The organism is Chitinophaga sp. 180180018-3 (assembly GCF_037893185.1).
Taxonomy (GTDB): domain Bacteria; phylum Bacteroidota; class Bacteroidia; order Chitinophagales; family Chitinophagaceae; genus Chitinophaga.
Genome location: NZ_CP140772.1, coordinates 6,112,239 through 6,227,581 on the forward strand (window position 1 = coordinate 6,112,239; position 115,343 = coordinate 6,227,581).

Here is a 115,343-nt window from a genome sequence, read left to right on the forward strand (position 1 = left end):
ATATAATTTAGCCGGATAATAATCAGATTATGCCTAACAGGAAGTTGAATGTTTTTTTACCTCTTCTATTTGCGGTTGTACTGGCCCTGGGAATGTTCCTGGGACATAAAATGCCCGGGTCGGGCACAGGAGGCGCCACCGTATTTTTCGCCAAACCTCCGCGGGGGCCGCTGCAGGAGATAATGGACCTGATCAAAGCGAAATATGTAGATACCCTTAATACCGACAGTTTACAACAGACAGCCATTGACGGGCTGCTTTCCCAACTGGATCCACATTCCATTTATATTCCGCCAGCTGAGCTGCAGCGGGTGAATGAAGACATGGAAGGAAATTTTGAAGGAATTGGGGTGGAGTTCAATATTACGGCCGACACTGTGAATGTTGTCAGTGTGCTGAGCGGAGGACCTTCAGAATCGGCCGGGGTTCAGACCGGTGATAAAATCCTGCGGGTGAACGACAGCCTGGTTGCAGGCAACAATATTACGCCCGACAAGATCCGTAAATTACTGCGTGGGCCGGCAGGTTCCGTTGTCAATACGATCATACTCCGGCAACAGAAAACCATCACCGTCCCCATCAAAAGGGGAGTTATTCCTTTGTACAGTATAGATGCCAGTTATATCGCAGCACCGGGCATCGGTTATATCAAGATCAGCAAGTTCTCCGCCACTACCTACGATGAGTTCATGAAGGCCATGCGTTCGCTGGAACAACAGGGAATGAAGAAACTGATCATCGATCTGCGCCAGAACCCGGGAGGCTACCTGGATGCAGCTACCCGTATAGCAGACGAGCTGCTGGAAGACAATAAACTAATCGTATACACGAAGGGTAAAGATTTCCCCCGTACCGATTATAAGACCAAACGTCCAGGGTTGTTTGAAAGAGGTGCGCTCACTATCCTGACAGACGAAGGTTCCGCATCGGCAAGCGAAATACTGTCGGGCGCCATACAGGATTGGGACCGCGGCACTATCATCGGCCGCCGAACCTTTGGTAAGGGCCTGGTACAGGAACAATACGATCTCGACAATGGTGGCGCATTGCGACTGACAGTGGCGCGTTATTACATTCCTTCAGGCAGGAGCATTCAGAAGCCATATGGTAAAGGACATGCAGATTATGATGATGACATTGTGGAACGTTACCATCATGGAGAAATGGTCAATAAAGACAGTATAAAGCTCACCGATACTGTGCCTTATAAAACAGCCTCCGGACGGCGCGTATATGGCGGCGGCGGTATCACACCCGACATCTTCATGCCATTTGATACTACCCGCTTCTCCTCTACCATGACGGCCCTCTACACACATAATACGTTCAGCAATTTTGCTTACCAGTATTATACCTCTCACAGGGATGCATTTGCCAGCTATAAAAATGCGGAGCAGTTCATTAAAGGCTTCCAGCTCAACCCTGAGCTGATCAATGATTTCAGGGTTTACGCGAAAAAAGACAGTGTACCGGGCATAGACCGTGTTAGTACGAAAGATGAAATGGAGATCCGGAACCGGCTGAAAGCTATGCTGGCACGCCAGCTGTACAGAACGGAAGGTTTTTATGAGTCTATCAATGCAGATGATCCAATGGTGAAGAAAGCCATTGAGGTGTTGGAAGCGGAGAAGTAAGAATTAAGAATATAGAATTAAGAAATAGAGCGAAGGCCTAAGCGAATAACATTTTATCGCTTAGGCCTTCGCTCTATTTCTTAATTCTGTATTCTTAACTAATCAGCGGTTATTCTTCGGCTGCATCTTCGGTAATGCCTGGGCAATCAGGTCATTCATAACATTCACGGCTTCATCGAGGTAGATATCTTTGGTTCTTACCTTGATCCAGTCTTTATTCCGGGCGATCTTAGCCGAATCGGCACCGAGTTTTTCCATGTCGGATTTGATGTTGATGATGCTCAGCTCTTTCACTTTATCATTTACTGCATCGTATTTTTTCAGCGCAGCAGTATTGGTTTTCTGTTCTGATTTATAAGTCTGCAGATTGAGTGAGTAAGTTTCCTGTTTTTCCATTTTTTTCAGGGTGCTGAGGTTCTCATTGAGCAGTTTGAAAGCCTGGCTGTTAGCCATTCTTTTTTCGCTGTTCTTTTTGAGAGGTTCCACATTTACCGGATTGTACCAGGATGTGAAGGCAGCGCGGGGAATTTCGTCCCAAACCAGTGCATCAGAGTCTTTGCGTTCTGCGATTTCGTAATACGGATCCGGCAATACGATATCGGAAGCCACCCCTTTCAGCTGGGTAGAGCCGCCATTAGCGCGATAAAATTTCTGCTGGGTAAGTTTCAGTGCACCGAGGCTACCGCCATCTTTCATTGGATAAAAATCATCCAGGTTGAAGAGGCGCTGTACGGTTCCTTTACCAAAAGTTTGTGTGCTACCGATGATCACTGCGCGTTTGTAATCCTGCATAGCAGCCGCCATGATCTCGGAAGCAGAAGCGCTGTATTCATTCACCATGATCGCCAGCGGGCCTTCGTACTGCACATTTTTATCACGATCACGCAATACTACCGCATCACCGCCTCTGGAGCGCACCTGTACCACAGGACCTTCGGGAATGAACAGGCCGGCCATCTGTACTACATCCTGCAGGGAACCACCACCGTTAAAGCGAAGATCGAGGATAATACCTTCTACTTTCTCTGCTTTCAGTTTGGCTACTTCTTTGGCCACATCATCCGCACTGCGTGCGCCGTTGCGGTCATTGAAATCGGCATAAAATTCAGGCAGGTAGATGTAGCCGATCTTATGCTGGCCATTAATGATGGCTGATTTTGCAAACGTTTCTTCTGTAACGATTTCATCGCGAACGATGGTAATATCTTTCACGGTACCATCTACACTCTTCACTGTCAGCTTCACCGGAGTACCTTTTTTACCACGGATCAGTTTCACTGCGTCTTCCACAGGATAACCGGTAATATCAACAGACTCCGTAGCCCCCTGGGCTACTTTCTGTATCACATCGTTCACCTTTAACTGGCCCTGTTTCCAGCTCGGGCTTCCGGTAACAATGCTCACCACTTTGATCTTGTCGCCCTCTTCTTTCAGCTGGGCGCCGATACCAAAGAACTTACCCGCCATCTGTTCTTCAAACGCCCTTTTTTCATCAGGCGGGAAGTAATCAGTATGCGGATCCATTGTGGTAGTGATAGCATTCACATAAAGATTGAAACGATCGTTATCGTTCTGCCTTGTTTTGAGGCGTTCGAAATAACGGTCGTACAGCTGTTTAACTTTTAAACGGGCTTCCGCTTCCAGTTCTGTATCTGTTTTGATCTTAATGGTATCGTTCTTTTTTTCCTTGTCTTTATCCCTCAGCTCCATCAGGTCGGTCAGTTTTTCCAGGGTGCGGTATTTCAGCACCTTGCGCCATGCTTCCTTACGGGCATTTTCATCTGCGGGATAGTCGACCTTATCCGGATCCAGTGTCACCTTTTCATCTGTCGTGAAATCGAAAGGTTTGGAGAGGATTTCCGGGTAGATGACAGCGGCTTCAGCGACTCTTTGCTTGATCAGGGCATTGACGCTGCGGAAACAATCGATGGGAGCCCCTTTCAGCTCATCGTCAATATGCAGCGATAAAGGTTGCAACTTTTCCACATCCGTTTTCAGGAAAAATTTCTTTTCCGTATCCAGGCTACGCAGGTATTTATTAAAAACTTCAATAGAAAATTTGTCGTCTATCGGCTTCGGCTGGTAATGTCCTTCTTTCAGCATCTGCCCCACCAGGTTCATGATCACTTCATAACGTCCGGGAGGATCTTCGTTATGCCCCAGCTTATTAAAAGCCAACACACCTGCGGAAATGCTAAGCAGCACTACCGGTATAATCACTTTCAGTCTCATATGTATCTCAATTGAACTTAAATGTTGTCAAACCAAATATAAAATAAAATCATCCGTCGGCTACGGAATTTATTTCCTTTTAACAAAAAATTGGGCCAAACGGGCACGGAGTCATATATACGGCTGAAAAACCGCTGCCAGGCGGGATTATAACGTTCCCCCGGGCTACTCCTTTACCAGTTTGTATATGGCCCCTTTAAAACCATTGCTGCCGGAACTGCTGGTTAGCATGTACAGCTCTCCGTTCTCATCCTCGCCCCAGCTGAGTATCTGTATCCCCTCCTTCGGGCGGCCCAGCAGCTCCAGATCAGCGCGCTCCCACTTCCGGCCGCTGACGGTCAGCACAAAGGCTTTACCATTGTAGTCCCCGAACACATAAGCGCCCTGCAGCGCCGGGATGGCTTTTCCCCGGTACACATAGCCACCGGTGACGCTGATCCCCACATCGTGGCTATATTCGTCGATTGGTGCAATGAGCGTTGAACGGTCGGCACCCGGCGGTACATTATATTCATGGTTTCCCTCCATGATCCGCCAGCCATAGTTACCACCCCGCGTAATGATATCTACTTCCTCATACCTGTTCTGTCCTACATCGCCTGCAAACAACATCCGGCTTTGACGGTCGAATGAGAAGCGCCAGGGGTTCCGCAGGCCATAGGCCCATATTTCAGGCCGTGCACCCGGCCGGTTAACGAACGGATTATCGGGTGGTATCGTATAGGGTGTACCATTAACATTTATTCTTAATATCTTGCCCAGCAAGGTACCCAGGTTCTGGCCATTGCCGGCGGCCCCGTGCTTGTCGCCCCCACCGCCACCATCTCCGAGGCCTACATAAAGATATCCGTCCGGTCCGAACTGCAGCTGACCACCGTTATGATTCGATTCCGGCTCGTCGATCTCCATCACTACCCTGCCGGAGGCTTGATCTGCCACATCCGGATTAGATGCCGAGGCGGTAAATTCCAGTATTCTGCTGGTATGGTCGAAACCAGGTTTGGCTTTTTTTGCGCTATAGTACACATAAAACTTTCGGTTACGTATAAACTCCGGATGGAAGGCCATGCCAAGCAGTCCCCTTTCGTCGTAACCGGGATTGATATTCACCAGGTCTGCGCTGACATCCAGGAAAGGCGTTGGGAGCAGCCTGTTTTGCTTAACGATCCATACTTTTCCTTCTTTCTGACAAAAAAATAGTCTCTCGGAACCATCCCCGGGAACAGCCATATTTACAGGCGATATAAACCCGTCGGTCACCAGTTGCAGCTTCACCCTGCGTTGAGGCGGCTCATTATTTTCATTAGGCCTGCTGTGGGCGCAGGCAGTATGGATCAGTATTGCCGGCAGAAACAGGCAGCTGAACAGAAATGGTTTCATAGCTCGCTGGAATTAATACAGAATAAATATAGTGCTTTCCCGTTTTTTGTACATTTACCCAAAATTCATCAGATTGGACACTTCGGCTTCAAAACCTGACCCATACGCCTCGTTACGCTTTCCAGAATTCAATTATTACCTTGTTATCCGCTTTGCGCTGGTGTTTGCACTGGCAATGCAGTTTGCTATTATTGAATGGAAAGTATATGAAATCTCCAAAGATCCTTTTTCGCTGGGATTGATTGGTTTATCGGAAGTAATACCTGCAGTGACCCTGGCACCTTTTGCCGGTCACCTGGTCGACAAGCTGGAGAAGCGCGGGATCCTGCTCAAATGTGTCATATCGTATATTATTATCGGTTTGGGGTTGTTTCTGTTAACATGGGACCAGGCAGTAGCCGGGCTTCCCAGGCAATGGGTGTTGAACCTGATCTACATGCTGGTTTTCTTCGGAGGCACTGTTCGGGCCTTTACCAGCCCCTCTACGTTCACATTGCTATCCCTGCTCGTACCCCGTGAGTTATACGCTAACGCTTCTACCTGGAGCAGTTCAGCCTGGCAGATAGGCGGCGTACTGGGGCCGGCGCTTGGTGGCCTGTTCATACACTGGTTCGGCGTACACTGGTCGATGCTGTTGGTGGTGATAGTTTTCCTGGCACCGTTATACAGCCTGATAAAAATTAAGCCCAAGCCTATTTACTATAAGCCCAAAGGGGAAAGCTTTTTCGACGGACTGACCCAGGGGATGCGCTTCGTCTGGAAAACCAGGGTGGTACTCAATGCGATGGCGCTGGATATGTTTGCGGTATTGTTCGGAGGAGCAGTGGCCATGTTGCCGGCTTATGCAAAAGATGTGCTGCATGTAGGTTCTCTGGGATATGGATTACTTCGCTCTGCTCCTGCCATCGGCGCCCTCGTTACCATGTTCATACTGGCGCACAGGCCGTTGGCCAATAAACCAGGGCTCAAGCTGCTGGCGGCTGTATTTGGGTTTGGCCTGACCATCATCTTCTTCGGTATCTCCAAAAACTTCTATCTTTCCATGCTCCTGTTGTTATTCAGCGGATCACTGGACGGCGTAAGCGTGATTATCAGACAAACCATCCTGCAACTGAAAACGCCCGACGATATGCGTGGGCGGGTAGCTTCTGTAAGCTCCATGTTCGTAGGATCATCCAACGAACTCGGCGCCTTTGAAAGCGGCTTTATGGCAAGGGCTATCGGACTTGTACCTTCCGTTGTATTTGGTGGCTTTGTAACGCTGGGCGTGGTGGTTACTACCTACATCATTTCCCCCGCCATGCGGAACCTGAATTTAAAAGAGTAGCCACTACAGGCTGAATTTCTCTTTCAATCGTTCCAATACATAATAAACGGCCGGGCAAACCGTACTATTTTCGTACGTGATCTTAGGACGTTTAAAAAAATCATAGCTGTCGGTGTAAGGATAGTTTTCACAATCACCCGGGCGGGCGTCATAGATGCTGCAATAGTTATCAGCACTCAGGAACGGGCATGGAGAAAACTTCACCACATAGTCTTCATCGCTATCGATCCGGAGATATTTCTCAATAAACTCCCCTTCCTTCATTCCGAGATACTTGGATATACGCCTGATATCAGGAGCTTTGAAGCGTGGGCTGATTGTTTTACAGCAGTTGCCGCATTGAAGGCAATCAATTTTACTGAATGCTTCTTCATGCAGGTCCGGCAACAGTTTTTCGACACCTTTCCCGCGACGGGTTTGTAGCTTATCGAGATACTGTTTATTTACTTTCTGTTTCTCCCGGGCCTTTTGTTCCCAGTCTTCTAAAATCTTGCTCATTGCAGCAAAGATAGGTAAATAGTGAATGGACAAAATTATGACACATGAGCTTTAAAATAAAGTAGTATTTATCACCGTATTACCCCGGCAGGGGCCCCTTGTTTGGCTGTTGCTAAAAATCTGCATAGCTTTGCGCATTCTATTTCAAATTACCTGCTTATATCATGAATCTTTTTGATGTTCAACAGAATGAATTCGTGCACCGTCACATTGGGCCGAATGAAGGAGAGACCAAACAGATGCTGGAAACTGTAGGTGTTTCCGACCTGGATCAGCTGATCAGTAAAACAGTTCCGGGCGCTATCCGTATGCAACAGCCGCTGGCTGTTCCTGCAGCGATGAGTGAGAGCGATTATCTCCGCCACCTGAAGGAAGTTTCACTGAAAAACAAAGTATACAGGAACTACATTGGTCAGGGTTATTTCGACACTATTACGCCCAGCGTAATACTGCGTAATGTTTTTGAGAACCCGGGATGGTATACGCAGTATACGCCGTATCAGGCGGAGATCTCCCAGGGCCGTCTGGAAAGTTTGTTGAATTTCCAGACAATGGTAGCAGATCTCACTGCGCTGCCCATTGCGAATGCTTCCCTGCTGGATGAAGCAACAGCGGCAGCTGAAGCGATGACCATGTTCTTCAATGCCCTCAACAAGGATCATGATCATATTACAAGGGGTAAATTCTTTGTAGACAACAATACTTATCCGCAAACACTGGATGTAATATACACCCGTGCCACACCGCTGCACATCGAAGTAGTAACCGGTGATTACCGTACAGCCACCTTCGATGAGTCGTATTTCGGTGCGTTGGTACAATACCCGGATGATCTGGGCGCTGCTGCCGACTACCGTGCTTTCATTGATAAAGTGCATGCTGTTGGTGCTTTTGCAGGTGTAGCAACTGACCTGTTGGCGCTAACACTGTTGACGCCTCCGGGTGAAATTGGTGCTGATGCTGCCTTTGGTTCTGCCCAGCGTTTTGGTGTTCCGCTTGGCTTTGGTGGACCGCACGCAGCCTTCTTCGCTGTAAAAGATGATTTCAAACGTGCCATCCCTGGCCGTATCATCGGTGTGAGCGTCGATGCACAAGGTCACCGTGCGCTGCGTATGGCGCTGCAAACCCGCGAGCAGCACATCAAACGTGAGAAAGCTACTTCCAATATCTGTACAGCACAAGCCCTGCTGGCGAATATGGCTGCTATGTATGCCGTATATCACGGACCACAGGGGCTGAAAAACATTGCTACCCGCATCGCATTGCTCACCAACACCCTGGCGGAGAAACTGAAAGCCAAAGGCCTGAAACTTGCGGCTAACCATTTCTTCGACACCATCGTGGTAACTGGTGTTGATAAAGATGTGAAAGATGCAGCAGAAGCGGCTGGCATCAACTTCCGTTACTATGCAAATGGAAACGTAGGTATTTCCCTCGATGAAACAGCTACTATCGCTGATATAAACAATATCCTGCACATCTTCGGAGCCGGCACTACTGATGCCGTTGCCATTTCAGCAGGTATTACCGGCATTCCCGCCGATCTGCAGCGTACTTCCCCTTACATGCTGCACCCGGTGTTCAACAGCTATCATAGCGAATCACTGATGATGCGTTATCTGAAGCTGTTGGAAAATAAAGATCTTTCCCTGAATACTTCCATGATCTCTCTCGGCTCCTGCACCATGAAACTGAATGCGGCAACCGAAATGATCCCCCTGAGCTGGGCGCACTGGAGCAAAATGCATCCTTTCGCACCCAAGAATCAGGCAGGAGGTTATTTACAGATGACTACCGAACTAAGCGAATACCTCAGCAAGATTACCGGCTTCGATGCGTGCAGCCTGCAGCCTAACAGTGGCGCCCAGGGCGAATATGCAGGTCTGCTGGTGATCCGCGAATACCATAAGAGCAGAAATGAAGGCCACCGCAATGTAATGCTGATCCCTATCAGCGCACACGGTACCAACCCTGCTTCCGCAGTAATGGCCGGATTTAAAGTAGTAGTGGTGAAAGCCCTCGAGAATGGATATATTGATGTAGAAGACCTCAAGGCCAAAGCTGCTACATACAGCAATGACCTGGCAGGTATCATGATCACCTATCCTTCCACCTATGGTGTTTATGAAGAAAGCGTAAAAGACATTTGCGCTATTATCCACGAACACGGCGGACAGGTATATATGGATGGCGCCAATATGAACGCCCAGGTAGGCTTAACTGCTCCCGGCCTGATCGGCGCAGACGTATGCCACCTGAACCTCCACAAAACCTTTGCAATACCTCACGGCGGTGGCGGACCCGGCATGGGCCCTATCTGCGTAGCAAAACACCTCGCTCCATTCCTGCCAGGCCATGTTACACTGAATGATGGTAAACATGCTAACGCTGTATCAGCAGCACCATTCGGATCGGCCAGCATACTCCTGATATCATACGCCTATATCCGTATGCTTGGATTCAAAGGCCTGAAACAGGCATCTGAATTTGCAATCCTGAATGCCAACTACATGAAAGCAAGACTGGCACAAGCTTTCGACATCCTTTACACCGGTGTAAACGGCACCTGTGCTCACGAGTTCATCGTAGATCTGCGTCCGTTTAAAGCAACTGCCGGTATTGAAGCGGAAGATGTGGCCAAACGTCTGATGGACTATGGTTTCCACGCTCCCACCATGAGCTTCCCTGTTCCGGGTACTATCATGATTGAACCTACAGAAAGCGAGGATAAGGGAGAACTGGATCGCTTCTGCGATGCCCTGCTGGCAATCCGCGAAGAGATCCGTGCTATAGAGGAAGGCAAAGCTGATAAACAGAACAACGTATTGAAAAATGCACCGCATACACAGCTCCTCATCACTGCCGACGAATGGACCCGTCCATACACCCGTCAGCAGGCAGCATTCCCGCTGGAATATGTGAAGCTGAATAAATTCTGGCCTTCTGTAAGCCGTATCAACAATACATTCGGCGACAGAAACCTGATTTGCACCTGCGAGCCGGTGAGTTCGTACGAAGAAGCGGCGGTATAATAAAAAGCCTTTAGTCTTTAGAAAAAAATGCAGCGAAGATCACATGATGTTGGTCTTCGCTGCATTTTTTCTAAAGACTATCAGCTAAAGGCTCTTTAATGTTCCTCCAAGTACATCAACATTTCCGTCGATGGGCTGAGTTATGTCCAGGCCAAGTATCCGGGCTACTAACGGATATACATGTACGTTTTCAAAGGTTGGAATACGAAGGTGTTGTTTGAAATCAGGGCCCCAGGCCATGAAAATGGCGTTCATCTCTGTCAGGTTGTTATCGTATCCGTGGTGTCCCGGATTTCTTCGTTTTCCCATGCTGAAAATATAATTAGGCTCTGCCAGCAGGTAGATGTCGCCAATACGGTTATAAATATCTTCCTGCCCATAATGCCATCTTTCCGGCATATCCTTTTTCATCATAGCAGTATAATGTTGCTGATGCTGTTTCAGATAATCATAAGCGGTTTTGATATCCTGTTCATTGTTCCCGTATAACATTACACGTTCGCTACCAGTCAGTATTTTTAGTGGCTTCAGCTCCGGTACATCCGGCAGGGTGAGTACGTTTTCCGTATCTGCCTTCAGCATACCATGATCAGACACTATGATGAAATCTACCGGCAACCGGAGTTTATTCACAGCTGCCACCATTTTACCTATACTCTCATCTACCAACTGAACAGCTTTACGCACACTATCCGACTCCGGACCATAGGCATGCCCCATATGATCTACTTCCGGGAAATAAAAAGTGATCAGGTGCGGGCGCTGCTCTGCAGGAAGGCTGAGCCAGTTGACCACCTGCTGAATACGCTGATCTATACCTGTTTTTTCCTGATACCTGAAATAATAAGTGGGTCTGATATTCTGTATGGCGCTCTCAGAGCCTACCCAGAAATAGCTGGCGCTTAGCATCTGTTGTTTTTCTGCCAATACCCACAATGGAATACCATTGTACCAGGAACCATCCTCCACCGTTTCACGGTTGCCTACCTTGTAAATGGAATCCAGCTTACGGTCGTAGAAATGGTTATCCACAATTCCGTGACGGGCAGGATACATGCCGGTAACAATGGAATAGTGATTGGGAAAGGTCAGGGATGGAAACGAAGGCTGCATTGCGGTGGCCCGCACTCCTTCTCCGGAAAGGCGAAGCAGATTTACAGCGTTATATTTCTCTGCATAATCGTACCTGAAACCATCGATCGAAATCATGATCAGGTAAGGCTTCGACTGCTGGGAAGCACTGTTCTTTCGTCCTTCTACGGTTAACTGGGTGGTATCCTGTGCATAACTACTGCCTGCAAATAACCATACCGCTACTAATAAAAAAATCCTTTTCACGTTTCTTATTTTAGTTGTAACCGGGGTTGTATCACAAACAAGGAAGGCTGCAAATTAGAAAACTATTTCCAACTCACTTCAGCAATTAAACGACTTAAACACATACAACATTAAACTAATTAAATATTTTAATATATATTAGCCATTTGAAAAACTGATAAGACAACCATGTCTGATTACACCTTTATCAGAACAAACGAATATCACATGCTACAGGACGCCCTGAAAGCACACCGGCGGCAGCTGATCAGGTCAGGGCTGACAGGGCTGGGATTATTGCTGGCAGCCGGTCTGGTACCACAGGCGTATCTTTACAGTGTTGAAGTACTGGATGATATCGATGAGTTGTTGTTGTCTTTCAAAAATCCATGGTACTGGTTGTGGTTGTTAGGACTTGTTGCGGTACTTATCTTCCTGTATCTAAAGGCAACGGATATACGCTATTGGGCTATAAAAAAGGATCTGGCAGCCTTGCAGAAGGGCACCTTACAGGCTCCGATGGAAGCTTTATACCTGGAGAAAAATAATACACAGACCCACATTATGTTGTTACTGGAAGATAATAAAAGGCGGCTGTTTTACTGGATGCAGGGAGCACTGCAGGATTTTGAAGCCGGACAACTGGTGGAAGTCACCTATGCACGTTATTCCCGTGTGATCATCAGTATCAGTAAAATATAATAACATCATTCCCAACTTACTAAGATCAAAAGATTTACAGGAATAAAATAAATTGTATATATCTTGCCGCCCGAATACAGAAAGCATTCTGTACTGTTATTAACTGTTACAAATATTGACCAAATAAAACCTCAACACTGAATCTTTAATTTAAAACAACCTTATGTTACCTATCAAGAAAAGCTGGCTGATGCCTGCGGGTATTGCATGCTTTGTTTTTGCTGCCTGTGGTTCTGACAAAAGCACTGACCCAACACCTTCAAATGATGCCTACATTGTAAAAAGTATTGCAGTAGACGGCCAGATGGCCGACAGTTTTGTTTATGTGAATAACCAGATCACAGAAACCTGGGCCTTCGTTGACAACGGAGAGAAGATAAAAACATTGTACACTTATGACAACAACGGCCGGGTAGTGTTGGGAAAATCCACCTCTACCAAGTCGGGTTCCACTATAGATTCGCTCGTATGGCAAAGTGATAAAGCTATCCTGTACAAACAAGGTTTCGACAATTCAGGTGTCAATACCCGTAAAGATACGCTTACACTGAAAGTTAATGGTTCAGGTATGATGGCCAGGATAGGTTATGAGGATACCGTAAGACGCAACGATAGTAAATATTTGTACTACCTGGAATTCACTTACACAGGCAATAATGTCACCGGCTTCCATCAGCACGATTTTTATACAGGTTTAGGTCCTACCATAGAAAATGACGCAAAAGCTACGTTGGAATATGGGCAGTTAATCAATCCGCTGGCGCCATACCTCATCAAAAATCCGCTGCTGGCATATGAAATGATGGATGCATACGGTCCGTGGCTGATGAGCGCCAACAACGCTGTTAAAATAACGGATACACCTGCCGGAGAACTTTCTGCTACCATAACAAGCACACCTCTCGCTGGCAGCAATGTGATACAATTATCGAAAGCCGCTACCGCAAAGGACGTTTCTATATATTACTTTTCACTGGCTAAGAAACCCTGATAAGCATTAAGAACAGGGAATATAGCATTAAGAAATAAAGCGAAGACCTTAGCGATGGATAGCACCTTTGCTGAGGTTTTTGCTTTATTTCTTAATTCTGCCGATAAATGCTGATTTTTGCAGGTAAATCATCTGCTATGACCCTCGCTCAATTTCAGGAATATTGTATTGCGCTGCCCGGAGTTACCGAAGAATTTCCTTTTGGAGACGAAATCCTCGTTTATAAAGTACGTGGTAAAGTGTTTGCCCTTGGCGGGATCACTGAATTCAGTAGCATCAACCTGAAATCAGATCCGGATGAAGCCATTGAGCTCCGTGAACGCTATGAGGGCGTTACACCCGGCTATCATATGAATAAAAAACACTGGAATACAGTGGATCTGCATGCCGGTATTTCCAACAGGTTAATCATGGAATGGATCCGGAAATCCTACGATCTTGTAGTGGCTAGTCTTCCTAAAAAAGAAAGAGAAAAGCTTGGCAAGTAATCGCGTTCATTATTTCGATAACACCTGTTTCAATTTTTCACTACTTTAGTTGCTATCAAATCAAAAAAACTGTTTATGAGAAAATGGCTGCTGCTGGCCTGCACCGTGGCATTTTTATTCCCCGCTGCATGTAAAGCAATTAACCAGGATTCGCTCTGGATGTATCAAAACTACACCAAGAAAGAAGTGTATATCACGATGCGCGACGGTGTCCGGCTGTTCACTTCTATCTATCTTCCTAAAGATCAGTCGGAGAAACATCCGATATTGATGACCCGTACTCCTTATTCTGCTTCTCCCTATGGTACAGAGGCGTTTCGTCCGCTGTACAAAAATCACTACAAGGAATACCTGAAAGAAGGTTATATCATGGTAATCCAGGACGTTCGCGGTACCTGGATGAGTGAAGGTAAGTTTGTAAACGTAAGGCCTTTCAACCCGAACAAGAAAGGAAAAAATGATATTGATGAAGCCAGCGATACTTACGATACTATCGACTGGCTGGTAAAAAACCTGCCTGGCAACAATGGTAATGTAGGCATCTTTGGTATTTCCTATCCCGGCTTTTACTCCACTATGGGAGCACTCAGCAGCCATCCGGCGCTGAAAGCAGTGAGCCCGCAGGCTCCGGTGACCGACTGGTTCATCGGCGATGATTTCCATCACAATGGCGCTTTCTTTATTTCAGATGCCTTCTCTTTCTACACCGGGTTCGATCATCCGCATCCCGGACCCACTACGCAAGGCCCTAAAGGATTCGATTATTATACACACGATATTTATAAATTCTACCTGGAAACCGGCGCTCTACCCAACTTCGCCAAACTAATCGGCGATAGCGTGGCTTTCTGGAAAGAAATGTATGAGCATCCTACTTACGACAACTGGTGGCAGGCACGCAATGTGCGCAACTTCCTCACGAATGTGAAACCCGCTATGCTGGAAGTAGGCGGCGTGTTTGATGCAGAAGACTGCTTCGGTGCATGGAATACGTATAAAGCAATTGAGGAGAAAAGCCCCTCCACTAATAACCGTATCGTAATGGGCCCCTGGTACCACGGTCAGTGGTCATCTAACGATGGTACTCACCTGGGTAATGTGCGTTTTGGCAGCAATACGGCGGAATATTATTCCAAAAACATCGAAATTCCTTTCTTCAATTATTACCTGAAAGGTAAAGGGCAGTCCCCTGATATTGCGGAAGCCACTATCTTTTTTACCGGAGAAAATAAATGGAAACAATTCCCGAAATGGCCTCCGGCAGGCATGTCGGAAAAGCCGGTATACCTGCAGGAAAACGGTAAGCTCTCTTTCAGCAAACCCACTGTTTCCAACAGTTTCAGCGAATATGTAAGCGATCCTTCCAAACCAGTACCGTACACCGAAGATGTACACTTTAACCGCACGATCAACTACATGACCGATGATCAGCGTTTCGCCTCCCGCAGACCAGACGTTGCCGTATTCGAAAGTGAAGTACTTGACAAAGACGTCACACTGGCCGGCCCCGTAATTGCAGAACTGGTAGCCAGCACCAGTACCACCGATGCCGACTTCGTTGTAAAGGTGATAGATGTTTTTCCGGATGACTTCAAATACGAAGAGGATGCCAGCAGCGAGCATCGCCGGATACCTACCTCCACTTATCCCATGGGCGGTTACCAGATGCTGGTACGTGGAGAAATCATGAGAGGCAAATTCCGCAACAGCTTCGAAAAACCAGTAGCTTTTGTTCCGAACCAGCCCTCAAAAGTGAAATTTACCATGCCTGATGTGGCCCATACCTTCCAGAAGGGGCATAAGATGATGATACAGATCCAGAGCAGCTGGTTCCCGCTGGCAGATCGTAATCCCCAGCAATTCATGGACATCTATAAAGCCACTGACAAAGATTTTAAGAAGGCAACAATAAAGATTTATCATGATGCAGCGCATCCGTCTAATGTGTTGCTACCTGTTGTTGAGAATTAAGCATTGAGAATATAACATTAACCAGCTATACATCTTCATAGCACGCAAATTAACGCTAAGTGAGGAACAAGTATTATGTCAGATTGTTCACCCTGGTTGGAAAAGCCCTGTCCTCGGAAATACTTAATTGATTAACTTGCAACCTACATTAAAAACCCTGACTTCATTTATGTACAAGAAATACCTGTTTATAGGAGCGCTGGGATGCCTGTGTACACAAGGCTTCAGCCAAACCAAACCTACACCTAAGAAACCAGTAGCCAAAGCCGCCGTGAAGGCGCCGGTATTAAAAACCCGGATCGACTCGGTAAGCTATGGTATAGGGGTTAGCATTGCAGAAAATCTGAAGGCACAGGGACTGGAAAATGTTAACACAGCCGTACTGGCGAAGGCGATACAGGAAACGCTGAAAAATCAGCCACAAATACTATCAAAAGAACAAATTGATATGAGCATAAGCAATTACCTGCAACAGCTGAAAGCAGAGAAAACAGCAAAGAACCGTGAAGCAGGACTGAAGTTCCTGGCTGAAAACAAAACCAAGCCGGGCGTAGTAACCCTGCCTGATGGCTTACAATACCAGATCCTGAAAGAAGGTAATGGTCCTAAGCCTACCGCCAATGATAAAGTGAAAACACATTACCACGGCACACTGATCGATGGTACTGTATTCGATAGTTCTGTGGATAGAGGACAGCCTATTTCTTTCCCGGTAAGCGGTGTAATCAAAGGATGGACAGAAGCCCTGCAACTCATGCCGGTAGGCTCTAAATGGCGCCTGTTCATTCCGTCGGAGCTGGCTTACGGCGACCGTGGCGCAGGCCCGAAGATTGGTCCGGGTGCAGCATTGATATTTGATGTTGAGCTGCTGGCAATAGAGCAATAAAGAATTACGAATTACGAAATAGAGCGAAGACCTTAGCAATTGATAATTATTCGCTAAGGTCTTCGCTCTATTTCGTAATTCGTAATTCCTAATTCTTTACTACTGCTTAAACACCCGCGGTCTGCGTTGTTCCAGCAGCACAAAATCGGCCAGTACCATAGCTGTTACGGCTTCCAGTACTACCGGTACGCGGAGCGCAATACAGAGGTCGTGGCGACCTTTCACACTGAAGGTCTCCACTTCTCCGGTTTTGATATTGAGTGTTTGTTGTTCTTTAGGCGTACTGGACGTAGGTTTCACAGCAATACGGAATACCAGCGGGTTGCCGTTGGTGATACCGCCAACTACGCCACCTGCGTTATTGGTAGCCGTTTTCCCGGTTTTATCGATAATGGGATCATTATGTTCCAGGCCTTTCATTTTAGCGGCAGCAAAGCCGGCGCCAAATTCAATACCTTTTACCGCCGGGATCGCGAATACGGCATGTGCCAGCGATGATTCCAGTGAATCGAAGAAAGGTTCACCCAAACCAATAGGCAATCCGTCTACCACGCATTCCACGATACCTCCCACAGAATCTTTTGCAGCAATAGCTGCTTCCAGTCCTGCTTCCGGATCGGGGTTACCGCCTACTTCCTTAATGACGGCATTCACCTGGATGCTTTCTCCCAATATCTTTTTGGCGATCACCCCGGCAGCTACCAGGTTCAGGGTAAGCCTGCCGCTGAAATGCCCGCCGCCACGATAATCTTCAAAGCCGCCGAATTTTTCGGTAGCTACGAAATCAGCATGTCCCGGACGGGGAAATTCACGCAGCTTTTCATAATCGGTACTGCGTGTATTATTATTCTCGAAAAGAATCGTCAACGGAGCTCCGGTGGTGTAATCATTGAAAACACCTGATTTGATAAAAGGAAGGTCTTCTTCCTTGCGGGGAGTGGTGCCCCTGGCACCGCCCTTGCGGCGCTCCAGATCGGCCAGGAAATCTTCCTGCTTCAAAGGAATACCAGCCGGTACCCCGTCTATATTCACGCCAACACTGGCGCCATGCGATTCTCCAAAAACATTTACCCTGAATAATCTGCCAAAACTGTTCACACACTGATGATTTAAAATGATAAAAAGCTGATGCCGGTAAGACGTCAACGGCTATACGTTAACGGCTACATGAGCGCCCAGCAATTCCAGGTGGTCATAAAACTCCGGATAGGATTTATTGATAGCTTCTGCATTATCAATCACTACAGGGCCATCGGCCGTTAATGCAGCAACAGCGCAGGCCATCGCAATACGGTGATCGTTATGAGAATGCACCTGTGCGCCTTTGATACCGGTACCTCCATGCACGAGCATCAGATCGCCTTCGAGATCGATGCTGATACCCATTTTTCCGAATTCCTGTTGCAGGGTCAGCCCACGGTCGCTCTCCTTATGCGCCAGGCGGCTCACTCCTTTTATTTTCGTAGTACCGTTACAGTTAGCAGCCAGCGCTACCAGCGGAGGAAACAGATCAGGGCAATCAGTAGCATCAAATTCAAAAGCTTTCAGGTCACCTTTTACGATATTCACGGTGAACACGCCCGACATCATCTGGGTACCTGCTTTCTCCAGGGCTTCCAGGATGGCTTTATCCGACTGTGCAGAAGAAGTATTCAGATGCTGTACTTCCGCTTTACCAGCTACTGCAGCTGCTACCAGCAAAAATGCGGCGCCACTCCAGTCGCCTTCCACCGTGTAATCGCATGACTTGTAAGCCTGTTGCGGTCCGAAGTGAAATGTTTCGAAATTCTTTTCTTCCACCCGTACTCCGAAGTGCGCCATCAGCTGAAGGGTCAGCGCAATGTAAGGTTTGCTTTTCAGGTCTTTTACGGTGATAGTCACATTTTCAGCAGCAGCCCCATAAGCCATGAGCAGCCCGGTGAGAAACTGGGAGCTCAGCGATCCGTCGATGGTAATATCTTTAGGCTGCAGCGGTCCCTGTATATGCAGGGGAAGCTTGCCGCCGTTGGTAGTACATTTTACATCCAGTTGTGGCAGTACCTGTTCAAAAAAATCCATCGGGCGGGTAGTTAAGCTGCCGTGCCCTTCAATCGTAATAGGCAGTGACGATAATGCTGCGATGGGCGTGAACATACGAATGCCCAGGCCTGATTCACCGCAGTTGATCTCATCGTAGAAAGGGTGCACACCATTGCTGGTAATCTCAAAGAAATCGTGTTCCCTTTTGATCTTTGCGCCGAGGTTTTCAGCTACTTCCAGAGCGGCCAGGCAGTCGTTGCTAAGGCCCGGATTACGGATAATCGTTTTTCCCTTAGCCAGCAAAGCCGCTGCCACAGCGCGTTGCATGGCGCTTTTGGAAGGATTGGCCGTAACAGAGCCTTTAATGGTAGCTGGTGATACAGTAACTTGCATATATATTTCGTCTGCCTTTAGTTAATTAAAAAGATTTATAATTCCTGCAGTAACAGCTTCAGCTCTGCAATTGGAATAGGCATAGTGGTGGCCTTTCCTATCTCTTCCAGCAATACAAAATGAATGACATCCTTCTCTCTTTTTTTATCCAGTTTGAAGATATCAAACACCGCATCTTTATCGGATGTAAAAGCTACGGGAAGCTGATAGTCGGTAAGCAGGCGAATCAGCCGGATGGTGCTGCTGTTCGGCAGGTCCATCAGTTTTTCGGAAAAGCGGGTTGCTGCCACCATTCCTATAGCCACTGCTTTACCATGTGCAATATGTTCCAGTTTTTCCACTGCATGCCCCAGCGTATGGCCAAAGTTGAGCCAGCGACGGGGGCCGTTTTCCAGCTCATCTTCCAGTACTACTTGGGTTTTGGCTGCAACAGATTTCTCCACCAGATATTCCAGCACGGCTACATCGCGTGCCAACGCCCTTTCCTTATGTTCTTCCAGATAATCAAATAATTCCGCATCCATGATGCAGGCATATTTAATGATCTCTGCAAATCCGTTATGCCATTCTTCTGCCGGCATTGTCAGGGGCAGGGAATAATCGAAAAGAATGAACTGCGGCTGACGGATAATTCCCAGCAGGTTTTTCTGCCTGCCATGACTGATCCCATTTTTGCCACCAATAGAAGCATCTACCTGAGCCAGCAATGTAGTAGGTACAAAGCCAAAAGGAATACCGCGCATGTATATACTGGCGGCGAACCCGGCTACGTCGGTCATCATACCGCCCCCGATACCTACAAGGGTAGTTTTACGATCTGCTTCAAAACCAATGAGCCCGTCGATGATCTTTTCCACCGTTGCCATATTCTTCACCTCTTCTCCGGCTGGCACCACAATTTTTTTCCATTCGTGCAGGTGATGACCATGAAAGCGTTCCACATTTTCATCTATCACCAGTACAGCCCGGTGGCGGTCGACATGGTTACCCAATTGCTGCAGACTTTCACCGAGAAAATACGTGGTTTCCGTTTGTTGAAACCTGTGGACTTGTTTTACGGACATGAAGAAAGGGTTTATCCTTTAGCTTTTAGCCTTTAGCACCTGCATACAGTTACTAACGGCTAAAAGCTGATGATTATTGATTATAATATTTGTAGCTGATTACTGTTCGTTCATCACTCTGTTCTGGCGGTTGATGGATTCCAGGTGTACCGCGTCAAAATATTTCAGGATGAATTCTTTGGTCAGGCCCAGTTTTTCACCTTTTGCAATCGCGCGGTCGAGGATCTCATTCCAGCGGTTAGTTTGCAGAATGGTGATATTGTTTTCTTTTTTGAACACACCGATCTTCTCAGCAATTTTCATACGATTGCCGAGCAGCAGCATGATCTCATCATCCACCTGGTTGATCTGAGCGCGGAGTTTTTCGAGTGCAGAGTTGAAATCTTTCTTATCAGTATGTTCTCTTCTCCACTGGATACCATCGAGCAGTTCAGCGAATTTCTCCGGTGTAATCTGTTGTTTGGCATCGCTCCATGCGTTGTCCGGATCTACGTGAGTTTCTACCATCAGACCATCGTAATCGAGGTCGATCGCTTCCTGGGAAACCTCCTGCAGAATATCGCGGCGACCGGAGATATGGCTGGGATCGCAGATCATCGGCAGTTCCGGCATACGGCGTTTCAGTTCAATCGCGAGGTGCCACATAGGCGCATTGCGGTATTGCGTATTACCATAGCTAGAGAAACCGCGGTGAATAAGTCCGAGTTTGTTAACACCGGCTTTCTGGATCCTTTCAACAGCACCAAGCCACAGTTCCAGATCGGGATTGATAGGGTTCTTGATCAATACAGTAGTATCCACCCCTCTGAGTGCATCCGCTACTTCCTGTACGGAGAAAGGATTCACGGTAGTACGGGCTCCTACCCAAAGAATATCCACACCAAAATGTAATGCATCTTCCACTTGTTTGGCAGTAGCTACTTCCACTGCTAAAGGCAGGCCGGTGAGTTCGCGGGCTTTCTGCAGCCATGCCAGCCCCTTAGTACCGATACCTTCGAAGGAACCGGGGCGGGTACGTGGTTTCCAGATACCGGCGCGTAATACATCTACTTTACCGGTTTTCTGCAGGGCGAGTGCGGTGGCCAGTACCTGCTCTTCAGTTTCTGCGCTGCAGGGACCGGAAATGATCAACGGCTTTTTGTCGGAAGACGGATCGGAGAATTTGGTTTTGGATAATATTTGTTCCATTGTCTGTACCATAGTATTGAAAGTTAAGGAGATTATCAGAATTAATTATTTCAGTATTTTTTTGATCTTATTTGACTTTTGAATCAGTTTGTAAAATGTGTCGTAGTCTTCCGTTTCCAGCAGTGATTTCATCTGCTGTAACTGACTGATATGTTCGTCGAGCACATCCAGTACATTGTTGCGGTTATGCTTGAAGATGGGCACCCACATATCCGGAGAGCTCTTTGCCAGTCGTACGGTGGATTCAAAACCACCACTGGCCAGTTCGAAGATGCGGCCGGATTCTTTTTCTTTCTTGAGCACCGTTAGTGCCAGTGCAAAAGACGTGATGTGAGAGATATGAGAAACATAGGCGGTATGCAGGTCATGTTCCTCACCGTTCATATATACGGTGCGCATCTGCAGCTGGTCTACCATGTTTTCTACTACTTCCAGGGCGTCATCATCGCTGTTTTTCACATCACAAAGCACCATGGTTTTATTGGCGAAGAGGTTGCGTACAGCGGCATCGGGACCGGAATACTCGGTGCCGGCCATCGGATGGGCAGCCACAAAGCGACCTCTGTTGGGATGACCGGCAACGAGTTGCAGTATTTTTTCTTTGGTGGAGCCTACATCCATAATCACCTGACCGGGGCGGACTTTATCCATGATTCCGGGCAGTGCTTTCAGCAAAGCATCAACAGGGATGGCCAGGATGACCAGATCAGCGCGAAGCATGGCATCATCGAGAGAAGCTGCTTCATCAATGATATTTAGTTCCAGGGCACGTTGCAGGTGTTCCTGATTCTGGTCGACCCCTATGATCCGCGATGCTACGCCTTTTTCTTTCAGCGTAATAGCCAGCGAACCGCCTATTAATCCTGTTCCTAATATTGTAACAATCATTTTACGTTGGTTTTGATACGATCTATCGCTTCCTGGAAAACTTTTTCATCCTGGCAAAGGCTTACCCTGATATAGCCGTTACCGTTACTGCCGAAGATACCGCCGGGAGTAATGAATACCCGGGCCTTCTGCAGGATTTCATCTGTGAGCGTATAACCATTTTCAGCGGTGGCGGGGATCTTCGCCCAAACGAACATGCCCACCTGGTTTTTATCATATGTGCAGTGCAGCAGGTCCAGTAACTGAAATACTTTTTCCCTGCGGGCACGGTAAATTTTATTCAGATCGTTGTACCATTCTTTGCCCAGGCCCAGTGCTTTTACTGCGGCCATTTGCATAGGCTGGAACATGCCTGAGTCCATGTTGCTTTTGAAACGCAGCACTTCGCCGATCCAGCTGGCTTTACCCACCAGCATCCCGATACGCCAGCCAGCCATGTTAGACGACTTACTGAGTGAGTTCAGCTCCAGCACCACGTCTTTTGCTCCTTCGAACTGCAACAGGCTTTCCGGTTGTTCATTCAGGATGAAGCTATACGGGTTATCGTGGCAGATCAGTATATTATGTGCTTTGGCGAAAGCGATCAGCTTCACAACAAACTCCCTGTTCAACTTAGCGCCGGTAGGCATATGCGGGTAGTTTACCCACATCAGCTTTACTTTGCTGAGATCTTTCTTGCTGAGAGCCTCCAGGTCTGGCAGCCAGCTGTTTTCTTCCTTCAGGTCGTAATCCACAACAGTGGCGCCGCTCAGGTTTACAGCGGAGCGATAGGTGGGATATCCCGGATTCGGGATTAACGCTTCATCCCCCTCCTGCAGGTAGGTCATGCAGATGTGCATAATCCCTTCCTTGGAGCCAATCAGCGGCAGCACCTCGGTATCCGGGTTAAGGGTTACCTGGTAGTAGCGCTGGTACCAATCGGCCATTGCTTTGCGCAGTGCCGGGATACCCTTATATCCCTGGTAAGCGTGGGTATTAGGCAGGGAAGCATTTTCCTTCAGTGCGTCCACTACATCCGGATGCGGAGGCAAGTCGGGGCTACCGATGCCCAGATTAATCACCCTGGTACCGGTTTGGTTCATTTCATCGATTTCCCGGAGCTTTTTGGAGAAATAGTATTCTTCCGTGCCTTGCAATCTTTTAGCGACCTGTATCTGCATAAAACTGATTAATGTGTTTTTCCTTTTTTATAAATACCCAGCACTTTCAGGTGTTCTGTCAGCGGTTCAATTTTCGCGAGCGCTTTTTCAAAGTGCGCGGTGTTGTCAAATTCCATATCAGCGTGGAAGTAATAATTCCATTCTTTCGCTGGGATGGGAAAAGACTGTAGTTTAGAGAGATTTATACCGGCATCGGCGATTTTAGTCAGCACTTTAGCCAGGCAACCTCTGTCATGGCTGGTTTGAAAATAAACCGAAGCTTTGTTAGCATCTTCGGGAGCAGCCACGGGCGTGCGCGAAACAGCCAGGAAGCGGGTATAATTATTTTTTACGGTATGGATATTAGGAGCGATGATATCGAGCTCAAATATTTCAGCAGCGAGCTTACCGGCGATAGCAGCTGTACTTTTCAGCTTTTTTTGTCTCACATGTTTAGCGCTGAGGGCGGTATCTTCCGTTTCTACCAGCTTGATATGCGGGTATTTCTCGAGGAAATCCATGCATTGGAGCAGTGCCATCGGATGGGAATGTACTTCGCGGATATCTTCGAGTGTTTGCCCTGGTAATACCATCAGGTGTTGATTGATCTGGAGGTAGAGCTCTCCGGTGATATGCAGGCCGGAATTTTTGATAAGGGTGTAGTTAGGTAAGATGCTGCCGGCGATGGAGTTCTCTATGGCCATAATACCTGCGTCCACATCGGGTTGTTGTTTCACCTTTTTAACCAGCTCTGCGAAGGATGCGCAGCATTCTACTTCGGTTTGTTTACCGAAATATCCCTGTGCGGCTACCTGGTGGAAAGATCCTTCAAACCCCTGAATGGCGATTTTCATGTGTATCTGATTGATTTTATTTATTTATAGTTGCTGTAGCAACTAGCTGTTAAAAACAGAAAGGGCCCCGTCTGCGGGACCCTTTGCGTAGTACTTTTATTTGTAAGTATATTATTGCAAACGAGTCCCCTGCTTCTTCGCATAAAAGAAGTAAGAGAAGTAATAAAAGAAATAATTATTTGACACTGGTTGTAACATATACTTAGTTAAGATATTGATATTAAAAAGGCCTTCCGGTTTCGGAAGGCCTTTTTGTAGTCTCTTTTATTTTTTACAAACGACCTCCCTATTCCTGGTACCAGAAATAATAAAAGCTAAAAAAGCCAAAGGTGGTTTGCTTAATCATGTACTTAGTTATTGTTTTTGACGATAGAACAAAAATACGGCACGATTTTAAATATCCAAGTGGGTTGCCGAAAAAATATTTTTTTTTCAACAACAACTATAGTTTCTTAAAATAATTTCAAAAAACAGGCGTAATTATACCGGACGGGGCAAAAAAAAACCGTTCCGGGTTACCGGAACGGCTATTTTATAAAAGCTCTTAAAATTATTTGTGAGCAGCAACTGAGTCGATTTTCTTAGCAGCTGAATCAACAGCGCCTTTAGCAGCAGCAGCAACAGAGTCAACTGCAGTAGTAGCAGCGCTAGTAGCAGCTTTAGCAGCTGAATCGATAGCAGCGCCAGCAGCAGTTGCAGTAGAATCACCAGCGTTTTCAGTTTTAGCGCCACCGCCGCAAGCTACAGCGAAAATACCGAAAGACAGTGCTAAGAAACCAATTTTGATTACGTTCTTCATGATACAATTAGTTTAAGTTGTTTTTTGAATGATTTAACCTTTATACCGGGGTCACCAAAAAGGTAACCCAAACTTTTAAAAAATTTTTTTTTCGGTACTTTGGGTTACCAAATGCCTTATAACCGTATTAAGAGTGAAGCAAAATCAAGACATAACAAGAGATAGGGAATTACTGCTGGGACTGGCAAAGGGAGACGATAAATCATTGGAAATCATCTATTCAGAGAATTTTCCGGTGGTATTGAGGATGATCCTGCAGCACAACGGGTCTGAAGATGACGCCAAAGACATTTTCCAGGAGGCTATTATAGTCTTATATGAAAAGGTACAGAAAGATGATTTTACTTTAAGCAGCCGGCTGAAAACTTTTCTTTATTCTGTTTGCCGCCATTTATGGCTGAAAAAAGTACAGCGTACCTACGGACTATATGCCTTAACACCTGAACTGGAAGAAGTTGTTCCTGCATCTGAGGAGTTAGCCGAGCATGAGGCGCGGGACCAGGAGTTCAGGGTGATGGAAGGAGCGATGAAGAACATTGGTCAACCCTGCCAGACAATACTGGAAGATTATTACCTGCATAAGAAATCCATGCAGGAAATAGCTGAAAAGTTTGGCTACACCAATGCAGAGAATGCCAAGAACCAGAAGTACAAGTGTCTGATGCGTTTGAAGAAGTTATTTTTTGATCAGTACAAATCACCACTTTAAGCAGAGAGCCAGCCATGAAAGAAGATATGATGTTAATACGTGATATTGAGCGTTACCTGGAAGGAGAAATGAACGAACAGGAGAAAACTGCTTTCGATGATTTACGCCGTAATAATCCATTGATAAACAAGCAAGTAGAAGAGCATCAGGCTTTTCTCCAACACCTGGATAACTTTGGAAACCGGAAGGCACTTCAGGCAAAGCTGGATCATATTCACCAGCAACTGGATATGCCGGTGCTGCGTAAACAGGCAGTGGAAGAAAATATGGCCGCGAAAAGGCTTACTATCCGTCGCCGTACCATCACCAACCTGGCAGCTGCGGCCTGCATCGCTTTAGTGACTTCCCTGTCAACTATTGCGATCATACAAAATGTAGCGAGGAATAAATCCACTGCACAGTATGAAGACGTAAGACGGGTGCTGAACAACATTCAGCGTTCCCAGAATGCGCTCATCAATGATATCAACAGCAAGAAGAAAGCTCCGACCAATCCGGGCACTTATGGAGGAACAGGCTTCGCAGTATCCGGCAACGGTTATATTGTGACCAACTATCATGTAGTAGCCGGTGCGGATTCTGTCTATGTACAAAATAATAAAGGAGAAGCCTTCAAAGCTGTCAGCATATTTGAAGATATTTCCAGCGACCTGGCGGTATTAAAGGTGGCTGATTCTACCTTTAAAGGCCAGCCGCTTCCCTACGCACTTAAACCACAGAGTGTGAAGCTGGGTGAAGAAGTTTTCACAATGGGATATCCCCGCGATGAAATCGTTTACGGCAAAGGATATATCAGTGCCAAAACCGGCTTCAATGGTGATACTACCGCCTACCAGGTATCTATACCTGTAAATCCGGGCAACAGCGGTGCCCCGCTGCTAGATAGTAAAGGGGATATTGTGGGTATAGTAACCGGCAAGCAGACTACTTCAGATGGTATTGCCTTTGCGGTGAAATCTGCCCACCTCAGACATCTGCTGGATGAAATGCCGAAAGATAAACAGATCAAAAAAGAACCAGCCCATAAAAGCCATCTCGATGGTCTGAATCGGGTTGACCAGATCAAGAAACTGGAAGAGTTTGTGTATATGGTGAAAGTGTATAACTGATGAGTGTTTGCAGATAGTTGATATAAGTAAAAAAGTTTGTAAAAAGAAAAGGATGGAACTAATGTTCCATCCTTTTCTTTTTAATATAATATGTGCTAGTGGCCGTTTTGCTTCCACGCCTTGTATTTGTCGGTGATCCAGTAGATCAGATCGTTGTTGGCGAGGGAACGCATGGTATTGTAATCCGGGTAATTATCGCGCATAAAGAGTTGGAGTGCATCGCCTTTGAGGCCGGTTACTCTGCTTACCAGCAGCGGCGTAAAACGGGAATCAATGAACTTCTCCTGCTCCATCTTTACATAATTTTCCTTGAACTGGCGTTTCTGACGCTCTTTTTTTGAAAAACGGGTGATGGGACTGAATACGATGCCAGCGCCCTGAGGAGTATTGCCTCCGGCGAGCGGCTTATTCGGCAAATCAAGCAGATAACCGTATTGATTGCGGCGTTCGATAGAATCGATCTGGTAGGGCGAATACTGAGAAGTGATCTCCACTCCTTTCAGGAACTTGCCGGCCGCTTCCAGTATTATGTTAGTAGTTTGGGTACCGGTAGTCTGGGTAACGGTGATAGTATCTGATCTATATCCTACGAAAGAAAATATGATATGATCTCCCCGGGAGGCGGATATCCTGTAGAAACCGCCCTGATCCGACAGCGATTTTTTCCCGTTAGTGGTATTATTGATGGTGGCATAGGGAAGCACCAGGTTGTTACTATCGGAGATCATACCGGTAACTATTACCTGTGCCTGTGCCAGGGAACCAAATGCCATACTGAAAATACAGCCCAGTGCTATAAAACGTATAAGAGCCTTCATATAATGAATGGTAGTTTAAACTGCTGATTCCTTTCCTTGTTTTTTCAAACAGATTAGTATAAACATTGTTTATACTGCAAGTAAGGTACAAATTAAAGGAAATGCTACCGTATTAACGCAAAAATCCTTCCGCATGGTGCGAAAGGATTGCTGTTTAATAACCCGATACGGCTACAAAGTAATTTTATAGCGGGTACTGAATGTTTTACTTTCTCCGGCAGCCAGTTTTACCAGTCCCAGGCCATTGTTGAAGGCATCGGGAGCCCCGCTGAGGTTTTCCACAGCGATGCTGGTGCGATGAGGCGGAATATAGATCTGAAGAATCGGATAGCTGTTTTCCGGGTAGAATGCAATCCGGATATTTTTCTTCGGATCAAAGATGGAAGCCTGCGGTTGTTGTTGTTGCTGATCCAATACAAAAGAGTTATCCAGCTCCACTCCCGCCAGGTTCTTACCAGTTACGAAGTTTGTATAAGGCAACACTTTACCGGTTGGCAGTAATTTTTCATCGAACTCAACTATTTCTTTGGAGGCAAATTTCAGCTCCAGCTCATCCACGGGTGTACCGGTGCTGAAGTAAGGGTGCCATCCGTCCATTACAGGAATGGTGCTGTTGCTCTGGTTTACCAATGTGGTGCTGATCTTCAGCTCATTGCCCGGCAACAGCGAGAAAGTGGCCACACACTCATAAGCGAATGGATACCCTGCATCATCTGTTTGTTTAAAAAGATGGGAAAGGGTAACAGATGCTTCCTGATCGTTGGCCTGTTGCGCAGTTACCGTAAATGGCACATCGTACAGGAGGCCGTGAATCGCATTTCCGGGCGCCAGTGTTTTCTGGATACTATAGGATTTTCCTTCCCAGGTGTATTTTCCATCTTTCATACGGCAGGCGTACGGGCTCAGCTTCACACTTTTGAAGCTGCTGCGCAGATTGGATTCCAGATCAGACAGATCTTTATAACTGTCGATCAGATTGAGGGTTTCCCCGTTTTGTTTCACCTTAAAAGCATGGAGTAACGCACCAAATGCAGGTATGATCTCCACCTGTGTACCGGTTTCCAGGTCCTGTAGTGCTACGATATCAAATCCTGCTTCTTTAAAAGAATGGATACCAAATTTCATTGTTCAATAATTTGGGAGAAAATATAAAACATTTTGGGATCTTGTTAACAGATAATTCTGCTAACAAGATCCCTGAAATATTAAATGTTGGCATTGATCAGATTCTCCAGCCACTCCTGTTTGCCGCTGATGAGGGCGGGTTCTCCGTTTGCGGCGGCGAAATTACGGAGGTCTTCCAACGTTAGTTTGCCGGCTTCGAATTCCTGTCCCTTGCCACTGTCGAAAGACACGTAGCGATCGTGGCGGAATTTTTTATAGGGAGAAGATGTCAGCACTTTTTCAGCCACGATAGCTGCTCTGGCGAAGGTGTCGATACCACCGATGTGAGCATGGAAGATATCTTCCAGATCAGTGGAGTTACGGCGTGTTTTGGCATCGAAGTTAACGCCACCTCCGGCGAAGCCGCCCACTTCGAGTATGATGAGCATACTTTCTATCAGATCGTTGAGATTGGTGGGGAACTGGTCGGTATCCCATCCGTTTTGGGCATCTCCGCGGTTAGCGTCGATGCTGCCCAGCATACCTGCGTCGGCAGCCACCTGCAGCTCATGCTGGAAGGTGTGCCCGGCGAGGGTAGCGTGGTTGACTTCCAGGTTCAGTTTAAAATCTTTGTCCAGTCCGTAGTGACGAAGGAAACCTATTACGGTAGCGGCATCGTAATCGTACTGGTGTTTGGTAGGTTCGCAGGGCTTGGGCTCGATAAAGAACGTGCCTTTAAAGCCTTTACCACGTGCATAATCGCGGGCCATAGTGAGGAAGCGGGCCAAGTGTTCCTGTTCGCGCTTCATATTGGTATTCAGCAATGTCATGTAGCCTTCGCGGCCGCCCCAGAATACATAGTTTTCGCCACCCAGCGCAATGGTGGCATCCAGTGAATTTTTCACCTGAGCGCCGGCATAAGCCAGTACCGCAAAGTCGGGGTTGGTAGCAGCTCCGTTCATATAACGCGGATTGCTGAACACATTTGCAGTGCCCCACAGCAGCTTTACTCCACTCGCCTGCTGCTTCTGTTTTGCATAGGCTACGATCTGCTGCATGCGGCTTTCGTATTCAGCTACGTTGGCGCCTTCATCTACCAGGTCCACATCATGGAAGCAGTAGTATGGAAGGCCCATTTTGGTAATGAACTCAAACGCAGCGTCCATCTTGTCTTTAGCACTCTGAACGGCATCGGGGGCTGTCAGCCAGGGGAACTTCCTGGTACCAGGACCGAAAGGATCTCCGCCGGTGCCACAGAAGGTATGCCAGTAGGATACGGCAAAACGGAAAAGGTCTTTCATCGGTTTACCTGCGATGATGCGGTTTTCATCGTACCATTTATACGCAAGCGGGTTATCCGATTGGGGGCCTTCAAACTGTATTTTGCCAATCCCTTTAAAATACTCCATGTTTCCTAATGTAATACTCATAACTGGTGTGGTTTTCTAAAATGCGAATGAAATATATTATTGCATCAATGTACGCAATTTGCTGAGCCAATGCTGATACGCTTCCCGGTATTGCGGTTGCAGCGCGGGATCCGGTTCTATTACCGACAGGCATTCCATACCGCGGAAAACATCGGCCCCGCTGAGGTAGCCGGCGCCGGCGGCAGCACCCCTGGCGGCGCCCTGGGCCCCATCGGTATTGTATAATTCTATCACTACATTGGCGGTGTTGGCAAAAGCTTCTCTGAAGAGCGGGCTGAGGAACATATTGGCATGTCCGGCTCTTACCCGGTGAATATTCAGATCCATTCCTGCCATGATATCGAGGCCGTAATTGAGCCCGAATACGATCCCTTCCTGCACTGCACGCATCACGTGAGTGCGGTTATGCCGGTTGAAATCGAGGCCGGAAAGCGTGGCGCCTGTTTGTTTATTGCCCAGTACACGCTCAGCGCCGTTCCCGAATGGAAACACCTGCAGGTTATCTGCACCGATAGCTGCCTGTTGCGCCAGGCTGTTCATTTCAGGGTAGCTGACGTCGCCAGCAAAGTTCTTCAGCCAGCTGTTGGCAATACCGGTGCCGTTCAGGCACATCAGCACGCCATTTCTCGTATGTGCCTGATCGTTATTCACGTGTACGAATGTATTGACGCGGCTTTGTTTGTCGAAGCTGTTTTTATCGTGCACGGCATACACCACGCCGGAGGTCCCCGCAGTAGTGGCTGCTTCTCCCGGCTGCAGTACATTCAGTGAAAAGGCGTTGTTGGGCTGATCGCCGGCACGGTAGGTAACCGGAATGCCCGGGCGCAGTTTCAACGCCGCTGCAGCGGCGGAAGTGAGCTGGCCCTGCTGGCCGAAAGTGGGCACCACTGCCGACAGCAGGTTTTCATCTATTTTATAGTAATTCAGTAGTTCCCGGGATATTGCCGCTGCCTGAAAATCCCAGAAGGTTCCTTCAGAAAGCCCGGAAATAGTGGTACATGCTTCGCCGGTCAGCTTCATGGCGATGAAATCGCCGGGGAGCATCACTTTGTGAATCTGTTCGTAGATATGCGGTTCATTCTCCTGCACCCAGCGCAGCTTTGAGGCGGTGAAGTTACCAGGCGAATTCAGAAGATGCGAGAGGCTGTATTCTTCGCCCAGGGATTTGAAAGCGGTGTTGCCGATGCCTACAGCGCGGCTGTCGCACCAGATAATAGCAGGGCGCAATACCTGTTGCTGTTTATCTACACAAACCAGTCCATGCATCTGGTAGGCAATGCCAATGCCATTCACCTGTTCCGGACTAACCGGAAATTTCTGCAGTAATATGCGGGTGGCGTTGATCACTTCCTGCCACCAGTTTTCCGGTTGCTGTTCGGCCCAATCAGGACGAGGTGTTTCAATAGCCATCTCTTTTTCGGGGGAGATCGCTGTAGCAGCGCAAACACCGGTGTCTGCGTTCAGCAGGGCTGCTTTGACGGATGAGGATCCAATATCGTAGCCAATAAAATACATAACGTGTGAATATTACTAATCTGATTAAACAAGACCGGATATTCGGTGGCATTGCTGCCCCAGAATATCCGGCGTGAAAATATAAAATGTTTTTTATTACCAGAATACGGTATAGAGGGCAATCAGGATACCCACGATCAGCAATGCGCCAACAGTAAAGCCCAGATTGGGTTTGAACATACTGGCATCGACGGCCAGGCCTTTCGGATTGTTGGCACTGCTTTTATCGGACAGGGTGATGATGATCATGCCGATTACGCAAACCAGGAATACGAAGCCCATACGGTCGATGAAGGCCATTTCCCACAGGCCGCTATCGGGGTTCAGCGCAGAGAGGCCCACCGCATGCAGGGGCTCCAGGTTTACCCAACCCGGCATGAACTTCAGCAGGAAGGAAAGCGCCAGACCGCCAATCATCGCAAACATGGCTGCTTTGGAAGTAGTTCTTTTCCAGAAGAAGCCCAGAGCAAACATGGCAAACACACCAGGCGATACGAAACCAGTATACTCCTGTATGAACTGGAAGCCGCCTTTTTTGTCGATGCCGAGGAAGTTGGAGATCACAATAGCGATCACCATGGTTACGATTACCACCATACGACCTACTCCAACGATCTTTTTCTCGTCGGCATCTTTGTTATATATCTTCTTATAAATATCCAGTGAAAAAATAGTGGAGATACTATTGGCTTTACCTGCCAGAGAAGCCACCACCGCAGCTGTAAGTGCTGCGAAAGCCAGGCCTTTCAGTCCTATCGGCAGAAGGTTGAGCAATACCGGATACGCGTTATCCGCATTCAGGGAACCACCTTTCGTCATCGACTGCACGAAATCGCCATGATTCTGGGAATACAGCACGTATGCAGCAATACCGGGCAACACCACAATTACCGGCATGAGCAGCTTCAGGAAACCGGCAAACAGCAGGCCGCTGCGCGCAGTTTTCAGATCAGCGCCCAGGGCGCGCTGTGTGATATACTGGTTACAGCCCCAGTAGTTCAGGTTAACGATCCACATACCGCCTATCAGTACACTAAGCCCTGGCAGGTCGAGATACTTGGGATTGTCTTTATGAAGAATCATATGGAAATGCTCACTGGCATGCTGCGTCATCAGCGAGAATCCTTTCAGAACGCCTGTTTCACCAAAATGAGCGGACACCAGCTGCAATGCGAGGTAAGTAGTAGCCAGACCGCCGAGGATGAGGAAAAATACCTGTATCACATCTGTATAACCAATTACCTTCATACCTCCCAATGTGATGAGGATGGCAAAGAATGCCAGGGCCACCATACAGGCGTAGAAGTTAATACCGGAGATGGTAGACACCGCGAGGGCGCCCAGGTAAAGGATGGAAGTCAGATTCACTACTACATACAGCAGCAGCCAGAACACGGCCATGATGGTACTTACCGTTTGGTTATACCTTCGCTCCAGGAACTGTGGCATCGTATAGATCTTGTTCTTCAGGTAGATGGGCAGGAAGAACACAGCCACCACTATGAGTGTGGCGGCGGCCATCCATTCGTAGGTGGAAATGGCCAGACCTATATTAAACCCGTTCCCCGACATCCCGATAAACTGTTCAGCGGAGATATTGGAAGCGATCAGCGAAGCGCCTATCGCCCACCAGGTAAGGGAGCCTTCTGCCAGGAAAAAGTCTTTCGAATCGGTAGTTGTTTTCTTCTTTTTCCGGTAGATATAGTAACCATACCCGGCCACTATTAAAAAATATACCAGGAACACCAGGTAGTCGAAGGTGTGTAAGGATTTTGTTTGCATAACGTTCAAACGTGGTTATAAAAAATTTGGCGGATCAATATACATAATAAATGTAAAAAATACGCTTACTAAAATTTATTTTATGTAAAAAGTCTTTCCGCGGGTCGCCGGACCTCTACAGTAAGCAGCCGGGAGATGTTGGCATTTTATGAAACCTGAACAGCTAACGGAGTGCATTACGTGGAAATAAAAATAAATATAAAAAAAAACGGAAAAGCGAGCGGTAAATTGTTTTTCACGTTAATGCCATGTCTGCAATCTGGTCGCCGATCATTGATCCGATGGCTACGCCCATGCCGCCCATACGCACGCCCAGTACGACGTTAGGCGAGTGCATTTTAACCAGGGGTTGTTTATCGGGGCCGAAGGCCATGATACCCGTCCACCGGTCAGCTATGGTTACCTCGCGGCCCGGGAGTATCACGGTATGCAGCAGGTGTTCCAGTTCCTGTTGTATATGGCTGCTAAAACCGAAGCTGGTAGTGGTTTCCCCTTCAAAGTCGAGCTGCCGGCCGCCGCCCAGCAATATCCTGCCCTCCAATTCGCGGAAATAATAATAGCCTTCATTCATATGGAAGATGCCCTTAAAGGGCAGATGGCTTATGGGTTCGGTAATCAGTACCTGTCCTCTGCCCGGATTGATTGTTTCCTCCGGGATCAGTGCACGGGTAAAGGCATTGGTGCAGACCAGGACTTTGCGGGCGCGGAATTCCATCTCTTCCTGCAGGGTGTGATTGGTCACAGTAACGCCAACGCCTGTGTGAAAATCGTGCAGATCCTTAACAGGGCAGCCGGTTTTGATTTCCACGCCTGCGGAGATAGCGGTGTCGATGAGGGCGCGCATCATTTTGCCGGTATGTAGTTCGCCTTCAAAATTGTTCCTGATGAGCGACTTTATTTGTTGCGTTGCGAAACCGAAACCGGGGAGCTTTCCATCGGCTCTGGAAAAGGCGGGCTGGCCGTTGAACAAAGGGCTGAGGAGGTGATTTACTTCCTCCAGCCGGGGCAATGCCCATTCTTCCGCGGCGCTGATCAATTCGAAGCTTCCATTTTCTTCGTAGCCCATGATGCGATCGCCCAGGCGGCGGCGCAGTAGCTGTAACCCGGCAAGGCGAAGGCTTACGAGGTGCAGAACGGTTTCGTGCGGCATGGTTTGCAGATCGGCCAGGATTTCGGTGAGGCTGCCGATGCAGGCAAAGCCGGCATTTTTAGTGCTGGCGCCAGTAGGTAGTATTTCACGTTCGAGCACGAGAACGCGGGCTGCCGGCACCTTGTCTTTCAGGCTGATGGCGGCGGAGAGGCCAACGATCCCACTTCCTATGATGATATAATCGTATTGTAAGAGGCTTTGTTTTTCCCAGTAGCTAAGCATGTTTGCCTGGTTTATATGTTTGTTAAACGGATCAGGAAGATAACAACCGGCCCAAAAGTTATCAAAAAAACCTAAAACAAGGAGTTAACCTGCTCATTACGCGATGAATACATCAAATTACGTAGATTCGGTGCCTAAAACTGTCAAACTATGATTGCTACCAAAGCTTATGCAGTTCAAGACGCCCAATCGCCGCTGGGTCCGTGGAATTTTGAGCGCCGGGAACCTGGTCCGCACGACGTACAAATTGAAATCCTCTATTGTGGAGTTTGCCACTCCGATATACACCAGGTTAGGAATGAGTGGGGAAATTCTATTTACCCGATGGTACCGGGCCACGAAATTGTTGGCCGCATTGTTAAAACCGGTGCGCATGTAACCCGGTTCAAGGTGGGAGACCTGGCTGGCATCGGCTGTTTCGTAGATTCGTGCCGGGAGTGCGATCCCTGCAAATCCGGAGAAGAGCAATATTGTGTAACCGGAGGAGCCAGCACCTACAACGGTTACGAAATGGATCGTAAAACGCTTACCTACGGAGGCTATTCTACTGCTATTGTAGTGGATGAAAAATATACGCTGAAAGTATCCGATAAATTGCCGCTGGAAGGTGTAGCACCATTATTATGTGCCGGTATTACCACCTATTCCCCGCTGCGTCACTGGAATGTGGGCAAAGACCACAAAGTGGGCGTAGTCGGACTTGGCGGGCTGGGTCATATGGCCGTAAAGCTGGCAGCCTCTATGGGCGCGGAAGTGACCATGCTGAGTACCTCTCCTTCCAAGGAAGCAGATGCGAAAAAGCTGGGTGCACATCATTTTGCGCTGACCAATGATAAAGCGCAGCTGAAGGGGTTGCAGAACAAATTCGACTTTATCCTGAATACAATTTCGGCTCCACATGATTACAATACCTACCTGAGCTTACTCACCCTGAATGGTGTGATGATTTGTCTTGGTGTGCCTCCGGAGCCCTCTGCTGTTCCAGCCTTCAACCTGATCATGGGGCGTAGAAGTATTGCCGGATCTCTGATAGGTGGCATCCGCGAAACGCAGGAAATGCTGGATTACTGTGCGGAGCATAACATCACCAGTGATGTAGAAGTGATTAATGTGAAGGATATTAATACCGCTTATGAGCGGATGATGAAGGGAAATGTGAAGTATAGGTTTGTGATAGATGTGAAGAAGAGTTTTTAGGAATTAAGAATGGAGAATATAGAATTAAGAATTAGGGCGAAGACCTTAGCAATTGATATTATTTGCTATGGTCTTCGCCCTAATTCTCTATTTTTAATTCCTATACCAGATACCCGAACAGGCTGTCGTCTTTATTCAGCTCCGTATATTGGAAGTTGGATTTCCTGAAATTAGCGATCAGTTTGTTGTAATCTTCTCTGTTCTTCAGTTCTACGCCAACGAGGGCGGGCCCAATTTCTTTGTTGTGTTTCTGAATATATTCGAAGCGGGTGATATCATCATCGGGGCCGAGGATGTGGTTTACAAATTCCTTCAGGGCGCCGGGGCGTTGGGCGAAACGCACGATGAAATAATGTTTCAGGCCTTCGTAAAGGAGGGAACGTTCCTTGATTTCCTGCATACGATCGATATCGTTGTTGCTGCCGCTGAGCACACACACTACTTTTTTCCCTTTGATTTCTTCTGCGAAACTATCGAGGGCTGCGATGGAGAGGGCGCCGGCAGGTTCTGCTACGATAGCGTCTTCGTTGTACAGGCGTAATATGGTGGAGCATACTTTGCCTTCCGGTACCAGCTGCATTTGGTGCAGTACTTCTTTGCAGATTTCATAATTGAGGGTGCCTACTCTTTTCACGGCTGCGCCGTCTACGAAACGTTCGATTTCGTTGAGCGTAACGGGGCCGCCGTTTTCGAGGGCCCGGAGCATGGAAGGAGCGCCTTCGGGCTCCACGCCGATGATGCGTGTACCCGGACTATATGTTTTAAAGTAAGTACCGAGGCCAGCTGCCAGGCCTCCACCTCCTACCGGTACAAAGAGATAATCGATGCCGGTCTGGTCTTCCAAAATTTCCACTGCTACGGTACCTTGTCCTTCTATGATCTTGGGATTATCGAAAGGCGGGATAAAGGTCATGCCATTGGCTTTGGTGAAGCGCTGTGCCTCAGCGGAGCAATCATCGAAGGTATCGCCGATGAGGCGGATCTCGATATTATCACCACCGAACATATTCACCTGGTTAACTTTTTGTTTAGGTGTGATCACGGGCATGAACACCACACCTTTTATATTCATGGCCTTGCAGGCGTAGGCAAAGCCCTGTGCGTGGTTACCGGCGCTGGCGCAGGTAACACCCTTCGACAATAACTCCGCCGGCAGGCTGCTGATCAGGTTGTAAGCGCCACGCAACTTGTAGGAGCGCACGATCTGCATATCCTCTCTTTTCAGATATACATCACAGTTATAACGCCGGGAAAGGTTGGCATTATACATCAGGGGCGTGCGGGTGATCACTGGCTTCAGTTTCACGGCCGCATCGAGGATATTAAGAGAATTGACGCTACTCTTCACTTCAGACATAAAACGTATTTAAAAGACGAATGGCAAATCATTTCCGGATTCCCGAAATTACTGACCCTGGTATTTAGCAGAGAAAAGGAAATACTTCCTGGTACTACTAAATACCGGCGCCAATAATTTGAGGAATTCGAAAATGATTTGCCATCCGTCACTATTATTTTAATGATTAAGCGTTGGGACGCAGCTTACGTACAGCTGCACCTGCCTGCCACATTTCGCTTTCGCGCAGTTCTTTCAGTTCTTCGTTCAGTTTCTCACGATAGTCGGCTGTACTGTTAGATGCGATAGAACGAGCAGCTTCTTTACCAGCAGCAACGCTGGCGTACAGTTCGTCGAATACCGGCTGGGTAGCGTCTTTGAATTTCTTCCACCAGTCGAGCGCACCGCGCTGAGCAGTAGTAGAGCAGTTAGCATACATCCAGTCCATACCGTTTTCAGCTACGAGTGGCATGAGTGACTGGGTCAGTTCTTCTACTGTTTCGTTGAACGCTTCAGAAGGAGAGTGACCATTTCTGCGCAGTGTTTCGTATTGAGCAGCGAAGATACCCTGGATACAACCCATCAGAGAACCGCGTTCGCCGGTGAGGTCAGAGAATACTTCTTTTCTGAAATCTGTTTCGAACAGGTAACCGGAGCCTACGCCGATACCCAGTGCTACAACGCGTTCTTTAGCGCGGCCGGTAGCATCCTGGAAGATAGCGTAGCTGGAGTTCAGGCCCTGACCAGCCAGGAACAGGCGGCGCAGAGAAGTACCGGAACCTTTTGGAGCCACGAGGATCACGTCAACATCGGCCGGAGGAATGATACCTGTTTGCTCTTTGTAAGTAATACCAAATCCATGGGAGAAGTACAGTGCTTTACCAGGAGTCAGGAATTGCTTTAAAGTAGGCCACAGGGTGATCTGGCCAGCATCAGACAGCAGGAACTGGATAATAGTACCTTTCTGTGCTGCTTCTTCGATTTCGAACAACGTTTCACCAGGAACCCAGCCATCAGCTACTGCTTTATCCCAGGTTTTGGAATTTTTACGTTGACCAACAATAACATTAAAGCCATTGTCTTTCAGGTTCAGTGCCTGGCCGGGGCCTTGTACCCCATAACCGATCACTGCAATCACTTCGTTCTTCAGCACTTCCCTTGCTTTTTCCATAGGGAATTCTTCTCTGGTTACTACTTCTTCGAGTACCCCTCCAAAATTGATGGTTGCCATGTATTGATTTTTTTTAGCTGTTAGCTAATCGCTTTGGAGCTTTTAGCTGAGGTGTGATTTGAATGAATAATGATTAAATCTTTATGTTACTGCTTTTCAGGGCAGCGTTTCATTTATGCGCTTGCTTTTTGTTTCAGGATCTCTGCTTCCTGCTGGTCCAGTTCTTTCAGATGATCATGGAAACGACGGCTCCATTTCACGATGGCTACTCTTCCACTCTTCGAATATTCGATCAGTCCGTATGGTTCCAGTTTCTTGATAAAATCTGTCAGCTCCTGCTGGTGGCCTGTTTTCTCTATCACAAAATAATCGGCGGTGATGGTGAGGATACGCGCGTTGTTTTCGCGGATCAGTCGCTCTATATCGCCGGTATGTAAAGACCTGGTAGAGATTTTATATAAAGCCAGTTCCTGGTATACAACATCTTCCTCATCATGTACAAAAGCACGGTGGATTTCGATCAGCCGTTCGATCTGTCCGACTATCTTTTCCAGTTTTTCACGTGTAGACATCACCGTTATGATGAATTTATACACGCCGGGGATCTCCGTCTCCGCCGTTGTCAGACTGGTGATGTTGATGCCCCTCCGGGTAAATATAATGGTGATACGGTTGGTGATCCCTATACGGTCTTCCGTATATACCGTTACTGTATATTCTTTTTGCATATACCTGTTGTGAATTACAAAATGATCAATGTGGTTCCTTCTTCTGCTACTCCAGTCTGCAATTGGAAACCGGAGTACCTGTAGGCACCATTGGGAATACGTTATCTTCCTTCTCCACTACAACTTCCAGCAGATAAGCTCCCTTGTGCGCCAGCATTTCGTCGATTGCTGCGGAGATATCTTCCCTGGCGGTTACTTTTTTGCCGGGGATGAAAAATCCTTTAGCGATCTGTACAAAGTCGGGGTTGACCATTTCGGTAGAAGAATAGCGTTTATCGAAAAACAGCTGTTGCCATTGACGTACCATTCCCAGGAAATTATTGTTGAGGATCACTATTTTCACGCCGATCTGCGACTGATAGATAGTGCCCAGTTCCTGTAAAGTCATCTGGAAGCAACCATCACCGATGATGGCTACCACTTCTTTTTCCGGAGTGCCTGTTTTAGCGCCCATAGCGGCTGGCAGTGAGAAACCCATTGTACCCATACCACCGGAAGTGATATTGGTATTCGGATTTTTGAAGCGATAATAGCGGGAAGCTACCATCTGGTGCTGGCCAACATCGGTTACGAGTACCGCTTCTCCTTTTGTTTTTTCGGAGATGCGACGTATCACTTCGGCCATCTTCAGTTCTCCGCTCTCCGGATACAGTTCTTTATGTTGTACTTTATCGTATTCTTTTTTGTCAGCGGCGTGGAATTCTTCTCTCCATGTGCTGTGATCCGCCGCATTTACCTGCGGGATCAATGCTTCCAGTGCAGCTTTTGCGTCGGCATGGATGGCAACATCAGCTTTGATGATTTTATTGATTTCCGCTGCATCAATTTCGATGTGAATAACTTTTGCATTGGAAATAAAAGATCCTACGTCGCCGGTTACACGGTCATCGAAGCGCATACCTACGGCTATTACCACATCGGCGTCACTGGAGAGCACATTGGGTGCATAGTTACCATGCATTCCCAGGAGACCTATGTACATTGGGTGATCCACGGGAACAGCAGAAAGGCCGAGGAGTGTAGAGCCGATAGGAATCTGTGCTTTTTCGGCCAGTGCAATCAGTTCTTTTTCAGCGCCGGCCAACAATACGCCGTGCCCACAGAAGATGAATGGTTTTTTGGCGTTGTTGATCAGTGCAGCCGCTGCGGCTACTGCGTCGTTATTCAATTCCGGTACAGGGCGATAGCTGCGTATGAATTCACATTTCTTGTATTCATATTCAAATGTACCTGCCTGGGCATTCTTGGTAATATCTACCAATACTGGTCCGGGGCGGCCGCTGCGTGCGATATAAAAAGCTTTGGCGATAGCGCCGGGGATATCTTCCTGGCGGGTTACCTGTATATTCCATTTGGTGATGGGCATGGTGATACCGATCACGTCTGTTTCCTGGAAGGCGTCGGTACCGAGGAGGCCTGCAGCCACCTGACCGGTGATGCAAACCATGGGCGTGCTGTCCATGTAAGCATCTGCCAGACCTGTTACGAGGTTGGTAGCTCCGGGTCCGGAAGTAGCAAAAGCTACGCCTACCCTGCCGGAGCTGCGTGCATATCCCTGGGCAGCGTGAGTAGCGCCTTGTTCATGCCGGACGAGAATATGATGTACCTGATCCTGAAAATCATAGAGGGCATCGTAAATAGGCATGATGGCCCCACCCGGATAACCGAAGATGGTGTCTACTCCTTCTTCAATGAGGGAGCGGATCACGGCTTCAGAGCCTGTAATAACCGGTTTAACATTTAATTGCTTGTCTGCGATCTCAGGCTTCATCAGTAACACATCCTTCTGCTGCATTTTTAACAAGTTTTGCGTACTTAAATAAGATTCCATTGGTAACGTTCAATGCGGGCTGTTTCCACTGTGCTCTGCGTGCTGCCAGTTCTTCTTCACTCAGTTCCACATTGATGAAATTTTTTGTTGCGTCTATTTCTATGATATCGTCGTCTTTTACGAGGGCAATATTTCCGCCTTCAAAGGCTTCGGGCGTGATATGTCCGACCACAAAGCCGTGGGTACCACCGGAGAAGCGGCCGTCAGTGATCAGTGCCACGCTTTTACCAAGACCCACACCCATGATAGCGCTGGTTGGTTTCAGCATTTCCGGCATACCGGGTGCACCTTTCGGGCCTACGTGACGGATCACCACCACGTCGCCCTGTTTCACTTTACCGGAAGTGATACCGGCGATCAGTTCTGTTTCGCCATCGAATACACGTGCAGGGCCTTTGAATCGTTCGCCTTCCTTACCAGTGATCTTGGCAACGGAGCCTTCTGTAGCGAGGTTACCGTAGAGGATCTGTATATGCGCGGTAGATTTCAGCGGTTTTTCCAGCGGCACGATGATATCCTGTGTGGAGAAATCGAGTTCCGGTACATTCTCCAGGTTTTCGGCCAGTGTTTTACCGGTAACGGTTAAGCAATGACCGTGGAGGAATCCTTTTTTCAGGAGATATTTCATCACCAGCGGAACGCCACCGATGTTGTGCAGATCTTCCATGAGATATTTGCCGCTCGGCTTCAGATCGGCTATCAGCGGTACTTTGTCGCTGACACGCTGGAAATCATCCTGTTTCAGGTCGATGCCCACTGATTTAGCGATGGCTATGAAATGCAGTACAGCATTGGTACTGCCACCCAGCGCCATGATGATGGTCAATGCGTTTTCGAACGCATCTTTCGTCATGATATCGCGGGGTTTAATATCTTTTTCGAGCAGGAGGCGGATATACTGACCAGCGGTAATACATTCCTCTTTTTTCTCCTTACTCAGTGCGGGGTTGGATGAGCTGTAGGGCAGGCTCATACCGAGTGCTTCGATGGCAGACGACATGGTATTGGCCGTATACATACCGCCGCAGGCGCCAGCGCCGGGGCAGGAGTTTTGCACGATGCCTTTGAAGTCGCCTTCATCCAGCTTACCGGCCATTTTCTGACCCAAAGCTTCGAAAGCAGAGATGATATTGAGATCCTGGCCTTTGTATTTGCCCGGAGCGATAGTACCACCATACACCATGATGGAGGGGCGGTTGAGGCGGCCCATTGCCATCAGGGAGCCGGGCATGTTCTTATCGCAGCCAGGAACGGTAATCAGCGCATCATAGTATTGCGCGCCGGCCACAGTTTCAATGGAATCAGCAATCAGATCACGGCTAACGAGAGAGTAGCGCATGCCGGGCGTACCATTGCTCATACCATCGCTGACGCCGATAGTGTGAAAAATGAGTCCGACGAGATCATTAGCCCAGACGCCTTTTTTGACTTCCTGTGCCAGATCATTCAGATGCATGTTGCAGGTATTACCATCGTAACCCATGCTGACGATGCCGACCTGTGCTTTTTTCAGATCTTCCTCTGTTAAACCAATGCCGTACAACTGGGCCTGAGCGGCCGGTTGAGTAGGGTCTTGTGTGATCGTCTTGCTATATTTATTTAATTCCATCGCTATAAGTTATTACCTGGATAATTGGTGATTATAGTAACCCCATTTTAAAATTCATGCACAAATTACCCGGCGGTGCCATCATATTCAAACCAACAATTTCTGATTTACCGGTATTCAAAATCGCCTATTGAGCTTTAAAACCCTTTACAGGCGAGGACTTTCACTTTTTCGATTTACGACCTTCAAGGGCCGGAAACGGTGATAAAAAGCAAAAGCAAAAAGCGATTGAATGGTAGGTGCACCTTTTACAGGGGATATGATTCCCTGGTAGCTGCAAAAGGCGTTTCTCCGATGGCTTTTTGCTTTATGCCTTAGTTACAGTTCATTATGCCAGCTGCGCTTCGCGCTGGAAAGTTTTTTCGAGCACCCTGGCTTTGTAGGCCTGTTGCAGTACTTTACCGAGTGACTGTGCCCATGGTTTGCTGAAAGACTGACCATCGAGGGATTCCATGCCGATTACTTCAGCAGCGGTACCGCAGAAGAAGGCTGATTCAGCTTCTTTCAGTTCAGCGATGGTGAATAATTTTTCTTCCAGTGGGATGTTGAGTTCCTGGCAGAGTTCAATAACAGTGGCTCGGGTGATGCCTGGGAGGATGTTTCCGGGAGGGGGAGTGAAGATTTTGCCGTCTTTTTCAAAGAAGATATTAGCACCTGGGCCTTCCGCAACATAACCATTTATATCCAGGAGAAGTGCTTCATCGTAGCCTTTTTCTTTTGCTTCCTGTGAGGCCAGTATTGAGTTTACATAAAGACCGGCCGATTTGGATTCTATCTTAAAGGCTTTGGGATTTGGTCGCTCGTAGGAGGAAGTCATTACCCGCAGCAGCTTTTCGCCTAAGTACGCTCCCCATTCCCATGCGCATATCAGGATGTGAGCTTCCTGAGCGGCTTTCAGCGTCATGTTAGGCGGACAGAAAACCAGCGGTCTGATATACGCCTCTTCCATATTGTTCATTTCGAGTACTTTGTAACAGGCGGCGATCAGTTCGTCGTTGTTGAATTTGTACGGGATGTGAATCAATTCGCAGGAGCGCTTCAGACGGTCGAAGTGTTCTTTTGCTTTAAAGATTTTTACTTCTCCATTGGCTGTTTTGTATGCACGGATGCCTTCAAATACTGCATAACCGTAGTGGAGAGATTGGCCATACAGGTCGGTAGTCGCTGTATTTGCTTTGGTGTACTCACCGTTTACGTAGATAATGGTGTTGTCGTTGTAATAGCTATACATAAAATTAGAAATTATACCAGGAATATACAGTCCAAAAAAAAGCCTTCCTCTTTGCGGAGGAAGGCGTTATATCTTTGTGATTATATGCACGTTCACCTATCCTCCATACTGGTGGCTAATAATGACAACGACGATAATCACGACCTTCGTGATAGCCCAGTTGAGCTGAGGTACGATGTGATTAAGTTTTATATTGTCTTTATTTACCCACATGGAGGTGCGTTGTTTTTTCTTGTGTTTCTACAAAAGTATTTGTCAAAAAAATAAAAAACAATATCCTTTCAAATTTTTCGTAAAAAATCAATCACATTACTACTTTTTGAAAATATTCAAAAAAAGAAGTCAATAGATGCTGAATATCTAAACAAACCTGTAATTGACTGGTAATTCATATGGCCATTGTGTGGTCATCTCTCTATAGTTATTAAAAATAATTATAATAAAAAACATAAAAAAACCCGGTGCAGAGAGCACCGGGTTTAAATGATTTCATTTCATTTGTTGTTCACGTTCTAAAAAAATGATTTCATTTTACTGTTCACTTGTTACGCTAACGTGGAGGCATTTGTCGATAATTCCCTGCAGAATGGTTTCTTTTTCCATCAATCGTTGCAACAGGATCAACTGATTCTTTGCACGTTCGTAATTGTGTGTCGGATACTTGATTGGGTAATACACATCCCCGTTCAGATAATCGGTCAGGAATCGTATTCCCTGCATGTAGATCATGAACTTTCCGGCGAAGAACAGCTGTTCCTTTTCCACTGTTGTCAGCATACTTCCTACCTCTGTGAGATAGCCCTGCATAAGGGCTTCGAAGTATTCATCGCGGATAACGATCAGGCTGAAATCTCTTTCTTCTTCAGATACGGGGCAAACATAAGTGCGCACCATATCGCCGAGGTCTGAGATAATTTTTCCGGGCATCAGGGTATCGAGGTCGCACACACAAATACCTTCATAAGTATCCTTGTTCAGCAATACGTTATTGATTTTGGTATCGTGGTGCATGAGATGGTCCCTGAATGCAGGATTTGTTTTCAGTTGCTCATACGTCACTGCGATGTCTGAATAGCGGAGGAACTCACTGATCAACTCTTCTGCTTCGGCTTTCCTTTCTTCTCTTGCGGTACGGATGGCCTCCTGGAAGGCGCTGTAGCGCAGGGTAAGGTTGTGAAAGTTGGGAATGGAAGCTTTAAACGGCTTCAGGTCAATACCCGAAAGGTAACTGGCGAGGCGGCCAAATTGCCTGGCTGCTTCATACGCCTGCTTTGGGTTGTCGGCCTGATCTACCGTTACGGAGTCCGCAATAAAAGGGATCATTCTCCAGTATTCATTGTCAATTACAAAGAGCTCTTCCCCGTTAACCGTGGGGATCGGCGTAATAAACAGATAGCCGGGATGATGAACTGCCAGGTAATCGGCTGCCATTCTTTGATTGGCGGCAATTATTCCTGGTTCCTTAAATACGTTTACATTGATTTTCTGTAAAACGTACCTGCTGCCGTCCTGCTTTTTCTCCAACAGAAAAGTGTTGTTGATGTGTCCTGATCCAAATCTTCGGACATTTAATCCTTCAGGCTCAAGTCCGAAAGCCTGAAGGATCTTTGTGTTGGGCTTTATTTCCATAAATTGTCTGGATATTCTCCATTCTTAACCAGCGCCGACAGACTGGCCTGCACTCCGGGTGCATCTTCTTTGTAAGTAACGCCGAACCATTGAGCGCTGGTAGGCAGTACTTTCACCTGACCTTTATCCCGGCGGATGAATTCGTCCGCAACGATAGGAATAAAGAATTCAGATTTAGGATTGCTGATGTTTTTATCCAGGAACTCATTGAACAGGCCCTGGCTCAGTTCAAACACGCTGGGATGGAAACCCCAGAAGTTCATAGACACTGGTGTATCTGCGGCCAGCGGGTGTTTGCTGCCATCAGCATCTTCATAAACGATCTGACCATCTTCTTTATAGATCTTGGTTCTTTCGTTAATAGCAGTCAGATTACCTGCATCTACAGCGCAAACGCCGCGGGAAACAGAACCATGTTCGCTGATGGTTTTGCCCAACTCGTAGCCTACAACGCTGTATACATCGGATTTACAGTCATTTTTGAGGAAGCCGGCCATTTTAACGAATGAATCGGTGCCATAGAAATCGTCTGCATTAATCACTGCAAATGGTTCATTAATGGCATTCTTAGCGCAAAGGATCGCATGCGCTGTTCCCCAGGGTTTGGTTCTGTCGGCCGGAATTGCATGTCCGCCTACAAACGCATCCATCTCCTGATATACATAATCCACCTCTACACGTCCTTTCAGCTTGGCATCAAAGATTTCTCTGAATTCTGCTGAAAAGCTCTCGCGAATGATGAACACAATTTTTCCAAAACCGGCGCTGATAGCGTCATAAATAGAGTAATCGATGATAGTTTCACCGCTGGGGCCAAATTGCTGGATTTGCTTCAAACTGCCGTAACGACTGGCCATACCGGCCGCCAAGATCAATAAAGTCGGTTGCATTGTCTTATACTGGTTTTATATTTTTCAAGTGTTTATCCGAAAATATCGGCGCTAAATTTAACCTAATAAAACTATTTTCACACTTTCTTTTTGTGAATAACACATATTTTAAAGATTAATTAAACGGAACAATGAAGAGATTATTAGTGCTGGGAGCTTTTGTCGCACAGGTTTTTACATCAGTGGCACAGCAGAAAACGAATCCTGCAGACATTAAAGAAAAAATGCAATGGTTTGCCGATGCTAAGCTGGGCATCTTCATCCATTGGGGCATTTATTCAGTAAAGGGAGTTGATGAGTCCTGGTCTTTCCACAACAAAAAAATCTCTTACCCCGATTACATGCAGCAGCTGAAAGGCTTTACTGCAAGCAATTACGACCCGCAGGCATGGGCCGATCTGATCAAAGCATCCGGCGCCCGCTATGCGGTGATGACTACCAAACACCACGATGGTGTGGCTTTGTGGGACAGCAAATACAGTAAGCTGGATGTTGCTAACAGTACTCCGGCTAAAAGGGATGTACTCACCCCACTGTATGCTGCACTGCGGCGCGATAGTATCAAATGTGGTGCCTATTTTTCGCTGATCGACTGGAGCTATCCTGATTATCCGCAGTTTCTGAAAGATAGTAACCGCTACGAGATCAAGGCCCAGCCTGAGAGATGGAAGAAGTTCCTAAAATTTTATGAAGGGCAGATGGAAGAGGTGATGACCAAATTCAACCCTGACCTCTGGTGGTTTGACGGCGACTGGGAACACTCCGCCGAGGAATGGGAAGCTCTTAAAATGCGGAATATGCTCACCACCCATAACCCCAACACCATTATCAACGGGCGTTTGCAGGGATATGGCGACTATGACACCCCGGAACAGAATTTCCCGGTTACCCGTCCTCATTACCACTGGTGGGAACTTTGCATGACCATCAACAACAACTGGGGCTGGCAGCCACAGGATACCAACTGGAAAACACCCTTCGAAATCATCAGCATCTTTGCCGATGCCGTTAGCAACGGCGGCAATCTGCTGCTCGACATAGGTCCCAGGGCAGATGGTACCATCCCTGAGGAAGAAGTACATGTATTGAAAGAACTGGGCGGCTGGAACCAACGTAACGGCGAAGCCATCTTCAATACCATCGGTGGTATACCGCAAGGGCATTTCTATGGTCCTACCACGCTTTCCAAAGACTCCGGCACGCTCTTCCTGTTCCTGCCGGCCAAAACCAGCGGCCAGGTAATGATCAAGGGCCTGTCGAACAGGATCCTGAGCATCACTGCACTTGGCAGCAACAGCCCGCTTAATCATAAAATCGTGGGTAAGATTTCCTGGAGCCCGGTGCCAGGACTGGTATTCATAGACGTACCGGAAAATGTGCTGGACAAATACATCACCGTTCTGAAACTGAAGCTCGACGGCCCTGTTAAGCTCTACAGAGGGAAAGGCGGGTTCCTGACAAATGAATAGGTAACTTTGCCGGATGTTCAGTTACGATCATATCACATTGGAATCAATACATACAACATGGCTGCCGGAAGATATCCAGGCAGCCATGTTGCGTTTAGACAAGCTTCACACCGTGGTATCGGGCAATAAATGGTTCAAACTGCAATATAACCTATTGGCCGCCGGGAGCGCCGGCAGGCAGGGCATACTTACCTTCGGAGGCGCTTACTCCAACCACATCGCGGCCACCGCAGCCGCCTGTGCCTCCCAGGGGCTCCGTTCCATTGGCATGATCCGTGGCGAAGCACCGGTCAGTGCCAATCATACACTGGCAGCAGCTGCCGGCTGCGGCATGGAACTTATCCACATTTCCCGCGAGGCCTACCGGCAGCCCGACCGGGAAATATACTGGCAGCAACAGTATCCCGATTTTTTAGTTGTACCGGAGGGAGGCCATAACAGCGCCGGCGCCAGGGGTTGCGAAGATATACTGTCTGTTCACCCTACCCATTATTTTACCCATATCCTTTGCGCAGTGGGCACCGGCACCACGCTGGCCGGACTTATCAACAGCGCGGGGGTACAGCAGCATATCATGGGCATACCGGTACTCAAGGGCGCCCAATACCTGGAACCGGCCGTGAAAGCCCTGCTGCACGACAAGCCGTTGCCATCGTGGGAACTTTTATATGATCACCACCTGGGAGGGTACGCTAAAATCCCCCCCATACTTATAGATTTTATCAATAATTTTTATGAAGAAACCGGGATACCTACCGACGTCGTCTATACGGGCAAACTCATGATGGCATTCCGGGAATTGAGCCGACAAGGGCGTTTCCCGGCAGGCAGCCGGGTGCTGCTGATACATACCGGCGGACTTCAGGGCAATCTTTCCCTGCCCCCCGGCGTTTTAAGCTTTTAAAAACTGTTCTTTATATTTGAACGGTAGTGTATTTTTGCCAACTTTAAGCGTTCACGGAATAATCAGTATGAAGCAAGCACTTCGAATAACCTTTGTTATCGGAATAATTATATTAAGCACTGTTGCGGGAAAAGCACAAGAACAGGAATATACGCCTCCGGTATTACCGGACTTTTCAGCCGTTATCAAAACCGGTAAAATAGAACTGAACTGGATATCCGGGTTTACCCAGGTAAAGGAGATCGGTGTTCAGCGCTCACTCGACAGCGTGCTGAACTTCAATACCATTGGCTATGCCAGTACGGCGTCACAAACGAGAAATGGCTATCTTGATAACAAGCCGTTGCCCGGTTCCAACTATTACCGTCTTTTTATTCTGTTGAATAACGGCAGGTTCTTTTACAGTAAAACAGTGCTGGCTGTTACCGACAGCACCTTCCGCGCCGATCATAAACTGGAGTTTGCCGACATTCGCGACGCAGCCAAAGGCCTGAGAGGAAAAGAGCAGGAAAACAAGGAGCCGGAAAGAGTTTCCTGGCATCCGTCTAATTACATCTATACTACTGCAGATGGTAACATCAATATCAAACTACCGGATGCAGTACAGAAGCATTATTCCGTCAAGTTCTATGAGCCCAACGGCACTTTCCTTTTCGATATAGAAAAAATAGGCCAGCCTTCGCTGATCCTTGAAAAAGCGATCTTCCTGCATGCAGGCTGGTTCAATTTTGAGCTCTTCGAAGACGGGAAACTGAAAGAGAAATGGAGCCTGTTCATTCCGCTGAACTACCGGATGTAACCTGTTGTAAGGTTATTGTTCACTGGTGTTGAAAAGGTCGTTGAAGTGTTTCAGCAGCTTTGCTTTCACTTCTTCCGTATCTACCCGACGGCCCAATTCACTCTCCAGAGAGGTTACTTTTTTATTGATAATTCCACAGGGAACGATGCCATCAAAATAATTCATCGGAGTATTTACATTCACCGCAAAGCCGTGCATAGTCACCCAGCGGCTGCAGCGTATACCCATTGCACATATTTTACGGGCCTTTTGCTTATCATGCGGATCCAGCCATACACCGGTTTCGCCTTTGGACCTGTCGCCCGTTATACCATATTCTGCCAGTGTGCGGATCACCATTTCTTCCAGAAACCGGAGATATTTACCCAGATCAGTAAAAAAATTCTCCAGATCCAGAATAGGATAACCTACCACCTGTCCGGGGCCATGAAAAGTGATATCCCCTCCGCGGTTGGTTGGTACAAATCCGATTCCCTGTTCCTGTAGCTCTTCCTGCGATATCAGCAGGTTTTCTATATGCCCGCTTTTGCCTAATGTATATACCGGCGGGTGTTCACAAAAAAGCAGGTAGTTGGTAGTAGGGGGACTGGATGGATCTGCAGCAGCACGCCGCTGCTTCAGTTGTACATTATCCCTTAACAACTGCTCCTGGTAATCCCAGGCAGCCTGGAAATCTATTAATCCGAGGTCTTTTACTACGATCTGTTGTTTCACATTTTCCATATTAGCCAGCAAAGTTAGGGTTTTTCACAGTATCCGTTTGCCGGAGGAAGTAATGGGCCGACTGTGTCTTTGCCTAAATCTTCGCTACCTTTGCAAAAAAATAAACTGAATGTCTGAAGAATTGCTGGAACTGGAAGATGAGCTGGAAAATGGCGATGCCAGTGAGGAGCTTTATGAAAAGATCAATATGGTGGTAGATAAGGGCCAGGAGCCGTTGCGTATTGATAAATTTCTCACTAATCGTATAGAAGGCGCCACCCGCAATAAAATACAGCAGGCCCTTGATGGCGAGCTGGTATTGGTAAACGACAAGCCCGTTAAATCCAACTACAAAATCCGGCCGTTGGACCGGATTGTTGTGTTCTCCAATAAAAGCCCGGAAAGTACGGAGATTATACCGCAGGAACTGCCGCTCAATATTGTGTATGAAGACGATGACGTGATGGTGATAGACAAACCCGCCGGGCTGGTAGTACACCCTGGCTGCGGTAATCGCGATGGTACCCTCGTAAACGGATTATCGTGGTACCTGGGCGATAAGACCCAGGCAACCGAGCCGGAGCTGCCGCGTTTTGGTCTGGCACACCGTATCGACAAGAACACCAGTGGTTTGCTGGTGATCGCCAAGTCCGATAAGGCCATGAACGACCTGGCCAAACAATTCTCCAACCACACGGTGCATCGCCGGTATATAGCGCTGGTATGGGGTGATTTTGAAGAAGATGAAGGCACAGTGGTGGCTCACGTAGGCCGTCATCAGCGCCTGCGTAAGATCATGGATGCTTACCCCGACGGCGAATATGGCAAGGAAGCAATTACGCATTACCGGGTGCTGGAGAAGTTTAACTATGTATCCCTGATAGAATGCAGGCTGGAAACCGGCCGTACGCACCAGATACGTGTGCACATGCAGCATATCGGACATTCCCTCTTCAACGATGAAACCTACGGTGGCAGCCGGATTGTAAAAGGCACCATTTATACCAAATACAAACAATTCATCGATAACTGCTTCGAGATCATGCCCCGTCATGCGCTCCACGCGCAGCAGCTGGGTTTCGTACACCCGCGTACCCGGGAACAACTCTACTTTGAAAGCGCCCTGCCGAATGACTTTGTGACCGTACTGGAAAAGTGGCGGAGATATGTGGCAGCGAGACCGAATGTAGAATAATTCACAATTTTATTACAAATATTTTATATGTTTTGATTTATCTTAGCAGGAACTACCCTTGTCAATTGAATGAGATACCAGCACTCTGGCTATTTTCGCATCTTATATCTATTACCGGTTCTGCTGGTAGGCTGTCTTATTTCCCTACAGGCGCAGGCGCAGCAAACTCCCTTCTCTGTATCTTCCACCTGTGCAAATGACACATCGTGGTTCCGGATCAATAATGCAGCCGGCATTGATTCGGTGAAATGGTATTTTGGAGATCCGCCATCGGGGAATAAAGATTCCTCGCAGAGCCTTCCTGCATTTCACATTTATAATGCTACCGGTACTTACCAGGATACGCTGATAGCATGGCGGGGAGGTAAGCCGGATACAACGGTGCAGTCGCTCACCATTGTATCCCCGGTGACATTCCGCCTGGGGCCACAGGATACTACGCTGTGCCAGGGCGCCACTATGATATTGACTGCACCTGCTATTCCCGGCGCCACTTATCTGTGGCAGAATGGCAAAGGCGCAACGGGCAACAGCATCACCGTAGATACCTCCGGAACCTATAAAGTGACGATCAACGGATGTCCGCATCCGGATTCAGTGAATGTGTTTTACACTCCTATCCCGAAGATCAACCTGGGTAAGGATCTGGTGTTGTGTACCGGGGAAAGTATTATGCTGGACGCTACCGCACAAAACTGCACCTACCGCTGGAATACCGGAAATACGGCCCCCACACAGGAAGTGACTACTTCCGGTACTTACCGGGTAGATGTGTATCCTAAGGGATGCCCCACTATGTCGGCCCAGGTAACCATTACTTTTACCGGGCCTCCCTACCCCTTTTCGTTAGGACCGGATACCCTGCTTTGCCCCGGAGAATCCATTCGTATAGCGCCTGATGTTCCGCAAGCCACCAAATGGGAATGGAGCACAGGCGCCACAACCCCTGCCGTTACTATTAACTACACCACCCATCTGTGGGCGCTGGTAGAGATCAATCATATCTGCAGTGTGCTGGATACTATTTTTATCAACTACAACCATCTGAAAAAGCTGCACCTGGGAAATGATACTACTATCTGCAAAGGCAGCTTCCTGGTGCTCAGCGCAGATTTCGGCAATGGAAAATATCTCTGGCAGGATGGATCGGACCAGGCTACTTATTATGTGACGAAGCCGGGACGCTATTCTGTACATGCGCAGATCGGGCGTTGCGAATCGTCCGATAGTATTGCTGTCAGCTTTGAAGATACATTGCGGGTGAATCTTGGACCAGATACCCTGTTATGCAAAAATGAGGTATACCTGCTGAAACCCACTGGCGCTGCAGGCGGGGTTTATAAGTGGCAGGACAGTACCAGTACGCCGATGTATACGGTAACGCAGCCGGGGATTTACGCTATTGTAGCGTATAACAGTTGTGGTAAAACGGTGGATTCCGTAAAAGTTGGTTATCATGATTGTGCCTGCCAGCTTTATTTCCCGACGGCCTTCTCGCCGAACGGCGACGGGCGTAACGATTATTTCAGGCCCATCTACCGGTGTCCCATATACGATTATACCCTGAGCATATACAACCGCTGGGGAGAGCGTATTTTCTATACTACGGATCCACAGGTAGGATGGACGGGGAATGTTAATGGCACACTGGCAGCTGTAGCCACCTATGTGTGGATTGTGGATTATAAAGAAGTGAATACAAAATTGCCGGTGCATAAAACCGGAACCATTACACTGGTGAATTAGACATCAGCAGCCATCACTGTGCTCCGGTGAAGTTCAGGAACTTCGCAACAAAAACAGCTGTTTCTCTTTTCCTGAACGGAATATTCCAGGTACCGTTGTACGTCACCAGGGCCGGTATCAGCAATCCATTGAAGCGTGTCATCTGCACATTCATCTTCACATTAAAATCAAACAGCATCGTTTTATAAGACAGTGCATACTTACGACCCACTATCTCGAAATTGTCTTTGTTAAACCAGGTAACCAGTTCATCTATCACCACATCTGCCCTGTCGATACGATTCAGGTTAGGCTTGGCCCGGGCGGTGAACACGTAGCAGGGGGTGCCGTCTACATAATTTTCCGCAGAGATAGAAAAATCGTAGAATCTCATCACTTCATAATTGAAGATGGCTACTTTCTGACCAACGATAGGTACGCCGCGGATGGGTTTACCGGGATTAAACACCAGTTGCTTCAGCTGGGCCTTGTGCCTGGCAAGGCTTCCGCCGCCCTGCTCCGGTGGTTCCCCATTGCCATCGAGGCAAACAACACCTTTGGTAAAAAAGAGATGAGCATATAATTCGGCCGTATAGTAGTTGTAGTTTCCTTTGCGGGTGTAGAAATCGCCTGTTACTTTTTCGTTGGCAACCTGCATGGTCAGGCATTTGCCTTTTACTTCCTGATGGGTCTGATTGAAGAGAGAAGCGCGTACATCGCCATTCTTTCCGAGTACACGGATGTCGTTAATGGCATCAAAACCAACCACATGAAGATTTTTGAAAGCGCGGTAAAAAGTGGTGTCCTCTTCCACTCTTTTTATGAAACTATTAACGTCGAAGCCTACACGCTTTGCCTGTACAATTACTTCATCCAGGTTAACCGTCATTCCCCTGTAGTGGGCAGTATCCTGAGCAGCAAGCTGAAAATAGGGAAGCAGGCAGCAAACTACGGCTCCGGCTATACTTTTCCAAACATATGACATGGGTGCAATTTAAGGAAAAAGCGGTAAGCTATCAGCCAAAAGCAAAAAGCCGGCGCTGCTAAAGAAGAACAGCGAACCGATCGTTGCAACATATTTTTTGTGGAGCAGGATAACTAACAGCATGGAGGATTTGGCTGTAATTACCGGTTGATTTTGGCGGACATACACACCTGGTTCATAGAAGGTTCAGCGCTTCCTCCCTGTTTTTCCAGGGTGATGGCAAAACCCTGTGCAGAAGCTACCGCCTTCATTTGCTGCAGTTGTTGTGCATTGGCAGCACCGGTATTGAATATGCCGGCATTCACCAGTTTTTTGTTCACGATTGCCCACAGCTGAAACTGTTTTCCGGCAGGAGGTTCCGGCATTACTTTCGCCTGAAGGTAAACTTCCCGGGTACTTTCGTTCCATCCTATGGCTAATTCGCTACCCTGATAAGCGCCATAGCCCTGAATGGAAGTCCATTTAAATGCAGGATCGCTGAGCGGATCCACACCTTTGGGAGGAGTGGAAGTGGCAGCAGGTGGTGGTATCTTTTCCGTTGCCTGCTTTTCTTTGGCAGCACGCAGCGTTTCGTATTGACTTTTATAATTTGTGGATTGCTGAAAGAGAAAGAAATTCAGTACGATACTTCCTATCAATAGTAGCAGCATCATTGCAGTGAGGTACTTCCAGAATTTTTCCTGAGATTTTACCGGCGCCATCATCAGGGGCATTGCTACCGGCGCGGTCGTTTCAGAATTTTTTTTTTACCATTCAGTGCATGAATGCGGGCACTTTGAGGTGCGCGCAGTTCTTCCGGCAACAGGTTTTTCCCATCCTCAGTGTTTTCCTGGTGGATAATATCCATTAACCTGTTCTTGATATTCAGGGGAGGAGCTACAGCATATAATTGAATAAAGTGTTCTTTATCCTGTTGCAGCGAATTCAGCGCAGCTTTGATATCAGGATATTGTGATATGGCGATTTCCACTTCATTCCTTTCAGCATCCGGCAACATGCCGAACACATAGCTTTCTAGGATACCGGATGATATGTATCGTTGTACATCCACTGATTCTAATAGTTACAGCTGTTTTAATAGTGTTCTCAATTGAATAATGGCATTACGCATACGGGTTTTCACTGTTCCCAGCGGTATTTCCAGCGCTTTGGCAATTTCTTCCTGTGTATGCCCTTTGAAGTAAGCCATATCAATGATTATGCGCTGGTCTTTTTGAAGGCGCTCAATTACTTTGCTGAGGCCAAGATGATCTACTGACAAGTGAACTGCGAGTTGCGGTTCATACATTAATGCCACACTGTTAACGTCCTGTAAGCGTTGGTCGAGCTTATGGTTCTTGGAACGGAGACTATCTATCGCTGTGTTTCTTGTGATATTCAGCATCCAGGTAAATAAACGGCCTTTTGAAGCATCATATCTGTCGATATTCCGCCAGATCTTTACAAATACTTCCTGCAGTACATCACCTGCTGCTGTTTCTTCGCCTATGACTTTAAGGGCCACTCCATACAATGCGGGCGAGTAGTGATCATACAAATATGTGAATATCTTTTCATCCCTGGCCATAAGGCCCTGAATTAATTCAACTTCAGTGTATGTTAAGGTTGCGCCCAAGTTTGAGGATATGGATGTTATACTTTATGATACCAAAATAACAGGTTTTATTTACATTACAAAATTATTTCCTATTTAGGGAACATCATCTTGTAATCCACCCTGATTTTACCTTTGGTGATATCTTCCAGCTTGCTTTTCAGCATCCGGCGTTTGAGGGGCTTCAGGTGATCAATGAATAAAACACCATCAATATGGTCATATTCATGGAGTATCACCCTTGCAGTTACACCTATAAAAGTTTTTACATGTGGTGTAAAATTTTTATCCACATAGCTCAGCGTAACGGTTTCTGCACGGTCAACATCTTCACGAACTTTAGGGATGCTCAGGCAACCTTCATTGTAGGCCCACTCTTCTCCGCCGGTTTCCACAACATGCGCGTTGATAAACACTTCCTTTACGCCGTCATCTCCCGGATATTCATCTTTCTCGTCTTCTTCCAGGTTCTGGATGATCTGTTGACTGTCGACCACAAAAAGACGAATGGATTTATTTACCTGCGGAGCAGCAATACCAACACCGTTGGAAGCATACATTGTTTCCCACATATTGGCGATCAGTTCCTTCAGGTTGGGATAATCAGCAGTGATATCTTCGGCTACTTTTCTCAATACCGGATGCCCGTAAGCTACTATTGGCAAAATCATGTTCTAATACTTGTTTGATCCGCAAAGATAGGCAATTTCAGGGTTTTTCCACTGCGTAGACTGCCCTTCCCGGCCTACTTTATACCCTTTTTTATTTATATTTTATTTTGCAGATATTCCTGTAAGATGATGGTAGCGCTAATTTCATCTACCAGCGCTTTATTCTGACGGTCTTTCTTTTTGAGGCCGCTATCGATCATTGACCGGAATGCCATTTTAGAAGTAAACCGTTCATCTACCTTTACCACGGGTATAGTAGGGAAGTTCTTCCCGAGTATCCGGATACATTCTGTTACAAGAGCGGTAGCATCGGTAGCATTTCCATCAAGATTCCTGGGTTCTCCTATGAGGATTTTTTCCACTGGTTCGGTGGCGAAATATTTCTTCAGAAAAGGGACAAGATCATGTGTGGCAACAGTAGTAAGACCACTGGCAATCAGCTGCAGCGGGTCTGTCACAGCCAGGCCGGTCCTTTTTTTTCCATAATCTATTGCCATTATTCGGGCCATATCATTAATATCAGAGGTTCATTCAGAGGGATGAGAAAATAAGCATATCTGCAATCACAAAAACAGCAAATACCACGCTTGCAATACCGTTGGTAGTCATAAACATAATATCTATCCTGCTCAGATTGTCGGTTTTTACCAGCAGGTGCTGAGAGATCAGCATACCGGTAAAAACAGCCGCACCAATCCAGTATACCCAGTGGAAATGCCCCAGCAGCCCAATCGTTACCACCAGTGCAGCAGCCACTACATGTAAAAATTCAGAGAACCGCAGCGCACCGGACAATCCCAGCCAGGCGGGGATGGAATTCAGTTGCTGCGATTTGTCGAACTCTTCATCCTGCAGGGAATAGATGATATCGAAACCAGATACCCAGCAAAGCACCAGCACAGACAGGAGTAATGGCAGCAGTGCAAACTGGCCGGTTACCGCCAGATAAGCGCCGATCGGCGCCAGCGATAAGCCAATGCCAAGCACCATGTGGCACAGGGCAGTAAAGCGTTTCGTATAGCTATACCCCAGCACCACCACCAATGCTACCGGCGACAGGTAAAAGCAGATACGGTTGATAAACCAGGTGGCAGCAAAGAAAAGTGTCACGTTGATAATAATAAATACCATGGCATTGCGGCGGGAAATGATCCCTGCGGGGATCTCCCTTTTCGCGGTGCGGGGATTCAATTTATCGATATCCACATCCAGCCAGCGGTTGAAAGCCATGGCAGCACTACGTGCAAACACCATACACAATACCACGAGTCCAAACGTACTCCAGCTGAAACTACCACCACCGATGGTGGTAGCCATAAAAAAGCCCGTGAGTGCAAACGGCATGGCAAAAATGGTATGACTGAACTTTACCAGTGAAAGATACCGCCCAACTGTAGATGTAGACATAGCTATTAGCTTTTAACTGCTGACTGCCAGCATTGAATTATATGCAAAAATACCGCAAAGCGTTGAAAATAGAAAGAAATCATGAACAGCAGCTAACGCAGCTTGTTAAAAATCTCCCAGACCACTATGCCGGTGCTAACGGAGATATTCAGGGAGTGTTTCATTCCGAGTTGTGGAATTTCGATACAGCCATCCACTATTTTCATTACGCCGGCATCCACGCCGCTTACCTCATTCCCGAAAACCAGGGCGAGGGGCTGGCCGGCCGGGGGAATAAATTTATTCAGCATCTGGCTGTTCACCGCCTGTTCTACAGCCATCACCAGGTAACCAGCGGCTTTCAGCTCCTGTACTGCGCTCAGCGTGGTTTCTGCATACTTCCACTCTACCGTTTCGGTGGCGCCCAGGGCAGTTTTGTTGATATCGCGGTGAGGGGGCACCGGGGTGTAGCCACAGAGCATAATCCCCTGCAGCAGAAAGGCGTCGGCAGTACGGAATACAGATCCCACGTTGTGCATGCTGCGTACATTGTCCAGCACCAGTACCAGCGGCGTTTTATCGGCCGCTTTGAACTCTTCCGCGGTTTTGCGGCCCAGTTCATCCATGCTTAATTTTCTCATCACCCGCAAAGATAATAGGATGGGATGAGTTTTATATATTTGCGCCATGGCAAAAAGTAAATCAGAAGAAACCCCGCTTATGCAACAGCATAAAGCCATCAAGGAAAAATACCCTGATGCCGTACTGTTGTTCCGTGTAGGCGATTTTTATGAAACATTTAATGAGGATGCTGTCATTGCAGCCCGGGTACTGGGCATTGTGTTAACCAAAAGGGCCAACGGAGCCGCTTCCTATGTAGATCTGGCCGGTTTTCCTCACCACGCACTGGATACTTACCTCCACAAACTGGTAAAGGCGGGGCACCGGGTAGCCGTATGCGACCAGCTGGAAGATCCGAAAATGGTAAAAGGAATCGTAAAACGCGGCGTTACTGAGATGGTGACTCCCGGAGTAGCGATCAATGATAAACTGCTGGAGAATTCCAGCAACAATTTTCTTGCAGCCGTTCATTTCGGTGGCGATGTTACCGGGGTATCTTTTCTGGACATCTCTACAGGTGAATTCTTTATAGCCGAAGGCAGTACAGAATATGTGGATAAACTCCTGCAGAGTTTCCGCCCGGCTGAAGTATTGTTCGCCAAACAGCAGCAGAAAAACTTCAAGGCTACTTTTGGAACGAGGTTCTATACCTATAACATGGATGAGTGGATTTTTACCACCACCTATGCGGAAGAAACACTGCTCAGGCATTTCCAGACCCATTCCCTGAAGGGTTTCGGCATAGAAGGCCTGCCCGCAGCCATTATAGCGGCCGGTGCTACTCTTCATTACCTGAAGGATACGGAACATCCGCACCTGCAGCATATCACGCGTATGCAGCGGATCAACCAGGAAGATTTCCTCTGGATGGACCGGTTCACCGTGCGTAACCTGGAGCTGTTGAACAGCAGTGTGGAAAACGGGCATACGCTCCTGAAGGTGCTGGACAATACGGTGACACCGATGGGCGCCCGCCTGTTGAAACGCTGGCTGGTATTCCCTCTGCGGGATATGAAGGCCATCAACGAGCGACTGGATACCGTAGAGCATTTCATCAGAGAAACGGATCCTGCCAAAACGCTGACTCATCACCTGAAGCAAACGGGCGACCTCGAGCGCCTCGTGTCAAAGATACCTCTGCGGAAAATCAATCCCCGGGAAGTGATGCAGCTGGCCCGTTCCCTGCAACAGGTGCAGGCAGTGCAGGAACTGCTGACCGGCAGCAGCAACAGCTACCTGTCACGGCTAAACGAAAAACTCGATCCCTGCCAGCCACTGCTGGAGCGTATTCTGAACGAAGTAACAGACAATCCTCCGGTACAGGTGAACAAAGGCGGCGTTATCAAAGAAGGGGTGAATGCTGAGCTGGACGACCTGCGCAATATTGCCACCAAAGGCAAGGACTATCTGCTGCAGATTCAACAAAAGGAATCGGAAGCAACCGGTATACCTTCTCTGAAGATCGCCTTCAACAACGTTTTCGGCTATTACCTGGAAGTAACCAATACGCATAAAAATAAAGTACCGGAAGCCTGGATCAGGAAACAAACGCTCGCCAATGCCGAGCGTTATATCACTCCGGAGCTGAAGGAATACGAAGAAAAAATTGTTGGAGCAGAAGATAAAATACAGGCACTGGAAACCAGGCTATTTGAAGAACTGGTACAGGCCATGCAGGGCTATATACGCCCGGTGCAGGAAGATGCGCAGGTATTTGCGCGGCTCGACTGCCTGCTTTGTTTTGCGCACAATGCCGTACAATACAAATACCGCCGCCCGCATATCAACGAGGGCTTTGAGCTGGTCATCAAAGAAGGCCGGCATCCGGTTATAGAACGCGGATTGCCGCCCGGAGAAAGCTATGTGGCCAATGATCTTCAGCTGGATAAAGATCAACAACAGATCATCATACTTACCGGACCCAATATGAGCGGTAAATCGGCGTTGCTGCGTCAGACAGCGCTCATTACCCTGATGGCGCACATGGGCAGCTTTGTACCAGCCAGCAGTGCGGAAATAGGGCTGACAGACAAAATCTTCACCCGGGTAGGTGCATCGGATAACCTGAGCGGCGGCGAATCCACATTCATGGTAGAGATGAATGAAACTGCCAGCATCATCAATAACGTCACTTCCCGCAGCCTGGTAATACTGGATGAAATAGGCAGGGGTACCAGTACTTACGATGGTATTTCCATTGCGTGGAGTATTGTGGAATATCTCCATGATATGACCGAGCATCGGCCGAAAACCTTATTTGCCACGCACTATCACGAGCTGAATGAACTGGAGAACAAGCATAGCCGCGTGAAGAACTTCCATATCACCAATATGGAATCGGGCAATAAGATCATATTCCTGCGCAAACTGGCGTCGGGTGGCAGCCGCCATAGTTTTGGTATACACGTAGCGCGCATGGCGGGTATGCCACCGGAGCTGATCAACCGGGCCAATGATGTACTCGCGCATCTCGAGGAAAAGCATATTGAGGCGCCGTTACAGAAGAATGTAAAGCAGATCAGTACGCCGTCGCAGCAGTTACAATTGAATATTTTTGATGCGCATAGTGATACCTTCCGCCAGATCCGGGAAAAGCTGGAACATGTGGATATTAACAGGCTGACACCAGTAGAAGCGTTGCTGAAGCTGAGCGAGATAAAGAATATGATTGGATAATACTATTTGCTTTTAGCGAGGCTATATAAAACGAACCGGCCGTTACTGGTAGTAACGGCCGGTTTTGTATTGAAGGATGAAGGTGTATTATCTTACGTCCCAGAATATTTTCACGTTAGCTTTGTCTTTTGCAGCGACCTTAGCGTAGTTGTCCGGGTTATAAATCTGCTCTGTAGAAGGATATAACAGACGTTGCGGAGGCTGGGTTGCACCAGAAGCAGGTGCCATTGCAAAAGGTAACGCCGGATAGCCGGTACGTCTTACTTCTGTCCATGCTTCACCAGCCTGCAGGATGAAGAAGTTCACCCATTTCTGTGTCCAGATTTTCACCAGTTTCTGCTGGGTAGTACCACTGTAGGCAACACCCGGCTGAGCCACGAAATTACTGATTACAGTAGCAGATGGCGTAGGCAGAATAGGCCAGGTGCCACTGCTGAATACCGCAGATTGGTTGATGGAATAATAGAATTTAACAGATTGAGAAATGCCATTCTCATAATCAGCCTGCGGAGAACCGACTCCCCATCTTTCGCCAGCTTCAGCTTTCAGGAAGCTTACTTCAGATGCAGTGAATATTACACCGGGAACATTATAGTTGTTGAAGAAGGTAGCGGTATCGTAGGTAGCATAACCCAGGCTGTCGTAGTTAACAGCAGTTCCATTGGAAGGAAAACCTTTCATGCCATATTTCTTGCCCGGATCCCAATATACATCCACACGGGGATCTTTATTTGCAGCCATTACGGTATCGAGGAGGAATGCAGGAGCATAAGGACTACCGGTCAATGCGCTCTGGATATCGCTCTTCAGAGTAGTGGGGCTCATTTTAATCAGCGCATTCTGGTCGTTATCGGTGATCAGCGGATATTTTGCAGGATCTGCGAGCATAGCAGTAACGGCAGCTTTAGCAGTTCCTTCTTTCACATAAGAGGTATGCATTAATAAACGCAGGCGCAGAGAGTTGGTATAGCGTCTCCAGGCCATCAGATCGCCGCCCAGCATGATATCAGCCTTTTTGAGGCTGGCCTCAGCTTCAACAGATACCTGTGCTGTTGCAAAATAGCTATTCAGCTGGTCCAGGCCAGTGATTAATGTATCATAAAGCGCTGCGGCATCATCAAAAGCAGCTGGCTTAACAGTACGGTCAGCTGTGTTCAGGGAACCTGCCTGGCTAAAAGGAATATCTCCCCAGAGATCCACCATCTGTGCAGCCTGGTCGTACAGCACCACTTTCGCACAATTCAGGAAAATTACCTGCTGTGCCTGTTGTTGTGCAGACAATTTACCGAAGGTTAATTCCATTTCCCTGTAGTTAGCCATGATACCGGGACCTACATAGTTCAGATCATTGTCGTCACTTTTAGCACCATCATAAAAGTCTACCCAGCGGTTCTCTGTATAACTCAAAGAAGGGATGTACATTTTATTGGATGGTGACATAGCAGTTGTTTGCGAAAAAGCTGCTGTTGTTGGCAATATAAATGTTGCATAATCCCAGTAAGAAGGGCGCATGCGTTTGTTTATAAACATACCGCTGAGCAATTTGCTCATGGATCCGGCAGGTGCTAACTCCGGATTCGGGTAGGCGTCTGCAATTTGTTTCTTACAGGCGCTGAAGCCAGCTACCAGTAAGACGAGCAGTGAAGTATTTATTAAGAAGCGTTTCATTTTAATCTGTTAAGTTCGTTTTACAAATTGATATCCTCTTAGAAACGGGCACGAATGCTGGCACCCAAACTTCTTGTTGGTCCAACGGTACCACCATCAACTCCCTGATCCAGCCAGTAAGAACCTACTGCCATTTCCGGATCCAGGCCTTTAGGCAGGGTTTTCCAGATGTAGAACAGGTTTCTGCCGATCAATGAAAACTGCAGACCCTGGAAGTGCAATTTTTCAACAATGCTTTTAGGCATGTTATAAGTGAGTGTTACCTCACGCACCTTGATATAGCTGTTTTTAAATACTGCTTTCTCATATAAACCATTGGTTTCCCAATCGTAGTTGTTTCTATAGTACACGGAAGCAGGAATTACTTTCTCATTCTTTTTACCGTCTTCTGTTACACCAGGCAGGATTAAACCATCATGTTTAGAACCATTGGGATTGGCCACCAGATTTCCACCGGCGTAATCAATCGGATCATAAGCAATACCACCATGAGCAGCATCTCTGTATTGGAGAGTGCTCTTAAACATACCGGCACCGAGCTGATAGTAGTAAGGAATAGATACCAGGTTACCACCTAAGCGATAATCCAGGGTAAAGTCGAGTGTAAAGGCTTTATAAGTGAGCGAGTTAGAGAAACCACCCACTACTTTAGGCATGATGTTACCAGCATATTCATAAGCACCGGTATTGGCAGTATAAATACCATCCTGGTTTACGATCTTGTTACCATTCGCATCCTTATTAGCCGGGTGTACATAGATGTTACCCAGTGGATCACCAACATTAGATCTGATCAGCAGGTAGCCACCATCGTATGCAGGCATAGTCAGGGTGGTTTGGCCGTCTCTTAAAGCAGAAAGTTTGTTTCTGTTAACAGCAAAGTTAAAGCGGGTATTCCAGTGGAAATTTTTAGTAGTGACCGGCGTAGCGTTGATAGCAGCTTCATAACCAAAGTTTGTCAGATCACCAGCGTTCATCAGCTGAGAGGTAGCACCAGAAGAAGCAGGTGTACTCATTGTCAGGATCTGGTTTATTATTTTGTTATTGTAGTAGCTAAAGTCTACACCCAGTCTGTTTTTCAGGAGTCGTGCTTCAAATCCGAACTCTACTTCCCTTTTCTTTTCAGATCTCAGCTCTTCATTACCGAATGCGCTGGGATTGCTCTGCTGGTAAGGCACGTTGTTTTTGCTGATCGTAACGATATATGGATTATAGGCGACGTTGGACTGATACATAGTGGGGTGATTACCCACAAGACCGTAAGATGCCCTGAACTTCGCATAATCTATAAAGGAAGGCAGTTTTGCTACTTCAGAGAGCAGGAAGCCGGCGTTTACAGAAGGATAGAAATATTTATTGTTCTTCACCGGTAATGTAGAAGTAGATTCATAACGGCCGGTTCCTTCCAGGAACAGGAATCCTTTATAGCTCAGGTTCAACATACCGAATCCTGCTACGTCAATCTGTTCTGCGCGAACGCCTGTAGCATAAATAGGATCTGCAGAGTTTAATAAGCTGAACCAGTTTTCATCTATCAGACCGCCTTTCGTTTGTGTATACTGATTTTTATAGGTCTGTTTACGGGCTGTATAACCGCCTGTAACAGACAGATCAAAATCCTTTGAAATTTTAGGAGTATAAATCAACAAAGCATCTCCGTAGAAAGAGTTGTTATTACGGGTATTCAGTGCATACTGACCAGTGTAGCCATAAGCCACCGGTTTGGTATTATGCTGCTGATCCGAAGTAGTCACATTGGTGAAGTCGCCACCCAGCCGGCCTCTGAAGCGCAGATTATCGAGGATGCCTACATTCAGTGTAACGCTGTTGATGAAACGGTTCTGCGTTTCATCATAGTTGTTACGCAGGTTATTCCACAGATAATCCATCACATTGGTAGCCCTGAAACGGTAAGTCATTTTCTCATCCTGGAGATATTGGCTATTGTTTGCATCAATGAACTTATATCCGTCTCTGGTCTGATATTTATTGAAGAACGTATTCATGTCATCGAAGCGGCTGAAGAACCCATCGTATGAACCGAATATGTTGCTCATTACATTGGCGCGGTTGTGAACGAAATTATTGTTGTAAGTAGAAACAACATCTACACTTACACGCTGGCTCAGATTTAATGTACCGTTGAAGTTGAAGTTATTCTTATAGAGGCTACTTCCGGGCATGATGCTCTTATAGTCTACACGATTGTAAGAAAAGCGGAAACTACCTTTGTCGCTGGCGTTGGAAATAGCAACGTTAGCAGCAGAGTTGTGGCCTGTCTGGAAGAAGTCTTTATAGTTATTTTTCTGTGCTACGTATTTACGTGTAGTACCATCCCAGTATTTCACGTCGCGGCCATCGAACTTAGGACCAAACTGACCATAAGCTCTGTAATAGGGATGCATAGCGCCGTCGGGGTCTTTAAGCCAGCCATCTGCATCTGCACCTATAGACAGGTTGGTGGCAGGATCATAACCCGGGCCGTATTCGTTTTGATAATCCGGTGTAGCAGCCAGTCTTTCCTGGTTGTACACATAATTCACATCCACATTTAAACCACGGCCTTTTGTTCCTTTTTTGGTGGTGATAACGATCACACCATTGTTTGCTTCAGAGCCATACAGCGCAGATGCGCTGGCCCCCTTGAGAACAGTCAGTGTTTCAATATCTTCCGGGTTAATATCCAGCGCACCGTTTCCTTCAATTCTTCCGCCACTGGTACCGAAACGGTTGGTGGTAGGATCATTGAAGTTTCTCAGCGGCACACCATCCACAACGTATAATGGTTGTGTATTTAAACCAACGGAAGAAACACCTCTCACCTGCACAGAAACGCCGCTGGCAGCACCACCCGGGGCTGATACGATTTTCACACCGGCAGCTTTACCGTACAATGCTGAGGCAAAGTTGGTACTTCCGCTTTCGGTGATCTCTTTGGAGCTCACTGTACTAACAGCATATCCCAACGCCTTGGCTTCTCTCTTGATACCCATGGCGGTTACCACCACTTCGTTCAGGTTTTTGTTGTCTTCTTTTAAAATAATGTTGAACGCGGACTGCTCATTAACAGTCACTTCCTGGTTGATGAATCCTATGTAGGAAAAAACGAGGGTAGCACCTGGGGCTACCTGCATCTTAAAAGCTCCATCCGGTCCGGTAGTAGCACCGTTGGAGGCGTTTTTCTCTTTTACGGTTACGCCGGGTAATGGTGTCCCGTGCGTATCCTTAACGGTTCCCGTAATAGCTTTCTTACCCTGCGCCCATGCAGCGATATTACAGCATAAGAAAAGCAACGTGGTGAGAAGAAGTAATCTTCGCATAGCTTCCTTTTGGTTTAGTGAATTATAACAAGTGAATCAGACACATAAGCAAAAGACACGGAGGGCCCGTCTACCTCGGCTCACTGCATTGCACAGGAGTCCTGATGATAAGCACTTGGTTTCCGCCGTAATTTTTTTTCAATATGGAATTACTCCAATTGGCAATAATTGTTACACTGACATTATACCTCTAGTAAAACGTTTTAGCTACAGGACATAAAAAAGACCCGACCTTCAATCACACTATTCATTCACCACATTTTTCGGGTTCAGTTTGTCAATTACGATGTCAAACTTAGTTATAAAAATGAAAAAGCGCAAAAAGATTTAACATTTTTTTTAATTAAGGTTAACCGTTTGTTAAGAAAGATAAAATCGTATTAGAAACTAAGAAGAAAGAATTAAGAATATGGAATAAAGAATTAAGAAACAGCGGGAAGCCCTTAGCGAGTGATAATAACATAGTCACTCGCTAAGGGCTTCCCGCTGTTTCTTAATTCTTTATTCCATATTCTTAATTCTCTTCGTGGATTCTCTCTCCACAAGCACCGGCGGCAAAATAATTTTCTGCTGTGTGTCTGAAGGATGATTCAGTTCTTTCATTAACAGCTCCACGATTTGTTTTCCTATTTCTGCGATGGGCTGCGATACACAGGTGATAGAAGGACTATGCAAACGGAAAAGATCATGGTCATCGAAACCAACAAGACCAATCTCTTTACCTATAGCCCAACCGAGGGAGCGGATGCATTCAATGCCGGAGATACCGAGGTAGTTGGTGGCGAAGAATACAGCGTCCAGTCCTTTGATGGAAGTGAGGAATTTTTTTATCTCTTCATTATAGCTCTCACGATCGAGATCAAATGGCAGTCGTTTTACCATGGATTTGGAGAACGACAGCTTATGTTCTTTCAATGCTGCAGCATAGCCATCAAGACGATCTTTCATTTGCGTCTGATCGGAGGCCAGTGTAACAATGGCTATCTTCTTATAACCCTGTTTAATAAGGTGGGTGGTAGCATCATAAGCACCTTTGAAGTTATTCAGCACCACGTAATGACTTTTCAGATGCGGAAAATACCGGTCCATCAGCACCAGGGGCTTCGCGGCTTCCTGCAGCAGTTCTATTTCCTTGTCCAGGTTTTTAGTGGGAGTGATAATATAACCATCTACCTGCCGGTATTTCAATACTTCCAGCAGCCCCCTGGCTTTCTCGGTGTTATCTTCCGTACTGCCGTACAGCACCTTGTAACCATATTTATCTGCTTCGTCTTCCACGACCCTGGCCAGCGTCGCAAAGAAGTTGTTGGCAATATCCTCCACGATCAATCCGATCGTTTTAGTTTTACCGGTGCGTAACCCCCGTGCAAGCTGATTGGGCTTGTACTTCAGCTTCGCTGCAATTTTTTGTATCTTTTTGCTTACCTGTTCACTGATCCTCTTCTCTTTTGCTTTCCCGTTTAGCACAAACGAAACCGTTGTAGGAGATACACCGGCCTGTTTTGCAATATCTTTAATGGAGATTCCTTTCATAGAAAATGCTACATCGATTTAGCGACTGGTAATTTACAAAATGTAAATTGGAAATTACACTGTTACCCTTATTATTCCAAACCCGCTTTTAAAGTCTTCCGGCAGGATCCGCTTCTCTGTTGTCATATAAAATAGATATTTTAGGTAAAATGATATTTTTTTACCCAATTTTTAATAACTTGGCAACAATCATAGGACAATCCCAATACTGCTAACCTGCCAGCATAGAGTTTCCCGGAAAGGGGAATTTGGCTATGGTAATAAAGTATAGGACAGTCACAGTAACATAGTAGCTTAAATTAATACATGAATGAAACCCATCCTTATTAAAGTGGGGGCTTTTGCCGATAACCAGATCACTATTATTGAAAGAAGTGATCCTTATTTCAATACTCCTTTTCATTTCCACCCGGAGTGTGAGCTGGTATATGTAACGGAAAGCCACGGGAAGAGAATTGTGGGCGACAGCATTGAAAGCTTTGAAGAAGGCGATATGGTGTTTCTGGGACCTCATATACCACATGTATGGTATAATGAAGAAGAATACTACAAGGGCGACGACCAGCTGAAAGCCCGCTCAGTAGTTATCTATTTTCCTAAAGATATCTTCGGGGAAAAATTCTACGGCCTGCCTGAAACAAAAGCATTGACGGAATTATTCCATCGCGCGCAGCGGGGCATGAAAATCACCGGCGCTACACATGAACTGCTGAAACCGGAAATCCTGGCCCTGCCCAGAAAAGAAGGGCTCGACAGGATCATTTCCCTGCTCAATATCCTGAAGACACTCTCTGAAACCCGCGATTGCTACTACCTCGCCAGTACAGGATATTCGCATGCCTATAATGTAAAAGACAACCATAAGATCGATGAAGTGTTCAAATATGTGATGAACAACTTCCCGAAAGAAATATCCCTGCAGGATGTTGCCAGCATCACCAACCTGTCGCCACAGTCGTTCTGCCGCTTCTTTAAAAACCGCACCAAAAAATCCTTTGTACAATTCCTGAACGAAGTACGTATCGGTCATGCCTGCAAACGGCTGACAGAGGAAGACTGGTCCATCGCGGAAATTGCCTATTCCTGCGGATTCAAAAACCTGTCGAACTTCAACCGGTTCTTCAAGGAAATTGTGGGTAAAACACCTAAGGAGTATAAGAATGAGCTACGCCTGAAAGAAGCATGATAAAAATATAATTATTTTATCATCTGGTTATTTAGTTATTTTAAAAACTAAATAAGCAAATATCAATTTATCAGATTTTTCTTCTTACATTCAATGCCAGTAATAATCAATATCAACCAAAACGAAAAATTACTACTGTCATTAGATGTACAGCAGTTACTCCGATAACCAGTTAGCCACGCTGCTCAAAAGCGACGACAGTGCTGCCTTCAATGCTATCTACGACCGCTACAGTAAACCGTTGTATTTATTTATACAGCATAAACTGGATGCGGCAGAGATCAGCAAAGATGTGCTGCAGGAGCTTTTCATTTCTTTGTGGGAAAAGCGCCATTCCCTGGTGCTCAGGGAGTCGCTGAAAGCATATCTCTACCAGGCTGCCCGTCATAAAATCATTGATATTTACCGGAAAAATACCACCTATCGCAAATATCTGCAGCAGCTGATCGAGCATTTCGATGCACAGCCTCATTCACTGGCGGATACGGTGGATAATAAAGCCCGCACCCAGGAGATATTTGAGGCTATCAATCAACTGCCGGAACGCATGAAAGAAATCTTCATGCTCAGCCGCGTTGAAAACCTTTCTGTGGAACAGATATCCACGCATCTCGGGCTCTCCCAGCAAACCGTCAAAAACCAGATCACCAAAGCATTGAAGATCCTGCGGGCAGGCTACGCGCGTACAGATTTCATCATATTATTCCTGGTCTCCTGCTGGCTGATCCTGGCATAAAAAAAATTAAGCGTACAATAGTACCTTTTCCATATTAACACGACTTATGAAATTATAAAAAGCCCAAAGGTGGACATAGAACAGATCAAAATATTGCTGGAGCGGTACAATCAGGGAAATTGCTCACCGGAGGAAGCAGCTATTGTAGAACAGTGGTTTGAAAATATTAATCGTCAACAGTCCACCTACATAGATGACCGGGCGGTCGACAAAGACCTGGATCGTATCAAACAACAGCTGAATGAACAGCTGGAATTAACACCTGCACCTAAAGTGCGGCTGTTACGCCGGCGCTACCGCTATATCGCGGCAGCCGCCGTATTAGTGCTACTCGCCACCGGGATGTTCTGGGCCAGCAGGCTGGCCATGCAACACCAGGATAAAGCACCCTCCCTGGCTGCCAGCGGACATGTTGGCCGGGTCATCCGGGACGGATACATTGAGATATCCACATCAAGAGGTAAAAAAGAAAGTATCGCGCTGGAAGACGGCAGTACCATAGATCTGAACGCCGCCAGTAAAGTGCGTTATCCGGTTCACTTCGGCGACAGTAGTCGCACGGTTTCACTGGAAGAAGGAGAAGCATTTTTCACTGTGGCAGCTGACCCGGTAAGACACTTCGTGGTAAACACCGGTGAGCTCTCTACTACCGCGCTGGGTACGTCTTTCAACATCAGGGCCTATTCCAGCGAACATAAAGTGGTAGTAGCCCTCGTAAGCGGAAAAGTAAAGGTTGACCAGGTGAATCCCGGCAAAGAAAATACTTCCGTGATACTGCTCCCCAAAGAGCAGATCAGCTACGACCGCGTTTCATTAAGCATTGTCAAAACCAATTTCAATAAAGCTGATGATATCACCGGCTGGAAACAAGGCTATCTTATATTCAAAGACGCACCCTATAATGAACTGGTGACCGGTATAGAAAACCGCTACAGCGTAACCGTGATCAACCAAAGTGATAAAAAAGAATGGAATTACAACGGCTCCTTTAAAAATGAAGGCCTGAAAGACGTTATGGATATTATATGCCTGGCCAAATCTCTTAATTATACCATTAAAAACGATACCGTTTATCTGCAAAATAAAAACTAGTCCATATGAGGGTAAGGCCATCTCCCATGAAATGGTTTGTATCCATGGGGTTGATGCTGACGCTACTGTTGGCGGGGAGCTTGAACACTACGGCTAGTGCATTAACGCAAACGCCTGACCCGACGGCAATAGTTGTCACCATCCAGGTAAAAAACAAAAACCTGGAAGATGTAATGACCGAAATTTCGGTAAAGACAGGGCTAAATTTTCATTACGACAAAACTGATCTTAACCTGAAGAAGAAGGTAACGTTAAATTGCACCAAAACACCCATCGATGAAGTGCTCGCGTTAATGTCAGTTCAGACCGGATTAAAGTTTACCCGCATCAATAACAAAATCATTGTAGGCACAGCAAGCGATTCAGGCTCCGCACCCACTGTAGACCTGCTAAATCATGTATCTCTGGAGCGAGAAATCAGGGGAACAGTACGCGATACGAAAGGCACGCCGCTTCCAGGAGTTACCATCCAGATTAAACATACCAATAAAGGCACCCAGTCCGACGCTGATGCTGGCTTCACCCTGAAAGCCAGCACGGGAGATCTGCTGGTATTCAGTTCTGTTGGCTTTATTACCCGCGAAGTAACTGTGAATACGGAAGATGAGATCAACATGCAGCTGCAGGAAAATGTAAAAGCCCTGAATGAACTGATTGTAACCGCACTGGGCATACAGAAGAATGCAAAGGAACTGCCTTATGCTGCCCAGCAGATAGATGGCGGTGATTTACAACAGGTGAAAGATGCTAACGTGATGAACAGCCTGAGCGGAAAAAGTGCAGGGCTGACTGTTACCCGCAGCGCTTCCGGTATCGGCGGGTCTGTGAGGGTGATACTGCGCGGCAACAAATCGACCCGCGAAAATCAGCCATTGTACATCGTTGACGGAGTACCCTATGCTAACTATAGCCCATCCCAGCCGGTAGACGTGTGGGGACAGTCGCATAACATCATCGGCGCCGGCGGCAGGGATGGAGGTGATGGTATCTCCAATATCAATCCGGACGATATCGAAAACATCAGCATCATGAAAGGCGCTTCTGCTGCGGCATTATATGGCAGCCAGGCTGCCAACGGCGTGATCCTTATTACTACCAAGAAAGGCCGGCCGGGAAGGAGTAAAATAGACGTATCGTCCGACTTCACCCTGGAATCCCCTTCCCTGCTGCCTAAGCTGCAATACCGGTATGCGCAGACAGCCCCGCCGGGGCCCGACAGGATCGGGACACCGCAACCCGGATCGCTGACCAGCTGGGGCGGCCCGATTCATGCACCCGATCATGTAAAATTATTTTATAACACCGGCTCTACCTGGACAAACACCATTGCTTTCAGCGGTGGTACCGAAACAGCCCAGAGCTATTTTTCCTATGCGAATACTACCAATAAAGGCATTCTGCCCAGCAGCCGGTTCGACCGGCACGTTGTGAATTTCCGGGAAACGCTGAAGCTGCTGAATGATAAACTGGTGATGGATGCTAACGTTTCATTCACGGCGCAAAGCACCGTGAACCGGCTCTCGTCAGGGCTGTACTACAGTCCCATCTCCGGCCTTTATACATTCCCCCGCGGACTGGACTTCGATTATTACAAGAACAACTTTGAATACTACGACACTACCCGTGACCTTTATCTTCAAAACTGGTGGAACATCCGGGCCGATAAAAAATGGATAGGCCAGGATGATCAGCAGAATCCTATGTGGGCGCTACAACGTAATCTCCGCCTGGATTCCAGGTATCGCGGGCTGGCTACTTTTTCCCTTACCTGGCAACTGAATAAATGGTTGTCGCTGAAAGGCAGGGGCAATTTCGATAAATCGCTGGATCAATACGAACTGGAAGCCTACGCTGGCACACAAATCGTGCTGGCTACACAGAATGGCCGGTATACGCTGGAGAAAGAGTTCAATACACAGTTGTATGCGGATATGATGATCAATGCCAGCGGGAAAGTAAATAAATGGCTGCATCTGGCCGGCAACATTGGCGTCAGTATATCGGATATCAAAGCGCATGAACGTAATTTCAACGGATCCAATCCCAATGCCAATCCGGGACTGGCTTATCCGAATAAATTCTCCGTATCCAATATCCTCCCTACTTCGCTGGATGCACAGCACAGCGTAGAACAAAAACAGCTGCAGGCTATATTTGGCAATACACAAATAGGATTCAAAAATTTTCTGTTCCTCGACCTCACCGGCCGCAACGACTGGTCGAGTACCTTTGCCTTTACGCCTATTCTGAAACGGGGGTACTTTTATTACTCCGCCGGATTGAGCGCCGTGTGGAGCGAGATGTTCAAGATGCCCGGTGGTATCGATTTCCTGCGTTCACGGCTCTCTTATGCCAAAGTAGGGAACGACATTGCCCCCTACTCTTCCCTGCCCTCAGCCTTTACGTTCCAGACTATCGCAGGCGTTTCAAGAGTAGTGCTGAATCAGAAGACTATTTATCCGGGTATGACTTTGTCGCCCGAAGACAACCGTTCTCTTGAAGCAGGACTGGAAGCACGCTTCCTGAAAGAGAGGATCTATGCCGATATTACCTTCTACAAAAACAATAACTACCGGCAATACATGGAAATACCGGCTCCCATGGGCAGCGGGTTTTCTACCTATTACCTGAATATGGGAAATATTCAAAACCAGGGCTGGGAAGCAGTACTAACATTAACGCCTATACGCAATAAAGCTATTTCATGGACCAGTAGCATCAACTTTGCCACGAATAAAAACAAGGTGATATCTCTTTCCAACACTAAGGTTATTGGTTCATCAGACAGCACGAATATGTTTGTGCTGACGGATTTCGGTGTAAATATGTTCGGATCCTTCATCATGGAAGGCGGTTCCTGGGGGGATATCTACTCCAACAAGGAACTGGTACAGAACGACAAGGGACAATATATAATCGACGGAGCAGGGAAACCACTGACACGCAATGCATTCAAGCGGGTGGGCAATCCCAATCCCAATTTTACATTAGGCTGGAACAATAGTATCGATTATAAGAACTTCACGTTGAGTTTTTTGATAGATGGCCGCTTTGGCGGAAAGGTCATGAGTGTAAGCCAGGCGGTATTGGACTGGTATGGCGTAAGTGAAGAAAGTGCGGGAGCGCGCGACAATGGTGGTGTAAAGCTCAATGCCATCAACGGCGATGGTACCCTGTTTAGCGGAAAAGTTGATGCACAGAAATATTACACCACTATAGGCAGCAGGGCTGGTATCGGTGAGATGTATATGTATGATGCCACGAATATCCGCCTACGGGAGCTGACGCTCAGCTACCGCATTCCGTTGAAATGGAAATGGATACGGAACATGCGGGTGGGGCTGATAGGCCGGAATCTTTTCTTCTTTGAACTGCATGCACCATTTGATCCGGAAGTATCGATGGGCACCGGCAATGGCCTGCAGGGTGTAGATGTATTCGGAATGCCGCCCATCAGGAGTATGGGGCTTAACCTGAGATTGGGACTTTAAAAAATTTACCCATGAAAAGCTGGAAACAACATTCGTTATGGGCGATGGCAGCCATTATGCTGGCAAGTTCATGCACCAAACGATTCGATGAGATTAATAAAAACCCTTATGATTTTGATGAAGAAGAATTAAAGGCAGATTACCGCCTGATGGGTGAACCATTGTCGCAGGCCCAGCTGAACCTGCTGATCTATAACGATCCGCCCACCGCCCAGTTGCAACAGAACCTGAATGCGGATATCTTCTCCGGCTATATGATGGCGCCTACCCCTTTTGAAGGAAATGTGAATAACACGAATTATGGTCTGCTTTACTATTGGAATAATAAACCCTGGGTAGTTACCTATCCACTGGTGATGAAAAGTTGCGACTTTGCACAAAAAAAATCTAAAGATCACTACCCCGATTTCTACGCCTGGGCGCAGATCATTAAGGTAGAAGCCATGCATAGGATCAGCGATATCTACGGCCCCATTATTTATACCCATTATGGAGATCTGAATTCACAAATGGGTATTGATTATGATTCGCAACAAACAGCCTATTATGCATTCTTTAAGGATCTGAGTGAAGCGATAGATACGCTTACCCTTTACATCAATCAGAAGCTGCCACAACGCTTCACCAATTTCGATCTGGTGTATAAAGGCGATTATACCCAATGGGTGAAGTTTGCCAATACCTTGCGGCTGCGCCTTGCCGTCAGGATCTCCGGGGTGGATCCGAAAAAAGCGAAAGAAGAAGGAGAAGCCGCGTTGAGCCACCCATTAGGGTTGTTGACAACGCCCCAGGACAATTTCGCCGTCAACATTTCACCGGTGACGCATCCGCTGAATATTATGTGCTATACCTGGGCAGACCTGCGGATGAGTGCACCTATGGAATCGATACTCACGGGTTACAGGGATCCCCGTCTTCCGCATTATTTTGTACCTACAGATGAAGGGCCTAATGTATACCGGGGTATCCGCAACGGGATACAAATATCAACCAAAGAAGAATACAGCTGGTTTTCACAACTGGTGAAATTCGACAGCCGGATACAGTTCATGACGGCGGCCGAAGCCTGGTTCCTCAAAGCAGAGGCAGCCCTCTACGGATGGAAAAATGCCGGCGATGCAGCCGCTGATTATAACACCGGCATTGCCACCTCCTTCTCCCAATATGCCATTACTAACGTAGACGACTATACTAACAACGGTTCCAGCACAGCCCGGCCATATATCGACCCGCAAAACCCGGTTAACAATGTTCCTGCCGGCAGTTCGCACCTGAGCACGATTACCATTAAATGGAATGATAATGCCACACTGGAACAGAAGCTGGAACGTATTATCACACAGAAATGGATTGCCATGTTCCCTGAAGGGCAGGAAGCCTGGAGTGAATTCAGGCGTACAGGATATCCTAAATTATTCCCGGTAGTTATTAACAACAGTAACAACACTATCTCTACAGAAAAATTCATTCGCCGCCTGCCTATGCCTCAGATAGAGAATATGACGAATCCTGAGGCAGTGAATCGTGCTATTACCACACTAAAAGGCCCGGATAACGGAGGAACACCATTATGGTGGGATCTTAGATAATCGTCGAAAAAAAAATTAAACTTTTTTTAAAACTCCGATAGTACCAAACACATCTCCGTACGACTACTTCACTGAGGCGCGATCAATAGCGCGGTTTTACTATGCTGCCTGTAACAGGGAACGTTATAAAAAACAACATTTCATGTAAGAAAAACAAATAAACAAATACTGCTTTTGACAAACCCGGTTCACACATTGCGATCAGCGATGAGGCTTTGCACGCCCCTGAAAGCCGGTATCTGACAGCAACAAAACATATCATCACAGCGTAAAGTATGATGCAGATCATGCTAACAGCTATCTATTTTTTAAGATAATGATCAGTTTCAATCAACAATATAAATCCCATTTATTAACCAAATAAAAAGGCAAGTATGAAAAAAAACCTACGCCTTATGAAAGTGTGTGCTATGACGGGTCTGGCCCTCACTTCCATATTAGCAGACAGCGCATATGTGAAGGCAGCGGGCTATAACTGGTTGCCCGCATCTTCATTCCGTAGCATTTTCCAGGAAAGAGAAATCAGCGGTATTGTAAAAGACGCTAAAGGCAGTCCTTTACCAGGTGTATCCGTACAATTAAAAGGAACCACCAAAGGAACGCAAACCAACACCGCCGGAGAATACAAGCTGAGCGCAAAAGCCGGCGATGTACTCATTTTCAGCTCTCTCGGATTTGAAAGCAAAGAAGTATCAGTACTTAGCAGTCCTACCTTAAATGTAACACTGGGCGAGAACGTAAAGGGATTGAATGAACTGGTTGTTACCGCACTCGGTGTTAAAAAAGCTGCCAAATCCCTTACCTATTCCACACAGCGTATAGGCAATGAGGAGCTGACTACCGCCAAAGATGCGAACCTGATGAACTCTATCTCAGGTAAAGCAGCGGGTATCACTATTAACCGCAGTACTTCCGGCGTTGGCGGATCTGTAAAAGTGATCCTTCGCGGTAACAAATCTGCACAAAGCTCCAACCAGCCTTTATATGTTATAGATGGTATTCCGATGACCAACTATACCACTCAGCAGCCCAACAGTACCTGGGGTGGTGACGGTACCAGTAACTTCAGTCCTGGCCGCGATGGTGGCGATGGTATTTCCAGTCTCAACCCTGATGATATAGAAAGCATTTCTGTATTGAAAGGGGCTTCTGCTTCCGCCCTGTATGGTAGCCAGGCAGCAAACGGTGTGATTCTTATCACCACTAAAAAAGGGAAAGCCGGCAATGCCAAAGTGGAATTTTCCAGTGGTATCACCCTGGATAAAATTGCCTATTCTCCTAAATTCCAGAACTCTTATGGCGCGTCAGATGCCGGCGCCACTACCAGCTGGGGTAAGGATATCACCAATGCACCCAATTATGTGAACGACTTTTTCAAAACCGGCAATACATGGATCAACTCCATTAATTTCTCCGGTGGTACTGATAAAGCGCAAACATTTTTCTCCTACGCCAACACCAATGCAAATGGTGTAATGCCCGGCAATAAACTACAGCGTAATAACTTTACCTTCAGAGAAACCGCTAAGTTCCTGAATGATAAACTGACGCTGGATGGTAACGTGAACATCATCACGCAATCGCTGGACAATGGCCCTGTTAGTGGTTTGTACTTCAACCCGCTGACAGGTTTATATCTCTTCCCAAGAGGTGGCGATTTGCTGCAGTATAAAAACAAATATACCCTGTTCAATGACGTACGCCAGCTGGATCTGCAGAACTGGCCTTTCAATGAAGACGTACAACAGAACCCCTGGTGGATCGTTAACAAGAACCCCAGCCAGGCTAAACGTAACCGCACGCTGGGTAGCATTACCGCCAAGTATGATATCAACGACTGGTTATATGTACAGGCAAGGGGCAATATGGATCATACTGCCGATACTTACGATGCACAGATGTATGCAGGAACAAACGGCGTACTGGCTGGTCCGAACGGACGTTACCTCATGAGTAACCTCACCACTACTCAGTTCTACGGCGATTTGATCGTAAACGTAAATAAGAATTTCAATAACTTCAAGCTGAATGCACTGGTAGGTACCAGCATCAACGATACCCGTACCAAAGGTATCAGCGCCGACTCTTATAACGGCGACCTCTATGTAGCTAATTTCTTCACGCTGCAGAATATGACGCCTGGTAGCCTGATTCAGACAGTACCGGAAAACCACTCACAGTTGCAGGCCGTATTCGGAAACGTGAACCTGTCGTACAAGGATTTGATTTTCCTGGACCTCTCCGGCCGGAACGACTGGTCGTCCAGACTGGCATTCACTCCTAACGGCAGCTACTTCTACCCTTCTGCAGGTTTGTCGCTGATGTTGCATCAGCTCTTCAATCTGCCGGAGCCGATCAGCTACGCGAAACTTCGTGGTTCCTATGCAGTAGTAGGTAACGCGGTGCCTATTTATGTAACCAATCCGATAAACAAGCTCGGTGCAGTGGGAGGTACTTTCGAATTCAACAACCAGAAGCCTTTCAATGATCTGAAACCGGAAAAAACAAAATCGCTGGAAATCGGTACAGAATGGCGTTTCCTGCAAGACAGGCTGAACTTCGACTTCACTTATTATAAAACCAACACTACCAATCAGTACTTCCGTATTGCCGTACCACCAGGAACAGGTTATGCCTTCCGTTTCATTAACGCAGGTAATATCCAGAACTCAGGTATTGAAATATTGTTAGGTTACAACGTTATCAAAACGAGGAACTTCAAGTGGAATACTTCTGTGAACTATTCTCATAACAAGAATGAGATCATAGAACTGGCGCCGAACATTGACCAGTTTGTACTCACTCAGCCCAGCTCCAACACATATGCCTCTATCCTCGCCAAGGGTGGTTCTTACGGCGACATCTACGCCAAATCACTGATCCGTGACGAAAGTGGCCGTATTATTATTGGCGCTGACGGAAAACCACAGGTGACTTCCGACAACGTTTTTGCGGGTAATCCTAATCCGAAATGGCAGGGTGGATGGAGCAACAACCTTTCCTACAAAGACTTTAACCTGAGCTTCCTTGTAGACGGAAAATTCGGCGGTAAAGTAATGTCATTAACGCAGGCAGTAATGGATAAATACGGCGTATCTGCAGAAACCGGAGATGCCCGTAAAGCAGGTGGTGTAACAATCAATGGCGTGAAAGAAGGAACTAAAGAGCCGGTTACCAAAGTAGACGCTGCTACCTGGTACGGCGTACTGGGCGGACGTGATGGTGTGAGCGGTGAATATCTCTATGATGCAACAGTAGTGCGTCTGCGCGAGGTATCTCTCGGTTATGCCGTTCCTTCCCGCGCACTCGGCCACGGTTTTGTAAAGAGCCTGCGTTTCACGCTGGTAGGCAGAAACCTCTGGTATATCTCTAAGAAAGCACCGTTCGATCCTGAACTGTCTATGTCAACAGGTAATGGTCTTTCCGGAGTGGATGTATTCAGTATGCCGGCTACCCGCAGCTTTGGCTTTAACCTGAATGTTGGATTTTAATGATGTTAAACTTTAAATCAAAGCAGATGAAAAAGATCAGATTCAAATTCTATACATCGCTTACCGCTGTGGCCTTAGTGGCTGGCGTGCTGGGTATCAGTTCCTGTACAAAAAATTTCGAGAGTTATAATACAGACAATACCGGATTAAGTGAAGATGCCCTTAAACCGGATTTCAACTTCATCGGTGGCTTCTTTCCACAGATCCAGTCGTCCATTTACTTCAACTTTAATAATACCACCGGCGATTTCCAGTTACAGCAGAACCTTATGGGCGATGTATATTCCGGTTATATGATGCCACCAAATAACTTCCGTGGCAACCTGAATAACATGACTTACAGCCTGGTAGATGGATGGAATGCCCCGGCGTTTAACCTCGCGTATAACAACGTGATGGCGCCTATCGGGGAGGTAAAGCGCAGGGGGGCCGACCGGCTGGCGCCGGAATTCTGGGCCATTGCGCTGATTCTTAAAGTAGAAGCCATGCACCGGGTAACAGATATCTATGGTCCTATCCCATACAGCAGCTTTGGTAGTGGTGGCACCTCTTCTTCTTACGATAAGCAATCCGATGTATACGCACGTTTTTTCAAAGAACTGGATACCGCCAGGAATATACTTACAACGTATATAGCAGCTAATCCGGGTGTTTCACGGTTTGCAAAATTTGATATGGCGTACGGAGGTGATTATAAAGAATGGATCAAGCTGGCGAACTCCCTGCGTCTGCGCCTTGCGGTACGTATTTCAAAAGTAGATCAGAACTGGGCCCGCACAGAAGGGGAAAAAGCATTGGACCCTACGAATGGCGGATTAATGGAAACCAACAAGGATAACTTTACGGTATCCGGCTTTGGGTTGAAACATCCGCTGTACACCATTCTTACTGCATGGACAGACAATGCCATGAATGCGTCGATGGAATCTTATCTGGTGGGTTATAAAGATCCGAGAATCTCCAGGTATTTCGACCACGCCGTTGCTTATCCAGGCACCTACAAAGGTATTCGTATAGGCGCGTTGGTGAAACCCAAGCCTGCTTACTCCGGTTACTCCATACCAGCCGTAGCAGAAACCAAAACAATCCGCAACAATACCCCTATCCAGCTGATGGTATCTTCTGAAGTATACTTCCTCCGTGCTGAAGCAGCGCTGAGAGGTTGGAATAATGCAGGTGGAAGTGCACAGTCGCTGTATGAAAAAGGTATGTCGCTTTCTCTCGGACAGTGGGATGTAGATGCCGCTTCCATCACCAACTACATCACCGACAACACCAGCAAGCCCATTGACTACGTAGATCCTCAGAACGCCGATAATAATTCGCCGGCATTAGGCAAGCTTACTATTCAGTGGAATGAAGCAGGAAGCTTCCAGGAAAAACTGGAACGTATCATTACCCAGAAATGGATTGCTATGTTTCCGGAAGGACAGGAAGCGTGGAGCGAATTTCGCCGTACCGGCTATCCCAGGTTGTTCCCTGTAGTGAATAACTACAGCAACAACACGATTGATACTAAAATACAGATAAGAAGAATTCCGTTCCCATCCACTGAATATACAGCCAACAAAGCTGAAGTGGAGAAAGCTATTCAACTGCTCGGCGGCCTCGATAACGGAGGTACCCGGCTCTGGTGGGACGTTCCCACTCCATGAAACTTAGGTACTTATTTTGAATCGCGTGCATAAATTAAGCCGGTCCTGTTGAGGACCGGCGTATTTAATTAAGAACAGGGAATGTGGAATTAAGAATAAAGGGCGAAGATCAAAGCGGATTGCATTGTTATTATCCGCTTTGATCTTCGCCCTTTATTCTTAATTCCACATTCTTAATTCTTAATTAGCTGGCCGTTTCGCATGAATACCTCATGAAAGAATAACAGCTGGTATTTTATCGAATTGCTCCAATACTTCCAGTCGTGCTGGCCGGGCCGTTCAATGTAGTCGTGATCTATACCTTCTTCCAGTAGTTTCTTGTGCAGGTTCCGGTTTACATCAATGAAAAAATCTTTGATACCACAATCGATGATCAGTGGCATGCTGCCGCCCGGTTTCAGCTTGTTGGTCTGATTGATGACCGTATAGTCGTTCCAGTTAACGCCATCTTTCCCGGCTTCTCCGAGTCGTTTTGCTATGTCCCAGTTTTTCGGAAAAGGGCGGATATCCACGCCGCCGCTCATGCTACCAGCAGCGCCAAATACATCCTGGTGGCGGATGCCGAGGAACAGGGCTCCGTGCCCTCCCATGCTAAGGCCTGTGACAGCCCGGAAACGGGGTTCCGCCAGGGTTGGGTAATGCTGATCGATCCAGGCAGGAATTTCTTTGGAGATGTATGTTTCAAAACGCATACTGCTATCGATGGGGCTGTCGAAATACCAGCTGGAATAATCAGGATCGGGGCAGACAAGGATAAGTTGAAAACTATCGGCCACGTTCCTGAGCCAGGGCACTCTTTGAATCCAGTTGGCATAGTTGCCGCTATACCCCTGCAGCAGGTATACCGACGGGAAACGGGTGGTAGCTGTTTTGCAGGAGGCAGGAGTAATCACTACGCATTTGTAGGAACGGTGCATTTTATCGCTATAGATGCTGACAGTATCCACATCAGCGGCTTTTGCGACCTGTGCCAGACATAAGAGGAATAGTAAACGGGCCAGTAATTTCATAACTCCGGATTTTAAGCGAATGAAAAACGGCTATCCAGTGGATAGCCGTCACAAAATATAAAATAGTTCGTTTTATTTATGATTTGCTTTCTTCATCGGGTTATCGCCGGAGGAAGCTCCCCGGGTAGTACCAGACGCTTTAAACAGATCGAAGCGGGAAGGAGCCGGCTCGCGGGGCCAGCTGTTATTGCTTTCGTCGATATCCGCTGTTTCCCGCAATGGATCCAGTTTTATAGATACCACCTGCTTATCTTTCGCGAATACTTTTGTTACCTGGTTCTCATTCTTGCGCCAGATATAAGCAGAGATACGGTCCGTTTCCTTACTGCCATCTGCATAAGTCCATTCTATTATCAGCGGCATCACCAGTCCGCCTTTATTGGAGAAGCTTACTTCGTAGAAGTTCTTCTTACTATCGTAAAGTGCTTTTTCTTCTTTACTCAGGCTATTGTAAAACTGGTTCCAGCTATCCTTGTCTTCTTCGCTCACTGCGAAGCGGTTCCACTTGCTGTAGAAGTCCTGCAGGCTTGTATCCTGATCCACCGCAAATTTCACACCTGCTGCTTTATTCCGCTGACGGGCAATATGGTCCATATTTTTCTCATAGGCATCCCGGGCAGTGTTGGCTGTTTCCTGCGGATTGCCCTGCATTCTGTACCATTTCACGCTGTCGATAGAAATATCCACCGGCTCTATTCCAAAGAACCAGCCACGCCAGAACCAATCCAGGTCTACTGCAGAAGCATCTTCCATAGTACGGAAGAAATCAGCAGGCGTCGGATGTTTGAATGCCCAGCGACGTGCATATTCACGGAATGCGAAATCGAACAGCTCACGTCCCATCACCGTTTCGCGAAGTATATTGAGCGCTGTAGCCGGCTTTGCATAGGCATTGGGGCCAAACTGCACAATATTCTCGGAGTTCGTCATAATGGGCTCCAGCTGATCTTTTGGCATCTTCATATAATCCACAATCTTATGTGCAGGACCACGACCCGAAGGGAAATTACTATCCCACTCCTGCTCTGCCATAAACTGGCAAAAAGTATTCAGTCCTTCATCCATCCATGTCCACTGCCTTTCGTCGGAATTCACGATCATCGGAAAGAAGTTATGCCCTACTTCGTGTGTGATCACCCCGATCATACCATTCTTCACCGCTTCTGAATAGGTGCCGTCTTTATCCGCGCGGCCGTAGTTGAAACAGATCATCGGGTATTCCATACCGTTGGCCGCTTCCACGGAAATAGCCACCGGATAAGGATAAGGAATGGTATGTCTGGAATATGATTTCAGTGTATGGGCAACTACTTTGGTAGAGTAGCGGCGATAGAGCGGATAGGCTTCCGGCCCGTAGTACGACATGGCCATTACCTTATTGCCTTCTACATTAGTGGTCATGGCGTCCCATACAATACGGCGGGAAGATACCCAGGCAAAATCGCGGACGTTCTGCGCTTCGTATACCCAGGTTTTGGTTTTCCCAACATGATCCTGCATGGCTTTGCGGGCCTCATTCAGGGTTACCACTTCCACCGGTTCCCTGCTGTTCTGCGCTTGTTGCCAGCGTTGATATTGTGCCGGAGAAAGCATTTCCTTATAGTTCTGGCATTCGCCGGTAGCACCTACGGTATGATCAGCAGGTACGGTCATACGCACTTTGAAGTTGCCGAAGGTGAGCGCAAATTCGCCACGGCCCGTAAATTGCTTGTTCTGCCAGCCCTGGAAATCGGAGTATACTGCCAGCCTGGGATACCATTGCGTGATGGTATACAGGTAGTTCTTATCGTCCGGGAAGTATTCATATCCACCGCGACCGCCCACTGTCATACGATCGGAGATATTGTACCACCAGTTCACTTTGAAGCGGATCTTCTCTCCCGGCATCAATGGCTTAGGCAGATCGATACGCATCATCGTTTGGTTGATCGTATAGGGCAATGTTTTTCCATCTCCATCTGTCAGCTTAACAATATTCACCCCGAGATCTTTTCCCGGCGGCAGGATATCTTTCAACGCAGCCATCGTCATTTTGTCGGATATACGGCTTTCATTAAAGCTCCGGTTATCGCTGGTGGCAGCATGTTCGTTTTCATCGAGCTGCAGCCAGAGATAAGTAAGCGGATCGGGCGAATTGTTGAAATACGTGATGGTTTCAGCACCTGTCAGCCGCTGTTTTTCATCATCGAGCTGTGCGTCGATCTCATAGTCAGCGCGCTGCTGCCAGTATTTAGGGCCGGGTGCGCCCGATGCTGAGCGGTACATATTGGGCGTTTGTAACATGGTGCCCAATTGTTCAAAGCGATTGCCATGGTTGGAACCAGGATTGTTTTGTGCCTGCATCGATAACAGGCCACAGCACAATACCCCGGTGAGGTAAAGTTGTTTTCTCATAAACAGTATTATATAAAAAGCGCTCTGACGCCTTGTATCACCATTAAAAATGCGATTCCGAAGGTAGCGGACGAGAGGAACATATTCCAGTCGCCGCGCTTTACTTCGCCTAATTTCACGATCAGCGAAGATACGAGCAGAATGCACATTACAATCAGGATCTGGCCAAATTCCAGCCCCAGATTAAATCCCAGGAGTGGTTTTACAATGTTTGCCTGGTTGCCGAGCAAACTTTTCAGGTAATTGGAGAAGCCAAGTCCGTGTATCAGTCCAAAAAAAAGTGCATAAAAATAGTTCAGCTGCAGGTGTTGCGGGTCGTCTCCTCTTCTCAGTATATTGGAGATAGCGGTTACACAAATCGTTACCGGTATCAGGAATTCCACCAGGGATGCAGGTATTCTGATAATATTCAATACGCTCAAAGCCAGTGTGATAGAATGGCCAACGGTGAACGCCGTCACCAGTACCAATACCTTTCTCCAGTCGCGCAACAGGTAAATAGCACTTAAGGCGATCACAAAAAGAATATGGTCGTAACCCTCCCAGTTTATGATATGTTGCCACCCTAACTGAAAATACAATGCATCCATGCCCTACTTTTCTATAATTTTGGTAAGTATAATCATGAAAATTAAATTTTCTAAAAATATTTAGTCCAGTGGGGGTATTATTATGTAAATGGTGGATGATATTATGTATGGCTGCAGTACATCCGTTCTATGCCAGTGTTACTGAAATTGCGCATGACGCCGGTAAAAAAGAGCTGCAGGTCAGTTGCCGCATTTTTGCAGACGACCTGGAAAACACGCTGAAGGCGCAAAACAAGACCTCTTTCGATATTACCCGTCCTGCTAACCGCAAGCAGGTAGAGGGCTATATAGCCGCCTATCTTTCTCAACACCTGGTTATCACCATGGATGGTAAGGCAGTTCCACTGCATTTCATCGGATACAAGGTTGAAGAAGATGCGGTATGGAGTTTCCTCGAAGCTGAAAATGTGCCTGTGCCCCAAAAGGTGCAGATAAAAGACAACCTGCTATATGAAAGGCATCCGACGCAGATCAATATGATACACGTACTTGTTGGCGGTGTGAGGAAAAGTACAAAACTCGATAATCCGAAAGAGCTGGCTGTACTGGATTTCTAGCTGCTTAATTCCTGTTATCGACGAATTTCACCGGTTTACGGCTGTTCTCCGGGAACTGCATCCGCATGATATCCTGCTGGGTGGTGTAGCGCACCTGCGGAATAACACGCAATTTCGCCTGCAGATAAGATTTTATCTTACGGTCCATTTCTTCTGACTCTTCCTTCGGCCAGAGGTGCAACAGGATTTCATCGGTACCCAGTTCGTTGGAATATACCTCTACCACAAATTCCTTTACATCTTCCATATCGTTCAGCAGATCGAATAGTGCGGGCGGGTATAGGGTGGTTCCTTTATACTTGATCATTTGTTTTTTGCGGCCTATTACGGGAGACAGGCGAAGCGTATGTCGTCCGCAGCTGCACACTTCCTGATGATACTGGCAGATATCACCGGTTTTATAACGCAACAGTGGCATGCCTTCCACTCCTAAGGTAGTGATGGTTACCTCTCCTTCTTCACCGGGTTTCACCGGTTGATTATTTTCATCGAGCAACTCTACATATAACAGCTCCGGATGATGATGCCCTCCTTTTCCGGCCCTGCATTCCGTGAAAGCGGTTTGCATTTCGGTGGAAGCATAAGTAGAGTACAGCCTGATATTCCATTGTTCCGTGATCTTCTTCCCCAATACATTCAGTGAAAAATCAGTGTTACGGATATTTTCCCCGATGCATACTGCCTTTTTCACAGCTGTACGGTTAATGTCGATATGATGCTCGCGGGCGTAGGCGATCAGTTTAACGATGAAAGAAGGCACTCCCACTATAGTAGTAGGTTGTATGCGTTGTATGTTTTCCCATTGCATGCTCGGCACTCCCGGGCCTACGCGCAGCACACCTGCGCCCAGCTTACGTATCCCATTGTAGTATGCCATACCAGCCATAAACTGACGATCGAGTGTAAGCATGAGCTGGAAGATGTCGCTATCGGATCCGTCGGCGCAACAGAAGGAAATATATTCATTGTAGCTTAGCCGCTGCAGATCTTTCTCCGTTAATGCAATGATGACGGGCCTTCCCAGTGTACCCGATGTGGTCGTGTATTCTGCAATCTTGCTCTTATCCACGCACAGAAATTCCCAGTTATGCTCCTGCAGTTCTTCCTTTGTCACCGGTGGAATCAACGAAAATTCGTCAAGAGAGCGAACTTTATCGGCATCAATACCATGCTTTTTGAACCACGACCTGTAGAAAGGTGAAAACTCTCTCAGGTACCCCAGCAGGCGCATTACTTCTTTTTCCTGGTAAGCCCGGATGGCGGTTTTTGGCTGGAGTTCGATATCGGGAATGTACATGAATGATACAATTTAAAAAATTACGAATTACGAATTACGAATTACGGCAGAAGCGAATATCTTATCATCAGGAATATCTGAAGCTCAGGGAATTCGTAATTCGTAATTTCTAATTCGTAATTCTTTATACTTGATTTCCTTCTATTATCACCATCGCTACGGCAGCACTTTTTTCGTGCGACAAAGACACCAATATACGTTGAATCCCTAACTCAATATACTTATTAGCGCCGTTGCCTATCAGGAACAGTTCTGGTTTGCCGTTAGCATCATTGCGTATTTCAATTTCATCGAAATTAATACCGCCGTTTCCCCAGCCGGTGCCGAATGCCTTCAGCAGGGCTTCTTTGGCCGCGAAGCGGGCTGCATAGCTTTCCGCCGGATTCGTTTGTTTCTCACAATACGCTATTTCGTAAGGCGTAAACACCAGGTTGCGGAAGCTCTCTCCCTTCGCCAGCTTGGCGGCGATGCGAGGTACTTCCACGATGTCTGTTCCGATACCAAGTAACATAATCAGGTTTTATTTAGATGCTGTCAACTGCTTATTACAAAGCGCCAGCTGTTTCCGGATATGATCTTCTTCTCCTTTCGTAGCAATCACTTTAGTCAGGGCTGTTTCATAGTATTGTTTCGCTACCGCGAATGCTTTCTGTTTATATGCATAATCTCCTGCAAGCACATAAGTATGATAGTACTCCGGATTAGCGGCAATCAGCGTTTTAATATCCACCTGCTTTCCTTCTTTCAGTGCATCCCTCAGTTGACGATAAGTATTGAAGGCAATGTAATCTTTCGATAACAGGAAACTGTCCGCCGGAATATTGAGCGCACTGTCATATACTTCACGATCGGCTTGCAGGCCGTGCATACTAAAGATTTTATTCAGGTCGTAGGCCACAAATTGCCCCAGCTGCCACGGCGCTGTGGATACCCAAACCAGGCCTTTCTTTGGTTCAAACACGATGGAGTGATGTGCGATCAGCTGGTTGATGGCCTTTTCATTGCCCAGACCTATATTAGCGTTATGCAGGCCGCCACGGTCGCGGAGTATGTTAACCGTTTTCTGCACTGTATTAGGTCCGTTTTCCGTCATGAGCTCCCGAAGCCGTTCATAGCGGTATTCGGAGGCACTTTCTTTCATCTGCAGTTTGTTGGAAGCCAGGTTACCAAGACTATCACCCTGGAAGTGATTCGTACAGGTGATAAAGTTTTTACCTGAGCTGTATATATCCATGCCTTCCGGTGTTTTCTGGATGAGTACTGCCTTGTTATCTTCTGCCGATCCGATCAGGAACGATTCTGATACAAACATCTTCCGTTTCTGAGCGATGCTCCATGCCTCCTGTATGTTCTGTGCACACTGCAGTATTTCTCTTGCCACCAGCGAAACCGGCGTGGCAGCGCCTGTGGGCACGCTTGTTTTGGCAGCGTTGATAGTCACCGTTAGCCCTTTATCGTTCATACCGGATACTACGCCGGTGAATCCGCCCCAGGTCACAAACATGAAATTGTGGCCTTGCTGCGGACGGTAAAACGCTACCAGCTTTTCTTCCGCAAAAGCATCGCCCATGTAGAAATCGAAGTTACGGCCAATGATCAGGTTACTATCAGCCGACTGGTCATTCCAGGTACCAAAAGAAGTGCATCCTACCAGCATCATTCCCTGCAATGCATGACCGATATCGTGCGCAGCGTGGTAGTTCATCAGTCTTGCATAGTTAGTGCCGATATAATCGTAGTTGGGAGATGCAGAAAAAGATTCCCCGTATATTTCTTCTTTGAACTCTTCCGGCACATGACTGCTCAGATCGCGATTGAACCAGCCAATGAAATACTTGAGAAAATGCAGGTAAGCTTTAGAGGGCACCATTTTACTGAATTGCGCCACGAAAACATCTTCCTGCCGGCGAATCAGTTCACCCGAAAGTTTCCCGATCACCACTCCTCTTTCAAAGGGCGCCCCTTCCACATACATTTCATACAGGCCACTGTTGCTTTTGCGGAACCAGTTATTGCCCAGGGTGTAACAGGTACTATCCAGCTGTGTTCGCTGCAGCTGTAATGCCCGCTGATCGGCAATCTTCGGGGGTGGCATTTTGCTGACCACCACCAGGTATATCGCCAGTGCCACGAACAACAGTAAAAAACTGCCGATAATGTATAAAAGTACGCGTCCAAATCTTCTCCAGCCGCTGCGTTTCTTCTTTTTCACTTATGTATGAATTGACTGATTAATTTCATTTACCAGGAACTCCATTCCCAGTAATTCTGCCGAAGTGATCACACTGCTGATGGTCACCCCCAGAATACCATGCAAGTTCAGGTTTTGGCCTGTAAGATACAAATTGGATAACTTAGTCCGGGCAGAAACCATGGTACGGAGCGGATCGGCGCTGTCTTTCCGGATGCCGTACATACTGCCATCCGCAGTACCGATATAATCGCGGTACGACAGTGGCGTAGCCACATTGTACGAGTGTATACAGTTACGGAAGCCAGGAAACTGCATCTCCACGGCATCAATCAGCTGATTAGCCTTCCGTTCCTTGAACGCCTCATAATCGGCGCCCCGGCTATCGGCCTGCAATACAGTATTGAAGGTATGCTGCCAGGGGGCCAGCTCTTCATAATTCATATAGGTCATCACGGAAAGACTGTCGGCCCAGGTATCGCTATGCGTAGTGGCCGATACGTAAATGGCGTATGTCTGCGGCCAGTTATCCTCCCTGTATGCAATCCCCTCCCAGGCATTGTCTGTAGCGTGGTGATAATAGTTGTAATTGAGATACGGAAATGTGCCGGGTTTCAGCGCTACATTCAGTACGAAGGCACCTGTTGAATTATGGAGGTTTTGCATTCTGCTCCGGTAGGCGCCTCTGAGCATGTCGCTGTGAGTGATGGCCATGGTTTGTGCCGGATGCAGGTTGGAAATGTAATACTTAGCCCGGGCTATGGAACCATCCTGCAATACGATATGATCCACTTTATCACCTTCGCCCTGTATAGCCGTCACGGCAGTGTTTCTGATAATAGTACCACCGTGTTCACGAATCTTCCGGCAAAGGTGCTTGCCGATCTGAGAGCCGCCGTTCACGCATTTCCAGGCACTTTGCATATAGCTGTTCACGATCAGGGCGTGTACGTATAAGGGGGTTTTGCCGGCTATGCCGGCGTAGAGCAGGTTATTGCCGGCTAATACCTGTTGCAGCTTAGGATTATCTGTGATGCTTTGCAAATAATCAGCGGTGTTCAGATGCAGCACCTGGCGTTTTTCTTCATAGTCGCCCGTGCGAAGATTGTACAGGGGAAACTTGCTGCATATCTCCCGGATCTTGCTGCAATAAGTTCTAAGCGCCACTTCTTCTTCGGGGAAGTCTTCCAGCAGGGTGCGAATGAAATTCTCTTCTCCCTGTGCAATCCGGTATACTTTATCGTCGCCGGTAAAGCCGATATGGTCGAAACCATCCATATCCATGCGTTTCAGCTTTAGCTGATCATAAATGCCCAGGTATTTGAATACTTTGTACAGGTTTTCGCCCTCAGCAAGGCCGCCGATGTAGTGTACGCCGGAGTCGAAGATCACCTTGCTGCGGGAGTAGGTTTGCAGGCAGCCGCCTGTCTGGCGGTTTTTTTCGTATATGCATACGCGATAGCCATTCTGACTGAGTATCGCGCCACATACGAGGCCACCGAGACCGCTGCCTATAATGATAACATCATAGTTGCGCATAATTTTTTTGGGGAAGTTTTTTAATCACAAATATTACATTCGACGTATAGCGGGTGTTATCAATTTCTTCCGCTACCGCACCGTATTTGCTGACCAGGTTACGTACATGTGATGCTGAGAAAAACGACAGTTGCTGCTTCGTTTTATTAAACCCAATAACCTTCGTGGACATAAACTCCGTAAACTTCGTGCCTTCGTGCCTTTTTTGTTTGTCGCTGTCGCCATCACGTATTATAATCATACCATCCGTGGTAAGCCGCGCAATACATTGCTGGAGCAATGTTTCCTGCTCGTCGGCCGACAGATAATGTAATACATCACTCAATATAAATGCATCATATTGTTCGAAAGGAGTGGCAGCAATATCTCCATGAATAAACTGCAGCTGCTCCGGCTTTTTAAAGCAACGGGCTGCTGTAGTTATTTTATCCTCATCGTAATCAATGCCCGTAATCTCTCTGCCGGGCGCAGTCCAGGCCAGCATATAATCCATAAACCCATAGCCGCAGCCAATATCCAGTATGCGTCCTTCTTTAGGCAACAAGTTGTGGAACAACAGGTAGTTGTTCTCCATCTTTGTTTTCACACGCATATACCACTCCAATACCGGGCCTTTATAAATGAAATTATACTTCAACTGTTCCCTGAAATATGCCGGCACTTCAATTTCATCTCTCAACAACTCATACTGCTGCTTAAAATATCGGCTGACAGTTTTCGTACGTGCGCTATAGTTATCTCCCCAGGAAAGATCATCCTGCGAAATACGTGGCAGATATTTAACCGTTACTGTACCATCTTTCAACAGGAAATCGCCTTTAGTCATCGTATAGGCAGTACCGTGAATGACCAGTGGCAATATATCCAATCGCAGCTGCTCCGCTATATAAAAAGCTCCTTTGTGAAAGCGCTTGATAACCGGATCAGGAGAGCGGGTACCTTCGGGATATACGACAATGGAATATCCTTCTTCTACCCTTTTCCTTAGCTTGTCGATAGCGCCTTCTGCCCCATCGGCCACCGGGTAATAATCCGCCAGCCGTACCACAGCTCCAAATACCGGAGAACGCCATACCCACTGGTTTGTCAGCAGAATCACTTTCGGATGCAACATGGTTGATACCAGGATATCCAGGAACGACTGATGATTGCTGATGATGACTACCGGTGTTTTCAGTTGTTCATTATCGGGATTGATAATACGCTTTTTCACATTCCCCATAATATACAATACACTACGGGTATACGCTGAAAGGATGCGATGATACAACAGCTTACCTTTCTCTTTATCGAAAGGATTTATGCGGATCAGCAGGAAGCCGATCACAGTCATAAGCAGGCATCCGAATGTAAAATAGGAAAATGAAAACACTGATAATGTCCAGCCCTTCAGCGTCCATGGAGCATATCCTTTCTTTACACGATTGGTGATAAGCCAGTTGAAGAGGAAAGGAATCATCACCTGTGAGATAACCACTACGCAGCCGATGCCTATAATGGAAATCAGCGCGATGGATTTCAGGGAGGGATGTTTGGCAAATATCAATACCCCCAGTCCCAGCACGGTTGTAATAGCAGAGAGGAATATGGAAGATTTGAAAGACGACAACGTTTTCTTCCCTGTTTTATACTCCTGTAGCAGTCCATCCATCATGAAGATGCTGTAATCATCACCCAAACCAAAAATGAAAGTAGAGAGGATGATATTAACGATGTTGAACTTAATACCGAACACACCCATGATCCCCAGAATCCACACCCAGCTAAGCGCCATTGGCACAAAGGTGATCAGTGCCAGTTCTATGCGGCCATAGGAGATCAACAGCGAGAAGAATACCAGCAACGAGGTCATCCAGGCGATGTTATTGAACTCTTCATTGATCACTTCTACCAGCCGGTTAGCAGCGTACTGCTTATCGAGCACAGTGGTGCCGGGCACGTTTTCCAGCGCTTTATACACTTCCTGCTTATGCGCAGGGTCTACCTTCAACAGGGTTACTACTGAAGTATTGCCATTCTTGTGTATGATAAAATCACCGAGGTTACCACTACGTAATACTTTCAGGGCATCCGGGGTAAGCTGTTCAAAGTTTTTGTTCAGTAGTGCATTGAATGTATCGAATGCGGTGGCGCTGAAGCCCAGCTTACTTCCTTCCTGATGCAGGTACTGTAATAATTGCTGCTTCTTTTCGGCCGTCCAGTAACGGTTCCAGCGATCGATGCGTGCCTGTTGTTCTTTATCAGATAACAGTAACGACTGTACGCCGGCATACTTCTTTACAATTCCCTGCTCCTGCAGGCGGTGTACTTCCGGCATCAATTTTTCGCCGTTTTCCAAAGCTGATTCCAGGTTATGTCCGTCGGACACAACGTATACCGATTGGGCGATATAGGTATTTACCGCATTTAGTTGAGTTTCCGCCGCCTTTAATTGCGGCGTCATAAAGTTCATACGCATCATATCGCTCTCGAACGATACGTTGCGGGCAGTGTAGAAAAATACGATAGTCAGCAGGAAAATGGCACCTACCAGGTATTTATTTCGTTCAGGACGGAGCGCAGATAGCTTGTCGAGCCAGTTATCTTCATGATGATGTACTTCGTGTGGTGTCTTTCCTATCACTATCCAATGCGGCAAAAACACCAGCGAAAACAACGCAGCTCCTACCAGGCTTAACGCAGCAAACAAGCCTACATCACGCAACATGGGCGATGGCACAAACTGCAGGCATAAAAAACCTCCGATGGTAGTAAAGCTGCCCAGTGTCATAGGCGTTGTCAGGTCGCGGATTACCTCGCGGATATCCTGCGAATGCCTGTAGTGATTGAACACATGCAGCGAGTAGTTGACAGCAATTCCCAATACCACTGCACCGGCGCCCATGGCCATGACAGAAATATGGCCCTTAATAGCGTATATGCATGCCAGTGAGAAAATGCCGCCGAAAATCACGGGCAGCATCACCAGCACCGGCGAACGCTTCTTCCTGAAAAACCAGGCTATCAGTACCACCAGCAACACAATCGTGATGCTTTGTGTCAGCATCGTATCCTGCCTTAACTGGCTGGCATTTCCGGCCGACACCGCCGTGCCGCCAAAGTAAGAAGCGGCCACAAACGGATGTTGTTTATCCAGGGTGTCTTTTATATTATCCAGCCCTTTCAGGAACTGGGAATTGATCTTTGTTGCACCGGGAGGGTTTGCAGGCGTGATGAAGATCATCACATGCCGGTGGTCTTTTGTGATGACGTAGTTATCATATAACTCAAACTGGTCGTCATACTGCAGGTGTTGCAATTTTTTCACACCGATCCAGGAAATGCCCACGGGGTCTGCCTGTATCATTTTCTTCAGCACCAGGCCTGCCGGGGAAATAAGTGTATTATAGTCGTATTGCAATTGCTGCTGAAGTTTATCTTTTTCCAGCAGGCTGTCTATTTTACTATAATCGCTTTCTTCCAGGAAAACGGGCAGGTGTTGCTGTATCACCTGCATCAGGCCCATGATCATTGTATCGCCGGCCTGTGCCTGAATTTCCCGGATATAAGGTTTCAGCTGTTCGCCCGCCTGACTGGTCAGTGCAGCGGCATAAGCCGTTAAACTATCGGGTTGTGCAGCTTGTGTGGTATCTTTTTGGGAGATGGTAACAATCAACTTGTCTGCAAAGCGGGAATCCTGGAAAACCTGTTGCAGTTTGTCCAGTTTTTTATCCTGCGGAAGTATCTTGGTTATATCTTCTTCAAACTTTATCTGCCAGGCAAAATATCCGGCTGCAAAGAAGCAGACGATGGTGCAAAGCCATAGCAGAATTTTGTGCCGTTCGAAGAAGTTATATACAGAAACCATTTTTTAATTACGAATTAAAAATTACGAATTACGAGTTAACGATGGTTGGTCTCCTTCGGTTATTCGTAGTTCCTTTTTTTCTGAAAATTGTAAGCAGGCCCCAGCTTAGCAGCCATGCAATTATACCTGCTCCTATCGCAAGCGTGATGGCGCCTAATGCATATTGCACCAGATTATCGCGTATGGTATCGAAGCTGATACCATTCGAAAATATAAGATCTCTGGCGGTTTGCCCCATCCAAACCTTTCCGGTCATAAAGCTGGCGAAAATGACCAGCGGCGTAACAGGTGGCGTACTGATGTGGGCAGATAACAATACCAATGCCTTATTTAATTTCAGCCGGATAGATACGAGAATCGCTACCAGCAGCTGAAAACCCCATATAGGCACAATTCCCATGAATATGCCGAAGCCTATGGAAGCAGCTTTCATAAAATTGGATTCATCTGATCTCAATACCTCTTCTCTCCACATCTTCTTCCAGTTCTCTTTTTTCAGGAGATAACGGATCAGGTCCCGGGGTTTGATATACAGGAACGTTACCAGCACCAGTACCGTATTCAGTACGCTGATGCGGGTAAAATCGCGGCCAGGGCGAAAATGCGACACCCTTTCCTCTGCCGGCGGATAATATACCTTTACCGGCGCCCAATCGACCTGGATGCCTTTCCATGCACTGCGAACAATCACCTCCACTTCAAACTCATACTTGGAGCAGAAGAAGCGCATATTACGCATCAGACTGATGGGATACACCCGGTACCCCGATTGGGTATCGGGGCCTTTCAGGCCGGTATTTACATAGAACCAGAAATTGGAAAACTTGTTGGCGAAGGTATTTTTGCCAGGCATGTTTTCCTGATGGAGATTACGGGCGCCGATGATAAGCGCACCGGGTTTTTCAGCAATCTGTTGCAACATACCCGGAAGATCCGATGCAAAATGCTGTCCGTCTGCATCCATCGTAATCACATAATCGTATCCTTTTTCGAGGGCATAAGCAAAGCCACGCCTGAGCGCAATCCCTTTCCCACGGTTAGGGCTATACGATACCAGCTGTATACCCGGAAATTGCTCCAGTATAGTGCCGGTACTATCGGTAGCACCATCATTCACCACAATTACATGCGCAGTATAAGTCAGCGCGTCAGTCAATACCTGCCTCAACGTACCTGCATTGTTGTACGTTGGGATCAGCACTGCTACCCGATGCTGCTCGAAGGCGTTGTTATGTATTGATTGTTGTATCACTTAAATAAAAATACCCTGGAACTTCATAAATGTTTTATCGTCGCGTTTCAGTGTGGCATTCACTTTCCATCCTGCTTCCTCCTGCTTATAGTTAACGATCACATCCACCAGCGGCTGTTTACCAGGATCTATCATATTCAGGAATTTCATCTGGCTGGCTTTCTTCATAGCCACTTTCCGCTGTACAGCGTCTGCCAGTACTTCTGTAATGGTTTGCATCATACATACACCAGGCACAACAGGCTGCTCCGGAAAATGCCCCTGAAATATCGGGTGGCTGGCATTCAGTTCAATGGTAGCCGTTATCTGTCCTGGTTCCTGTGTTTGTGCTGTTACCGTATAAAAATTTCCTGCCAACATAATGCAGCTGATTTTATGATTATAATGATTGATCCCTAATTATTTTTCTACTTTCTGTAGAGAGATATTGAATTTGAAATGTTCGTGACGGATATTGATCGTATCAGGCACGCCACTCGTATAATGCTGTAGCCATACTGTCACGGCCGGCCGCCGCTGCGACGATTTCTCAATTCTTACCAGTTCGGTACAGGCCGTATCTGTAATATAATAGTTATTGCCTTTTCCGGTAGGCACTACTATATAACGGTAACGGGCATCCGTAGCTATATGTGCCTGTTGCAGATCCGGCCTCAACAGCACCAGTGCAAAGTCCTGCTCCAATGTTTTCACTACCGCTTTCTTATCCATCTTCTTCAGGATAAAATGCTTGGTAAAATGTCCCTCACGGTCGAATTCAAAATCAAAGAACTTAAATCCCATCTCATTTGCAAACACCACACGTGTGCTGCTGTCGGGCATCTGCTTAAAAAACAGCAGGCCACTCAGATGATGTTTCAGTATATCCACCTGTGTACTATAGAGCGTAGCGCTGAACCGGGGGCTGAACTGACGGATACAATTCACATCACCTCCGGAAGGCCGCAGCCCTTTGTACACCGAGCGGCATCCCGTCACCAGTAAAACAATGCAGCAAATGCTACTTAGCAGAAAATACCGCATCGGGGATATTTGAATTCAATTGTTTATGTAAAAAGCTGATGGTGGTATCGTCGCCGGATAATTCCGCCATAGTGATTTTTGATACGGAGTAATCCTGCTTGTCTACCAGCAGCACGATTGTTTTGAAATACTCTTTCATTACCTTATTCACCGGTTCCAGCTCCAGGCGGTAATACTGTTGATTTTCGGAAGCTTTGGTGGTGAAATCGGAATTATCCAGTACTGTTCCTCTCACACAGTCTACAGTGATCTTATTGATTTGTTCAAACAGTTTATTACTTTTCCCAGATACCTTGTTTTCCTTTTTGGCATCCTTAATACGGATATCTTTTCCGTTGATCACCAGCAGGTAATAGGAAGGCTGCAGGTACTCCATACGAACCTTACTGTCTTTCTTAAACCAGAACTTACCTTTAGATACAATCTTATCGGAAAGCATGCTCAGGTTCTTTTCCTGTACGAAATCGCACTGGATGCTTTGTGTTTGCTGTGCAGCTTTTGCAAATTGCTGCTTCAGCGGCGTCAGGTCGGCTACCGGCTTAAAGCCGGTCTGTGCCTGTATTTGAAGGCTTAATATAACACCCATCAAAACTAAAATCCATTTACACATATGCACGCACATTTAACATTTTATCAATTCTTTCCAAACGGTAGCCCTGCTCCCGGATGTGTTTGATCATTTCCGGCAATACCGCTGCGGTGACTGCACAGGTATCGTGCAGGAGAATCACCGCACCAGGTTTCAGCTGAGTCAGTACACGTTGCAACAGCTCCTGCTCATTCTTTGCCACGGTATCCAGCGAACGTATACTCCAGCCCACGGGCAGGTAATGTCCTCTTTTGATGGCCCGGGCCAGGTTGGGGTTCGTAACTCCATATGGCGGCCGGAAAAGCCGTGGCTGCAGCCCGGTAGTATCAACCGTGAGCGTATCCATCTGCTGCATATCGTGCAGCATGCTTCCGGATAATTTCATATCAAACCAGAAATGATGCGAATAGGTATGGTTGCCTATCACATGTCCTTCTTCGTATATCCGTTTCAGTAAGGACTCATTGCCGGTGATATTTTTCCCTATACAAAAAAAAGCGGCAGGCACCTGTGCCTGTTTCAGAATGTCCAGCACTGCCGGCGTATATTCCGGCAACGGGCCATCATCGAACGAAAGCGCCACTACTTTTTCTTCGGTATCTGCTTCGCATAAGGCTTTGACAAAAAAACCGGAGTTGATATTAATAGCGCCATGGATGGTAAAGGGCAGAAAGATCAGCAGCGGCAGGCCATACAACCAGAAAGAAATATTCCATGCCAGTATCTTATCGGCTGCTAATAATAACAGCAGGCAGGATACGGCAATGATATTTACGATCTTGTTGTTCAGCATGCAGTCAGCAATACCAGGGTATGATGAGTACCCTGATGATGATTATAGATTAACACTTTTTGTATTTTTTCCGGCGTTCTGCCATAGAACCGGGCTGCTTCCGGTACCTGTTGTTCCTCCATAATGGCATTGGCCATCCACACGCCAAATGCCGCAGCTGTAGGATATTCACCACAGAGATGCTTAAAGCTGGCTTCCGCCGTTTCCGGGAACAGGGCATCGGCAATCTCTTCGTATATTTCATCCTGATCAATATCACCGTTCCTGCCGGTTACCAGCAGGTCGATATCCGCAGGCGTACAGTTATTGTCTTCCAGGAATTTCATGATATGTCCTATCACTTCTCCTTCCCACAATGGCTTGTATAGTGTGCTAACCCCGCTGAGTGCAGCTACTGTACCCGGACCTTTCGTAACGCCGAGTGTAAAAAACGCGGCACCTTCGCCGGCAATCGTGCCTCTGTCGGGGCTTTTCAACAACTCCATTGTTTTCACCGGGGCTTTTTTATAGATGCCGAACCGGGATAAGAGCTGGTGGCGGTGATTTGTAATTTCATCCAGTCCGCCAACGAGGATATTACCTGCATTGCTTTCTTTCAGTATCATGGTGGCGTCCAGCAGGGCATTTTCAAAAGAAAAACCGCGATGTACGAATGTATTGTTATATCCGTTGCAGCCCAGCATCAACGCGATCTGGCCAGCCACGGTATTGTGTGTGCTTTGTATAAACGCTGTAGGCGTCAGCATTTCTTCCTGCTGATTCACCATCTTGGTCAGGAAAACACCGGTGTCATCGAGGCAGCCGTAGGCGGTGCCGGTGATAATGGCATCGGGGCGGGTGATGCCGGCAGCTTCCAGGCTCAGGTAAGCTGCACCTACGCCCATTTTCACCACGCGGCTCATCCGGCGGATCTGCTTAATATCGATCCATTGTTTGTAATCCGGGTCTACCGTTGCCAGCCTCACCTGTTCGTATTCCCGGAGCGCTGCCAGCAAAGGCCCGCCCTGCGCAGAGTTCTGCGGGGATATACAACCAGTTCCGTTTATATAGACAGTAAACATAGCTTCGTTCAGTTTTAGCTAATAGCTTGAAAAAACAAGACTGGAGCAGTTACCACCAAATCCGAATGAATTAGACAGTACATGCTGCAGATCATGGCCTTCAGAATAAGTTTCCACCGGCGTGAAAGGCAGTTCCTTCATGGGCTGCTGAAAGCGCGCATTCGGGTAAATAATTCCTTCTTTCAGCGCCCAGGCCGAGAATACCGCTTCAATACCACCGCTGGCTCCCAGGGTATGTCCTGTAAAAGATTTGGTGGAGCTCATCGGCGGAAAATGCGGTGCAAATATCCGGTTAATGGCAATGCCTTCAGATACATCGTTATTTTGTGTTCCGGTGCCATGCAGGTTGATGTAACCAATCTGCTGTGGTTGCAAACCGCTCATGTCCAGTGCACCTTTCATGGCCAGGTAGTTACCGTTGCCGTCGGGCGAGGAAGCCGTCTGATGATATGCATCGTTGGCATTGGCGAATCCGCTGAGGCGGCACCAGGGCTGCAGGCTTGCAGCCAGGCTGTCTGATACCAGTATCACGTAACCGGCGCCTTCTCCCAGATTGAGGCCGGTGCGGGTTTCGTCGAACGGGCGGCAGGGCTGCTGATCCAGGATCATGAGGGTATTAAAACCATTGAGGGTAAATCGGGTGAGCGAGTCGGTGCCGCCGGCAATGACCACATCAACGATATTATTGCGGATCAGGCGTGCTCCATACATCAGCGCATTGGCGCCCGACGAGCAGGCAGTGCTGATGGTGGATATATGATGCCTGACGCCGAGCATATCGGCTACCAGCTCTGTGATACTGCCACATTCGTGGTGTATCAGCTGATGCAGGCGCCCTCCCCCGGCATTAGCCAGGTAGGCGGCGAAGAAGTCTTCCGTTTTATCCATCCCACCAACGGTGTTGCCGGAAACAAGTCCTACGCGGTAACGGGAAATATCGCCCAAACCGCTGGCCTGCCACGCTTCGCGGGCAGCAATCATACTGAGCAATGCCGTTCTGCTGATATTTTCCGGCATCCGGGCCATATCAGCCAGCGTGTTGTTATCGGCCTTTACTTCTGCCACCGGAAAGGTATTACGATGAACAGAAGACAGGTGCTGCATACCGGTCATGCCGGGCTTCATGTCCCGGAACGACTGCATACACTCCTGCAGGTTCAGTCCTATTCCACTGATCACCCCACCTCCTGCTATCCACACCTTTTCGCTCATGCATTCACAGTTTTGCTGGCAGTGATGTATTCTGCCATGGTACGCACGGAATGAAAGATTTTAGGCCCTTCCTCTGGATTGGCTATGCGGATGCTATAATGCTGTTGCAGCAATACGATGAGTTCCAGCGCATCGATAGAATCGAGCCCGAGCCCTTCTTTAGAAAATAATGGCTGATCATTGCCGATATTTTCCGGTGTTATTTCCTGCAGGTTCAATTGTTCTATGATCTGCGCTTTCAGATCCGCCATCAACTTTTCCACTGTCATTCAATTAAAGTTATTAACTATTATTTTGTTGATATAAATCTCTGAGAGCAGCCTCTGATAAGGACTGCGCCCCGGGATGCTGTTTATTTTCCACGAGGAATAATACCGCCTCGTACGATTGTTCCATTACTTCCACCCATCCGCAGATACATGCCTGCAAAGGAGTTACGTTCAGTAACTGCGCCGGGTAACTGCTCATCAGCACCGTATCAAACCTATCCGACACAAAAAAAGTGTTCTCTCCTTTAAAGCCGTGCCGGATAGATATTTCACCCATTACAATATTCGGCAATGTGTATACGAACAGTGCAGGGCTTGCAATTTCCTTTACGCTGGCGAAATAGCGCACATCCGTATCCAGGCTGCTGCTGCGGTTGGAAAGTACTATTCCTACCTGCTCTGCCGGCAAAAGCGGTACTGTTGTATCTTTCAGCAATACTTCTGCGGCCAGCCAGCCCAGCCTGCTGAGCGGATCCATTTTATGAAATTTAGGATACTGCCCCGAAAACCGGTCGTATCCTGCCCTGAGAAAATCGGATATGTCCAGTTGCTGATCCGCTTCCCATAACAAGCTGCCATTTACGTACACCTTATTATGCCTGATAACACAACTACCCGTGATATATGCCGTTCCGCTATTCAATGGCTGAGTTACTTTTTAATTTATCCGTTAATTCTATCGTTCTGGCCAGACGCTTTAACGCGGTATCATGATTTTTCACAAAAGGATTACTCATGTCCCACACATAGCCTGCCAATACGGAACAGATCTGACCTTTGATCAGGGGATCTGCATCTTTGCTGAAGAAAATAGTATCTAAAGTTCCTTCATACCAGGCCATTACATATGAGCGGAAAGTATTCACGCCCTGCATGGTTGGTTCCATATATTCTTTTTCCCAATCCACTTCTTCCCCTTTCAGCTTCCTGATTACCAATTTAGCGGCCGTTTGTGAAGACACGCAGGCCAAAGTTACGCCAGAAGAGAAAATCGGGTCCAGAAATTCTGTTACATTGCCGGTGAGTACAAATCCTTCGCCATAGAACTTATCGGTAGTAGCTGACCAGGATTGCAGTATCCTCGGCTCAAATACCAGCTCCACATCCCGGAAACGCTCCCTGGTATAGGGTTCTGCTTCCAGTAAAGCGCGATATTTCTCTTCATCCGTGCCGGGATATTGTTCAAAAAACTCCGGATCCCCCACAAAGCCCAGGGAGGTGACCCCGGTAGCAAAGGGAATGATCCAGATCCATACGCCTTTTTTATGCACCACTGCGGTGATACGGTTAGGTTCGTCCGCCATGGAGCGGCGTACATCCACTGTATGGGCAAACAGCGCCTTACGGGGCTGAAGATTGGAATTTTTTTCCAGGTTGAACAACCTGGGTATCACCCTGCCATAACCACTGCCATCCACGATGAAGCGGGCAGCGATCTCTGATTCCTGACCGTCTTTATCGACCACTGTGGTAACAGAATCAGATCCGTTGAATCGTATATTCGTTACCGTTGTTTCGTAGGCAACCGGTACTCCCATGCTTTCTACGGTATCGGCCAGGGTTTTGTCGAAATCAGCGCGGGTTACCTGCCAGGTCCAGGTCCAGCCGGGAGTATATTGTTCCTGAAAGGTAAAATCGCAGAGGGCATCGCCCTTTACGAACTTGGCGCCATATTTCTGCTGAAAACCTTTTGCTTTGATGGCATCAATAAAGCCTGCTTCCTGCAATGCTTCCATGCTGCGGGGCAAGAGGCTTTCGCCGATTACAAAGCGGGGAAATTGTTGTTTTTCCACTATTTTCACTTTGTATCCGGCCTGGTGAATGAGAGAAGCCGCTACCGTTCCCGCTGGCCCTGCACCTATTACCAACACATCAACTTGCTCAGTTTTCATAAGTGATCGATTTTTTGGGTATTTATGGATTAGTTAGTTTTTCTCTTGCACTTTAACAGGGTATAATTAATCCCCATCTGATTGTTCTCTTCCACCACAGATAAACCTGCGTCTTCTATACATTGGAAGAAATCGTCGGTATGATACATCTGGCTGTTACCATTGGCCATAGCAGTAAAATACAGGGAAGTCTGCTGCAGGCAGAAGGCGGCTGATTTAAACTGCTGCCGGTTCCAGAAAGGCTCCAGGATGTAAATAGTGCCGTTTTCGTTGAGTGCTTCACGACAGCGTTTCAGTATGGATACAATTTCCGCTTCAGAGAAGCAGTCGAGGAACTGGCTCATCCAGATGGCATCGAAGCCTTTCGGGAAAGGCACTTCTTCGTGAAGGATGTTGGCTATATGGAAATGTACCCGGTTTTCCACACCGGCGTCTTTTATTTTCTGTTGTGCAATTCCTGCCTGACCTGGCAGATCAAAAATGGTCACTTCTACTTCAGGATCTTTTGCGGTGCAGGCCAGTGCCCACTTTCCGGTGTTACCACCGATATCGAGCAGGCGTTTGGGCTTATTTTCAAAAACAATATCCAATGCCTGGGGAGTAGCGAGGTCGGAGTAGTAGTGATCGAAGTCGAACCAGCTTTTGCCCACTTCCGGGGGCAGCAGCGAAAGGCCCGGATAGATTGTATCCCAGGGGCCCAGCTCCCGCAGCCCTGCCGGCTTGCCTTCCTGCAGACTTTCCTGCAGGTGTAACATACCCTTGTAGCAGATGTCTTGCGAGAAATCCATATTGATGCGGGTCAACTGGTCGTGTAAAATAAAGTAACCGGTTTTGGTGAGGGTATACCTTTTGTCGTTAACGATAATCAGCTCCATTCCCAAACCTGCCTCCAGCAACACTCTCACTGCGTAGCGCGACAATTTGGTCTGTTCCATTATTTCTTCGATGGTGATACCGGCTGAGCGGCTGTTACTTACCGCTGTCAGAATTCCCATATCACGCAGGGCCCTGGTGGCCTGAAAGGCAATAGGTGCAAATGCCAGACGTAATGCAGCTTCTTTTGCTTCGAGTGCTGTTTTAGTTTCTTTATTGAACACGAGGAATAAAAAATGTAGCGGTCTGCAGTCTGCTCTTAACGCAAAGCGTTAAATGTCAGCTACCGACGGCTGGTTAATACTGAATACCATGGCTGCATTGCATCCGCCAAAACCTGATACTGTTTTCAGGAAGTGAGGAGATGGTTGGTGCAGCAGCGTATTATGAACATTTACCGGCATACTTACACCGGGAGTTTCAAATCCTTTTGTGGGTAGTACCACGCCGGCTTTAGCGGCCTCCATACTGATGATGGCTTCTATAATGCCCGCAGCGCCCAGTGTGTGGCCGTAATATCCTTTCAGGCTGTTCACAGGAATGCTGGCCAGGCCTGCATGATGCAATGCCTTGGCTTCCATTTCATCATTGTAGAGCGTAGCTGTGCCGTGGGCCGATACAAACCCAATGTTTTCCGGGCTTAGTCCGCTACCCTCCAGTGCCAGCTGCATAGCAGCAGCCAGTTCCTTCCCGGTGCGCGACGGGCCCGAAATATGATTGGCGTCGTTGCTGATAGCACCGCCGCCCAACGAAAATACTGCGTTGCCTCGTTCCCGGCTGAGGATCACTGTTGCGGCACCTTCTCCCAACGTAACGCCCGAACGATGGACGTCGAACGGCTTGCAGGGAAGAGGGCTCACGGCCTGGAACGATTGAAAACCGGACAACACGAAACGGGTCAGCACATCTGCGCCAGCCACCACCACATGATCGTAGCGGCCTGATTCAATGAGCCGTTTCCCGGTCAAAATAGCCACCAGCCCTGAAATACAGGCACTGCTGACTACGATGGGCTGATTCACAGCCCCGAAATAAGCCGCTATTTTCCTGGCGGTGGTATGCAGCAGCATATCTGCCAGCGGAAGAGTGGTGCCCTCCGACTGCTCCAGCAATTCAATATTTCCTTTGGTAGTGGAAATAATCAGGCCGGTACGTTCGCCGGTCAGTGAAATGCTGGTTTGCTGCAATGCTTCCCGTATGGACGCTATGAGCAGCTTTTCAAATTTCGTATATTCTTTTCCGTTAAATGCAGCGCTGAGATCATCCAACTGCTCCGGAGCCATCATAGCCCCACAAAAAGGAGCAGCGGCCCAGGCAGCATTTTCATGCTGCCTGATGCCACTGTTGCCTTGTAAAACCTGGTCAAAATTTTCCCGGGTAGTACTGCCCAAAGGCCCCACAATATTATCTGCTACTACAAACACCTGTCGCATATTACCCAGATTATACCAGTCCGTGCTTCTTTTTCCACTCGTTAAAAAAAGCCGGAGCCACCAGTTGCAGGGAAGTGGTTTCCTTATCCAAAAATACCTGTATGGAAGAGCCCTTTGCCACAACTTCTCCGGTAGCCGGATTGGTCAGTATGTATTCAAATTTAATTTTGGCGGCCAGATCGTCCACGTACCTTGTTTCAACCACTACTCTGTCGCCATAACGCAACGAGCGTTTGTAGTCACATTGTACATTCACAACGGGCACGGTATATCCCTGGGCGAAAATATCCAGGTAACGTAGCCCGTATTTTTCTCCGAAAGCTTCCCTTCCATCCTCAAAATACCGCACATAATGCCCGTGCCATACTATTCCCAATGGATCTGCTTCATTAAATCTTATCAGTATGTTCGTGCTTGCGGTCAGCGTCATGATTATCCTTTCTTCTTTGTTTTTTTAGTTTCTTTGGTAGCGGCGGCTTTTTCTTTATGAGGTTCCGCAGCAGCTGTTTTTTCTTCTTCCGGATCCTGAGCGGTGGCATATTTTGCCGTCAGTTTCTTGTAATCATCTTCTACATCGCCCAATACTTTGTAGATGGTATAAGCCCAGTAGTTGCGCCAGGAAAATCCCTGGGCCTTGCCGGAATAGCGTTCTGCCATCAATACATTTTTCTTGTCCATGTCGATGATGGTTACATACATGGAGGCACGCTTATCTGATTTATTCATGCCATCCATTACAAATAACACTCCGATTCCGTGTTTTCCGGAAAAATCGTACGATTTTACCAGCTTATTAAGGTCCTCCGGTTTGAGGCGTTCGAAGTCGCCCGTACTTTCAGACTTCAATGATTCCGGATTTACGGCTTCATTGCGTTTGTTCACCAGACTCAGGTCGGAGGTGAATTTGTCGTGGTGAAATGCACCCGGAATATCGTATTTCTTAGGTTCATTCACTACTACCTGATTAATCCCTGTAAACTGCCGGGCTACCACATCCTGCGCGTTGGCACCAGCGTCTCCGATCAGGCGGGCCTGGGTAAAGTCCACACCCAGCCAGGTAAAGGATTCGTCTTTGTTGTCCAGGAAACCTTTAAGTTTCTGTGCGTTGGTAAATACGGGGAACAGGCCCAGTAATACCACCGAAAGCATGATTAATTTTCTACAGTTCATAGACTATAATTGGGGGTTGGTGAAAATTTTCATCTCACACTGTGCCATCACGCGGCCATCATACATTACTTTTCCGGTTACCATAGTGGCGTTAAATACTTCTCCTCCTATCTCAATAATGGTTTCGATCATTTGTCCGGCAGGTGGGAGTTCCAGTATTTCAAGGTCTTTCACGGCGCCTATGAATCCGAGTGGCACAGGGGCATTCTCTTGTTTGGCGATATAACCGATGCGGGCAGCGGCAGTTTGAGCGATATTCTCCATCAGGCCGGGAGCGGTGAGTACGCCATCTTCCACAAAAACATTATCCTGAGCAATATGCAAACCGGTACGGGTTACCGGGCCATCCACCGCCAGGATGCCGCTAATCATCACAATGGGTGTACGTTGCGGGATATACGCGGTAATATCATCAGTATGAATAAACATCAGTGCAAGTTATTATTAAATGTGAAACACGAAATAAATAGAATTATACGAAATTATTAACAGTATAAACACGGTTTATTCCCAAAAATCGTAATAATTGAACCATTGCACCGGATAACGACGTACTTTTTCTGTTATTTGCGCCACAAAATCATTCAGGGCATTTTCCACCCCCTGGTTACGGCGCCCGTGGTACTGGTGCGGCTCGCTTGCGTAAAAATGGTAGTGGGTGGAAGATTCCTTAAAAGCAAATACCATCGACACCGGCACCCGGAACGTGGCCGCCAGCAGGAACGGGCCTACCGGGAAACGGGCTTCCTGGCCTAAGAACGAGGCAGATATCGTTTTGTTACCTGGCAGAAAGCGATCGGCATGCATACATACCAATTCTTTGTTATTCAACGCTTCATTAATGGCATAAATATGCGACAGATCATCACGGATGACAATGATATTCATATTCCGGCCACCGGTAACGTCTGAGAGGTAGTCTTTGATACGCTGGTGTTCCCCATCGAACATCACTATGTTAATCCGGGCCTGCAGACGGGTAAAAAGATGCCCCGCTACTTCCCAGTTACCCAGATGAGCGCTCAGCAGAATGCCGCCTTTGCCGCCGGCTACCATCTCCCTCAGATAATGTTCACCCTCAAATTCAAATGAAAATTTATTGGCAAGGCCTGCCATTACCACTATCTTGTCTATCAGTGTTTGCCCGAAAATATAATAGTTGCGATATAGGTTTATCAGGGCCCGCCACGAGCCATAGCCAGCTTTTTTACGCAAATAGCTATAGATGGGCTTTGAGGAACTCCAGGAAAAAACAAAGTAGTAAAAAGCAACAAATCTCAACAAAAGATAGGCAGGTGCAACGCCTCCATGTTTAAGCAGGAAAACAAAACAACTGTACCCTAACTTATTTCCTTTGGACTTTCCTTGCCAGGATGGCATTATACCAGCTCTTTTTGTTGTACACGGGTGGCTACATAGTTGTAGAAATCCTGGAAGGTGCTGATAGACTGAAAATCTTCCGGATTTACTTTGAATCCGAAGTTATCTTCTATTACCACTACCATGTCGATATAATCCAGGCTATCCAGATCCAGCGTGGATTTCATATTTGCTTCAGGTTTAATTGTTTCGGGGTTTGCTTCAAACTCCTCTACCAGAAACTTATTCGTAACAGTTATAATTTCTCTAATATCCATATAGTGTGAAATCAGATATAGGTCTTTTGATAAAATTTGGTTTTTCCCATCAGCTCTATTCGGCTATCTGTATGTCCTAATATCTGGCGCCAAAGTTAAGCATATTTATTTTCCATTCCATCCCCTTACAATCAGAGATGAATTTGTTCCTCCAAAGCCAAAAGAGTTGGACAAAAATATATTAAAATTTTTATTAATTGTGCTGCTAACGATATTTAATCTGGCTGCATCATCATCGGGGTTATCCAGATTGATATTGGGGGCAATGAAGCCGTTTTGCATCATTAGCATGGAATAGACGATTTCGCTGGCTCCGGCCATCCAGCATTCGTGGCCGGTCATAGACTTAGTGGAGCTGACATAAGGCCTGGTAGCGCCAAACACTTCGTGAATAGCCTTTGCTTCACTGGCATCGCCGGCCGCTGTAGAAGTAGCATGGGCGTTAATGTATTCGATATCGCCGGGCTGCAAACCCGCATCCTGCAATGCAATCTGGAGGGACCTCACAGGGCCTTCCACCGTTGGATTGGAAATATGAGCGCCATTGGAAGAAAAACCGTAGCCCAATACTTCGCCGAGGATGTTTGCTCCTCTGCGTTGAGCAGATTCCAGGCTTTCCAGGATCACGGTAGCCGCCCCACCACTGGGCACCAGGCCGTCGCGGTCGCGATCGAACGGACGGGAAGCCCGGGTTGGATCATTTTCCCTGACTGAAAAGGCAGCAATGGCATCAAAATTTCCCATGGCGTATACATTCACTTCCTGCGCGCCACCACAGATCACCGCATCCTGCATACCGCTCCGGATGAACATATAACCCAGCCCTATTGCATGAGAACCACTGGCACAAGCTGCGCTGACGGTGAAATTCACGCCTCTCAGCTTGAAAATAGTAGCCAGGTTCATATTAACGGTAGAGTTCATGGTCTGGAATACAGACCCGGAACCCACCAGCATTGTGTCTTTCTTGGCCCGCATGATATCATTCGCCTCTACTGTGGGCCTGGCACAGCTATCATTGCCATACAGCAGCCCTATCGGAGTAGAATCTATATACTCCTGCGTAATCCCTGCCTGTGCGAGTGCTTCCCGGGTTGCCATATAGGCAAATTCCGCCTGCTCAGGCATCATCAGCCTGGAACGGCGATCGAGTAAGCCTTTCAGCTCAGGTCTTTCAATATATCCTGTTAAACCGGAACGATATCCAAATGCCTTTCTTTCCGGGTCCAGCACAATCCCTGATTTACCCTGGTACAATGAATCCTTCACTTCCTGCATATCCTTTCCAATGCAGGAATAAATGCCCATTCCGGTGATCACAACTCGATTCATAGTCTTTAGTCTTTAGCCTTTAGTCTTTAGCTACGTATGCAGCCCTCCATTGATATTCAGCACCTCTCCGGTGATGTAGCCTGCTGATTTTGAAGCCAGGAATGCTACGGCATCAGCAACTTCTTCAGGGGTGCCAAAACGGTTCATGGGAACCTGTGCCGCCAGTTCTTTTTCATTCAGCTCTGCTGTCATATCCGTTCTGATAAATCCCGGTGCGATGGCATTCACTGTCACGCCACGCTTCGCTACTTCCTGCGCCAGCGCCTTGGTAGCACCAATAACCCCGGCCTTGGCCGCGGAATAGTTGGTTTGCCCCGGAAGGCCCTTGATACCAGACAGCGACACCATGTTGATGATGCGCCCGTAGCGCTTTAATAACATGCTGTTCAATACCTGTTTGGTAACATTATAAAAACCGTTCAAACTGATGTTCAATACATTTCCCCACTGTGCATCCGTCATCCAGAACATCAGGGAATCTTCCCTGATACCTGCATTATTCACCAGCACTTCTATCTGATGCTCTTCTTTATGCTGCTCTAACCATCCGCCCAGTACGCGTTGTACTTCTTCCCCATCGCCAACGTTGAAAGGCAACAGCTCTCCTGTACTGCCTTTGGCCTTCACGGCTTCCAGGGTTTCCTGTGCGGCTGTTTCATTGCCTTTATAATTGATCAGCACATGATAGCCTGCTTCTGCCATCCTTATGCACACTGCCTTTCCGATTCCTCTGGACCCGCCTGTTACTAATGCACACTTCATTGAATTACAAATTACTTATTAAGAATTATGGTATTCCCCGGCACTTTATCAGAACTGGACGGGTACGTTCTTAACCAGGTACTCTTTAATTTGCTGAAGATCTTTATAGCGTGGACTGTCGTCGATAAATTTAGGAAAAATTGCCCGCACTTCCGTGTATACTTTATGGGAGAAGGCTGCCAACCGGTCCTGGCAATTCAGATAGTCCACTGCCTGCAACATAGTCATCAGCTGAATAGTCAATACCTGGAAAGTATTCTCTATAACTTTGCTTGTCATGATAGCAGCATTGCATCCCATGCTCACTATATCCTGGTTATCGTTGTTATTCGGGATGCTGTGTACGTACATCGGGAACGATAAGGTCTGGTTTTCCGCCACTGTTGATGTAGCTGTAAACTGCACGCCCTGCATTCCAAAATTGAAGCCAAGTTTGCCCAGGTTCATAAACGGCGGGAACTTGTGGTTCAGCTTTTCATTGAGCAGGTAGTTCAGCTGGCGCTCTGAGAGCATCGACAGTTTGGTGATGGCAATCTTGATTTTGTCCATCTCCAGTGAAACATAATCCCCGTGGAAGTTACCACCGTGGAAAACATTTTCCAGTGTATGGTCTACCACCGGGTTATCACTTACGGAATTCAGCTCCTGTACCACCAGCTTTTCTGCCTGCATCAGCGTATCGTACACAGGGCCCAGTATCTGGGGTACGCAGCGGAGTGAATAATATTCCTGTACTTTATCTTTAAAAATCTCTTCTTCCAGTTCTTTATACAGGTGATCAGGGCGATGGCGTACCATCTTACTGCCCCTGAGTACATTCCTCATGCTGGCAGCAATCTGTTGCTGACCGGTATGTTTTTTTACGGCATTAAGTTCGGCAGACAGATGATCGTCGAAGGCTTCTACAATTTCGTTGATCATGGCCGACATGACTACCGACCAGCCCAGCAATTTCTTTGCTTCAATCAGGTTCACCAGTCCCACTCCTGTCATGGCGGAGGTGCCGTTGATGATGGCCAGGCCTTCCCTTACATGAATGCCGATGGGCTTCAGCTGCAGCTTTGCGAAAATTTCTGCAGTTGGCTGATACTTACCTTCGTACCATACTTCCCCTTCGCCAATCAGCACCAGGGCCAGATGGGCCAGCTGTACAAGGTCGCCGCTGGCACCTACCCCTCCATGTTCAAATATGCAGGGATATACGTTTTTATTGATCAGGTCTCTCAGCAGTTCCACTACTTCCGGGTGTATGCCGGAATGAGCCTGCATAAAGCTACTCAAACGGGCCAGCATCAAAGCTTTGGTATGCAATGGCGACATACAGTTGCCAGCTCCGGAGCTGTGGCTGCGGATCAGGTTGTACTGCAGCTGGAAGGTATCTTCGTCGCTGATACGATACTGGGCCATCGGGCCGAAACCCGTGTTGATACCATAGATCAGCTTTTTGGCCGAAAATGTTTTAAGAAACTGATAGCTTGCTTCCACCTGCTGCATTGCTGCGGGGTCTAAGGCCAGCGTTTCTCCGCCCAAAATCACCCTGTACACTTCTTCCAGGGACAGTGCCTTACTTCCTATTGCAACCATTTTATCTTAAATTAAATTATTTGTTTATGTAAAAAAGTGCTCAAAATTAGCATAAAGCTGGATTTCTCCAAATAAATCACCTCTTCTCCGGTGTAATTCCGGGTAACTACGCATGCGGTTTCTACTGTTTTCATTTGGGGACAATCTTCTACTCTTCCGTAGCCGGCGGTGGTGGTGTGACCAGTATTTTATCCAACCGATGTGCATCCATGTCTACTATCTCAAATGTAAAACCGCGCCAGGTAAACTTTTCACCTGTTTGCGGGATATGCTCGAGATGATGCAGAATAAACCCTGCCAGGGTATCAAAATCCTGCTCAAACTCCGTCATCCAGTCTTCCTTATCAAACTCCTCCAGAAAATCGTAAAAGGGGATCTGTGCATCTACCAGCCAGGTACCATCTTCCCGTTGCACCATTTCATAATCGTCATTTTCGGCGGTTTCCGGCATATCGCCTACAATCGCCTCCAATATATCGTTCAGGGTGATCATACCCAGAAATGTACCATATTCATCTACTATAAATGCCGCATGCAGGTGGGTTTCCTTGAATTTCTCCAGCACCTGGTAGGCCGTATTATTTTCCGGAACAAACAGCGGTTTGCGAATAATATCTGCCAGGGGAGCGGCTTTACCTACTACTGAATACAGATCCTTGATCGTTACCAACCCGCGGATACTGTCGATCTGCCCGTCGCATACCGGGTAAACAGAATGAAGGCTCTCATGGATCTTTTGCAGGTATTCCTCCGGCGCCTCGTTGATATCCAGCCAGGTAATATCATTCCGGTAAGTCATCAGGGAGGTAATATTACGGTCGCCCAGGTGAAACACCCTTTCAATAATCTCCTGTTCGGTTTCTTCTATCGCTCCGGATGTAGTGCCTTCATTAATGATGGCTTTGATCTCCTCTTCTGTTACATGAGGCTCATCAGTACGCAGGTTGAGCAATTTTACCAATGCCGCTGTGGATATACTCAGCAGCCATATAAACGGATAGGTAAGCCAGGAAAGCACGCTCATAGGCGTAGCCATTATTTTGGCAATATATTCCGGATAGGCAGTACCAATGCGTTTGGGCACCAGTTCGCCCAGTACCAGTGAAAAAAAAGTGATCACTACTACAATGATCACGGTCGATAATATACTGCTGTAGGGCTGTATCGAAGGAAAATTATTAAGCCAGGTCATTACATCCACTTTGATGTTATCACCTGCATATATACCCGTTAAGATGCCGATAAGGGTAATCCCTATTTGGACAGTAGAAAGAAAGGTGTCCGGATTTGTGGCCAGTTTTAATGCTGTCTTTGCTTTTTCATCCCCTTTATTGGCCAGATTTTCCAATCGGATCTTCCTGGCTGAGGCCAATGCTACTTCCGACATCGAGAACAGGCCATTCAATAATATGAGGATGAGGATAATGACGACTTCCATATATGAGCCTAAAAATAAAAAATTATTCAAATATCAGGGTAAGAAAAGCCAAAACCAGTCCCAGGGCAATTGCCAGCACTTTTTTCCTGCTCAGTTCATGGTGTTTGGTACCGCTTTCATAGAAAATGGTGGTGGAAATATGCAGAAATGCACCTACTACCAGCGCCACTACATACACCAGGTAATGTTGCACCGTTTCGAAACGGCTACCCAGCCAGCCGGCCAATACTGCCGCCAGCGGCGTTACCAGCGCGAAAGCGATGAGTATCCGCCACAGTGCCGCTTTAGTTTTATGGGCATGTATCATGACCGTCATCAGTGTCAATGCCTCGGGGATTTTGTGCGCAGCCACACCGGCCATCAGTGATGGCAAAGCCGATTGATCGTCGTACCGGAAGCCCAGAGGCAGCCCTTCCATGAATGCATGAATAGACAGGCCCAGCAACAGTGGCATAACGGCAATATGGTGGTGATGCTGTTCCTGGGGCAAATGCGTATGCCCGTGTTCCATGCCGTGCGACAGCTGCTGCAGGAATACCTGCAGGAAAAAGCCCAGCACGATGTACACGCCTGCCTCGTGCCCCAGCTCATGGTACACTTCCGGCAGCAGGTGCATGATAATCACCCCGAAAAGAAAAGCTCCCGTAAATGCCAGGAGATAAATGGAGAAGTTAGCGTTGACCCGCTTTACCGTCATGGGTATCACCCCACCGGCAACGGTTGCAGCCAATATCAGTATCAGATAATTCCAGTTCATGATGTTTGTTCGGCCTCCAGCCTTATGCGGCGCTGAAAGAAGCTACCGCTGAGCAGCCCGATAAATGTGCCCAATATAGCACCACCCAGCACATCGAGCGGGTAATGCACACCAACATACACCTGTGCATAAGCTATCACGGCAGCCCATGCAAAAAATAACCAGGTATACCGTTGAAACGCTGATTTCAGGGTAATAAAACAAAAAGTCCCCAGGGCGAAGTGATTGGCCGCATGATTAGAGGTAAAACTACCGCTCATCGGGCAATATGCTACCAATACTCTGGCATAGTGCGATACCACCGGGTCGCGGCATGGCCTCACCCTCGCAAAGGCACCTTTCAAGAATAAACTGCTCTGGTCCGCCACGGCAAAACATAACAGGAAGAACAGGATCCAGAAAAAACCTTTCCATCCGTAATTGATCGTCACAAACAACGCCAGGAAAAGGTACAAGGGCGCCCATACAAACGGCTCCCGCACAAATGGCAGGATTACATCCAGCACACCGTTATGCCACTGGCCATTAATATGAAAAAATAATCTGAGGTCTTCGCGCAAGATAGACTCAAGCATGGCTATAATTTTGTGGCGATGATGATCTGGCGTGGTGAGCGTTGTTCATCATAGCTGTTAAAGTGATAGTCACCGAATATTTCCGTTATTTCAAGGCCCTGCCGGGCAAACATGGCCTCAAAATCCGTTCTGGTAAAGGCATTCACACGTTCTGTATAGGTAGCCCGCAACATCCGTTCCTTATCCAGTACATTAATCTGCTTAATGAACTTCGCAGCTTCCAGTTTCCGGTGTATATCAAACACTACTCCGTCTTTCTCTTTCACCTCATCATATACCAGGTGGCTGGCTACGTAGCCGCTGTTCAGATAATCCAATACCAGCTTTCCGCCCGGTTTCAGGGCATTCCGAAGGGTACGCAGGGCATTATCGTTATCCCGCTGCGTATCGAAATATCCGAAGCTGGTGAAAAAATTAACTACTATATCGAAATAATTTACCCGGAAGGGCAAACGCATATCATGCTGAAAGAAGCTCAGGTGCTCGTTTTCCAGCTTTTTAGCAATGTTGATGCTTTCAATGGAAAGATCTATCCCAGTCACATAAAAGCCCTTATCCGCCAGGTACTTTGCATGACGCCCCCTGCCACAGGCTACATCCAGCACATTGGCATCGGGCGCAGGACGCAGGTAGGCGAGCAATTTGTCAATAAATGCTGCCGCTTCCCTTTCGTCCCTGTTATCATATAACAGATGGTAATAAGGCGAATTGAACCAATCTTTAAACCAGGATTTATCTACTTCCATATAAATAAAATACAAAATCTGTTTTTCCTCTGCTCAGTACCTATTTCCCCGATACCTTTTTATTATTGAACAGCAAGTATCGGGTACTTTCGTAAAAACCATGTGTTAAATTATCAAGACTTCTTGCTGTATCCGGTAATTGCGCCTGGATATTTTTCTGTGGATCGGCCTTCAGATCATACAAAGCAGTGGCATGTGTAGTCATGTTTATTTCATACAGGTACTGATCTCCCAGCACACTGATGTAAGGCATCTGGTTACGCAGGTAATTGACAAACACATACCTGTTGTTCCCCCTTGCAGTATCGAACAGGTTTACCCCCAGGGTATAGTTTTTATACGGCATGCCTACCATCCCGGCTACCGTCGGATATACATCCAGCAGGCTGGCCGGCGTAGTGATCTGCTGTGGCGCCAGGTGTTTCGGGCTGTACATGAAAGCGGTAACATGCACCCCTCCTGTTGCCAGTTCGTATTCCGGCAGCGGCATAAAGCTATAGGGATTCAGTATACAGTTATGATCCCCGAAAAATACAAAAATGGTGTTATCAAGATAGCCATCCTTGCGGGCCATATCTATGAGATGACCTACGTTATAGTCTTCATACCGCAGGGCATTAAACTGATCAACGGATACAAAACCGGACTTTTTGAAAGCATTCATGTCCAGGTCTTTTTCTGTCAGCTTTTTAAAATCGCCCGCGCCACTGGTAGTAGTGTAAGGCGGGTGATTATCTGCCAGCTGGAGGAAGGCCACGAAAGGCTGTTT

General features: G+C 47.2%; 96 protein-coding genes (1 of these 96 only partly in view). 25 read left to right on the plus strand and 71 right to left on the minus strand.

What is annotated here, in order from left to right; all coding sequences use genetic code 11:
- Positions 1 to 29 precede the first annotated feature (29 nt).
- Complete coding sequence (locus UNH61_RS23775; protein WP_326994511.1) at positions 30 to 1,634, plus strand: S41 family peptidase; 1,605 nt, start codon at positions 30 to 32, stop codon at positions 1,632 to 1,634.
- A gap of 102 nt (positions 1,635 to 1,736) precedes the next feature.
- Here UNH61_RS23775 and UNH61_RS23780 read toward each other — a convergent pair whose 3' ends face one another.
- Together UNH61_RS23780 and UNH61_RS23785 are read right to left on the minus strand one after the other, a co-directional pair.
- Positions 1,737 to 3,866 carry a carboxy terminal-processing peptidase gene (locus UNH61_RS23780; RefSeq protein ID WP_326994512.1) on the minus strand — a complete coding sequence of 710 codons (2,130 nt, stop codon included), beginning with the start codon at positions 3,864 to 3,866 and terminating at the stop codon, positions 1,737 to 1,739.
- 165 nt (positions 3,867 to 4,031) lie between these two features.
- The gene (locus tag UNH61_RS23785; protein WP_326994513.1) at positions 4,032 to 5,246 is read right to left on the minus strand and encodes a PQQ-dependent sugar dehydrogenase; all 1,215 of its coding nucleotides are present in this window, start codon (positions 5,244 to 5,246) and stop codon (positions 4,032 to 4,034) included.
- A gap of 73 nt (positions 5,247 to 5,319) precedes the next feature.
- On the opposite strand from UNH61_RS23785, the gene UNH61_RS23790 reads away from it, so the two are divergent.
- Complete coding sequence (locus tag UNH61_RS23790; protein ID WP_326994514.1) at positions 5,320 to 6,573, plus strand: MFS transporter; 1,254 nt, start codon at positions 5,320 to 5,322, stop codon at positions 6,571 to 6,573.
- A 3-nt stretch (positions 6,574 to 6,576) separates the two neighbouring features.
- Here UNH61_RS23790 and UNH61_RS23795 read toward each other — a convergent pair whose 3' ends face one another.
- Complete coding sequence (locus tag UNH61_RS23795; RefSeq protein ID WP_326994515.1) at positions 6,577 to 7,071, minus strand: YkgJ family cysteine cluster protein; 495 nt, start codon at positions 7,069 to 7,071, stop codon at positions 6,577 to 6,579.
- Positions 7,072 to 7,235: 164 nt separating this feature from the next.
- Between UNH61_RS23795 and gcvP the strand changes: the two genes are divergently transcribed.
- Positions 7,236 to 10,103, plus strand: coding sequence for an aminomethyl-transferring glycine dehydrogenase (gcvP, locus tag UNH61_RS23800; RefSeq protein WP_326994516.1), 2,868 nt, complete (start codon positions 7,236 to 7,238; stop codon positions 10,101 to 10,103).
- Positions 10,104 to 10,187: 84 nt separating this feature from the next.
- Here gcvP and UNH61_RS23805 read toward each other — a convergent pair whose 3' ends face one another.
- Positions 10,188 to 11,441 (minus strand): ectonucleotide pyrophosphatase/phosphodiesterase, encoded by a 1,254-nt coding sequence (locus tag UNH61_RS23805; protein ID WP_326994517.1) that lies wholly within the window; start codon positions 11,439 to 11,441, stop codon positions 10,188 to 10,190.
- Positions 11,442 to 11,609: 168 nt separating this feature from the next.
- Here UNH61_RS23805 and UNH61_RS23810 point away from each other — a divergent pair, with 168 nt between their 5' ends.
- From UNH61_RS23810 to UNH61_RS23830, 5 genes are all read left to right on the plus strand, one after another.
- Positions 11,610 to 12,122 carry a hypothetical protein gene (locus UNH61_RS23810; protein ID WP_326994518.1) on the plus strand — a complete coding sequence of 171 codons (513 nt, stop codon included), beginning with the start codon at positions 11,610 to 11,612 and terminating at the stop codon, positions 12,120 to 12,122.
- A 163-nt stretch (positions 12,123 to 12,285) separates the two neighbouring features.
- Positions 12,286 to 13,113, plus strand: coding sequence for a hypothetical protein (locus UNH61_RS23815; RefSeq protein ID WP_326994519.1), 828 nt, complete (start codon positions 12,286 to 12,288; stop codon positions 13,111 to 13,113).
- 137 nt (positions 13,114 to 13,250) lie between these two features.
- Entirely contained in the window at positions 13,251 to 13,601 is a 351-nt protein-coding gene (locus UNH61_RS23820; protein WP_326994520.1) for an MmcQ/YjbR family DNA-binding protein, read from the plus strand.
- 75 nt (positions 13,602 to 13,676) lie between these two features.
- Positions 13,677 to 15,572 (plus strand): CocE/NonD family hydrolase, encoded by a 1,896-nt coding sequence (locus UNH61_RS23825; RefSeq protein WP_326994521.1) that lies wholly within the window; start codon positions 13,677 to 13,679, stop codon positions 15,570 to 15,572.
- Between the two features lie 136 nt (positions 15,573 to 15,708).
- Positions 15,709 to 16,458, plus strand: coding sequence for an FKBP-type peptidyl-prolyl cis-trans isomerase (locus UNH61_RS23830; protein WP_326994522.1), 750 nt, complete (start codon positions 15,709 to 15,711; stop codon positions 16,456 to 16,458).
- A 99-nt stretch (positions 16,459 to 16,557) separates the two neighbouring features.
- On the opposite strand, the gene UNH61_RS23835 is transcribed toward UNH61_RS23830, so the two are convergent.
- The 8 genes from UNH61_RS23835 to UNH61_RS23870 all read right to left on the minus strand — a co-directional run bounded on the left by UNH61_RS23835 (position 16,558) and on the right by UNH61_RS23870 (position 24,802).
- Entirely contained in the window at positions 16,558 to 17,556 is a 999-nt protein-coding gene (locus tag UNH61_RS23835) for a chorismate synthase (RefSeq protein WP_326994523.1), read from the minus strand.
- Between the two features lie 51 nt (positions 17,557 to 17,607).
- Positions 17,608 to 18,870: a 3-phosphoshikimate 1-carboxyvinyltransferase gene (gene aroA / locus UNH61_RS23840; RefSeq protein ID WP_326994524.1), complete on the minus strand. Its 1,263-nt coding sequence runs from the start codon at positions 18,868 to 18,870 to the stop codon at positions 17,608 to 17,610.
- 35 nt (positions 18,871 to 18,905) lie between these two features.
- Entirely contained in the window at positions 18,906 to 19,934 is a 1,029-nt protein-coding gene (gene aroB / locus UNH61_RS23845) for a 3-dehydroquinate synthase (RefSeq protein WP_326994525.1), read from the minus strand.
- Positions 19,935 to 20,033: 99 nt separating this feature from the next.
- The gene (locus UNH61_RS23850) at positions 20,034 to 21,134 is read right to left on the minus strand and encodes a chorismate mutase (RefSeq protein ID WP_326994526.1); all 1,101 of its coding nucleotides are present in this window, start codon (positions 21,132 to 21,134) and stop codon (positions 20,034 to 20,036) included.
- A 33-nt stretch (positions 21,135 to 21,167) separates the two neighbouring features.
- Positions 21,168 to 22,010, minus strand: coding sequence for a prephenate dehydrogenase (locus tag UNH61_RS23855; protein ID WP_326994527.1), 843 nt, complete (start codon positions 22,008 to 22,010; stop codon positions 21,168 to 21,170).
- On the minus strand, positions 22,007 to 23,170 hold the full coding sequence (locus UNH61_RS23860; RefSeq protein ID WP_326994528.1) for an aminotransferase class I/II-fold pyridoxal phosphate-dependent enzyme: 1,164 nt from the start codon (positions 23,168 to 23,170) through the stop codon (positions 22,007 to 22,009). Before UNH61_RS23860 ends, UNH61_RS23855 begins: the two co-directional genes overlap by 4 nt.
- An 8-nt stretch (positions 23,171 to 23,178) precedes the next feature.
- Positions 23,179 to 24,003: a prephenate dehydratase gene (locus UNH61_RS23865; protein WP_326994529.1), complete on the minus strand. Its 825-nt coding sequence runs from the start codon at positions 24,001 to 24,003 to the stop codon at positions 23,179 to 23,181.
- A gap of 550 nt (positions 24,004 to 24,553) precedes the next feature.
- A complete protein-coding gene (locus tag UNH61_RS23870; protein WP_326994530.1) occupies positions 24,554 to 24,802 on the minus strand; it encodes a hypothetical protein in 249 nt (82 codons plus the stop codon).
- 133 nt (positions 24,803 to 24,935) lie between these two features.
- Between UNH61_RS23870 and UNH61_RS23875 the strand changes: the two genes are divergently transcribed.
- Together UNH61_RS23875 and UNH61_RS23880 are read left to right on the plus strand one after the other, a co-directional pair.
- Positions 24,936 to 25,511 (plus strand): sigma-70 family RNA polymerase sigma factor, encoded by a 576-nt coding sequence (locus UNH61_RS23875; RefSeq protein ID WP_326994531.1) that lies wholly within the window; start codon positions 24,936 to 24,938, stop codon positions 25,509 to 25,511.
- Between the two features lie 14 nt (positions 25,512 to 25,525).
- Positions 25,526 to 26,620 carry a serine protease gene (locus UNH61_RS23880; protein ID WP_326994532.1) on the plus strand — a complete coding sequence of 365 codons (1,095 nt, stop codon included), beginning with the start codon at positions 25,526 to 25,528 and terminating at the stop codon, positions 26,618 to 26,620.
- Positions 26,621 to 26,715: 95 nt separating this feature from the next.
- Here the strand turns inward: UNH61_RS23880 and UNH61_RS23885 are convergent, their stop codons facing one another.
- The 6 genes from UNH61_RS23885 to UNH61_RS23910 form a co-directional block, all read right to left on the minus strand.
- Positions 26,716 to 27,438, minus strand: a complete 723-nt coding sequence (locus tag UNH61_RS23885) for a carboxypeptidase-like regulatory domain-containing protein (RefSeq protein WP_326994533.1) — start codon at positions 27,436 to 27,438, stop codon at positions 26,716 to 26,718.
- A 171-nt stretch (positions 27,439 to 27,609) separates the two neighbouring features.
- Positions 27,610 to 28,563 carry an aldose 1-epimerase gene (locus tag UNH61_RS23890; protein ID WP_326994534.1) on the minus strand — a complete coding sequence of 318 codons (954 nt, stop codon included), beginning with the start codon at positions 28,561 to 28,563 and terminating at the stop codon, positions 27,610 to 27,612.
- A gap of 80 nt (positions 28,564 to 28,643) precedes the next feature.
- Positions 28,644 to 29,972, minus strand: a complete 1,329-nt coding sequence (gene xylA, locus UNH61_RS23895) for a xylose isomerase (RefSeq protein WP_326994535.1) — start codon at positions 29,970 to 29,972, stop codon at positions 28,644 to 28,646.
- Between the two features lie 36 nt (positions 29,973 to 30,008).
- The gene (locus tag UNH61_RS23900; protein WP_326994536.1) at positions 30,009 to 31,487 is read right to left on the minus strand and encodes an FGGY family carbohydrate kinase; all 1,479 of its coding nucleotides are present in this window, start codon (positions 31,485 to 31,487) and stop codon (positions 30,009 to 30,011) included.
- A 96-nt stretch (positions 31,488 to 31,583) separates the two neighbouring features.
- Positions 31,584 to 33,269, minus strand: a complete 1,686-nt coding sequence (locus UNH61_RS23905; RefSeq protein ID WP_326994537.1) for a sodium/sugar symporter — start codon at positions 33,267 to 33,269, stop codon at positions 31,584 to 31,586.
- 235 nt (positions 33,270 to 33,504) lie between these two features.
- Positions 33,505 to 34,641 carry an FAD-dependent oxidoreductase gene (locus UNH61_RS23910; RefSeq protein WP_326994538.1) on the minus strand — a complete coding sequence of 379 codons (1,137 nt, stop codon included), beginning with the start codon at positions 34,639 to 34,641 and terminating at the stop codon, positions 33,505 to 33,507.
- Between the two features lie 150 nt (positions 34,642 to 34,791).
- Between UNH61_RS23910 and UNH61_RS23915 the strand changes: the two genes are divergently transcribed.
- Positions 34,792 to 35,838, plus strand: coding sequence for an NAD(P)-dependent alcohol dehydrogenase (locus UNH61_RS23915; RefSeq protein WP_326994539.1), 1,047 nt, complete (start codon positions 34,792 to 34,794; stop codon positions 35,836 to 35,838).
- A gap of 100 nt (positions 35,839 to 35,938) precedes the next feature.
- Here the strand turns inward: UNH61_RS23915 and ilvA are convergent, their stop codons facing one another.
- The 8 genes from ilvA to UNH61_RS23955 all read right to left on the minus strand — a co-directional run bounded on the left by ilvA (position 35,939) and on the right by UNH61_RS23955 (position 46,263).
- Positions 35,939 to 37,195: a threonine ammonia-lyase IlvA gene (gene ilvA / locus UNH61_RS23920; protein ID WP_326994540.1), complete on the minus strand. Its 1,257-nt coding sequence runs from the start codon at positions 37,193 to 37,195 to the stop codon at positions 35,939 to 35,941.
- Between the two features lie 166 nt (positions 37,196 to 37,361).
- Positions 37,362 to 38,405 carry a ketol-acid reductoisomerase gene (gene ilvC / locus UNH61_RS23925; RefSeq protein WP_326994541.1) on the minus strand — a complete coding sequence of 348 codons (1,044 nt, stop codon included), beginning with the start codon at positions 38,403 to 38,405 and terminating at the stop codon, positions 37,362 to 37,364.
- Between the two features lie 113 nt (positions 38,406 to 38,518).
- Complete coding sequence (gene ilvN, locus UNH61_RS23930) at positions 38,519 to 39,073, minus strand: acetolactate synthase small subunit (RefSeq protein WP_326994542.1); 555 nt, start codon at positions 39,071 to 39,073, stop codon at positions 38,519 to 38,521.
- Positions 39,074 to 39,119: 46 nt separating this feature from the next.
- Entirely contained in the window at positions 39,120 to 40,868 is a 1,749-nt protein-coding gene (gene ilvB, locus UNH61_RS23935; protein ID WP_326994543.1) for a biosynthetic-type acetolactate synthase large subunit, read from the minus strand.
- On the minus strand, positions 40,834 to 42,513 hold the full coding sequence (gene ilvD, locus UNH61_RS23940) for a dihydroxy-acid dehydratase (protein WP_326994544.1): 1,680 nt from the start codon (positions 42,511 to 42,513) through the stop codon (positions 40,834 to 40,836). Before ilvD ends, ilvB begins: the two co-directional genes overlap by 35 nt.
- A 328-nt stretch (positions 42,514 to 42,841) precedes the next feature.
- Positions 42,842 to 43,744, minus strand: coding sequence for a branched-chain amino acid transaminase (locus UNH61_RS23945; RefSeq protein WP_326994545.1), 903 nt, complete (start codon positions 43,742 to 43,744; stop codon positions 42,842 to 42,844).
- A 531-nt stretch (positions 43,745 to 44,275) separates the two neighbouring features.
- On the minus strand, positions 44,276 to 45,373 hold the full coding sequence (locus UNH61_RS23950) for a phosphotransferase (RefSeq protein ID WP_326994546.1): 1,098 nt from the start codon (positions 45,371 to 45,373) through the stop codon (positions 44,276 to 44,278).
- Positions 45,364 to 46,263, minus strand: coding sequence for a sugar phosphate nucleotidyltransferase (locus UNH61_RS23955; protein WP_326994547.1), 900 nt, complete (start codon positions 46,261 to 46,263; stop codon positions 45,364 to 45,366). The genes UNH61_RS23950 and UNH61_RS23955 overlap by 10 nt, the downstream gene beginning before the upstream one ends.
- 131 nt (positions 46,264 to 46,394) lie before the next feature.
- On the opposite strand from UNH61_RS23955, the gene UNH61_RS23960 reads away from it, so the two are divergent.
- From UNH61_RS23960 to UNH61_RS23970, 3 genes are all read left to right on the plus strand, one after another.
- A complete protein-coding gene (locus tag UNH61_RS23960) occupies positions 46,395 to 47,732 on the plus strand; it encodes an alpha-L-fucosidase (RefSeq protein ID WP_326994548.1) in 1,338 nt (445 codons plus the stop codon).
- Positions 47,733 to 47,745: 13 nt separating this feature from the next.
- The gene (locus UNH61_RS23965; protein WP_326994549.1) at positions 47,746 to 48,636 is read left to right on the plus strand and encodes a pyridoxal-phosphate dependent enzyme; all 891 of its coding nucleotides are present in this window, start codon (positions 47,746 to 47,748) and stop codon (positions 48,634 to 48,636) included.
- A gap of 67 nt (positions 48,637 to 48,703) precedes the next feature.
- A complete protein-coding gene (locus UNH61_RS23970) occupies positions 48,704 to 49,435 on the plus strand; it encodes a hypothetical protein (RefSeq protein ID WP_326994550.1) in 732 nt (243 codons plus the stop codon).
- 12 nt (positions 49,436 to 49,447) lie between these two features.
- Here the strand turns inward: UNH61_RS23970 and lipB are convergent, their stop codons facing one another.
- On the minus strand, positions 49,448 to 50,158 hold the full coding sequence (gene lipB, locus UNH61_RS23975; RefSeq protein WP_326994551.1) for a lipoyl(octanoyl) transferase LipB: 711 nt from the start codon (positions 50,156 to 50,158) through the stop codon (positions 49,448 to 49,450).
- 109 nt (positions 50,159 to 50,267) lie between these two features.
- On the opposite strand from lipB, the gene UNH61_RS23980 reads away from it, so the two are divergent.
- Together UNH61_RS23980 and UNH61_RS23985 are read left to right on the plus strand one after the other, a co-directional pair.
- A complete protein-coding gene (locus UNH61_RS23980) occupies positions 50,268 to 51,332 on the plus strand; it encodes an RluA family pseudouridine synthase (RefSeq protein ID WP_326994552.1) in 1,065 nt (354 codons plus the stop codon).
- A gap of 69 nt (positions 51,333 to 51,401) precedes the next feature.
- Positions 51,402 to 53,078, plus strand: a complete 1,677-nt coding sequence (locus UNH61_RS23985; protein WP_326994553.1) for a gliding motility-associated C-terminal domain-containing protein — start codon at positions 51,402 to 51,404, stop codon at positions 53,076 to 53,078.
- 13 nt (positions 53,079 to 53,091) lie between these two features.
- On the opposite strand, the gene UNH61_RS23990 is transcribed toward UNH61_RS23985, so the two are convergent.
- The 8 genes from UNH61_RS23990 to UNH61_RS24025 form a co-directional block, all read right to left on the minus strand.
- The gene (locus UNH61_RS23990) at positions 53,092 to 54,042 is read right to left on the minus strand and encodes a hypothetical protein (RefSeq protein WP_326994554.1); all 951 of its coding nucleotides are present in this window, start codon (positions 54,040 to 54,042) and stop codon (positions 53,092 to 53,094) included.
- Between the two features lie 140 nt (positions 54,043 to 54,182).
- Entirely contained in the window at positions 54,183 to 54,755 is a 573-nt protein-coding gene (locus tag UNH61_RS23995) for an anti-sigma factor (protein WP_326994555.1), read from the minus strand.
- 2 nt (positions 54,756 to 54,757) lie between these two features.
- Positions 54,758 to 55,093, minus strand: a complete 336-nt coding sequence (locus UNH61_RS24000; RefSeq protein WP_326994556.1) for a hypothetical protein — start codon at positions 55,091 to 55,093, stop codon at positions 54,758 to 54,760.
- A 12-nt stretch (positions 55,094 to 55,105) separates the two neighbouring features.
- Entirely contained in the window at positions 55,106 to 55,609 is a 504-nt protein-coding gene (locus tag UNH61_RS24005) for a sigma-70 family RNA polymerase sigma factor (RefSeq protein WP_326994557.1), read from the minus strand.
- Between the two features lie 119 nt (positions 55,610 to 55,728).
- Positions 55,729 to 56,307, minus strand: a complete 579-nt coding sequence (def, locus tag UNH61_RS24010) for a peptide deformylase (protein ID WP_326994558.1) — start codon at positions 56,305 to 56,307, stop codon at positions 55,729 to 55,731.
- Between the two features lie 95 nt (positions 56,308 to 56,402).
- Complete coding sequence (ruvX, locus tag UNH61_RS24015; RefSeq protein WP_326994559.1) at positions 56,403 to 56,816, minus strand: Holliday junction resolvase RuvX; 414 nt, start codon at positions 56,814 to 56,816, stop codon at positions 56,403 to 56,405.
- A 22-nt stretch (positions 56,817 to 56,838) separates the two neighbouring features.
- A complete protein-coding gene (locus UNH61_RS24020) occupies positions 56,839 to 57,714 on the minus strand; it encodes a UbiA-like polyprenyltransferase (RefSeq protein ID WP_326994560.1) in 876 nt (291 codons plus the stop codon).
- A gap of 92 nt (positions 57,715 to 57,806) precedes the next feature.
- Entirely contained in the window at positions 57,807 to 58,334 is a 528-nt protein-coding gene (locus tag UNH61_RS24025) for an RNA methyltransferase (protein ID WP_326994561.1), read from the minus strand.
- Between the two features lie 46 nt (positions 58,335 to 58,380).
- Between UNH61_RS24025 and mutS the strand changes: the two genes are divergently transcribed.
- On the plus strand, positions 58,381 to 60,990 hold the full coding sequence (gene mutS, locus UNH61_RS24030; protein WP_326994562.1) for a DNA mismatch repair protein MutS: 2,610 nt from the start codon (positions 58,381 to 58,383) through the stop codon (positions 60,988 to 60,990).
- Between the two features lie 87 nt (positions 60,991 to 61,077).
- Here mutS and UNH61_RS24035 read toward each other — a convergent pair whose 3' ends face one another.
- The 3 genes from UNH61_RS24035 to UNH61_RS24045 all read right to left on the minus strand — a co-directional run bounded on the left by UNH61_RS24035 (position 61,078) and on the right by UNH61_RS24045 (position 67,511).
- Positions 61,078 to 62,658, minus strand: a complete 1,581-nt coding sequence (locus UNH61_RS24035; RefSeq protein ID WP_326994563.1) for a SusD/RagB family nutrient-binding outer membrane lipoprotein — start codon at positions 62,656 to 62,658, stop codon at positions 61,078 to 61,080.
- A gap of 38 nt (positions 62,659 to 62,696) precedes the next feature.
- Positions 62,697 to 65,978, minus strand: a complete 3,282-nt coding sequence (locus UNH61_RS24040; RefSeq protein WP_326994564.1) for a SusC/RagA family TonB-linked outer membrane protein — start codon at positions 65,976 to 65,978, stop codon at positions 62,697 to 62,699.
- Between the two features lie 501 nt (positions 65,979 to 66,479).
- Complete coding sequence (locus UNH61_RS24045; RefSeq protein WP_326994565.1) at positions 66,480 to 67,511, minus strand: LacI family DNA-binding transcriptional regulator; 1,032 nt, start codon at positions 67,509 to 67,511, stop codon at positions 66,480 to 66,482.
- A 310-nt stretch (positions 67,512 to 67,821) separates the two neighbouring features.
- On the opposite strand from UNH61_RS24045, the gene UNH61_RS24050 reads away from it, so the two are divergent.
- From UNH61_RS24050 to UNH61_RS24080, 7 genes are all read left to right on the plus strand, one after another.
- Entirely contained in the window at positions 67,822 to 68,697 is an 876-nt protein-coding gene (locus tag UNH61_RS24050; protein WP_326994566.1) for an AraC family transcriptional regulator, read from the plus strand.
- A 145-nt stretch (positions 68,698 to 68,842) separates the two neighbouring features.
- On the plus strand, positions 68,843 to 69,433 hold the full coding sequence (locus UNH61_RS24055; RefSeq protein ID WP_326994567.1) for an RNA polymerase sigma-70 factor: 591 nt from the start codon (positions 68,843 to 68,845) through the stop codon (positions 69,431 to 69,433).
- Positions 69,434 to 69,502: 69 nt separating this feature from the next.
- Positions 69,503 to 70,525, plus strand: a complete 1,023-nt coding sequence (locus UNH61_RS24060) for a FecR domain-containing protein (protein ID WP_326994568.1) — start codon at positions 69,503 to 69,505, stop codon at positions 70,523 to 70,525.
- Positions 70,526 to 70,530: 5 nt separating this feature from the next.
- A complete protein-coding gene (locus tag UNH61_RS24065; protein ID WP_326994569.1) occupies positions 70,531 to 74,016 on the plus strand; it encodes a SusC/RagA family TonB-linked outer membrane protein in 3,486 nt (1,161 codons plus the stop codon).
- An 11-nt stretch (positions 74,017 to 74,027) separates the two neighbouring features.
- The gene (locus UNH61_RS24070) at positions 74,028 to 75,605 is read left to right on the plus strand and encodes a SusD/RagB family nutrient-binding outer membrane lipoprotein (protein ID WP_326994570.1); all 1,578 of its coding nucleotides are present in this window, start codon (positions 74,028 to 74,030) and stop codon (positions 75,603 to 75,605) included.
- A 374-nt stretch (positions 75,606 to 75,979) separates the two neighbouring features.
- The gene (locus tag UNH61_RS24075) at positions 75,980 to 79,096 is read left to right on the plus strand and encodes a SusC/RagA family TonB-linked outer membrane protein (RefSeq protein ID WP_326994571.1); all 3,117 of its coding nucleotides are present in this window, start codon (positions 75,980 to 75,982) and stop codon (positions 79,094 to 79,096) included.
- 26 nt (positions 79,097 to 79,122) lie between these two features.
- Entirely contained in the window at positions 79,123 to 80,751 is a 1,629-nt protein-coding gene (locus UNH61_RS24080; RefSeq protein ID WP_326994572.1) for a RagB/SusD family nutrient uptake outer membrane protein, read from the plus strand.
- A 173-nt stretch (positions 80,752 to 80,924) separates the two neighbouring features.
- On the opposite strand, the gene UNH61_RS24085 is transcribed toward UNH61_RS24080, so the two are convergent.
- The 3 genes from UNH61_RS24085 to UNH61_RS24095 form a co-directional block, all read right to left on the minus strand.
- The gene (locus UNH61_RS24085) at positions 80,925 to 81,761 is read right to left on the minus strand and encodes an alpha/beta hydrolase family protein (RefSeq protein ID WP_326994573.1); all 837 of its coding nucleotides are present in this window, start codon (positions 81,759 to 81,761) and stop codon (positions 80,925 to 80,927) included.
- 72 nt (positions 81,762 to 81,833) lie between these two features.
- On the minus strand, positions 81,834 to 84,155 hold the full coding sequence (locus tag UNH61_RS24090; protein ID WP_326994574.1) for a M1 family metallopeptidase: 2,322 nt from the start codon (positions 84,153 to 84,155) through the stop codon (positions 81,834 to 81,836).
- 8 nt (positions 84,156 to 84,163) lie between these two features.
- Positions 84,164 to 84,745 carry a HupE/UreJ family protein gene (locus tag UNH61_RS24095; protein ID WP_326994575.1) on the minus strand — a complete coding sequence of 194 codons (582 nt, stop codon included), beginning with the start codon at positions 84,743 to 84,745 and terminating at the stop codon, positions 84,164 to 84,166.
- Between the two features lie 107 nt (positions 84,746 to 84,852).
- On the opposite strand from UNH61_RS24095, the gene UNH61_RS24100 reads away from it, so the two are divergent.
- Entirely contained in the window at positions 84,853 to 85,302 is a 450-nt protein-coding gene (locus UNH61_RS24100; protein ID WP_326994576.1) for a DUF6702 family protein, read from the plus strand.
- A gap of 4 nt (positions 85,303 to 85,306) precedes the next feature.
- Here the strand turns inward: UNH61_RS24100 and UNH61_RS24105 are convergent, their stop codons facing one another.
- The 30 genes from UNH61_RS24105 to UNH61_RS24250 form a co-directional block, all read right to left on the minus strand.
- On the minus strand, positions 85,307 to 86,599 hold the full coding sequence (locus UNH61_RS24105; RefSeq protein ID WP_326994577.1) for an AMP-binding protein: 1,293 nt from the start codon (positions 86,597 to 86,599) through the stop codon (positions 85,307 to 85,309).
- A gap of 124 nt (positions 86,600 to 86,723) precedes the next feature.
- Entirely contained in the window at positions 86,724 to 87,110 is a 387-nt protein-coding gene (gene acpS, locus UNH61_RS24110; protein ID WP_326994578.1) for a holo-ACP synthase, read from the minus strand.
- 9 nt (positions 87,111 to 87,119) lie between these two features.
- A complete protein-coding gene (locus UNH61_RS24115; RefSeq protein ID WP_326994579.1) occupies positions 87,120 to 88,811 on the minus strand; it encodes a C45 family peptidase in 1,692 nt (563 codons plus the stop codon).
- Positions 88,812 to 90,329: an NAD(P)/FAD-dependent oxidoreductase gene (locus tag UNH61_RS24120; protein WP_326994580.1), complete on the minus strand. Its 1,518-nt coding sequence runs from the start codon at positions 90,327 to 90,329 to the stop codon at positions 88,812 to 88,814.
- A complete protein-coding gene (locus UNH61_RS24125) occupies positions 90,316 to 94,176 on the minus strand; it encodes a 1-acyl-sn-glycerol-3-phosphate acyltransferase (RefSeq protein WP_326994581.1) in 3,861 nt (1,286 codons plus the stop codon). The genes UNH61_RS24120 and UNH61_RS24125 overlap by 14 nt, the downstream gene beginning before the upstream one ends.
- Positions 94,177 to 94,204: 28 nt before the next feature.
- Positions 94,205 to 95,428 (minus strand): DUF2062 domain-containing protein, encoded by a 1,224-nt coding sequence (locus UNH61_RS24130; RefSeq protein WP_326994582.1) that lies wholly within the window; start codon positions 95,426 to 95,428, stop codon positions 94,205 to 94,207.
- The gene (locus UNH61_RS24135; RefSeq protein ID WP_326994583.1) at positions 95,429 to 95,788 is read right to left on the minus strand and encodes a 3-hydroxyacyl-ACP dehydratase; all 360 of its coding nucleotides are present in this window, start codon (positions 95,786 to 95,788) and stop codon (positions 95,429 to 95,431) included.
- Between the two features lie 39 nt (positions 95,789 to 95,827).
- On the minus strand, positions 95,828 to 96,451 hold the full coding sequence (locus UNH61_RS24140; protein WP_326994584.1) for a hypothetical protein: 624 nt from the start codon (positions 96,449 to 96,451) through the stop codon (positions 95,828 to 95,830).
- On the minus strand, positions 96,429 to 97,037 hold the full coding sequence (locus tag UNH61_RS24145; RefSeq protein WP_326994585.1) for an outer membrane lipoprotein carrier protein LolA: 609 nt from the start codon (positions 97,035 to 97,037) through the stop codon (positions 96,429 to 96,431). The genes UNH61_RS24140 and UNH61_RS24145 overlap by 23 nt, the downstream gene beginning before the upstream one ends.
- Before the next feature lie 16 nt (positions 97,038 to 97,053).
- Complete coding sequence (locus tag UNH61_RS24150; protein WP_326994586.1) at positions 97,054 to 97,833, minus strand: polysaccharide deacetylase family protein; 780 nt, start codon at positions 97,831 to 97,833, stop codon at positions 97,054 to 97,056.
- On the minus strand, positions 97,827 to 98,894 hold the full coding sequence (locus UNH61_RS24155; RefSeq protein WP_326994587.1) for a beta-ketoacyl synthase chain length factor: 1,068 nt from the start codon (positions 98,892 to 98,894) through the stop codon (positions 97,827 to 97,829). Before UNH61_RS24155 ends, UNH61_RS24150 begins: the two co-directional genes overlap by 7 nt.
- An 18-nt stretch (positions 98,895 to 98,912) precedes the next feature.
- Positions 98,913 to 100,106 carry a beta-ketoacyl-[acyl-carrier-protein] synthase family protein gene (locus UNH61_RS24160; RefSeq protein ID WP_326994588.1) on the minus strand — a complete coding sequence of 398 codons (1,194 nt, stop codon included), beginning with the start codon at positions 100,104 to 100,106 and terminating at the stop codon, positions 98,913 to 98,915.
- Positions 100,103 to 100,375 carry a phosphopantetheine-binding protein gene (locus UNH61_RS24165; protein ID WP_326994589.1) on the minus strand — a complete coding sequence of 91 codons (273 nt, stop codon included), beginning with the start codon at positions 100,373 to 100,375 and terminating at the stop codon, positions 100,103 to 100,105. The genes UNH61_RS24160 and UNH61_RS24165 overlap by 4 nt, the downstream gene beginning before the upstream one ends.
- A gap of 13 nt (positions 100,376 to 100,388) precedes the next feature.
- Complete coding sequence (locus tag UNH61_RS24170) at positions 100,389 to 101,018, minus strand: beta-ketoacyl synthase N-terminal-like domain-containing protein (RefSeq protein WP_326994590.1); 630 nt, start codon at positions 101,016 to 101,018, stop codon at positions 100,389 to 100,391.
- Positions 101,011 to 102,267: an NAD(P)/FAD-dependent oxidoreductase gene (locus UNH61_RS24175; protein ID WP_326994591.1), complete on the minus strand. Its 1,257-nt coding sequence runs from the start codon at positions 102,265 to 102,267 to the stop codon at positions 101,011 to 101,013. The genes UNH61_RS24170 and UNH61_RS24175 overlap by 8 nt, the downstream gene beginning before the upstream one ends.
- A gap of 29 nt (positions 102,268 to 102,296) precedes the next feature.
- Positions 102,297 to 103,364, minus strand: coding sequence for a class I SAM-dependent methyltransferase (locus UNH61_RS24180; protein ID WP_326994592.1), 1,068 nt, complete (start codon positions 103,362 to 103,364; stop codon positions 102,297 to 102,299).
- A 48-nt stretch (positions 103,365 to 103,412) separates the two neighbouring features.
- Complete coding sequence (locus UNH61_RS24185) at positions 103,413 to 104,573, minus strand: beta-ketoacyl synthase N-terminal-like domain-containing protein (RefSeq protein ID WP_326994593.1); 1,161 nt, start codon at positions 104,571 to 104,573, stop codon at positions 103,413 to 103,415.
- Between the two features lie 10 nt (positions 104,574 to 104,583).
- Positions 104,584 to 105,003, minus strand: coding sequence for an acyl-CoA thioesterase (locus UNH61_RS24190; RefSeq protein WP_326994594.1), 420 nt, complete (start codon positions 105,001 to 105,003; stop codon positions 104,584 to 104,586).
- Between the two features lie 2 nt (positions 105,004 to 105,005).
- Positions 105,006 to 105,743: a hypothetical protein gene (locus UNH61_RS24195; RefSeq protein ID WP_326994595.1), complete on the minus strand. Its 738-nt coding sequence runs from the start codon at positions 105,741 to 105,743 to the stop codon at positions 105,006 to 105,008.
- 3 nt (positions 105,744 to 105,746) lie between these two features.
- Positions 105,747 to 106,172, minus strand: coding sequence for a 3-hydroxyacyl-ACP dehydratase (locus tag UNH61_RS24200; RefSeq protein WP_326994596.1), 426 nt, complete (start codon positions 106,170 to 106,172; stop codon positions 105,747 to 105,749).
- A 75-nt stretch (positions 106,173 to 106,247) separates the two neighbouring features.
- Positions 106,248 to 106,958 carry a lipid A biosynthesis acyltransferase gene (locus UNH61_RS24205; RefSeq protein WP_326994597.1) on the minus strand — a complete coding sequence of 237 codons (711 nt, stop codon included), beginning with the start codon at positions 106,956 to 106,958 and terminating at the stop codon, positions 106,248 to 106,250.
- Positions 106,959 to 107,122: 164 nt separating this feature from the next.
- Positions 107,123 to 107,380 carry an acyl carrier protein gene (locus UNH61_RS24210; protein WP_326994598.1) on the minus strand — a complete coding sequence of 86 codons (258 nt, stop codon included), beginning with the start codon at positions 107,378 to 107,380 and terminating at the stop codon, positions 107,123 to 107,125.
- Between the two features lie 105 nt (positions 107,381 to 107,485).
- Positions 107,486 to 108,712 (minus strand): beta-ketoacyl-[acyl-carrier-protein] synthase family protein, encoded by a 1,227-nt coding sequence (locus UNH61_RS24215; RefSeq protein WP_326994599.1) that lies wholly within the window; start codon positions 108,710 to 108,712, stop codon positions 107,486 to 107,488.
- Positions 108,713 to 108,742: 30 nt separating this feature from the next.
- On the minus strand, positions 108,743 to 109,474 hold the full coding sequence (gene fabG, locus UNH61_RS24220; protein ID WP_326994600.1) for a 3-oxoacyl-ACP reductase FabG: 732 nt from the start codon (positions 109,472 to 109,474) through the stop codon (positions 108,743 to 108,745).
- Between the two features lie 48 nt (positions 109,475 to 109,522).
- On the minus strand, positions 109,523 to 111,058 hold the full coding sequence (locus UNH61_RS24225; RefSeq protein WP_326994601.1) for an aromatic amino acid ammonia-lyase: 1,536 nt from the start codon (positions 111,056 to 111,058) through the stop codon (positions 109,523 to 109,525).
- A 148-nt stretch (positions 111,059 to 111,206) separates the two neighbouring features.
- Positions 111,207 to 112,496 (minus strand): hemolysin family protein, encoded by a 1,290-nt coding sequence (locus UNH61_RS24230; RefSeq protein WP_326994602.1) that lies wholly within the window; start codon positions 112,494 to 112,496, stop codon positions 111,207 to 111,209.
- A 22-nt stretch (positions 112,497 to 112,518) separates the two neighbouring features.
- Positions 112,519 to 113,253: a ZIP family metal transporter gene (locus tag UNH61_RS24235; protein WP_326994603.1), complete on the minus strand. Its 735-nt coding sequence runs from the start codon at positions 113,251 to 113,253 to the stop codon at positions 112,519 to 112,521.
- Positions 113,250 to 113,828: a phosphatase PAP2 family protein gene (locus UNH61_RS24240; protein ID WP_326994604.1), complete on the minus strand. Its 579-nt coding sequence runs from the start codon at positions 113,826 to 113,828 to the stop codon at positions 113,250 to 113,252. Before UNH61_RS24240 ends, UNH61_RS24235 begins: the two co-directional genes overlap by 4 nt.
- Before the next feature lie 2 nt (positions 113,829 to 113,830).
- Entirely contained in the window at positions 113,831 to 114,574 is a 744-nt protein-coding gene (locus UNH61_RS24245; protein WP_326994605.1) for a class I SAM-dependent methyltransferase, read from the minus strand.
- Between the two features lie 40 nt (positions 114,575 to 114,614).
- Positions 114,615 to 115,343 carry the final stretch of an LTA synthase family protein gene (locus UNH61_RS24250; protein WP_326994606.1) on the minus strand. The gene runs 1,302 nt beyond the window's last position, so only the last 729 of its 2,031 coding nucleotides appear in the window; its start codon lies beyond the right edge, outside the window — the gene reads right to left on this strand; it ends in the stop codon at positions 114,615 to 114,617.

Bases quoted from the DNA above. Each gene is read 5' to 3' on its own strand.
- UNH61_RS24235 (WP_326994603.1), bottom strand. From the start codon at position 113,253: ATGAACTGGAATTATCTGATACTGATATTGGCTGCAACCGTTGCCGGT.
- UNH61_RS24120 (WP_326994580.1), bottom strand. From the start codon at position 90,329: ATGCGCAACTATGATGTTATCATTATAGGCAGCGGTCTCGGTGGCCTC.
- UNH61_RS23985 (WP_326994553.1), top strand. From the start codon at position 51,402: ATGAGATACCAGCACTCTGGCTATTTTCGCATCTTATATCTATTACCG.
- xylA (WP_326994535.1), bottom strand. From the start codon at position 29,972: ATGAGTATTACATTAGGAAACATGGAGTATTTTAAAGGGATTGGCAAA.
- UNH61_RS23810 (WP_326994518.1), top strand. From the start codon at position 11,610: ATGTCTGATTACACCTTTATCAGAACAAACGAATATCACATGCTACAG.
- fabG (WP_326994600.1), bottom strand. From the start codon at position 109,474: ATGAAGTGTGCATTAGTAACAGGCGGGTCCAGAGGAATCGGAAAGGCA.
- UNH61_RS23960 (WP_326994548.1), top strand. From the start codon at position 46,395: ATGAAGAGATTATTAGTGCTGGGAGCTTTTGTCGCACAGGTTTTTACA.
- UNH61_RS24055 (WP_326994567.1), top strand. From the start codon at position 68,843: ATGTACAGCAGTTACTCCGATAACCAGTTAGCCACGCTGCTCAAAAGC.
- UNH61_RS24025 (WP_326994561.1), bottom strand. From the start codon at position 58,334: ATGAGAAAATTAAGCATGGATGAACTGGGCCGCAAAACCGCGGAAGAG.
- UNH61_RS24160 (WP_326994588.1), bottom strand. From the start codon at position 100,106: ATGAGCGAAAAGGTGTGGATAGCAGGAGGTGGGGTGATCAGTGGAATA.
- UNH61_RS23820 (WP_326994520.1), top strand. From the start codon at position 13,251: ATGACCCTCGCTCAATTTCAGGAATATTGTATTGCGCTGCCCGGAGTT.
- UNH61_RS24190 (WP_326994594.1), bottom strand. From the start codon at position 105,003: ATGACGCTGACCGCAAGCACGAACATACTGATAAGATTTAATGAAGCA.
- gcvP (WP_326994516.1), top strand. From the start codon at position 7,236: ATGAATCTTTTTGATGTTCAACAGAATGAATTCGTGCACCGTCACATT.
- UNH61_RS23780 (WP_326994512.1), bottom strand. From the start codon at position 3,866: ATGAGACTGAAAGTGATTATACCGGTAGTGCTGCTTAGCATTTCCGCA.
- UNH61_RS23995 (WP_326994555.1), bottom strand. From the start codon at position 54,755: ATGCCCCTGATGATGGCGCCGGTAAAATCTCAGGAAAAATTCTGGAAG.
- UNH61_RS24040 (WP_326994564.1), bottom strand. From the start codon at position 65,978: ATGCGAAGATTACTTCTTCTCACCACGTTGCTTTTCTTATGCTGTAAT.
- UNH61_RS24145 (WP_326994585.1), bottom strand. From the start codon at position 97,037: ATGGGTGTTATATTAAGCCTTCAAATACAGGCACAGACCGGCTTTAAG.
- ilvN (WP_326994542.1), bottom strand. From the start codon at position 39,073: ATGCAAAAAGAATATACAGTAACGGTATATACGGAAGACCGTATAGGG.
- lipB (WP_326994551.1), bottom strand. From the start codon at position 50,158: ATGGAAAATGTGAAACAACAGATCGTAGTAAAAGACCTCGGATTAATA.
- UNH61_RS23775 (WP_326994511.1), top strand. From the start codon at position 30: ATGCCTAACAGGAAGTTGAATGTTTTTTTACCTCTTCTATTTGCGGTT.
- UNH61_RS24225 (WP_326994601.1), bottom strand. From the start codon at position 111,058: ATGGTTGCAATAGGAAGTAAGGCACTGTCCCTGGAAGAAGTGTACAGG.
- UNH61_RS24215 (WP_326994599.1), bottom strand. From the start codon at position 108,712: ATGAATCGAGTTGTGATCACCGGAATGGGCATTTATTCCTGCATTGGA.
- UNH61_RS24085 (WP_326994573.1), bottom strand. From the start codon at position 81,761: ATGAAATTACTGGCCCGTTTACTATTCCTCTTATGTCTGGCACAGGTC.
- ruvX (WP_326994559.1), bottom strand. From the start codon at position 56,816: ATGGCCCGAATAATGGCAATAGATTATGGAAAAAAAAGGACCGGCCTG.
- UNH61_RS24035 (WP_326994563.1), bottom strand. From the start codon at position 62,658: ATGAAACGCTTCTTAATAAATACTTCACTGCTCGTCTTACTGGTAGCT.
- UNH61_RS23880 (WP_326994532.1), top strand. From the start codon at position 25,526: ATGAAAGAAGATATGATGTTAATACGTGATATTGAGCGTTACCTGGAA.
- ilvC (WP_326994541.1), bottom strand. From the start codon at position 38,405: ATGGCAACCATCAATTTTGGAGGGGTACTCGAAGAAGTAGTAACCAGA.
- UNH61_RS24005 (WP_326994557.1), bottom strand. From the start codon at position 55,609: ATGGCCAGGGATGAAAAGATATTCACATATTTGTATGATCACTACTCG.
- UNH61_RS24090 (WP_326994574.1), bottom strand. From the start codon at position 84,155: ATGAGAAAACAACTTTACCTCACCGGGGTATTGTGCTGTGGCCTGTTA.
- def (WP_326994558.1), bottom strand. From the start codon at position 56,307: ATGATTTTGCCAATAGTAGCTTACGGGCATCCGGTATTGAGAAAAGTA.
- ilvD (WP_326994544.1), bottom strand. From the start codon at position 42,513: ATGGAATTAAATAAATATAGCAAGACGATCACACAAGACCCTACTCAA.
- UNH61_RS24240 (WP_326994604.1), bottom strand. From the start codon at position 113,828: ATGCTTGAGTCTATCTTGCGCGAAGACCTCAGATTATTTTTTCATATT.
- UNH61_RS23905 (WP_326994537.1), bottom strand. From the start codon at position 33,269: ATGCAAACAAAATCCTTACACACCTTCGACTACCTGGTGTTCCTGGTA.
- UNH61_RS24185 (WP_326994593.1), bottom strand. From the start codon at position 104,573: ATGCGACAGGTGTTTGTAGTAGCAGATAATATTGTGGGGCCTTTGGGC.
- mutS (WP_326994562.1), top strand. From the start codon at position 58,381: ATGGCAAAAAGTAAATCAGAAGAAACCCCGCTTATGCAACAGCATAAA.
- UNH61_RS23825 (WP_326994521.1), top strand. From the start codon at position 13,677: ATGAGAAAATGGCTGCTGCTGGCCTGCACCGTGGCATTTTTATTCCCC.
- UNH61_RS24070 (WP_326994570.1), top strand. From the start codon at position 74,028: ATGAAAAGCTGGAAACAACATTCGTTATGGGCGATGGCAGCCATTATG.
- UNH61_RS24140 (WP_326994584.1), bottom strand. From the start codon at position 96,451: ATGCGGTATTTTCTGCTAAGTAGCATTTGCTGCATTGTTTTACTGGTG.
- UNH61_RS24150 (WP_326994586.1), bottom strand. From the start codon at position 97,833: ATGCTGAACAACAAGATCGTAAATATCATTGCCGTATCCTGCCTGCTG.
- UNH61_RS23990 (WP_326994554.1), bottom strand. From the start codon at position 54,042: ATGTCATATGTTTGGAAAAGTATAGCCGGAGCCGTAGTTTGCTGCCTG.
- UNH61_RS23785 (WP_326994513.1), bottom strand. From the start codon at position 5,246: ATGAAACCATTTCTGTTCAGCTGCCTGTTTCTGCCGGCAATACTGATC.
- ilvA (WP_326994540.1), bottom strand. From the start codon at position 37,195: ATGTCTGAAGTGAAGAGTAGCGTCAATTCTCTTAATATCCTCGATGCG.
- UNH61_RS24065 (WP_326994569.1), top strand. From the start codon at position 70,531: ATGAGGGTAAGGCCATCTCCCATGAAATGGTTTGTATCCATGGGGTTG.
- UNH61_RS24095 (WP_326994575.1), bottom strand. From the start codon at position 84,745: ATGGATGCATTGTATTTTCAGTTAGGGTGGCAACATATCATAAACTGG.
- UNH61_RS23970 (WP_326994550.1), top strand. From the start codon at position 48,704: ATGAAGCAAGCACTTCGAATAACCTTTGTTATCGGAATAATTATATTA.
- UNH61_RS24195 (WP_326994595.1), bottom strand. From the start codon at position 105,743: ATGAACTGTAGAAAATTAATCATGCTTTCGGTGGTATTACTGGGCCTG.
- UNH61_RS24080 (WP_326994572.1), top strand. From the start codon at position 79,123: ATGAAAAAGATCAGATTCAAATTCTATACATCGCTTACCGCTGTGGCC.
- UNH61_RS24200 (WP_326994596.1), bottom strand. From the start codon at position 106,172: ATGTTTATTCATACTGATGATATTACCGCGTATATCCCGCAACGTACA.
- UNH61_RS23815 (WP_326994519.1), top strand. From the start codon at position 12,286: ATGTTACCTATCAAGAAAAGCTGGCTGATGCCTGCGGGTATTGCATGC.
- ilvB (WP_326994543.1), bottom strand. From the start codon at position 40,868: ATGCAGCAGAAGGATGTGTTACTGATGAAGCCTGAGATCGCAGACAAG.
- aroA (WP_326994524.1), bottom strand. From the start codon at position 18,870: ATGCAAGTTACTGTATCACCAGCTACCATTAAAGGCTCTGTTACGGCC.
- UNH61_RS23965 (WP_326994549.1), top strand. From the start codon at position 47,746: ATGTTCAGTTACGATCATATCACATTGGAATCAATACATACAACATGG.
- UNH61_RS23885 (WP_326994533.1), bottom strand. From the start codon at position 27,438: ATGAAGGCTCTTATACGTTTTATAGCACTGGGCTGTATTTTCAGTATG.
- UNH61_RS24020 (WP_326994560.1), bottom strand. From the start codon at position 57,714: ATGTCTACATCTACAGTTGGGCGGTATCTTTCACTGGTAAAGTTCAGT.
- UNH61_RS23915 (WP_326994539.1), top strand. From the start codon at position 34,792: ATGATTGCTACCAAAGCTTATGCAGTTCAAGACGCCCAATCGCCGCTG.
- UNH61_RS24050 (WP_326994566.1), top strand. From the start codon at position 67,822: ATGAAACCCATCCTTATTAAAGTGGGGGCTTTTGCCGATAACCAGATC.
- UNH61_RS23980 (WP_326994552.1), top strand. From the start codon at position 50,268: ATGTCTGAAGAATTGCTGGAACTGGAAGATGAGCTGGAAAATGGCGAT.
- UNH61_RS24100 (WP_326994576.1), top strand. From the start codon at position 84,853: ATGGCTGCAGTACATCCGTTCTATGCCAGTGTTACTGAAATTGCGCAT.
- UNH61_RS23855 (WP_326994527.1), bottom strand. From the start codon at position 22,010: ATGATTGTTACAATATTAGGAACAGGATTAATAGGCGGTTCGCTGGCT.
- UNH61_RS24105 (WP_326994577.1), bottom strand. From the start codon at position 86,599: ATGTACATTCCCGATATCGAACTCCAGCCAAAAACCGCCATCCGGGCT.
- UNH61_RS23860 (WP_326994528.1), bottom strand. From the start codon at position 23,170: ATGCAGATACAGGTCGCTAAAAGATTGCAAGGCACGGAAGAATACTAT.
- UNH61_RS23945 (WP_326994545.1), bottom strand. From the start codon at position 43,744: ATGTATAGCTATTACAACGACAACACCATTATCTACGTAAACGGTGAG.
- UNH61_RS23865 (WP_326994529.1), bottom strand. From the start codon at position 24,003: ATGAAAATCGCCATTCAGGGGTTTGAAGGATCTTTCCACCAGGTAGCC.
- UNH61_RS23900 (WP_326994536.1), bottom strand. From the start codon at position 31,487: ATGTATTTTATTGGCTACGATATTGGATCCTCATCCGTCAAAGCAGCC.
- UNH61_RS23870 (WP_326994530.1), bottom strand. From the start codon at position 24,802: ATGAAGAACGTAATCAAAATTGGTTTCTTAGCACTGTCTTTCGGTATT.
- UNH61_RS24175 (WP_326994591.1), bottom strand. From the start codon at position 102,267: ATGAAAACTGAGCAAGTTGATGTGTTGGTAATAGGTGCAGGGCCAGCG.
- UNH61_RS23910 (WP_326994538.1), bottom strand. From the start codon at position 34,641: ATGCTTAGCTACTGGGAAAAACAAAGCCTCTTACAATACGATTATATC.
- UNH61_RS24125 (WP_326994581.1), bottom strand. From the start codon at position 94,176: ATGGTTTCTGTATATAACTTCTTCGAACGGCACAAAATTCTGCTATGG.
- UNH61_RS23955 (WP_326994547.1), bottom strand. From the start codon at position 46,263: ATGCAACCGACTTTATTGATCTTGGCGGCCGGTATGGCCAGTCGTTAC.
- UNH61_RS24135 (WP_326994583.1), bottom strand. From the start codon at position 95,788: ATGTTGGCAGGAAATTTTTATACGGTAACAGCACAAACACAGGAACCA.
- UNH61_RS23890 (WP_326994534.1), bottom strand. From the start codon at position 28,563: ATGAAATTTGGTATCCATTCTTTTAAAGAAGCAGGATTTGATATCGTA.
- UNH61_RS23850 (WP_326994526.1), bottom strand. From the start codon at position 21,134: ATGGTACAGACAATGGAACAAATATTATCCAAAACCAAATTCTCCGAT.
- UNH61_RS24155 (WP_326994587.1), bottom strand. From the start codon at position 98,894: ATGTTTACTGTCTATATAAACGGAACTGGTTGTATATCCCCGCAGAAC.
- UNH61_RS24230 (WP_326994602.1), bottom strand. From the start codon at position 112,496: ATGGAAGTCGTCATTATCCTCATCCTCATATTATTGAATGGCCTGTTC.
- UNH61_RS24245 (WP_326994605.1), bottom strand. From the start codon at position 114,574: ATGGAAGTAGATAAATCCTGGTTTAAAGATTGGTTCAATTCGCCTTAT.
- UNH61_RS24210 (WP_326994598.1), bottom strand. From the start codon at position 107,380: ATGGATATTAGAGAAATTATAACTGTTACGAATAAGTTTCTGGTAGAG.
- UNH61_RS24075 (WP_326994571.1), top strand. From the start codon at position 75,980: ATGAAAAAAAACCTACGCCTTATGAAAGTGTGTGCTATGACGGGTCTG.
- UNH61_RS23795 (WP_326994515.1), bottom strand. From the start codon at position 7,071: ATGAGCAAGATTTTAGAAGACTGGGAACAAAAGGCCCGGGAGAAACAG.
- acpS (WP_326994578.1), bottom strand. From the start codon at position 87,110: ATGTTACTTGGTATCGGAACAGACATCGTGGAAGTACCTCGCATCGCC.
- UNH61_RS24165 (WP_326994589.1), bottom strand. From the start codon at position 100,375: ATGACAGTGGAAAAGTTGATGGCGGATCTGAAAGCGCAGATCATAGAA.
- UNH61_RS23950 (WP_326994546.1), bottom strand. From the start codon at position 45,373: ATGGAAATAAAGCCCAACACAAAGATCCTTCAGGCTTTCGGACTTGAG.
- UNH61_RS24045 (WP_326994565.1), bottom strand. From the start codon at position 67,511: ATGAAAGGAATCTCCATTAAAGATATTGCAAAACAGGCCGGTGTATCT.
- aroB (WP_326994525.1), bottom strand. From the start codon at position 19,934: ATGTCCGTAAAACAAGTCCACAGGTTTCAACAAACGGAAACCACGTAT.